This is a genomic window from Campylobacter sp. BCW_6461 (genome assembly GCF_001762735.1).
Classification (GTDB): Bacteria; Campylobacterota; Campylobacteria; order Campylobacterales; family Campylobacteraceae; genus Campylobacter_D; species Campylobacter_D jejuni.
Genome location: NZ_MJXJ01000020.1, coordinates 57,672 through 173,014 on the forward strand (window position 1 = coordinate 57,672; position 115,343 = coordinate 173,014).

The 115,343-nt window shown below is 30.3% G+C and carries 114 protein-coding genes and 1 tRNA gene (2 of these 115 cut by a window edge); 38 read left to right on the top strand and 77 right to left on the bottom strand.

The genetic code is table 11. The features are described 5' to 3' along the window. The 4 genes in view from mtaB to AJ882_RS03380 are tightly spaced (at most 45 nt apart) and all read right to left on the bottom strand, a layout consistent with a single transcriptional unit that may run on beyond the window. Positions 1 to 650, bottom strand: the 5' portion of a protein-coding gene (gene mtaB / locus AJ882_RS03365) for a tRNA (N(6)-L-threonylcarbamoyladenosine(37)-C(2))-methylthiotransferase MtaB (protein ID WP_004308487.1). It extends 601 nt beyond the left edge of the window; 650 of the gene's 1,251 nt are visible here — the first part of the coding sequence; its start codon is at positions 648 to 650; its stop codon lies off the left edge, out of view. Continuing rightward, the gene (locus AJ882_RS03370) at positions 647 to 2,218 is read right to left on the bottom strand and encodes a mechanosensitive ion channel family protein (RefSeq protein WP_002890021.1); all 1,572 of its coding nucleotides are present in this window, start codon (positions 2,216 to 2,218) and stop codon (positions 647 to 649) included. Before AJ882_RS03370 ends, mtaB begins: the two co-directional genes overlap by 4 nt. Continuing rightward, a complete protein-coding gene (aroB, locus tag AJ882_RS03375; RefSeq protein WP_002852978.1) occupies positions 2,215 to 3,270 on the bottom strand; it encodes a 3-dehydroquinate synthase in 1,056 nt (351 codons plus the stop codon). Before aroB ends, AJ882_RS03370 begins: the two co-directional genes overlap by 4 nt. 45 nt (positions 3,271 to 3,315) lie before the next feature. Further along, positions 3,316 to 4,716 carry a COG3400 family protein gene (locus AJ882_RS03380; protein ID WP_002908687.1) on the bottom strand — a complete coding sequence of 467 codons (1,401 nt, stop codon included), beginning with the start codon at positions 4,714 to 4,716 and terminating at the stop codon, positions 3,316 to 3,318. A 29-nt stretch (positions 4,717 to 4,745) separates the two neighbouring features. Here AJ882_RS03380 and tgt point away from each other — a divergent pair, with 29 nt between their 5' ends. From tgt to AJ882_RS03395, 3 genes are all read left to right on the top strand, one after another. Beyond that, positions 4,746 to 5,867, top strand: a complete 1,122-nt coding sequence (gene tgt, locus AJ882_RS03385) for a tRNA guanosine(34) transglycosylase Tgt (protein WP_002853029.1) — start codon at positions 4,746 to 4,748, stop codon at positions 5,865 to 5,867. 1 nt (position 5,868) lies between these two features. Beyond that, positions 5,869 to 6,636 (top strand): magnesium transporter CorA family protein, encoded by a 768-nt coding sequence (locus tag AJ882_RS03390; RefSeq protein ID WP_002852995.1) that lies wholly within the window; start codon positions 5,869 to 5,871, stop codon positions 6,634 to 6,636. 52 nt (positions 6,637 to 6,688) lie between these two features. Beyond that, positions 6,689 to 6,765, top strand: a tRNA-Arg gene (locus AJ882_RS03395). 2 nt (positions 6,766 to 6,767) lie between these two features. Here AJ882_RS03395 and AJ882_RS03400 read toward each other — a convergent pair. From AJ882_RS03400 to lepA, 19 genes are all read right to left on the bottom strand, one after another. After that, positions 6,768 to 7,217: a hypothetical protein gene (locus AJ882_RS03400; protein ID WP_014517258.1), complete on the bottom strand. Its 450-nt coding sequence runs from the start codon at positions 7,215 to 7,217 to the stop codon at positions 6,768 to 6,770. A 15-nt stretch (positions 7,218 to 7,232) separates the two neighbouring features. After that, on the bottom strand, positions 7,233 to 10,478 hold the full coding sequence (gene ccsA / locus AJ882_RS03405) for a cytochrome c biogenesis protein (RefSeq protein WP_002888253.1): 3,246 nt from the start codon (positions 10,476 to 10,478) through the stop codon (positions 7,233 to 7,235). 17 nt (positions 10,479 to 10,495) lie between these two features. Then, on the bottom strand, positions 10,496 to 11,191 hold the full coding sequence (locus AJ882_RS03410) for an ABC transporter ATP-binding protein (protein WP_002852965.1): 696 nt from the start codon (positions 11,189 to 11,191) through the stop codon (positions 10,496 to 10,498). Continuing rightward, positions 11,178 to 11,948 (bottom strand): ABC transporter ATP-binding protein, encoded by a 771-nt coding sequence (locus tag AJ882_RS03415; RefSeq protein ID WP_002853599.1) that lies wholly within the window; start codon positions 11,946 to 11,948, stop codon positions 11,178 to 11,180. The genes AJ882_RS03410 and AJ882_RS03415 overlap by 14 nt, the downstream gene beginning before the upstream one ends. Beyond that, the gene (locus AJ882_RS03420; protein WP_002853049.1) at positions 11,945 to 12,997 is read right to left on the bottom strand and encodes a branched-chain amino acid ABC transporter permease; all 1,053 of its coding nucleotides are present in this window, start codon (positions 12,995 to 12,997) and stop codon (positions 11,945 to 11,947) included. Before AJ882_RS03420 ends, AJ882_RS03415 begins: the two co-directional genes overlap by 4 nt. After that, the gene (locus AJ882_RS03425; RefSeq protein WP_002852952.1) at positions 12,997 to 13,893 is read right to left on the bottom strand and encodes a branched-chain amino acid ABC transporter permease; all 897 of its coding nucleotides are present in this window, start codon (positions 13,891 to 13,893) and stop codon (positions 12,997 to 12,999) included. Before AJ882_RS03425 ends, AJ882_RS03420 begins: the two co-directional genes overlap by 1 nt. 18 nt (positions 13,894 to 13,911) lie before the next feature. Further along, a complete protein-coding gene (locus tag AJ882_RS03430; protein WP_002888256.1) occupies positions 13,912 to 15,021 on the bottom strand; it encodes an ABC transporter substrate-binding protein in 1,110 nt (369 codons plus the stop codon). A 21-nt stretch (positions 15,022 to 15,042) separates the two neighbouring features. Continuing rightward, entirely contained in the window at positions 15,043 to 16,158 is a 1,116-nt protein-coding gene (locus tag AJ882_RS03435; RefSeq protein ID WP_014517259.1) for an ABC transporter substrate-binding protein, read from the bottom strand. A gap of 30 nt (positions 16,159 to 16,188) precedes the next feature. Next, positions 16,189 to 16,623: a c-type cytochrome gene (locus AJ882_RS03440; RefSeq protein ID WP_002853050.1), complete on the bottom strand. Its 435-nt coding sequence runs from the start codon at positions 16,621 to 16,623 to the stop codon at positions 16,189 to 16,191. A gap of 8 nt (positions 16,624 to 16,631) precedes the next feature. Further along, on the bottom strand, positions 16,632 to 16,823 hold the full coding sequence (locus tag AJ882_RS03445; RefSeq protein ID WP_002853004.1) for a mini-MOMP protein: 192 nt from the start codon (positions 16,821 to 16,823) through the stop codon (positions 16,632 to 16,634). A gap of 52 nt (positions 16,824 to 16,875) precedes the next feature. After that, positions 16,876 to 17,382, bottom strand: coding sequence for a YqhA family protein (locus AJ882_RS03450; RefSeq protein ID WP_002852919.1), 507 nt, complete (start codon positions 17,380 to 17,382; stop codon positions 16,876 to 16,878). An 8-nt stretch (positions 17,383 to 17,390) separates the two neighbouring features. Then, positions 17,391 to 18,422 carry an aspartate-semialdehyde dehydrogenase gene (locus tag AJ882_RS03455; protein ID WP_002859182.1) on the bottom strand — a complete coding sequence of 344 codons (1,032 nt, stop codon included), beginning with the start codon at positions 18,420 to 18,422 and terminating at the stop codon, positions 17,391 to 17,393. Beyond that, complete coding sequence (gene flgR, locus AJ882_RS03460) at positions 18,422 to 19,723, bottom strand: fla regulon two-component system response regulator (RefSeq protein WP_002867162.1); 1,302 nt, start codon at positions 19,721 to 19,723, stop codon at positions 18,422 to 18,424. Before flgR ends, AJ882_RS03455 begins: the two co-directional genes overlap by 1 nt. A 56-nt stretch (positions 19,724 to 19,779) precedes the next feature. Next, positions 19,780 to 20,229, bottom strand: a complete 450-nt coding sequence (flgQ, locus tag AJ882_RS03465) for a flagellar assembly protein FlgQ (RefSeq protein WP_002852929.1) — start codon at positions 20,227 to 20,229, stop codon at positions 19,780 to 19,782. Continuing rightward, the gene (gene flgP, locus AJ882_RS03470) at positions 20,205 to 20,720 is read right to left on the bottom strand and encodes a flagellar assembly lipoprotein FlgP (RefSeq protein WP_002859181.1); all 516 of its coding nucleotides are present in this window, start codon (positions 20,718 to 20,720) and stop codon (positions 20,205 to 20,207) included. The genes flgQ and flgP overlap by 25 nt, the downstream gene beginning before the upstream one ends. Before the next feature lie 66 nt (positions 20,721 to 20,786). Continuing rightward, positions 20,787 to 23,375, bottom strand: coding sequence for a DNA topoisomerase (ATP-hydrolyzing) subunit A (gyrA, locus tag AJ882_RS03475; RefSeq protein WP_011049870.1), 2,589 nt, complete (start codon positions 23,373 to 23,375; stop codon positions 20,787 to 20,789). Between the two features lie 40 nt (positions 23,376 to 23,415). Next, a complete protein-coding gene (locus AJ882_RS03480; RefSeq protein WP_002853564.1) occupies positions 23,416 to 23,991 on the bottom strand; it encodes a ComF family protein in 576 nt (191 codons plus the stop codon). Beyond that, positions 23,988 to 24,632: an outer membrane lipoprotein MapA gene (gene mapA / locus AJ882_RS03485; protein ID WP_002852941.1), complete on the bottom strand. Its 645-nt coding sequence runs from the start codon at positions 24,630 to 24,632 to the stop codon at positions 23,988 to 23,990. The genes AJ882_RS03480 and mapA overlap by 4 nt, the downstream gene beginning before the upstream one ends. A gap of 76 nt (positions 24,633 to 24,708) precedes the next feature. Then, positions 24,709 to 26,505: a translation elongation factor 4 gene (gene lepA / locus AJ882_RS03490; protein ID WP_002868661.1), complete on the bottom strand. Its 1,797-nt coding sequence runs from the start codon at positions 26,503 to 26,505 to the stop codon at positions 24,709 to 24,711. A 126-nt stretch (positions 26,506 to 26,631) separates the two neighbouring features. Here lepA and cmeD point away from each other — a divergent pair, with 126 nt between their 5' ends. From cmeD to cmeF, 3 genes are read left to right on the top strand one after another with little or no spacing between them, the layout of a single operon-like run. Beyond that, entirely contained in the window at positions 26,632 to 27,906 is a 1,275-nt protein-coding gene (cmeD, locus tag AJ882_RS03495) for a multidrug efflux RND transporter outer membrane subunit CmeD (RefSeq protein WP_002852947.1), read from the top strand. Next, positions 27,903 to 28,643, top strand: a complete 741-nt coding sequence (gene cmeE, locus AJ882_RS03500) for a multidrug efflux RND transporter periplasmic adaptor subunit CmeE (RefSeq protein WP_002797145.1) — start codon at positions 27,903 to 27,905, stop codon at positions 28,641 to 28,643. The genes cmeD and cmeE overlap by 4 nt, the downstream gene beginning before the upstream one ends. Before the next feature lie 2 nt (positions 28,644 to 28,645). Beyond that, complete coding sequence (gene cmeF, locus AJ882_RS03505; protein ID WP_038401396.1) at positions 28,646 to 31,663, top strand: multidrug efflux RND transporter permease subunit CmeF; 3,018 nt, start codon at positions 28,646 to 28,648, stop codon at positions 31,661 to 31,663. 23 nt (positions 31,664 to 31,686) lie between these two features. Here cmeF and AJ882_RS03510 read toward each other — a convergent pair whose 3' ends face one another. From AJ882_RS03510 to AJ882_RS03525, 4 genes are read right to left on the bottom strand one after another with little or no spacing between them, the layout of a single operon-like run. Beyond that, positions 31,687 to 32,493 (bottom strand): adenylosuccinate lyase, encoded by an 807-nt coding sequence (locus AJ882_RS03510; RefSeq protein ID WP_002867167.1) that lies wholly within the window; start codon positions 32,491 to 32,493, stop codon positions 31,687 to 31,689. Continuing rightward, on the bottom strand, positions 32,494 to 33,213 hold the full coding sequence (locus AJ882_RS03515; protein WP_002853863.1) for an arginyltransferase: 720 nt from the start codon (positions 33,211 to 33,213) through the stop codon (positions 32,494 to 32,496). After that, the gene (locus AJ882_RS03520) at positions 33,213 to 33,464 is read right to left on the bottom strand and encodes a hypothetical protein (protein WP_002853000.1); all 252 of its coding nucleotides are present in this window, start codon (positions 33,462 to 33,464) and stop codon (positions 33,213 to 33,215) included. Before AJ882_RS03520 ends, AJ882_RS03515 begins: the two co-directional genes overlap by 1 nt. 3 nt (positions 33,465 to 33,467) lie before the next feature. Next, positions 33,468 to 34,913 (bottom strand): acetyl-CoA carboxylase subunit A, encoded by a 1,446-nt coding sequence (locus tag AJ882_RS03525; RefSeq protein WP_002856595.1) that lies wholly within the window; start codon positions 34,911 to 34,913, stop codon positions 33,468 to 33,470. A gap of 139 nt (positions 34,914 to 35,052) precedes the next feature. Between AJ882_RS03525 and ftsW the strand changes: the two genes are divergently transcribed. Together ftsW and murG are read left to right on the top strand one after the other, a co-directional pair. Continuing rightward, positions 35,053 to 36,216, top strand: coding sequence for a putative lipid II flippase FtsW (gene ftsW, locus AJ882_RS03530; RefSeq protein WP_002867168.1), 1,164 nt, complete (start codon positions 35,053 to 35,055; stop codon positions 36,214 to 36,216). Further along, complete coding sequence (murG, locus tag AJ882_RS03535) at positions 36,213 to 37,241, top strand: undecaprenyldiphospho-muramoylpentapeptide beta-N-acetylglucosaminyltransferase (RefSeq protein WP_011049873.1); 1,029 nt, start codon at positions 36,213 to 36,215, stop codon at positions 37,239 to 37,241. Before ftsW ends, murG begins: the two co-directional genes overlap by 4 nt. On the opposite strand, the gene AJ882_RS03540 is transcribed toward murG, so the two are convergent. The 21 genes from AJ882_RS03540 to ileS all read right to left on the bottom strand — a co-directional run bounded on the left by AJ882_RS03540 (position 37,212) and on the right by ileS (position 60,774). Further along, entirely contained in the window at positions 37,212 to 38,375 is a 1,164-nt protein-coding gene (locus AJ882_RS03540; protein ID WP_011049874.1) for an MFS transporter, read from the bottom strand. The two genes, murG and AJ882_RS03540, sit on opposite strands and share 30 nt — an antisense overlap. A gap of 7 nt (positions 38,376 to 38,382) precedes the next feature. After that, the gene (locus AJ882_RS03545; protein ID WP_002852987.1) at positions 38,383 to 39,234 is read right to left on the bottom strand and encodes an ATP-binding protein; all 852 of its coding nucleotides are present in this window, start codon (positions 39,232 to 39,234) and stop codon (positions 38,383 to 38,385) included. Between the two features lie 62 nt (positions 39,235 to 39,296). Further along, entirely contained in the window at positions 39,297 to 40,187 is an 891-nt protein-coding gene (locus AJ882_RS03550) for a helix-turn-helix domain-containing protein (RefSeq protein ID WP_002852985.1), read from the bottom strand. Beyond that, the gene (locus AJ882_RS03555; RefSeq protein WP_002852949.1) at positions 40,184 to 40,789 is read right to left on the bottom strand and encodes a thiamine phosphate synthase; all 606 of its coding nucleotides are present in this window, start codon (positions 40,787 to 40,789) and stop codon (positions 40,184 to 40,186) included. The genes AJ882_RS03550 and AJ882_RS03555 overlap by 4 nt, the downstream gene beginning before the upstream one ends. Continuing rightward, on the bottom strand, positions 40,779 to 41,924 hold the full coding sequence (gene thiH / locus AJ882_RS03560) for a 2-iminoacetate synthase ThiH (protein WP_002867170.1): 1,146 nt from the start codon (positions 41,922 to 41,924) through the stop codon (positions 40,779 to 40,781). Before thiH ends, AJ882_RS03555 begins: the two co-directional genes overlap by 11 nt. 2 nt (positions 41,925 to 41,926) lie before the next feature. Next, complete coding sequence (locus AJ882_RS03565; protein ID WP_011049875.1) at positions 41,927 to 42,703, bottom strand: thiazole synthase; 777 nt, start codon at positions 42,701 to 42,703, stop codon at positions 41,927 to 41,929. Positions 42,704 to 42,705: 2 nt separating this feature from the next. Beyond that, complete coding sequence (gene thiF / locus AJ882_RS03570; protein ID WP_002859169.1) at positions 42,706 to 43,509, bottom strand: thiamine biosynthesis protein ThiF; 804 nt, start codon at positions 43,507 to 43,509, stop codon at positions 42,706 to 42,708. Beyond that, positions 43,506 to 43,697, bottom strand: a complete 192-nt coding sequence (gene thiS / locus AJ882_RS03575; protein ID WP_002858367.1) for a sulfur carrier protein ThiS — start codon at positions 43,695 to 43,697, stop codon at positions 43,506 to 43,508. The genes thiF and thiS overlap by 4 nt, the downstream gene beginning before the upstream one ends. Positions 43,698 to 43,706: 9 nt before the next feature. Further along, positions 43,707 to 44,804: a succinyl-diaminopimelate desuccinylase gene (gene dapE / locus AJ882_RS03580; RefSeq protein ID WP_002859168.1), complete on the bottom strand. Its 1,098-nt coding sequence runs from the start codon at positions 44,802 to 44,804 to the stop codon at positions 43,707 to 43,709. A 4-nt stretch (positions 44,805 to 44,808) separates the two neighbouring features. After that, positions 44,809 to 45,408 (bottom strand): LysE family translocator, encoded by a 600-nt coding sequence (locus AJ882_RS03585; RefSeq protein WP_002797132.1) that lies wholly within the window; start codon positions 45,406 to 45,408, stop codon positions 44,809 to 44,811. Then, positions 45,401 to 46,102: an SIR2 family NAD-dependent protein deacylase gene (locus AJ882_RS03590; RefSeq protein ID WP_002779104.1), complete on the bottom strand. Its 702-nt coding sequence runs from the start codon at positions 46,100 to 46,102 to the stop codon at positions 45,401 to 45,403. Before AJ882_RS03590 ends, AJ882_RS03585 begins: the two co-directional genes overlap by 8 nt. A gap of 42 nt (positions 46,103 to 46,144) precedes the next feature. After that, positions 46,145 to 50,176 (bottom strand): restriction endonuclease subunit S, encoded by a 4,032-nt coding sequence (locus AJ882_RS03595; protein WP_002797131.1) that lies wholly within the window; start codon positions 50,174 to 50,176, stop codon positions 46,145 to 46,147. Positions 50,177 to 50,184: 8 nt separating this feature from the next. Beyond that, on the bottom strand, positions 50,185 to 52,395 hold the full coding sequence (locus AJ882_RS03600; protein ID WP_079254351.1) for an endonuclease MutS2: 2,211 nt from the start codon (positions 52,393 to 52,395) through the stop codon (positions 50,185 to 50,187). After that, the gene (locus AJ882_RS03605) at positions 52,385 to 52,735 is read right to left on the bottom strand and encodes a hypothetical protein (protein ID WP_002783335.1); all 351 of its coding nucleotides are present in this window, start codon (positions 52,733 to 52,735) and stop codon (positions 52,385 to 52,387) included. Before AJ882_RS03605 ends, AJ882_RS03600 begins: the two co-directional genes overlap by 11 nt. Continuing rightward, the gene (gene murC, locus AJ882_RS03610) at positions 52,728 to 54,026 is read right to left on the bottom strand and encodes a UDP-N-acetylmuramate--L-alanine ligase (protein ID WP_014517261.1); all 1,299 of its coding nucleotides are present in this window, start codon (positions 54,024 to 54,026) and stop codon (positions 52,728 to 52,730) included. The genes AJ882_RS03605 and murC overlap by 8 nt, the downstream gene beginning before the upstream one ends. 120 nt (positions 54,027 to 54,146) lie before the next feature. Then, positions 54,147 to 54,929 (bottom strand): carbon-nitrogen hydrolase family protein, encoded by a 783-nt coding sequence (locus AJ882_RS03615; RefSeq protein ID WP_002888304.1) that lies wholly within the window; start codon positions 54,927 to 54,929, stop codon positions 54,147 to 54,149. Next, positions 54,922 to 55,095 (bottom strand): exodeoxyribonuclease VII small subunit, encoded by a 174-nt coding sequence (gene xseB / locus AJ882_RS03620; RefSeq protein ID WP_002853034.1) that lies wholly within the window; start codon positions 55,093 to 55,095, stop codon positions 54,922 to 54,924. The genes AJ882_RS03615 and xseB overlap by 8 nt, the downstream gene beginning before the upstream one ends. Then, positions 55,092 to 56,549 (bottom strand): IMP dehydrogenase, encoded by a 1,458-nt coding sequence (gene guaB, locus AJ882_RS03625; RefSeq protein ID WP_002868644.1) that lies wholly within the window; start codon positions 56,547 to 56,549, stop codon positions 55,092 to 55,094. The genes xseB and guaB overlap by 4 nt, the downstream gene beginning before the upstream one ends. A gap of 9 nt (positions 56,550 to 56,558) precedes the next feature. Next, positions 56,559 to 57,920, bottom strand: a complete 1,362-nt coding sequence (gatA, locus tag AJ882_RS03630) for an Asp-tRNA(Asn)/Glu-tRNA(Gln) amidotransferase subunit GatA (RefSeq protein WP_011049878.1) — start codon at positions 57,918 to 57,920, stop codon at positions 56,559 to 56,561. Beyond that, entirely contained in the window at positions 57,917 to 58,027 is a 111-nt protein-coding gene (locus AJ882_RS03635; protein WP_002860186.1) for a hypothetical protein, read from the bottom strand. The genes gatA and AJ882_RS03635 overlap by 4 nt, the downstream gene beginning before the upstream one ends. Further along, a complete protein-coding gene (ileS, locus tag AJ882_RS03640; RefSeq protein WP_011049879.1) occupies positions 58,021 to 60,774 on the bottom strand; it encodes an isoleucine--tRNA ligase in 2,754 nt (917 codons plus the stop codon). The genes AJ882_RS03635 and ileS overlap by 7 nt, the downstream gene beginning before the upstream one ends. Positions 60,775 to 60,872: 98 nt before the next feature. On the opposite strand from ileS, the gene AJ882_RS03645 reads away from it, so the two are divergent. The 10 genes from AJ882_RS03645 (at position 60,873) to rpsR (ending at position 67,603) form a co-directional block, all read left to right on the top strand. Then, the gene (locus AJ882_RS03645; RefSeq protein WP_002867182.1) at positions 60,873 to 61,961 is read left to right on the top strand and encodes a CinA family protein; all 1,089 of its coding nucleotides are present in this window, start codon (positions 60,873 to 60,875) and stop codon (positions 61,959 to 61,961) included. Between the two features lie 11 nt (positions 61,962 to 61,972). Continuing rightward, positions 61,973 to 62,398 (top strand): GNAT family N-acetyltransferase, encoded by a 426-nt coding sequence (locus AJ882_RS03650; RefSeq protein ID WP_002777060.1) that lies wholly within the window; start codon positions 61,973 to 61,975, stop codon positions 62,396 to 62,398. 63 nt (positions 62,399 to 62,461) lie between these two features. Further along, entirely contained in the window at positions 62,462 to 63,082 is a 621-nt protein-coding gene (locus AJ882_RS03655; RefSeq protein WP_002852938.1) for an NAD(P)H-dependent oxidoreductase, read from the top strand. Further along, entirely contained in the window at positions 63,082 to 63,687 is a 606-nt protein-coding gene (locus AJ882_RS03660; protein WP_002867183.1) for an NAD(P)H-dependent oxidoreductase, read from the top strand. The genes AJ882_RS03655 and AJ882_RS03660 overlap by 1 nt, the downstream gene beginning before the upstream one ends. 125 nt (positions 63,688 to 63,812) lie before the next feature. Continuing rightward, the gene (gene pgsA, locus AJ882_RS03665) at positions 63,813 to 64,349 is read left to right on the top strand and encodes a CDP-diacylglycerol--glycerol-3-phosphate 3-phosphatidyltransferase (protein WP_002853053.1); all 537 of its coding nucleotides are present in this window, start codon (positions 63,813 to 63,815) and stop codon (positions 64,347 to 64,349) included. Further along, complete coding sequence (rseP, locus tag AJ882_RS03670) at positions 64,346 to 65,452, top strand: RIP metalloprotease RseP (protein ID WP_002867184.1); 1,107 nt, start codon at positions 64,346 to 64,348, stop codon at positions 65,450 to 65,452. The genes pgsA and rseP overlap by 4 nt, the downstream gene beginning before the upstream one ends. Then, positions 65,445 to 66,311: a VirK family antimicrobial peptide resistance protein gene (locus AJ882_RS03675; RefSeq protein WP_002859152.1), complete on the top strand. Its 867-nt coding sequence runs from the start codon at positions 65,445 to 65,447 to the stop codon at positions 66,309 to 66,311. Before rseP ends, AJ882_RS03675 begins: the two co-directional genes overlap by 8 nt. A gap of 86 nt (positions 66,312 to 66,397) precedes the next feature. Beyond that, complete coding sequence (rpsF, locus tag AJ882_RS03680) at positions 66,398 to 66,775, top strand: 30S ribosomal protein S6 (RefSeq protein WP_002853062.1); 378 nt, start codon at positions 66,398 to 66,400, stop codon at positions 66,773 to 66,775. An 8-nt stretch (positions 66,776 to 66,783) separates the two neighbouring features. After that, positions 66,784 to 67,332, top strand: coding sequence for a single-stranded DNA-binding protein (locus AJ882_RS03685; RefSeq protein ID WP_002860190.1), 549 nt, complete (start codon positions 66,784 to 66,786; stop codon positions 67,330 to 67,332). A gap of 10 nt (positions 67,333 to 67,342) precedes the next feature. Then, the gene (gene rpsR / locus AJ882_RS03690) at positions 67,343 to 67,603 is read left to right on the top strand and encodes a 30S ribosomal protein S18 (protein WP_002853032.1); all 261 of its coding nucleotides are present in this window, start codon (positions 67,343 to 67,345) and stop codon (positions 67,601 to 67,603) included. 59 nt (positions 67,604 to 67,662) lie between these two features. Here rpsR and lon read toward each other — a convergent pair whose 3' ends face one another. Together lon and AJ882_RS03700 are read right to left on the bottom strand one after the other, a co-directional pair. Further along, the gene (gene lon, locus AJ882_RS03695; protein WP_002853487.1) at positions 67,663 to 70,038 is read right to left on the bottom strand and encodes an endopeptidase La; all 2,376 of its coding nucleotides are present in this window, start codon (positions 70,036 to 70,038) and stop codon (positions 67,663 to 67,665) included. A 16-nt stretch (positions 70,039 to 70,054) separates the two neighbouring features. Beyond that, positions 70,055 to 70,702: an outer membrane protein assembly factor BamD gene (locus tag AJ882_RS03700; RefSeq protein ID WP_011049880.1), complete on the bottom strand. Its 648-nt coding sequence runs from the start codon at positions 70,700 to 70,702 to the stop codon at positions 70,055 to 70,057. 160 nt (positions 70,703 to 70,862) lie between these two features. Between AJ882_RS03700 and fliW the strand changes: the two genes are divergently transcribed. Genes fliW through AJ882_RS03725 form a run of 5 tightly spaced genes read left to right on the top strand, consistent with a single transcriptional unit; the run spans position 70,863 to position 73,390 of the window. Further along, positions 70,863 to 71,252, top strand: coding sequence for a flagellar assembly protein FliW (gene fliW, locus AJ882_RS03705; RefSeq protein ID WP_002852982.1), 390 nt, complete (start codon positions 70,863 to 70,865; stop codon positions 71,250 to 71,252). Beyond that, positions 71,252 to 71,983 carry a pyrroline-5-carboxylate reductase gene (locus AJ882_RS03710; protein WP_002859150.1) on the top strand — a complete coding sequence of 244 codons (732 nt, stop codon included), beginning with the start codon at positions 71,252 to 71,254 and terminating at the stop codon, positions 71,981 to 71,983. The genes fliW and AJ882_RS03710 overlap by 1 nt, the downstream gene beginning before the upstream one ends. Continuing rightward, on the top strand, positions 71,980 to 72,282 hold the full coding sequence (locus tag AJ882_RS03715) for a type II secretion system protein (RefSeq protein ID WP_002853046.1): 303 nt from the start codon (positions 71,980 to 71,982) through the stop codon (positions 72,280 to 72,282). Before AJ882_RS03710 ends, AJ882_RS03715 begins: the two co-directional genes overlap by 4 nt. Beyond that, on the top strand, positions 72,279 to 72,941 hold the full coding sequence (locus AJ882_RS03720; RefSeq protein ID WP_002858296.1) for a hypothetical protein: 663 nt from the start codon (positions 72,279 to 72,281) through the stop codon (positions 72,939 to 72,941). The genes AJ882_RS03715 and AJ882_RS03720 overlap by 4 nt, the downstream gene beginning before the upstream one ends. After that, the gene (locus tag AJ882_RS03725; protein WP_002859148.1) at positions 72,938 to 73,390 is read left to right on the top strand and encodes a hypothetical protein; all 453 of its coding nucleotides are present in this window, start codon (positions 72,938 to 72,940) and stop codon (positions 73,388 to 73,390) included. Before AJ882_RS03720 ends, AJ882_RS03725 begins: the two co-directional genes overlap by 4 nt. Here AJ882_RS03725 and AJ882_RS03730 read toward each other — a convergent pair. From AJ882_RS03730 to yajC, 15 genes are read right to left on the bottom strand one after another with little or no spacing between them, the layout of a single operon-like run. Next, on the bottom strand, positions 73,387 to 74,016 hold the full coding sequence (locus AJ882_RS03730; protein WP_002859147.1) for a uroporphyrinogen-III synthase: 630 nt from the start codon (positions 74,014 to 74,016) through the stop codon (positions 73,387 to 73,389). The genes AJ882_RS03725 and AJ882_RS03730 overlap by 4 nt on opposite strands. Beyond that, entirely contained in the window at positions 73,994 to 74,626 is a 633-nt protein-coding gene (thiE, locus tag AJ882_RS03735) for a thiamine phosphate synthase (RefSeq protein WP_002852670.1), read from the bottom strand. Before thiE ends, AJ882_RS03730 begins: the two co-directional genes overlap by 23 nt. Further along, complete coding sequence (thiD, locus tag AJ882_RS03740; RefSeq protein ID WP_002867189.1) at positions 74,616 to 75,428, bottom strand: bifunctional hydroxymethylpyrimidine kinase/phosphomethylpyrimidine kinase; 813 nt, start codon at positions 75,426 to 75,428, stop codon at positions 74,616 to 74,618. The genes thiE and thiD overlap by 11 nt, the downstream gene beginning before the upstream one ends. After that, positions 75,425 to 76,111, bottom strand: coding sequence for an endonuclease III domain-containing protein (locus AJ882_RS03745; RefSeq protein WP_002852847.1), 687 nt, complete (start codon positions 76,109 to 76,111; stop codon positions 75,425 to 75,427). The genes thiD and AJ882_RS03745 overlap by 4 nt, the downstream gene beginning before the upstream one ends. Further along, positions 76,108 to 76,869 carry an ATP-binding protein gene (locus AJ882_RS03750; RefSeq protein WP_002852748.1) on the bottom strand — a complete coding sequence of 254 codons (762 nt, stop codon included), beginning with the start codon at positions 76,867 to 76,869 and terminating at the stop codon, positions 76,108 to 76,110. The genes AJ882_RS03745 and AJ882_RS03750 overlap by 4 nt, the downstream gene beginning before the upstream one ends. Before the next feature lies 1 nt (position 76,870). Beyond that, entirely contained in the window at positions 76,871 to 79,807 is a 2,937-nt protein-coding gene (locus AJ882_RS03755) for a DEAD/DEAH box helicase (RefSeq protein ID WP_002860197.1), read from the bottom strand. After that, the gene (locus AJ882_RS03760) at positions 79,807 to 80,202 is read right to left on the bottom strand and encodes a polymer-forming cytoskeletal protein (protein WP_002859143.1); all 396 of its coding nucleotides are present in this window, start codon (positions 80,200 to 80,202) and stop codon (positions 79,807 to 79,809) included. Before AJ882_RS03760 ends, AJ882_RS03755 begins: the two co-directional genes overlap by 1 nt. After that, positions 80,139 to 81,041, bottom strand: a complete 903-nt coding sequence (locus tag AJ882_RS03765; RefSeq protein WP_002853442.1) for a M23 family metallopeptidase — start codon at positions 81,039 to 81,041, stop codon at positions 80,139 to 80,141. Before AJ882_RS03765 ends, AJ882_RS03760 begins: the two co-directional genes overlap by 64 nt. Continuing rightward, positions 81,028 to 82,212 (bottom strand): folylpolyglutamate synthase/dihydrofolate synthase family protein, encoded by a 1,185-nt coding sequence (locus tag AJ882_RS03770; RefSeq protein WP_074468975.1) that lies wholly within the window; start codon positions 82,210 to 82,212, stop codon positions 81,028 to 81,030. Before AJ882_RS03770 ends, AJ882_RS03765 begins: the two co-directional genes overlap by 14 nt. Further along, a complete protein-coding gene (locus tag AJ882_RS03775) occupies positions 82,178 to 83,575 on the bottom strand; it encodes a hypothetical protein (RefSeq protein WP_002867192.1) in 1,398 nt (465 codons plus the stop codon). Before AJ882_RS03775 ends, AJ882_RS03770 begins: the two co-directional genes overlap by 35 nt. Beyond that, positions 83,559 to 84,071: an LPS assembly lipoprotein LptE gene (gene lptE / locus AJ882_RS03780; RefSeq protein ID WP_002867193.1), complete on the bottom strand. Its 513-nt coding sequence runs from the start codon at positions 84,069 to 84,071 to the stop codon at positions 83,559 to 83,561. Before lptE ends, AJ882_RS03775 begins: the two co-directional genes overlap by 17 nt. Then, positions 84,068 to 86,497: a leucine--tRNA ligase gene (leuS, locus tag AJ882_RS03785; protein ID WP_002867194.1), complete on the bottom strand. Its 2,430-nt coding sequence runs from the start codon at positions 86,495 to 86,497 to the stop codon at positions 84,068 to 84,070. The genes lptE and leuS overlap by 4 nt, the downstream gene beginning before the upstream one ends. A 9-nt stretch (positions 86,498 to 86,506) precedes the next feature. Further along, entirely contained in the window at positions 86,507 to 87,478 is a 972-nt protein-coding gene (gene secF / locus AJ882_RS03790; protein WP_002853635.1) for a protein translocase subunit SecF, read from the bottom strand. After that, complete coding sequence (gene secD, locus AJ882_RS03795; protein WP_011049882.1) at positions 87,478 to 89,058, bottom strand: protein translocase subunit SecD; 1,581 nt, start codon at positions 89,056 to 89,058, stop codon at positions 87,478 to 87,480. Before secD ends, secF begins: the two co-directional genes overlap by 1 nt. Continuing rightward, positions 89,051 to 89,323 (bottom strand): preprotein translocase subunit YajC, encoded by a 273-nt coding sequence (yajC, locus tag AJ882_RS03800; protein ID WP_002786346.1) that lies wholly within the window; start codon positions 89,321 to 89,323, stop codon positions 89,051 to 89,053. The genes secD and yajC overlap by 8 nt, the downstream gene beginning before the upstream one ends. On the opposite strand from yajC, the gene AJ882_RS03805 reads away from it, so the two are divergent. Next, positions 89,296 to 90,621: an apolipoprotein N-acyltransferase gene (locus AJ882_RS03805; protein WP_002853913.1), complete on the top strand. Its 1,326-nt coding sequence runs from the start codon at positions 89,296 to 89,298 to the stop codon at positions 90,619 to 90,621. The genes yajC and AJ882_RS03805 overlap by 28 nt on opposite strands. 236 nt (positions 90,622 to 90,857) lie before the next feature. Here AJ882_RS03805 and metK read toward each other — a convergent pair whose 3' ends face one another. Next, the gene (metK, locus tag AJ882_RS03810; RefSeq protein WP_002852836.1) at positions 90,858 to 92,054 is read right to left on the bottom strand and encodes a methionine adenosyltransferase; all 1,197 of its coding nucleotides are present in this window, start codon (positions 92,052 to 92,054) and stop codon (positions 90,858 to 90,860) included. Between the two features lie 139 nt (positions 92,055 to 92,193). On the opposite strand from metK, the gene sstT reads away from it, so the two are divergent. The 13 genes from sstT to aat are packed head-to-tail and all read left to right on the top strand — an operon-like array spanning position 92,194 to position 104,442. After that, complete coding sequence (sstT, locus tag AJ882_RS03815; RefSeq protein ID WP_002858067.1) at positions 92,194 to 93,417, top strand: serine/threonine transporter SstT; 1,224 nt, start codon at positions 92,194 to 92,196, stop codon at positions 93,415 to 93,417. Positions 93,418 to 93,426: 9 nt separating this feature from the next. Beyond that, positions 93,427 to 94,314 carry an aspartate carbamoyltransferase catalytic subunit gene (locus AJ882_RS03820; RefSeq protein ID WP_002867196.1) on the top strand — a complete coding sequence of 296 codons (888 nt, stop codon included), beginning with the start codon at positions 93,427 to 93,429 and terminating at the stop codon, positions 94,312 to 94,314. A 3-nt stretch (positions 94,315 to 94,317) separates the two neighbouring features. Next, positions 94,318 to 96,039: a M3 family oligoendopeptidase gene (locus AJ882_RS03825; protein WP_002867197.1), complete on the top strand. Its 1,722-nt coding sequence runs from the start codon at positions 94,318 to 94,320 to the stop codon at positions 96,037 to 96,039. Next, positions 96,033 to 96,470: a hypothetical protein gene (locus AJ882_RS03830; RefSeq protein WP_002867198.1), complete on the top strand. Its 438-nt coding sequence runs from the start codon at positions 96,033 to 96,035 to the stop codon at positions 96,468 to 96,470. The genes AJ882_RS03825 and AJ882_RS03830 overlap by 7 nt, the downstream gene beginning before the upstream one ends. Beyond that, on the top strand, positions 96,467 to 98,542 hold the full coding sequence (locus tag AJ882_RS03835; RefSeq protein ID WP_002867199.1) for an ATP-dependent helicase: 2,076 nt from the start codon (positions 96,467 to 96,469) through the stop codon (positions 98,540 to 98,542). The genes AJ882_RS03830 and AJ882_RS03835 overlap by 4 nt, the downstream gene beginning before the upstream one ends. Continuing rightward, a complete protein-coding gene (gene truB, locus AJ882_RS03840) occupies positions 98,539 to 99,357 on the top strand; it encodes a tRNA pseudouridine(55) synthase TruB (RefSeq protein ID WP_002852653.1) in 819 nt (272 codons plus the stop codon). Before AJ882_RS03835 ends, truB begins: the two co-directional genes overlap by 4 nt. After that, complete coding sequence (gene csrA, locus AJ882_RS03845; RefSeq protein WP_002852854.1) at positions 99,351 to 99,578, top strand: carbon storage regulator CsrA; 228 nt, start codon at positions 99,351 to 99,353, stop codon at positions 99,576 to 99,578. Before truB ends, csrA begins: the two co-directional genes overlap by 7 nt. Next, positions 99,575 to 100,342, top strand: a complete 768-nt coding sequence (locus AJ882_RS03850) for a 4-(cytidine 5'-diphospho)-2-C-methyl-D-erythritol kinase (RefSeq protein WP_002859130.1) — start codon at positions 99,575 to 99,577, stop codon at positions 100,340 to 100,342. The genes csrA and AJ882_RS03850 overlap by 4 nt, the downstream gene beginning before the upstream one ends. Continuing rightward, complete coding sequence (smpB, locus tag AJ882_RS03855; RefSeq protein WP_002860207.1) at positions 100,339 to 100,791, top strand: SsrA-binding protein SmpB; 453 nt, start codon at positions 100,339 to 100,341, stop codon at positions 100,789 to 100,791. The genes AJ882_RS03850 and smpB overlap by 4 nt, the downstream gene beginning before the upstream one ends. Before the next feature lie 10 nt (positions 100,792 to 100,801). After that, entirely contained in the window at positions 100,802 to 101,404 is a 603-nt protein-coding gene (locus AJ882_RS03860) for a TlpA disulfide reductase family protein (protein ID WP_002867200.1), read from the top strand. Beyond that, on the top strand, positions 101,404 to 101,694 hold the full coding sequence (locus AJ882_RS03865) for an ATP-dependent Clp protease adaptor ClpS (RefSeq protein ID WP_002852892.1): 291 nt from the start codon (positions 101,404 to 101,406) through the stop codon (positions 101,692 to 101,694). Before AJ882_RS03860 ends, AJ882_RS03865 begins: the two co-directional genes overlap by 1 nt. Further along, positions 101,691 to 103,820, top strand: coding sequence for an ATP-dependent Clp protease ATP-binding subunit ClpA (gene clpA / locus AJ882_RS03870; RefSeq protein WP_002867201.1), 2,130 nt, complete (start codon positions 101,691 to 101,693; stop codon positions 103,818 to 103,820). Before AJ882_RS03865 ends, clpA begins: the two co-directional genes overlap by 4 nt. Continuing rightward, positions 103,795 to 104,442 (top strand): leucyl/phenylalanyl-tRNA--protein transferase, encoded by a 648-nt coding sequence (gene aat, locus AJ882_RS03875; RefSeq protein ID WP_002867202.1) that lies wholly within the window; start codon positions 103,795 to 103,797, stop codon positions 104,440 to 104,442. The genes clpA and aat overlap by 26 nt, the downstream gene beginning before the upstream one ends. 21 nt (positions 104,443 to 104,463) lie before the next feature. On the opposite strand, the gene cetZ is transcribed toward aat, so the two are convergent. From cetZ to AJ882_RS03890, 3 genes are all read right to left on the bottom strand, one after another. Beyond that, on the bottom strand, positions 104,464 to 105,753 hold the full coding sequence (cetZ, locus tag AJ882_RS03880; RefSeq protein ID WP_002858314.1) for an energy taxis response protein CetZ: 1,290 nt from the start codon (positions 105,751 to 105,753) through the stop codon (positions 104,464 to 104,466). Between the two features lie 80 nt (positions 105,754 to 105,833). Then, a complete protein-coding gene (locus AJ882_RS03885; protein WP_002860212.1) occupies positions 105,834 to 106,460 on the bottom strand; it encodes a MarC family protein in 627 nt (208 codons plus the stop codon). A 14-nt stretch (positions 106,461 to 106,474) separates the two neighbouring features. Then, a complete protein-coding gene (locus AJ882_RS03890) occupies positions 106,475 to 106,834 on the bottom strand; it encodes a methionine-R-sulfoxide reductase (RefSeq protein ID WP_002826104.1) in 360 nt (119 codons plus the stop codon). A gap of 89 nt (positions 106,835 to 106,923) precedes the next feature. Here AJ882_RS03890 and AJ882_RS03895 point away from each other — a divergent pair, with 89 nt between their 5' ends. Beyond that, positions 106,924 to 107,721: a ferritin-like domain-containing protein gene (locus AJ882_RS03895; protein WP_002867203.1), complete on the top strand. Its 798-nt coding sequence runs from the start codon at positions 106,924 to 106,926 to the stop codon at positions 107,719 to 107,721. Here AJ882_RS03895 and pssA read toward each other — a convergent pair. The 8 genes from pssA to pglE form a co-directional block, all read right to left on the bottom strand. Then, positions 107,712 to 108,440, bottom strand: coding sequence for a CDP-diacylglycerol--serine O-phosphatidyltransferase (pssA, locus tag AJ882_RS03900; protein ID WP_002859122.1), 729 nt, complete (start codon positions 108,438 to 108,440; stop codon positions 107,712 to 107,714). The two genes, AJ882_RS03895 and pssA, sit on opposite strands and share 10 nt — an antisense overlap. 9 nt (positions 108,441 to 108,449) lie before the next feature. Continuing rightward, on the bottom strand, positions 108,450 to 109,067 hold the full coding sequence (locus AJ882_RS03905; RefSeq protein WP_002867204.1) for a phosphatidylserine decarboxylase: 618 nt from the start codon (positions 109,065 to 109,067) through the stop codon (positions 108,450 to 108,452). Further along, entirely contained in the window at positions 109,064 to 111,001 is a 1,938-nt protein-coding gene (ftsH, locus tag AJ882_RS03910) for an ATP-dependent zinc metalloprotease FtsH (protein WP_002867205.1), read from the bottom strand. The genes AJ882_RS03905 and ftsH overlap by 4 nt, the downstream gene beginning before the upstream one ends. A gap of 3 nt (positions 111,002 to 111,004) precedes the next feature. Continuing rightward, entirely contained in the window at positions 111,005 to 111,850 is an 846-nt protein-coding gene (locus AJ882_RS03915; RefSeq protein ID WP_002867206.1) for a 50S ribosomal protein L11 methyltransferase, read from the bottom strand. Between the two features lie 22 nt (positions 111,851 to 111,872). After that, positions 111,873 to 112,265, bottom strand: a complete 393-nt coding sequence (locus AJ882_RS03920) for a chemotaxis response regulator CheY (protein WP_002866134.1) — start codon at positions 112,263 to 112,265, stop codon at positions 111,873 to 111,875. Between the two features lie 112 nt (positions 112,266 to 112,377). Then, positions 112,378 to 113,271 carry a PDC sensor domain-containing protein gene (locus tag AJ882_RS03925; protein WP_002856519.1) on the bottom strand — a complete coding sequence of 298 codons (894 nt, stop codon included), beginning with the start codon at positions 113,269 to 113,271 and terminating at the stop codon, positions 112,378 to 112,380. Continuing rightward, positions 113,271 to 115,043 carry a UDP-N-acetylglucosamine 4,6-dehydratase (configuration-retaining) gene (gene pglF / locus AJ882_RS03930; protein ID WP_002858054.1) on the bottom strand — a complete coding sequence of 591 codons (1,773 nt, stop codon included), beginning with the start codon at positions 115,041 to 115,043 and terminating at the stop codon, positions 113,271 to 113,273. The genes AJ882_RS03925 and pglF overlap by 1 nt, the downstream gene beginning before the upstream one ends. A gap of 1 nt (position 115,044) precedes the next feature. Then, positions 115,045 to 115,343, bottom strand: the 3' end of a protein-coding gene (pglE, locus tag AJ882_RS03935; protein ID WP_002852877.1) for a UDP-N-acetylbacillosamine transaminase. The gene runs 862 nt beyond the window's last position; the window shows 299 of its 1,161 coding nt (coding positions 863–1,161); its start codon lies off the right edge, out of view; the stop codon is at positions 115,045 to 115,047.

Genomic DNA, 115,343 nt, shown 5'->3' on the forward strand with positions numbered 1-115,343 from the left:
CTTATGCGTTTTATACCTAAAATTTGTCCCATTTTTTGCAAAAGCTTGCCTAGGGTTGTGCCATTTTTAAGCCCATATGAACCTATATTAGTCCCTGTTAAAACAATTTCACTATAACCATTAGCTCCCAAAATTTCAACCTGTTTTAAAAGAGCTTTTTCATCCACACTTCTTGATTTTCCCCTCACGCTAGGAATAATACAATAAGAACAAGCAAAATCACAACCTTCTTGAATTTTCACAAAAGCTTTGGTATGATTTTCATACTCACAAACTATATCTTTATCAATAAAATTTAAATTTCCAAGTTCATAAAAACTTGTCTTTGCTCCTAAAAATTCATTGATTTTATCTTTATTTGACGCTCCAAGCACTCCAAAAACTTGCTTTTTATCTAAAAGCTCCTTACCTTTGCTTACAGCACCACAACCTGTAAGTATAACTTTAATGCCTTTTTTTTGCATGGTATTTACATAAGACTTTATCCCGCTATCAGCTCCATTTGTAACCGTGCAAGAATTTACAACGATAATTTGTGCTTTATTCTCATCATTTATAATCTCATAATCTTTTACATAACTTTTTAAAAGCTCTGTATCATAAATATTTGTACGACACCCAAAGGTTTTAAAAAAAACTTTTTCTTTCAATCCTTATTCCTTGCATGAAAATACATATTTTCATGATGTTGTTCAAAATGATTTTGATTTAAATTTCCTAAATATAAATTTTGCGATGGATAAGCAATTTTTATATCTTTATGCTTATTAAATTCTTTTATAATCTCTTTGCTAATCGTACTTCTTAATACCAAAGCCGCATAAGCATTAGTCATATACCATGCAGAAATTCTCATTCCCCAATGTTCAAAAAACATAAAAAACCTTGGCTCCACTTTAGGATTTTTAATACTATATTCATGTTGTAAACGAGCTATATTTTTTCTAGCAAGCTCAGTATAACCTTTGGCATGGCGTGTAACAATATTTTCTACAATTTCTTGCGCCTTATCAAGATTGCTATCAAAAGTAACACTTATATCAATGCCATCAAGCACGGTTTTCATACCATGATGGGTATAATTAGCAAGCAAATTTGTAAAAACATAGTTATTAGGAATAAATATAATACGCCCACTACGACGATTTTTATTATAAGTTTCAAGCGTAAGCTCTTCATAAAGAGTAATGCGTAAAAAAGAAATGTCTATAATATCTCCTATATAGGCAGTATCGTTTTGAAAAACTTTTACACGATCCCCTACTCTAAAACTTCCGCCAAAAATAATCACACACCATCCAAGCATAGACATAAACATATCTTTCATAGCAATAGCTAAGCCCGCAGAGGCAAAACCAAGTATAGTTACAAGATAAGTAATATTTTCTATATAAGCAAAGAGCAAAATAAGAAAAATAATATTTATATTAATAAAATTAATAATCTTCGTAGCAGTATAATATCTTTCACTATCCTTAATGTATTTTTTAGCAATAAATTTCAACATAAAAGCTATAGCTATAACAATAACAATAGCAACAAGTATATTTACAGCCCTTAAGCTTTGAACTTTAATCTCAGCACTTACTCGAGAAAGCTCTTCATCAATTTTTTTCTCATAAACAGAATAAGAAACACTAGCAAAATTTAAAGCTTGCTCAAATTCTTCCAGCTTTTTATCCGAAGCTTTTAAAGCTTCTATATTCTCAACACTTGGTTTAAGCTCAACTAATTCCTTAAGTTCTGAGTTTTTTTCCCTGATTTTATCTACTAAATTTTTAAAATCATTAAATTTAAATATATACTCTTCCTTTTCTCCTTTTAATTTCTTAATATGAGAAAAAGCTCCTATAATAGCCAAAGGATTAGTAAGCTTAGATAAAGTTTCTATATTATCAGGGGCACTAAGACTTTGTGCAAAATTTAAATCTTTATATTCTTTAAGCAAGTTCAATTGCTCTTCTAAATTTGCTATCTTGCGTTTAAGTTCTTCTTGTTGATGAATATCGGAAGTCTTTTTTAAATTAAGATTTAAAATGATTAATTCATCATTTATATCTTGATATTTTATAAAATTTTCATAACGTATATTCCAAATACTAGCACTGATTACAGTATTTAAAGTATTAATTTTCTCATTTATATTATTAATAATAGTCCGATTTACATCACCAAAAGCAAAAACAACAAAAAAGGTTAAAATAATAATTTTTTTCATTGGAATTCTCTTAAAGTTGCAATTATATCTTCTTTAGAAATATCACCTTTTATCAAACCCTTACCCAAAGGACTAGCAAGAACAAAATTGATTTTTTTATTAGAGCTTTTTTTATCCATGAAAAAAGCTTCATAAAATTCATCTACATTGTTGATTTTATATGATATTGGCAAACCGAATTTAAGTAAAATATCTTTTATTCTTTGACTTTGCATTTTATCCAAAAGCCCTAAATTTAAAGCCAATTGATTTGCCATAACCATACCTATAGCCACCGCTTCTCCGTGTAAATAAAGCTTATAATCTGTAAAATTTTCTATAACATGAGCAAAAGTATGACCATAATTTAAAAGCATTCTAAGCCTTGATTCTTTTTCATCTTGTTCAACAACCCTTGATTTAAGCTCTATGCTTTTTGCTATAATTTGAGTAAAAATTTCATTCTCACAAGTAGCATTTAAGAAACTTTTTTCATCAATTTTTTCTATAAAATCAAGTATACTATAATCAAACATTGCTGCCATTTTAATAAATTCAGCCATGCCTGCAGCAAGTTCTCTAGAGCTCAAAGTCTTTAAAAAAAAACTCTCACAATATACAGCTTTAGGTTGATAAAAAGTGCCAATAAGATTTTTACCAAAATTATTATTAACACCTGTTTTTCCACCTACTGCTGCATCAACACAAGCTAAAAGTGTAGTAGGAATATTTATAAAATCAATACCTCTTTGATAAATACTAGCAGCAAATCCGCCCATATCACTAATCACGCCACCACCAAAACTTATAAGTACGCTTTTTCTATCCAATTTAGAATTAAACATTTGGTTTAAAATTTCTTCCATGGTGCTTAAATTTTTATATTCTTCACCATCTTTTACAGTGGCAATAAAAATTTCTTTTGCCTTAATTTTAGAAAGTAATGTTTTCAAATGAAGACCTGAAATCTTAGGATTTGAAAGTATAAAAACCTTACTATCAAATTCTAATTCTTCAAGTTCATCAATATAAACCTTATAAGCATTTTCTTTTAACTTAACTTCTACTTGCATTGAACTACTCTTTTTGCATTTATTTTATCACATTTAATTAATTATTTATTCTACTGGTATGAAAAGTTGGTAATTTTGTCTCATTTTGTAATAATGCCTATTTAAATTTGTACTTAAATTTCTGGCAAAATCTCTATTTAGTAATTCTTTTTGAAAACTCACAAATTGTAACAAATCTTCGCGATATTGCAAATTTAAAAGAGGGTTTTCATCATTTTTATTAATAATTTGTATATTTTTATCATAAAGCTTAGATAAACTTCTAAAATACTCCTCCATATCTGTAGTATTTTGAGAATTTGGATTATAATAATATAAAATAACTCCAAAATCAAGCTGTTTACTTAAATCAGTAATGACATTTGCATTGTTTTCAAGTTCACTCTCATCAGCACTTAAAATAATCGCTTCTTTAAGCTCATCAAAAGAAGCTTCGCCCACCTTCATAATAGGAATTTTTAAATCAAAAAAAGCTTGTTTTTCTTTCTCAAAATTTTTTATATCAGTTACAACTAATCCTATATCATTATTTTGCAACCACATGGAAATTTGTTTAAAATCCGTGTTGAAATAATCAAAAAACACACCTTCTTTATCCTCAGAAAGTTTTTTTAATTTTTCATACATTACCCCTAATTTAGGATTGATAACATGTATAAAAAATCTTTTTGCATTGCTTTTTTGAGTTAATTTTAAAGTAGTATCAAGCACTCTTTCTTGCATATTTTGATTCATATTTTTCATATCAATTAAAGCAAAAACATTACTTCCAAAAGGCATAGGAAATTGCCCTGCTTTGCCTCTTATATTATGAAAAATACTTTGTAAAACAACAGGATCTCCAACGATCAAAATGCTATCATTTGGCTCTAAAACAAAAGATGGTTTTACAAAATAAATCTTAGAATTTCTATAAATAAGGACTATGCGCCACCTTTTTTGTTGTATTGAACTTATGTGCCTATAAGCAAAAATAGACCCTGCTGGAATTTTTACTTCCATAATCTCTCCAACCCCAAGTCCTATATACTGAGCTGTTAAAGCAATATCTGGTAAAAAATCCATAAATCTACGGCTTAAAGTCATTCTAGCATCAGCTAAATTTGCATGAGTATCATTAACACTTAACCCCCAAAAATCCATTATTTCTATTTCTAAATTTGGATTTAAAGAACGCAAAGCCTCATAACTTTTTTTAGTTTCAAATTCATCTTGCATATAAATAAAAGCCTGTTTAAAATCTTTACTTATAATATTTTCAAGACGCGCTGTGCTTGTAGGATCAAAATAATGCAAGTCAATATACTCACTAGAAATATTTAAGTTATTTTTTTCACTATTTTGACACACTACTGTAAAAAAGTAACCTAAGCCTTTTTCAAAACAAAGCCTTTCTAAGAAATGCTTTGCTAAAATACCATCTATTATAATTAAAATATTATTCATTTTAAACTCCAAAAAGGAAATTATAACAAATGGAATTTAAATTAAAGCATAAAGATGGAATGGCAAGGGTTTGTGAAATCACTACCGCACACAGCACTTTTTTAACCCCTGTTTTTATGCCTGTTGGCACAGTAGGAGCGGTTAAAAGTCTTGATGCTAATGATATGAAAAATGAGCTTGATGCAAAAATTATTTTAGCAAATACCTATCACATGTACTTGCGTCCAACTTCCAAAGTAGTAAAAGATTTTGGAGGTTTACATGGATTTACGAAATTTGATAGAAGTTTTTTAACCGATAGTGGTGGTTTTCAAGCTTTTTCTTTAAGTAAAAATTCCAAACATTTTAATGAAGGCATAGAATTTAAAAGTCACATTGATGGAAGTCGTCATCTTTTTACTCCAAAAAGTGTTTTAGATACTCAATATGATTTTAATTCTGATATTATGATGATTTTAGATGATTTAGTAGCCCTACCCGCAACCAAAGAAAGAGTTAAAATTTCTGTTGATCGCACTATACTTTGGGCAAAAGAGGCTATTACTTATCATAAAAATATGCAAAATAAAGGTATAGGTATAGGGCAAAATATTTTTGGTATTATCCAAGGTGGTACAGATTATGAAGAAAGAAAGCGTTGCGCTTTAAGTTTAAATGAAATGCCATTTGATGGTTTAGCTATAGGTGGGCTTAGCGTGGGCGAAGAAAACGCCTTGATGTACGAAACAGTCCAAAACTTAAACCCTTATCTAGATGAAAATCGTCCAAGATATTTAATGGGCGTAGGAACGCCTGAAGATTTAGTAGAAAATGTTGAGCGAGGAGTAGATATGTTTGACTGTGTGATGCCAACTAGAAATGCAAGAAATGGAACATTTTTCACAAGTTTTGGAAAATTTAATATCAAAAAAGCAGAATTTATCAACGATCATGAAGTTATAGATTCTACTTGCTCATGTTATACTTGTCGTAATTTTTCAAGGGGTTATTTAAACCATCTTTTTAAAGCTAAAGAACTTACTTTTTTTCGTTTGGCAAGTCTGCACAATCTACATTATTATCTTGAACTTGCAAGAAAGATGCGTGAAGCAATTTTGAACAATTCTTTTACGCAATTTAAAAGAAATTTTTATCACTTAAGAGGCAAATAAAATGCTAGAACTACACGAAAATCTAAAAAAAATCCTACAAGCAAAGAATTTAGAAACTTTTTATAGTGAAATTTATGGACAAAAAATTTTTGTTTATGTGGGATTAAATTTGGAAACTTGGCTTTTTAACGATGAAAAAATTTATAAACTTCAAGATGGAGAATTTAAGCTTTCTAGCATAGAAGAATTTTCAAATTTTATTAAATCCATTTTAGAAGATTTTAAAGTACAAAATACTCATTTTCAAAACCTTTTAGAACACAAAGAAGGTATTATCTTAAAAGGTGGTTTTGTTAAAAATTTTTACAAAAAATCCTTTGTGTTAAGACAAAAAATCAACAAAAATCTAAAGCAAATTAATCTTCTAAGCGAAGCTTTCAATCTTTTGCTTAGTGAACAAGCACAATATAAAAAACATTTAAAAATTTTAAATTTATCCATCAGCATCTTAAGTAAAAACACCAAAGAACATCTAGCAAGAATTGATACTCTTTATACATTAACAAATGCAATTAAAAATGAAAAAATGAATAAAAGTATTTATCTTTTAAGTATACTTTCTTCTATTTTCTTGCCTTTAAATTTGATCGTAGGATTTTTTGGAATGAATACTAATAATCTTTTTTTCAAAGATAGCCCTTATGGTACACTTTATATTTTTTCTTTGATTTGCTGTATTTTGATTGTAGGTTTTATATTTTATTATTCAAAAAAGACTAAAGAATTTGATTTAGATGAAGGTAAAAAAGCTAAAAAACAAACAAAATAAGCAAAATTTTGCTTATTTTAAGAATATTTATATATAATTTTAACTTATTTTTGCGCTCATAGCTCAGCTGGATAGAGCATTTGATTGCGGTTCAAAAGGCCAGAGGTTCGAATCCTCTTGAGCGCACCATATTATTTATCTTCTTTAATTTTTCTTTTAGCTAATCCCATATGCTCGTAAGCATCAATTTCTTTTTTGTAAGATCCAGAAATTTTCTTAAGTTCTTTATTTAAGTAACTTACTGTTTGTGCACTTGCATTAATATTTGCAGCCAAAGCAGAAACAAATTCTAGTTTCTTTTTTGCTGCTTCATCTAATTCTTTAGAAGTTTTTGAACCAAGTTTATGTGTCTGCACATAAAGTTTGGCAAGTTCTTTTAATTCAATATCCGTTAATTTAACATCGGAAGCAGCAATTATCATTTTATCTAAGTCTGTATCAAATTTTTTAGTCTTTTCAGCTACATGCTGCTTTTGGCTAGTTTTTTGCTTTTTAATTGTTTTTTTGCCATCACTTGTAATAAGATAAGCAATCACGCCTAAAAACAATAAAAGCGCTAAAGCAGCACAAAAAATAACCAAAAAAATATGGTTCATTTAAAGTTTGCCCACAAAATTTCGCTTCCTTCTTGCAAAAAAAGCTAAAACCACCATCAATGCAAATCCCCAATAAACATAATTAGGAATTTGAGCCGCTTCGCCTGCAGCGTAAGAATGAAGTCCTGTTAAAAAGTAATTTACTCCAAAATAAGTCATAATAATAACCCAATAAGCAAACATACTCCATAAAGCAAACACAAATTGATTACAATATTTTGGAATCATTCTAAGATGCAAAATTGCTGCATAAACCAAAATGCTAACTAAAGCCCAAGTTTCCTTAGAATCCCAACTCCAATATCTCCCCCAACTTTCATTTGCCCAAATTGCTCCTAAAAAATTTCCTACAGTAAGCAAACAAAGTCCAAAAATCATTGCCATTTCATTAATTCTTGTAGCCTCTGTAATATTTCTCAAAATATTAAGATTATATTTTCCATCTTTCTTAAGAAAACACATCAAGAACAATGTAAAGATACCAAGTAAGGCACAAAGTCCTAAAAATCCATAACTAGCAGTAATAACAGATACATGAATACTAAGCCAATAAGAATTAAGCACAGGAACAAGATTTGTAATTTGCGGATTCATTTCACTTAAATGCGCAACCATTAATACAACACCAGATAAAATAGAAGTTAATGACAAGGCTATAGGACTTTTTCTGGAGAAAAATATACCCGACAAAGACAATGCCCAAGCTATATACACCATACTTTCATAGCCATTACTCCATGGAGCATGACCTGATAAATAAGCACGAAGTCCAAGACCTACTGTATGAATTACAAAAGCTAAAACATTTAAAACATATACCACTTTAAATATAAAAGAGATTTTTAAATTCGGTACGACCATTTTAGAAAAAACAAGAATCAAGAGTAAAAAACCCGCAATTAAATATACAGGAGCGAGTTTAACGAAAATTTCAGCCTTATTAGAAAAAATTTCCATTTCAACCTTGGTTTTACTAGGCATGACTTTATATCCTATTTTTTCTTGATATTCTTTGATAAATTTCAAGCCTTCATCAGCTCTAATCCAATTACCATCTTTAAAAGCATTTTCCACGGCACTAAAATAATTCTGTATTAAAGCCAAAACAATATGCCCTTCATCCCCCTTAAGAGTAGTTACAGCAGAAAAAGGTGCAAGCCAAACATTATTTGGATTATTTTGAACAGGAATAAATTTAAATAATTCACCACTAAAAACTAAATTTACAACATTAGCTCTTTCATCTAGTTTTATAATTTCCTTATCAAAAACTCCTCTTGCATTTGGGTTTTTACGATTTGCATTTTCAACATATTTTTGAAGTTTATATCGGTTATTCTCATCAAAGAAATCTTTATAAGAAATATATTTAGCACTAGGAATTTCTAAAATATTTGCAATAGCATCACGAACTGCTTGATTTTGTGGCATTAAAATAAAAGGTTCCATTTGCCATTTATCTACATCAACGAGCATGGAAAGCATAACAGCGTTAGAATTTTGACCCTTATAGCTATCACTTTGATGAATTTTTTCTAAAATTTCTCTTGATAGCGTATCAAAAGGCACCATTCTTCCATCTGCTGATTTTTGAACTATTAAAGTGGCAAGAGCTTTAGCATGATTAGTATTTACCACAGGTAAGGTCGAATTTAAATCTTGAGCAAAAGTCTTTTCAGAACCAAAAGATAACAATAAAATAAAAATAATCACACTTGTATGTTTTAAAGTGTCTTTATTAATTAATCTTGCCAAAGTTCTAAATCTAGAATGTGGATTTAAAAAATTCATAAACATTCCAAGACAAAGCAGAAAATAACCTATATAAGTTGGTATTTTGCCCGGATCTTTATTTACAGATAAAACAGTCCCTTTTTCATCTTGATCATAAGAACTTTGATAAAATCTATAGCCATCATAATCTAAAACATTATTCATAAAAATTCTATAATCAAAATTTTCATTATTATTTTTTACGGTAATTTCACTTGCATAAGAAGCTGGAGACATAGAACCTGGATAACGATCTAATACAAAATCTCTTAAATAAATATCAAAAGGCAATTGTTCATAAGAAAGTGCCCAAGAAATAAAGAATTTTTGATCTGCAAGTTCTATCATAATAGGTTTATTATATTCAAAAATATAAAATTCTTTATTTTCATTTTTATAGCTTAATTCTAATTTCAAAGCATTAGAGCCAGTTAATTCTAAGTTTTTATTCTCATTGCTTAAGGCAAAATCTTTAAAATGCAATAATAAAGAATTTTTCCAATTTTGAGGCTCGCCAAAAGTAGAAATCAACATAGTTCTACCCACTTCTAACCAAGCAGATTTAAACCATAACCAAAAACTTTCATCTTGAGGTCTATTGGAACCTTCTAAAGCTTCTTGCGCGTGCAAAGAAGCAGCTTTAACTACAAAGCTGATATCATTAATTTCATAGAGTCTTCTTTCCTTAGCATTTGCCTTTTCTCCAATTTTAAGGTCTAAATTTTGTCCATCTAGCATACTTAGAAAATGTAAGTTTTCACTTGAACTTAAAGTTAAATTTTCATCAATTTTTACAAAAGGTGCTTTAACATTATCATTCATAAAAGCAAAGTTAACCCCTTCTATATTCTTAACTTCACCTTTTTCAAATTTAACATCAACACCTTGAGATCCTTTTTGAGAAAGCATCAAAACCAATAAAGGATCAGAATTATTATTTTCTTTATAAGTATAATGAGCATTTAAGATTAAATCTTTATATTTTAATACAGCTTGATCATCACCTAAATTAAGTTTTAGTTTAAAAGAATTAGCAAAAGGCAAATTTCCTATATAACGATCATTAACCGCACTATAGCGTTCTCCATCTTTTATAGCAGAAATACGCAAAGAAGTCTTAGAACTTTCTATAAGTGAATTTTGAGTATGCTCTCTAATAGGTAAAATACCTTCAAAACCAGCATATCTTGTCATTGCAGAACCCACTAAAATAAATAAAAAAGAAATATGAAAAATCATTAAAGGTAATTTTTTAAGCCCAAACATTTTATAACGAAACATCCCGCATAGTAAATTAATACCAAGTAAAAGTTGTATATATTCAAACCAAAAAGTATCATAAACCATTGCCCAAGCCGTAGGAGTTCCATAAGCACTTTCAATAAAAGTTGCCAAAGCACAAAAAAGCGCAAAAAGCAAAAACAATACAACCGAAACTCTTAAATCCCCTATGCTTTTTATTATATTTTTCATTCTTTTTCCTTTAAATTTTAAAGCCCTAAATATTTCTTTCTAATCTCATCATCACCTATTAAATTTTTAGCCTCGTTTTCCATTACAATGCGACCATTTTCCAAAACATAAGCATAATCACTTATTTTTAATGCAGAATAAGCATTTTGCTCTACCAAAAGAATAGTTATACCCTCTTCTTTTAAACGCACAATAATATCAAAAACTTCACCCACAATCTTTGGAGCAAGTCCCAAAGAAGGCTCATCCAACATCAAAAGTTTTGGTTCACTCATTAAAGCCCTTGAAATCGCAAGCATTTGCGCTTCCCCTCCACTCAATGTTCCAGCTAAAGCATGCTTTTTACTTGCAAGTCTTGGAAAAAGTTTATACATTTGCTCTCTTAAATGCTCATAATTTTCAGCATTATTAAAAGCACCTATTTTTAAATTTTCCTCTACGCTTAAATTAATAAAAACACGCCTTCCTTCAGGAACTAAAGCTATACCTTTTTGAACTAAAGTATGAGTTAAATGCCTTTTAGTATCATAACCTAAGAAATTAACCTCACCAGTTCTTTTAACTGAGTTTAAAAGCGCATTTAAAGTTGAAGTTTTACCTGCTCCATTTGAACCTATAAGAGAAACAATATGACCTGTTTCCACTTTAAAATCAATCCCTTTAACAGCTTCAATTAATCCATAATAAACATGCAAATCTTTAACTATTAGCATCAAAATCCCCTAAATACGCAGCAATTACTTCTTTATGATTTACAGCATCGCAAAGTTTACCTTCAAAAATTGTTTTTCCATAATCAAGTACCAATACGCGATCACACAATTTATTTACAAATTTCATATCATGTTCTATAAGCAAAACGCTAATTTTATAATCTTTTCGTAATTTAAAAATGAGCTCAGCAAGTTCATCACTCTCAGAGCTATTCATCCCAGCGGCTGGCTCATCAAGCAATAATAATCTTGGTTGAGTAGCCATTGCTCTTGCAATCTCAACTTTTCTTTGTTGTCCATAACTCAAGCTAGTAGCCTTTTCATAGGCAAATTCTGCAATACCAAGTTCTTCTAATATTGCATAAGCCTTCTCTTTAAATACTTGTTCTATTTTTCCAAAACGCCCTAAATGCAAAAAGGCTTCAAAAATATTATATTTCATTTGTTTATTAAAACCAATAAGAACATTTTCAAGCACATTCATGCTTGAAAAAAGCCTAATATTTTGAAATGTTCTAGCTATTCCTAAATGCACAATCTTATGAGGTTTTAAGTGATCAATTCTTTCTCCTAGAAATTCAACCGAACCTGAACTAGGTTTATAGTTACCTGTTATAATATTAAAAAGAGTTGTTTTGCCAGCCCCATTAGGTCCAATTAAAGCAAAAATTTCACCCTCATTGATTTTAAAAGAAGTTTCATTAATAGCCTTAACACTACCAAAACTTTTTGAAATTTGTTTTAATTCCAAAATCATTTTTTGCTCCTTTTAAAACGCTTTTTAATCCCTCTAATCACATCACTCAACTCATAATAACCCATTATGCCTTTTCTTGCAAAAAGCATTACTAAAATCAGAACAATAGAAAAAACAACCATTCTAAGCCCTGGCGTTGATTGGATATCAAGATTTAAAGAATCTATTTTTATATTTAACTCATCTAAAAATCTAAGCCACTCACTTCCACCAATAACCAATATCGCACCTATAATAGCACCTGTAGTAGAACCAAGTCCACCTAAAACAATAATAATCAAAAGCTGAAAAGTAAGTAAAAAATCAAATTGAGTTGGAGATACGGTAGTCAACAGACAAGCTAAAAGTCCGCCACCTACACCTTCTAAAAATGCTGAAGTGCTAAAAGCTAAAGTTTTTATCCAAAAAGTATTTATTCCCATAGCGCTTGCAGCATCTTCATCATCTCTTATAGCCTTCATTGCACGACCATATTTAGAATAAACTATATTTAAAATTAAAATAACCGCTACAATAGCAATACCACCTGTCCAATAGATCGTGGAAAATTGTGGAATATCTACCAGCCCTCTTGAGCCATTAGTAATAGAAGGAAAATTAATAGCAGCTATTTTAATAATTATTCCAAAGCCTAAAGTTACAATAGCCAAATAATCCCCTCTCACGCGAAATACAGCAAAAGCCAAAATCAGGGCAAGTAAAGATGAACAAATTCCAGCCACAATTAAAGCTAGAATAAAGGAATTTGAATGGATAGCTAAAATAAAAGAACTAGGACCATCTAAAAAAAACTGATCATTTTTTGCATCAGCACTTAAAAGAACTAAAGCAGCCGCATAAGCACCAATCGCAACAAATCCATTGGGTTCTAGTGAAAATTGTCCAGTTACACCATTAATAAGATTGTAACTCACAGCCAAAATAATAAAAATAGCAATTTGATTAACAATGTTTAATCCATAATCCCCAAAAATATAAGGAGAAATGAAAATAAAAATAATTGAAGCAATTAAAAAGATTAAATGTGAAACCTTAATTCTAACCATCATTAAAACCTACTCTTTTCAAAATTTATACCTAAAATTCCCGTAGGCCTAAATAACAATATAAACACCAAAAAAATAAAAGCAAATGCATCTTTAAAGCCTGATAAATCTGGAAAAAAAGCCACAACAACAACTTCAGTAAATCCTATAATAAGTCCACCCAAAACTGCACCTACTACAGAACCTATACCTCCTAAAACTGCAGCAGCAAAAGCTTTTAAACCTATTAAAGTTCCCATAGTAGGTTCAACAGAGTAATAATTTGCAGCCCAAAAAACACCCCCAACTGCTGCCAAAGCTGAACCTAGGGCAAAAACTATAGCAATAATACGATTTGCATCTATACCCATTAAATTTACTGTTTGTATATCAAATGCCAAAGCACGAATAGCTATACCATATTTGCTTTTATACAAAATCCATAACACTGCTATTAAAATAACAAATGTAAGAGCAGGAACCATTAAAGAACCATAAGTTGTTATCACTCCACCAAAATTAACACTTTCCTCAAAATAACTTGGTGGTGTAAAAGTTCTAGGTGTTGAAGTAAAAAGCATATTAAAAAGATTTTGCAAGAAAAAACTAATACCGATTGCTGTAATCAACAATGAAATTCTAGGAGCCTGTCTTAAAGGTTTATAAGCGATTCTATCTGTAGCTATTCCAACACAAGCAGCAAAAATCATTGCTAAAGACAAAGCTCCTAGAAAAGGAACATTTAGATTAGTCATGCAAAAAAGAGCCGCATAAGCACCAACCATCATAATATCGCCGTGAGCAAAATTAATAAGTCTTAACACGCCATAAACCATAGTATAGCCAACAGCAATAAGGGCATACATACTGCCCAAACTAAGTCCATTAACAAGTTGTTGTAAAAATAAAGTAGAATCCATAATCTTTCTATTTTTCCTTTAAGGATTGATAATATCTTTATAATTTTGCTTCTGATTTTTAATTTCTTTAACCACTACAGAACGAGTTGCATTTCCTGTTTGATCAATACTGATAACACCAGAAACACCTTGATAATTTTTAGTTTGGTGAATTTTTTCATTGACACACTTACTAGTAAGATTTTCAACGCAAGCATTCATAGCATTTAGCATTACAAAATACGCATCAGCACCCATAGCCGAAAAATTTGGAACTTCTTTTGTTCCTTTAGCTTTTTCATAAACACTGATAAATTCTTTGCTTAATTTTGTAGTTGGATTATTAGCATCAAAACTATCTGTGAAAATATACCCCTCGCTTGCATCTCCAGCTAAACTAATAAAAGTTTGATCAGCAACTCCATCTGCAGAACCCATAGGAATATTTAAACCTGCGAGTTTTGATTGTCTTGCAAATAAAGAAGCTTCGCTATAATAAAGCGGTAAAAAAATAAATTCTGGATTTAAACTTTTAACTTGAGCTACAATAGCTCTAAAATCTTTATCACCTGAATTAACTCTTAAAATTCTAAGAATTTGACCACCATTAGACTTGTACTGTTTTTCAAAAGCTTTTGCTAAACCTAAGGAATAGTCAGTGCTTTGATCTACTACAATAACAGCACTTTTGTAATTAAGTTTTGAAAAAACATATTTTGCTAAAGATGAACCTTGAAAACTGTCCATAAAACATACTCGAGAAGAATATATTTTTTTATCAAGTAATCTATCACCAGTTGCAGCAGGAGCGATCAATGGAATTTTATTATCTTCTGCTACGCGCATAACTTGCAATGTATTAGCAGTAACCATTTCCCCTATAAGGCCTATAACTTTATCTTGAGAAACTAAACGATTTGCTCCACTCGAAGATTCTAATTTATCACCTTTAGTATCAATAATAGTAAGAGAAACCTTATCTCCATTACTTAAAGCTGATTGCATTGAATTTGCAAGTTTAATCCCTTCTAGTGCACTTTGTCCATATGCTGCAGTAGCTCCGCTAAGCGGTAAAACAACTCCTATTTTGACTTCCGCAGCACTTAAACTTAAACTTAGAATACTTGCTAAAATTAAACTTTTTTTCATTCTCTACCTTTATTTTAGTAATTATGGATTTATAATTGTTTTATAATTTTGTTTTTGATTTTGAATTTCTTTAATCACAACAGAACGAATGGCATTACCGCTTTCATCTATGCTAATCACACCACCAACAGCTTGAAAATCTTTAGTTTGATGAATTTTACTATTAATACATTCGCTGCTAAGATTACCAACGCAAGCATTCATAGCATTTAACATTACAAAATACGCATCAGCCCCCATAGCCGAAAATGCTGGAAGTTCTTTTGTTCCTTTAACTTTCTCATAAGCTGCAACAAAATCTTTTCCTAATTGTGTAGATGGATTGTTATAATCAAAACTATCAGTGAAAATTACTCCATTAACAGCACTTCCGCCAAGATCTATAAAAGTTTGATTATTAACACCATCTCCTGCTGCTAAAAGTTTATCAAAACCAACTTGTCTTGCTTGTCTCGCAATTAAAGCAGCTTCAGGATGATAAATAGGCATATAAACAAAATCAGGATTTAAACTCTTAAGTTGAGAAACTACAGCTCTAAAATCTTTATCTCCTGAATTAATAACAAGTTTTTTTATAATTTTCCCACCATTATTCTTAAAAGAATTTTCAAAAGCTCTTGCCAAACCTAAAGAATAAACATTGCTTTGATCTATGATGATAACAGCATTTTTAAGTCCTAAATCCTTAGATACATAAGTAGCAAATTTATCTCCTTGAAAACTATCTTTAAAACAAACTCTACTTGCATATTTCTTTTTATCTAGCAATTTATCTCCAGATGCCACTGGAGCTATTAGGGGAATTTTTTTCTCTTCTGCTATAGAAATAGCTTGAATGGTATTTGGAGTTGTAGCTTCACCAATAATCCCAAGGACTTTATCTGTTGCTATTAAACGATTAACTCCATTTGAAGTTTCAAGCTTATCTCCTTTTGTATCTATTGTGATAAGTTTAATAACATCTCCATTTGAAAGTTTTGGCTGTAGCTTATTAGCCAGTTCAATTCCGTTAAAAACATCTTGCCCATAAGCTGCCACAGTTCCAGTTAAAGGTAAAACTACTCCTATATTAATATCCTTAGCATATAAGCAATTTACCATAGTTAAAACACTTAAAGTTAAAGTTAGTTTTTTCATAGTATTCCTTTTAATTATAGTTTTTACATTTTATTTTAGAAATATATTATGTTTTGTTTTTTGCGCAGGTTCTTCTTCAAGAAGATCTTTTACTTGCAAATCAAGCGCAAAATTTCCACCTTTAATATAAGCAATAATATTATCTATATCCTCGTGGCTTAAATTTCTAGCATAAAAAGCCATTTGAGAAGCTGTTGTAGAACTGCTACTATCAAGAGTATAACCTATCAAAGCTCCTTTAATATCCTCAGGAGACATATCTTTTAAAATTCTAGATCCTATAACACTCTTTTCAGCATTATCTCCATGGCAAGTATTGCATTTATTTTGAAAATACAAAGCCTTCGCTTTTTCCATATCATATTGCTTATTTGCATCAAAGGTATAAGTAAAAAATGATTTCAAGTTAATACCAAAAAGCGCAACAACAAATATTGAACTAATAAACAACCAGCGTGCAATCATGATTTTCCTTATTTTATTGTAATTTCTGTTTGTGTTTTATTTTGATATCTATGTGTTTTTTTGTTGTATTTTTTTTCTTTTTTAATATCATAGCGATAACGAACAGTCCCTGAAACTTCTATATCTTTAAAGACTTCATCTAACGGAGCTGCAAAAACAAAATGATTTAAAATCATACCAATTAAAAATATTTTTTTCATTTTTATTCTTTAAACACAAAAAAACGATTATATCAAAAAAAGATAATCCTTGTTAATGACCACCTTTGTGTAAAAAATAAAGTCCTACACAAAGAGCTAAAATCGATCCAGCAAGAAAAGCCATATCCACAGGAGTAGCAAATTTCATCTGTAAAACCCTTTGAAAGAAATTTACCACTAAGACCATAATGATAACTTTTGCAAGCTTGTCTTTTAATTGATCTAAGCTATGCACCTCTAAAACCTTGCTTTGTTTTGTTTGTTTAAATTCTTCTATTTCGCTGATAAAAAGCTCATAAACTCCAAAAGAAAAAATAAACAAAACTAAAGCCATAAGATAAAGATCAACAGCTCCTATAATTAAAGCCACCACATCCTCATGCAAATCCACATTAGAACCTGCATCAAAAAAATAATTATAAGTATAAAATATAACTTTTAAAACATCATAACTTGCAATAAAAAACAATACAAAAGCTCCAATTAAACCAAAAATTACGGGTAAAATTGTAACAATACGACTTCTAACAAGTAAAGATTCAAATATTTTCTCTAACATTTTTTTCCTTATTTATTTTTTAATTCTAACCATTTTTGCGCAATACGCACAGCATTTGTTGCAGCACCTACACGAATTTGATCCGCCACACACCAAAGATGGAGTATTTTTTTATCATACACATCAGCACGAATTCTTCCTACATAAGTTTCATTAGTATCGCTAGTCATTAAGGGCATAGGGTATTTTTTATTTTTAGGATCATCTATGACAATAACACTTGGTGCTTTTTCTAAAATTTCTTTAGCTTTTTTTACATCTATTTCTTTTTCAAAATGCATAGTAATGGCTTCGCTATGACTTCTTAAAACAGGCACTCTTACACAAGTTGCCGAAACTTCTAAATTTTTATGTAAAATTTTTTGAGTTTCATTGACCATTTTAAGTTCTTCTTTAGTGTAATCATTATCCATAAAAACATCAATTTGTGGAATAAGATTAAGTGCCAAAGTATAAGGAAAAGTTTGAGGTTCAAATTCATCAAGTTTAAAAGCAAAAAAACTTTGCATGGCTTCAACCAATTCTTGCATTCCTTCTTTTCCTGCTCCACTTGCAGCCTGATAGGTACTTACATCAACACGCTTTAAATTAAATGCATCATTTAAAGGTTTTAAAACTTGCACCATTTGTATAGTAGAACAATTTGGATTAGCAATAATCCCTGTTTTTTTCCAATCTTTAATATCCTCAGGATTGCATTCAGGAACCACCAAAGGAACATCTTTTTCCATTCTAAAATGACTTGTATTATCAATTACAATAGCACCTGATTCTACTGCAAATTTAGCATATTTTTCACTCACACTTCCACCTGCGCTAAAAAAAGCAATATCAATAGGATTTTCTTTAAATACATTTTCGGTAAGTTCTTTGACTTTATAAGCTTTGCCTTTAAATTCTACTTCACTACCTACACTTTTTGCACTTGCTAAAGGTAAAATACTTTCCACTGGGAAATCAAGTTCATCTAAAACATTTAAAAGCTCTTCCCCAACCGCACCAGTAGCACCCACAATGGCTATTTTTTGTTTTTTTGACATTACTTATCCTTTATTTGATATTTTTTAATTTTTTCATTTAAAATTTTTATATCCATACCTAAAATTTGAGAAGCTTGATCCTTGTCATAATCTACACTTAAAAGAACTTCACAAATCAATTCTTTTTCTAAATTCTTTACATCTTTTTTTATACTTCTAGCTTCTAAGAACAAATCTTCACTTGAAATTTCATCATTTTCACTTAAAATACAAGCTCTTTGTACAACGGATATTAATTCTCTAATATTACCAGGAAAATCATATTCAAGTAAAGCATTTTTAGCTTCTTGACTGAGCTGTTTTTCCTTAAAATCATATTCTTTACAAGTATCTTCTAAAACCTTTTGAGCTATACCTAAAATTTCTTCTTTACGCTCTCTTAAAGGCGGGATATTAATAGGAACAGTGTTTAAACGATAATATAAATCTGAACGAAATTCGCCATTTTTTATTTTTTCATCCAAATTTGCATTAGTTGCACTGATAATTCTTACATCTATTTTGATGCTTTTTGTACTTCCAAGTCGCGTAATTTCTTTTTCTTGCAAAGCTCTTAAAAGTTTGGCTTGAATTTCATAAGGCATTTCGCCAATTTCATCTAAAAATAAAGTGCCCTCATTAGCCATTTCAAAAAGCCCTATTTTAGTTGCATTAGCATCAGTAAAAGCACCTTTTTCAAAACCAAAAAGCTCACTTTCAATCAAATTTGCAGGAATGGCTGCCATATTAATAGCAACAAAAGGCTTATTAGAGCGTTTAGAATGAGTGTGAATATAACGAGAAAATACCTCTTTTCCTACTCCACTCTCTCCAAAAAACATTACAGAGGCATCAGTTTTAGCCGCTTTTTGACTTAAATTTAATGTTTTTTCTAAATTAGGAGAAGTTGAAAAAAAATCTTTATTTTCTTCTTTTTTTTCATTTTTTTTGCTTTTTTTATCGGCTGTTTTTTCTCTTATGATTTTAGCACGCTTAATAGCCTCGACTAAAGTATCAACATCAAAAGGCTTGGTTAAAAAATCTTTTACTCCCAAACGAACCGCTTCTATAGCACGGCTTAAAGTAGCATTTCCTGTCATAATAATAAAATCATATTTATTTTCACAGGCTTTAACAAATTCTATACCATCAATTCCTGGCATATTAATATCTGTAATAATCAAATCTGTATTCTCATCTATTTTTTTTAAAGCTTCAGTAGCAGATTTATAAGATTTAATATTAAATTCTTCATACTCTGCTAATGCAATTTCTAAGGATTTGCGCATATTAATATCATCTTCTACTATGACTAAATTCATCCTAAGCCTTTTAAAAAATTTCTACTATAGTATCCAATTTGCGCTTAATTTTGAATTTACTTTTTTTTAAGATAATAAATTATCGCATTTTGTTCGCCAAATTCCACGGTAAAACGCAAGGGTAAAATTTTAACATAAGTTTCACTTTGAGCACGTAATAAGTCAGTATTAACAATATCCTTAACACTGATTCTAGCCCCTATAAAGCAATCGCTTAACTCATCTTTATGAGAATTTAAAAAATTAAATTTAATTGTTTTTGGCATATTATCATCAATCAATCCTAAAGAAGTTCGAGGTAAAACTTTTAAATCTTGATCACTATAAGAAATTTCACATACCCATTGTTCTTCAACATTTTCGCTTTGCGTCATTGCTAAGGATAAATTTTGATTTTGATGAAAGAGAATGAAATTTTTACTAGAAAGCTCTGCCCAAAAAATAAATTCATCTTGGGCAAAAAGCTTAAAGCTAAGAAAGATTAATAAGCAAACAATTCTTTCCACTTGTCTGCATCGATTTTAAGTTCTAAGTTTACCCTATAAAGCCCTTGATTAAAATTCTGATCAATAATACTTGCATTTTTTATCAAACCATTTACTTGCGCAGTAATAGTTGAACTTCTAAGCATTGCATCTTTTACGGTGTCTTTACCATTCACTTTCACACCATAAAGCTTACTTGCAAGCTGTCTGTAAGCATCTGTAATCGCTGCTCTTTTTGCTAAAGCTAGGGCTTGAGCAGTAGAAACTGTATTCATCGGAGCAATCCCTTCACCAACTGCTGTAAAACTAAGTTCCGTTTCGCTAGCATCTGGAGCCAACATTTTTTCTTCTCTGATAATATCACGCACATCATCTTTATCGACTTTTTGCACGATAACATCTTGAGATGGGGCAGTGCTATTTGCACTTGAATTTTTAGTTGCACTGTTTGCACTTGATACACAACCAGCGAAAATTCCTGCTATTGCTAGCATAAAATAAATTTTTTTCATTTTTACACCTTCAAAATATTGTAATTAGTAAAATAAAAAGCAATAAGCGTTCCAACTTTAAACTTATTACAAATCTAAACCAAAGTTTTCATCGCTTAACTCATCCTCATCATTTTCCTCTTTAGGACACTTAGCGATGCTAACCACCTCGTCATTTTCCACATTAACTACAATGACACCACTCGTATTACGCCCTGCTTTTCTAATGCTTTGCATATCAACACGTATCATCTTGCCTGAACTTGTAAGAGCCATCAAATCCATAGTTTCATCTACTATAACTACGCTAATAAGATCTTTGGTTTTTTCTGTAAGTTTCATACAAATTACACCCTTACCACCTCTACTTTGTAATCTATATTCTCCAGCATTTGTGCGTTTTCCTATACCTTTTGCACTTATGCTTAAAATTTCTTGCTCATCATTTTCTATAACAACTGCACCTACTAATTCGTCATTTTTCTCTTTAAACTTAATAGCCGTCACCCCACGACTTACACGGCCGATTTCACGCACTTTAGCAAGTGGGAATTTGATACACATACCTTTTTTGGTTACTGCAAAGAGCATTTTACCTTGTGTGCTTACACTTTCTTCATTTTCAAGATTTTCATCATCTAAATTTTCAATTTCTTGATTTTCTAAATTTTCTTCACCACCAGTGGCAAAAATTTCATCTTCATCTCTTTGAACAATAATAGCAGTTACCAACTCATCATTTTCATCCAAGTTGATCGCTCTAACTCCTACACTTCTGATATTTTGATATTCACTCAAATTTGTACGCTTTACAATACCATTTTTAGTAAAGAAACATAAAGATTTACTCTCATCAAAATCCGTGGTTGGAATAATAGCCATGATTTTTTCTTCAGCTTGTAAATTAATAAGATTTACCACTGCTTTTCCTTTGGCCGTTCTTGAGCCTTCAGGAATTTTATAAACTTTAAGCCAATAAAGCTGTCCACGATCTGTTACAAACATAAGTGTATCATGTGTATTTGCCGTAAAGAAACTTTCTATAAAATCATCATCATAAGTCGTAACGGCTAATTTTCCTTTTCCGCCTCGTTTTTGCTTTTCATATTGTTTACTAGGCACACGCTTAATATAACCACGATGCGTAATAGTTACAACCATATTTTCATTAGGAATCAAATCTTCAATATCAATATCATCATAATCATCTTCAATTTGAGTAATACGTGGCACATCAAATTTACTTCTAATTTCTTTTAATTCATCGCGAATTAAATTTTCAAGCAAGGTTTCACTTTTTAAAATTTCTTCAAGTCTTGCAATTTCTTTCATTAATTCTGCAAGTTCATTTTCGATTTTTTCTCTTTCAAGTCCTGTTAAACGACCAAGTTTCATATCTAAAATAGCATTCGCTTGAAGCTCACTAAGACCAAATTTAGCTACCAAAGAATCTCTTGCGGTATTATTATCAGAACTATTTTTAATTAAAGCAATCACTTCATCTATATTATCAAGTGCAATTTTAAGACCTTCTAAAATATGAGCTCTTGCTCTTGCCTTTTGAAGTTCAAAAATCGTTCTTCTAATAATAACTGTTTTTCTATGGGTTAAGAAAAGATTTAAAAGTTCTAACAAAGAGAAAATTTTAGGTTCTTTATTGTGAATTGCCAACATAATCACACCAAAAGTACTTTCCATAGTAGTAGATTTAAATAGATTGTTTAAAACAATTTCACTCATAGCCTCACGTTTAAGCTCTATAACAACGCGGATTCCTTCTTTATTGCTCTCATCTCTTACTTCAGATATTCCTTCAATTTGCTTTTCTTTAACAAGCTCTGCAATCTGCTCTATAAGCCTAGCTTTATTGGTTTGATAAGGAAGCTCATCTATAACAATAACATCTTTATTTGTCTTTTTTTCAATATGAGTTTTAGCGCGCACTTTCACGCGACCACGCCCTGTGCGATAAGCTTCTATAATACCTTTTTTACCATAAATTATTCCACCTGTTGGAAAATCTGGACCTTTGATAAACTGCATAATCTCTTCTAAGCTTACATCTTTACTATCAAGCAAATATAAAAGTCCATCTATCAACTCATTTAAACTATGAGGTGGGATGTTTGTCGCCATACCTACAGCTATACCACTTGAACCATTTAATAATAAATTTGGAACCCTAGAAGGTAAGACATCAGGTTCACTTTCTGAACCATCATAATTTGGAACAAAATCGACCGTATCTTTATCTATATCTTTTAAAAGCTCATGAGAAAGTTTACTCATTTTTGCTTCAGTATAACGCATCGCAGCAGCGCTATCACCATCTATAGATCCAAAGTTGCCTTGTCCTGTAATACTTGGATATCTCATAGAAAAATCTTGAGCCATTCTAACCAAAGCATCATAAACTGCTGTATCTCCATGTGGATGATAACGACCTATAACAGCACCCACTATACGGGCTGATTTGACAAAATCTGTTCTACTTTTTGCCTCATCATTTTGCATAGCATATAAAATTCTTCTATGAACAGGCTTTAAACCATCTCTTGCGTCAGGCAAAGCACGACCTATAATAACACTCATAGAATAGTCTAAGTAACTACCTTTTATAGAATTTTCTATATCTACAAGTTCAATATCAGAATCTTTGCTAAAAATATTCTCCATAAAAATCCTTCTATTAGTTCAAAGTTTTGATTATAGCATATTAAACTTTTGCATCAGCTAAAACAAGAGCAAAAAGTACAGAAATTTTATTTTCTTCTAAAACTTTTTTAGCTTCCAAAAGGCTAGAACCAGTCGTTACAATATCATCTACTAAAATTACAGGTTCGTGAATGGTTTTTAAGAGTTTGTAATTTCTTTTATGTTTTTGACGAAATTCTAAACTTTTTCCAGAATATTTAATATGATTTTGTGCTTTTAAAACATTAAAAACAGGTTTTACAAATTTTGTTTTAAGATATCTAGCTAAAATAGCAGAATGCGAATAAAGCATATCTTCAACCTTATCATCTAAAGCTATAACATTAATTGTCATTCTAGGATCAAAAAAATCTTTAAATTTTGCAAAACTTAATTTAGCAAGCATTTTATAAACAAAATAACCATAAAAATAATGTTTAGAGTGAAGCAAGTGTTGTATTTCATGGTATTTATAAAAAGAATAGACTTTGAAATTATTATCAAGCTTTCTTACATTTAAGGAAAATTCAGAAAGCTCTAGCTCGCATAATTCACAAAAGCAAAGCAGAGCAAAAGCTCCGCAATTTATACACCTCAAAGTTCAGAGATTAAACTAGCTGCTTTATTTGCCATTTGTTTTATTAACAAATGAGTATAAAAAGTTGTTTCTTTTAAATCATCAAAACCTTGTACATCTTGCTTGGTACGGATTGTAAATTTCTTATTTTTATTTATATCACTAACTTGTAAAACTCCTACTAGTTTTGAATGTAATCCTATAGCATCTTGAGTTGCTCCATAAGATATAAATTCTAAATCAATCTTACTCACATAAGGTGAATTTTGATCGTTATTGTCAAGCACAACTATTCCTCTAGCTTCAAGTTCTTGTTTTAAATAAGTATAAAATACCGCATTAAAATTCACATCAACAAATAACTTTTTCCCTTTAGCATTTAAAACCTTTTGCCCTTCTTTTAAATCATAAAATCTATGTAAATAAACCTTTTTCAAAGCAATACCAGTGTCTAAAGTGCGTTTATTGGCACAACATTGAATTCCAACATCGCTAATGTATAAAAGCCCTTTAATCTTTGCTTCAAAACCACCAGGACTTTCACAAGAACTGCATTGAGAATTTTTAGAAATTTGATTAACTTGAGCAAAAGTATCTTGTTTAGTTGCACAAGCACTCAAAAATAAAATAGGCACTATAAAAATCAAAAATTTTTTAAACATTTTTTCTCCTTAGAAAATTATTTTAAAATTGTATTAAAAATACAAGCAAATTTCAAGCCAAGTTTTAAATTTATCATCAATCTATCTTTAAAACACTCAAAAAAGCCTCTTGAGGTAAATTTACCTTACCTATAGCTTTCATTCTTTTTTTACCTTCTTTTTGCTTTTCTAAAAGCTTTCTTTTTCTAGTAATATCCCCACCATAACATTTTGCTGTCACATTTTTACCCATGGATTTAACAGTTTCTCTTGCGATGATTTTATTTCCAATACTTGCTTGAATGGCCACTTCAAAAAGCTGTCTAGGAACTATTTCTTTCATAGCACTAACAAGTTCTCTTCCTTTACTTTGCGCTTTTTCATTAGGCACGATAATGCTTAGCGCATCAACATTTTCACCCGCTACCTTAATATCAAGTTTTACCAAATCCCCTACTCTAAATTCTATAGGCTCATAATCAAAACTCGCATAACCTTTTGTTAAGGACTTTAATTTATCATAAAAATCCATCACAATCTCATTTAAAGGCACATCATATTCTAGCAAAACACGCTCAGGTGTGATATAGTCCATTTTAACCTGTACTCCTCTTTTGCGATTTAAAAGAGTGATTAAATTCCCTAAAAATTCACTTGGAGTAATGATAGTAGCTTTAACATAAGGCTCTTTTATATGATCGATTTTATTAACAGGAGGAAGCTCGCTAGGATTTTGAATTTTAATAAACTCTCCATCGGTTTGATAAATTTCATAAGTCACAGTTGGAGCTGTAGCAATCAAATCAAGATTAAATTCTCTCTCAAGCCTTTCTTTGATAACTTCCATATGTAAAAGCCCTAAAAATCCTACCCTAAAACCAAAGCCTAAGGCCAAAGAAGTTTCAGGCTCATAAGTAATAGAACTATCATTAAGCTTTAATTTATCCAAAGCATCTCTTAAATCTTCAAATTTATCCGTTTCTATAGGATAAAGTCCCGCAAATACAAAAGCTTTAGCCTTTTCAAAACCACCTATGGCTTCTTTAGCTTTGTTTTTTACCAAAGTGATGGTATCGCCTACTTGTACATCACCTACGGTTTTAAGCCCTAAAACCACCACACCTACTTCGCCTGATTGTAAAGATTGAGTTTTAATTGGACTTAAAGGGTGGGGATAAAAAAGATCTTGAACTATATGTTTTTTATCCGTACTCATGACTAAAACTTCATCGTTTTTAGCAATACTTCCTTCATAAATCCTAACCAAAGCCAAAGCACCCAAATAATTATCAAACCAAGAATCATAAATTAAAGCCTTAGTAGGAGCTTCATCATCTGTTTTTGGTGCAGGGATTTTAGTAATAATTGTTTCTATAAGCTCTTTTATACCCACTCCTGTTTTTGCACTCACACAAATTGCATCTTTGCAATCTATACCTATAATATGCTCGATTTCATGCTTTACTTTCTCAACATCAGCATTAGGTAAATCGATTTTATTAATCACAGGAATGATTTCAAGATTATTTTCAAGCGCTATATAAACATTAGCTATAGTCTGTGCTTCAACACCTTGAGAAGCATCTACTACAAGCAAAGCTCCTTCACAACTTGCCAAAGAACGACTCACTTCATAAGAAAAATCCACATGGCCAGGAGTATCAATAAGATTTAAAACAAAATTTTCATTATTAAATTTATAATTTAAACGCACTGATTGTGCTTTTATGGTGATACCACGCTCTTTTTCTATATCCATAGTATCCATAACTTGTGAACTCATCTGCCTATCGCTAATAGCACCACACTCACTAATAATCCTATCTGCAAGAGTAGATTTTCCATGATCTATATGAGCTATAATAGAAAAATTTCTAATATTTTTTACCGACAAAATTTCATCCTAAATATAAAATTTTAAAGCTAGGATTTTAACAAAATTTATGTTTAAAACAAATAAATTTTATTTTATATAAAAAACTTCAATTGAAATTTATATAAAACATATTAAAATATCAAAATGTTTGAAAAATATTTAAAATCAGCTATATTTTTAGCTCTTTATCCCTTAGCAATGTTAGCTTCTAATTTGCACGAATTTATAGCACTAAGTCAAAATAATGAATCCTATCTCATTAAGCAAATGCAAAGCGAACAAGCAAATTTAGACAAAGAACAAGCTTTTAGAAATTACCTACCCTCTCTTAGTCTAAACTCAGCTTATGTAGCCAACAATAAAGATCGCTTCATTATCGATCCACAAGAAAGTTTATTTGCTAAAGTTTCTCTTAATTTTTTGCTTTTTGATGGGGGTGCTAGAGAGGCTAATTTAAGAGCTTTAGAAAGCAGAGAAAAATTAAGCCTTTTAGACAAAGAACAAAATAAAAATTACCTTGCCCTAAATGCAATCACACTTTATTTTAACACCTTAAGTCTTGAAAAAATTTTACTAGCCAATCAACAAAAAGTATCTTTTTTAAAATCAACTTTTGAAAGATTGCAAAAATTTTACGACGCAGGACTTAGCCCTAAAGATGAACTTGAAAGCATTAAGGCTAAATACCATTTAAGCTTATTAGAGCTCAGTCAAAATGAATTAAAACTTGCCAATATACAAAAAGAGATTAAAATTTTAAGCGATACAGATTTTAAAGTGCAAGGGAATGCTTTTTTAGAAAATCCGCAACAAGAAAAAAGTCAAAACTATGAAGTAATGATAGCTAAAGAACAAATCAATCTTGCTAAAGAAAGTGTAAATTTAGCAAAAGCTGAATATTTTCCAAAATTTTATATTCAAGATAATTTTAACTTTTATAAAAACAATTATAATCCAAAAGTTCCAGCTCCTTTTGCAAATTTAGCGGATCAATTCTTAGAAAAATATTCTCAAGGTAATCAATTTATTTTAGGTATGGAATGGAAAATTTTTGATTTCAATGCAAGGGCGAAAGAAGTTGAAAAAGAGCGTTTAAATGTTCAAATAGCCAATGCAAATGCAAGATTTAGCGAGAGAAAAAATAAAGAAGAATTAAATTATTTAGACAAAAGTTTAAAAGTTTTACAAGAACAAATTTTAGCTCTTAATCTTAGCTTAAATGCTGCAAATTTAGCTTTTGAAAGTGTAGATAAAAAATACCAAGCAGGACTTGTTTCTTATGTAGAATATCTTCAAGCTTTAGAGGTTAAATTTAAAGCACAAAGCGATTTAGAGCTTGCTAAAAATGAATTTGAAATTACTAAAGCAAATTATTATTTTAATGCGGGTATAGATCTTAATTCAAAGGTTAAAGAATGAAAAAAATTCTATTTTTACTTCTTGTTTTTAATTGCGCCTTTGGCGAAGAAATTTACGCAAGTTTCAATGTAGAAGCATCAAAACAAAGCAAACTTGCCCTTGAAAGCATAGGTTTGGTTCAAAAAATTCCTGTAGAAATTGGACAAAAAGTCAGCAAAGGAGAACTTTTACTTGCTCTTGATCAAGAAAGTGAAAAAATAGCTCTTCAAAATGCTCAAAATTCTTATCAACTTGCCCTTGTAGAATACGAAAATACCAAAAGTAGGATGCAAAAAATCAAAGCTGTAGAAAATGTTATAGACAAACAAAGCTATGAAGATATGAAAGCTAAGTTTGATGCTGCTAATTTAAATTTAAACAAAGCAAAAATCAATATAGCTTATTATAAAAATATCATGGCAAAAAAAGAATTACGCGCACCTTATGATGCTATTATCGCAAACAAATTTATACAAGTGGGCGAAGGAGTAGGAGGAGTAGCTCAACCTTTAATAGAAATTTTTTCCTATCCACAAAGCAAACTGATTTTAAGTTTTGATGAAAAATATAAAGATAAAGTTAGATTAGGCGATGATTTCTTTTATAAAATCGATCAAAATGGTACAGAATTGAAAGGAAAAATCAGCCTTATTTATCCAAGTATAGAAGTAAAAACAAGAAAAATTTATGCTGAAGTGCAAACCACAAATCTAACACCAGGGCTTTTTGGTGAAGGTAGAATCATCACTAAAGATTAAAAATGTTTAAACTGGCTATAAACCGACCTATTACCGTGCTAATGTTTTTCTTAGCTCTTATGATTTTTGGGCTAATCTCTGCTTTTAGCATGAGTGTAAATTTATTTCCTAATGTTTCCATACCTCTTATAAAAATCACAAGCAAGATAAATGGGGATTTAAATTTCGTAGAATCAAAAGTCACTAAAGAAATAGAAAATGCTTTAAGTGAAATCGATGGAGTAAAGACCATAACCTCAGCTGCATATGATAATTTTAGTGTAAGTGTAGTCGAGTTTAAACTGGGTAAAAATCTTGAAGTAGCTGCCAATGATGTGCGTGATAAAATAGGAACTTTAAGCCTACCTTCTAAGCCTGAAATTGAAAAAATCAGTTCAGATTCTGGTTCTGCTATTTCACTTTTTCTATATTCTAAAGATAAATTACAACTCATGCGTGAAATCAATGACAAAATAAAACCTTTTTTGCAAAGAGTTGAAGGAGTAGGTAAAATCGAAGCTAAGGGGTTTTTAGAACCCCAAATTCGCATAGAATTAAAACCAAACGAACTTAGAAAATACAATCTTAACGCCCTTGATGTAGCAAATATCATCAAAAGTCAAAATTTTAAACAAGCTCTAGGCGAACTTAACAACAATCAAGATAACTATATCATCAAAGGCTATTTTGAAGCCACAAATTTAGAAGAACTTAGCAATCTTCGCATAAAAACAGGAGTATTTTTAAGTGATATTGCTAATATTTCAAGCCTTTATGAAGATGAAAAACAAAGTGCTTTATACGAAGGTAAAGAAGGGGTGCTTTTAGAACTCGGAAAAATCACAAATTATAACACCCTTGAAATGATTAAAAATGTCAAAAATGCCTTGCCTATTTTAGAAAAACAAATTCCAAAAGATATAAGCATTAATATGCTTTATGATAAAAGCTTAAATATCCACAAGCACCTTTCTCAAGTGATTTTTGATATGGTTTTGGGGATTTTTCTAACCCTTGTTATCGTGTTTTTATTTTTAAGAAATTTAAGTGCAACTCTCATTGCTTGCATAGCTATACCTACTTCTATCATTTCAACTTTTTTTATTATCGATCTTTTAGGCTATGATTTAAACCGCTTAACTTTTATAGCTTTAACCTTAAGCATAGGAATTTTTATCGATGATGCTATAGTAGTGATTGAAAATATTGCTAAAAAACTAAAAACTTATCCGCCTTTACAAGCTGCTTTTTTAGGTATCAATGAAATAGGTTTTAGCGTTTTAAGCATAAGTATAGTTTTACTTTGTGTTTTTATCCCTATTTCTTATATGAACTCTATATCAGGGCTTTTTTTCAATGCCTTAGGCATAAGCGTTGCAAGTGGGATAGTTATAAGCTTTTTGGTTTCTGTATTTTTAATACCTAGTATTGGGGCAAGATTTTTAAATCCAAAAGAAAGCAAGTTTTATGAAAAAACAGAAGCTTTTTTTGAAAAAATAGAGCAAAAGTATGAAAATTTACTCTATAAAATTTTACAAAATAAAGTAAAATTTATCCTAGCCACTCTTGTTTTTATAGGGCTTTCTTTTGCTTTAGCCACTCGCATAGGGCTTGATTTTTTACCTATGGAAGATGATAGTGAAATTCAAGTTTTGCTTGAAAGCAAAAAGGATTTAAGTTTAGAAGCCATGAAAGAAAAAAGTTTAAATTTGCTTGAAAAAATCAAAAATGATAGCAATGTCAAATACGCTTTTTTACTTGTAGGCTATGATGATGCCAAAGATGCTACAAAGGCTAAAATTTATGTTAAACTTAAAAATTTAGACGAAAGAAATTTAAGACAAAGTGCCATAGTAAGTTTATATCGTCAAAAATTTCAAGATGAAAGTTTAAAAATCAAAATTTTAGAACTTCCAAAGATAGAGGGTGCAGGCATTGATGATCCCGTGCAATTTTTAATCTTAGGAGATGATTTAAACACTCTGAAAGAAGCTGCTTCTCAGGCAAAAGAAATTTTAGGCACTAATGCACGCATTGTAGATATAAGTGATAATGCTAATGCTACAAAAGATGAAGTAGCCTTACACATCAACAAAGAAAAAGCCAAACTTTTAGATGTCAATCCTCAATATATCGCTGGGGTTTTAGGGTATTCTTTCTCGCAACTTAGCGTAGGAAGCATGGATAGAGGCAATTCAAAAGATGATATTATCCTAAGTTTTGCTCCAGAATTTAAAAAAGACATAGAAGCTTTAAAGCGCATTAGCATTAAAAACAACCAAGGTATAAATTTAGAACTTTCAAGCGTGGTGGATTTTATATACAGTAAAGATTTAAAAACTATCAATCGTTACAATAAAAACCGCTCTGTGAAAATCACAGCTGGAGTGAATGATCTTTCCTTAGGAGCGGTGCAAAAACTTTTACTAGATAATATGGATAAAATTTTAAATAACAATCCAAGTCTTAGCTATGCTTTTTCAGGCTTTATCAATCTTTTAGGTGAAACCGTGCAAGGTTTTGCTATGGCAGTAGCACTTGCTTTTGTTTTAATTTATCTTGTTTTAGCCGCACTTTATGAAAGTTTTATTCTGCCTTTAATCATCATGATAACCATGCCTTTAGCCTTTGGCGGAGCTTCTATAGGGCTTTTTATCACAGGGCATAATTTTTCACTTTTTGTACTTATTGCCATCATCTTACTTTTTGGTATGGTGGGGAAAAATGCTATTTTACTCGTAGATGTAGCTAATAAAAAATGCCATGAAGGTTTAGATCCCGATAAAGCTCTTTTAATCGCTGGAAAATCGCGCTTAAGGGCTATATTGATGACAACTTTTGCTATGATTTTTGCTATGCTCCCACTTGCTCTTTCAAGGGGTGCGGGCTATGAAGCTAATTCTCCTATGGCAATAGCCATTATCTTTGGACTTATAAGTTCGACTTTGCTTACCTTACTCGTAGTACCTGCACTTTTTAAATTTTGTTTTAAACTAGATAGCAAATTAAGAAAAATTTATGAGAGAGAAAAATTAAATTAACCAAAATGATTAATTTAATTTTTTTAAGTATTATTCTTATAAAGTGCTTTTAAGTTATCATAGGCGATTTGTATTTTTTCAAACTGTTCTCTTGCGTAAGCTTTTTCTATTGCACTTTTTCCTTGATGAAAATCAGGATGATAAAGTTTTACCAAAATCAAATATTTTTGTCTGATTTCACTAAGATCATTTTGCGGAGTGCATTCTAAAGTATTAAAATAATTACTAAAAAGCTTAGCTAAAGCATTAAATTTCCATTTCATATTTTCTTTATTGTGAATATTTTGGCGAAATTTTTTATACTCTTCGCGGTCAACTTCAAAATTCACGCAATATTTTAAATGCTCGCTCTCATCTGCAAAAGCTTCAAAAAGTTCAAGGGTATTCTCGTTTTTATATTCTAAAATTAGAATATTTGTCATTTCATTATATTCTATATTATGATCTTGAAAATAATTTCTTATATAAGTAATAAATAATTTTTCATTAGAGCTTAACTTCATCAAAATTCTACCCGCAACAAAATCAATCTTGATAAACAACATAGGCTTAAGCATATTATTTTGCTCAAAAATTAATCTAAAAGTTTTAAAATAAGCATCTTGTAAATTCTCTATACCTTCATTTGTGCTTTTACGATATTTTTGATCTAAAACTTTTAAGAAATAACGGCGCTGTGGAATTTCATTTTCTTCAAAAAAAGAAAAAATTTTATTTTTTCGTCCTATGACCTTTGTGAAATTTTTGGTAATCAAGTCTTTAAAATACTGAAATACGCTAATATCATCTGTATTAACATTGATAGTTTCTAAAGTTTGCACGATTTGCATCTATTTCTCCCATAAAACCTCATTTTCAAAAAGCTCTTTAGTGCCTTTTAAAATTTCATTGGGTGTATAATCGGCTTTATAAGATAAAGATTGACACTTTTTTACAAAATACCCAAGATAAATATAATCTAAGTTCATTTTTTTAGCTATTTGTATTTCATTGAGCAAAGAAAATTTACCCAAAGAAAAATACGAAAAATCAGGATCATAAAAACAATAAATGCTTGAAATTCCATCCTCTAAAATATCAATCAAATCAACACAAACGAGCTTATCTTCTATATAAAATGCAAGCTCATATCCAAAATTCATAAAACCATCGACATAAAGATTATAATACTGTTTAAAGCTTAAATCATAACGCTTCCAGTTCTTTTTTTCTTCCATAAAACGATGGTATTTATCATATAAAAACAAATGTTCATTGCTTAAATTGGGTGTTCTAAGTATAACTTTGGTGTTAATATTTTTATTTACAACCCTTCTTTCACTTCTTGAAAAATTATATTCATTAACTAAAATTCTAAGACTTAAACATTCATCACAATCTTTACAAATAGGGCGTGAAAAATACCTACCAAAACGACGCCAACCTCGTTTTATTAGCTCATTATTGATTTCTTTAGGGCAATTTTCAATGTATTTATACTCTATTCTTGAACGTTTATCCTTTAAGTAAGGACACTGATCTTCAAGAGTACAAAAACCAATCTCAAGCATTAAATTTTCTTAATATCTGTATTTTTGATAAATTCGGAAAATTCATCCTGTAGTTTTTCTTGCTTTAAGAAAATTTCTTGCATTTCCTTATCTATGTTTGTTTCTTGATTTTTTTCGCGAATATCTTTAGCTAGTTTTTCTAAATTTTTTACACTTGCACCACTCTTGCTTGATTTCTTCGCTAATTTTGAAGTATTGGTGTTAGCTTGCATTTCTTTTTTAATACTTTTAAGACTGTCTAAAAAATCCATCTATTATTCCCTACTTTCTCGTATTTTTTTAAGCGTAGCAGCTATTGCAGCTATAACTTCTTCTTTATTTTCTTGATGACGATCTTCTGTTTTTTCTAATAATTCTTGCATATGTGTTTCTATGAAAGAGGTGTCTAAATACCCCCTTCTAAATTCTCTTGTTTTTGTAATGGCAATTAAAAATGGTATTGTTGTTCTAATATCATCAATCACAAATTCCTTCAAAGCACGCTCAAGTTTATTAACCGCTAAATCATAACTTGTTGCTTTAATAATAAGCTTTGCAAGCATGGAATCATAATAAGGCGGCACAGTATAGTCTTTATAAATATGACTATCAACCCTAACAGATGGTCCAAGAGCTGGGTAGTATTCTCCTATTTTTCCAGGACTTGGAATAAAATTTTTCCATACATTTTCAGCAGTAATTCTAGCTTCAATAGCAAAACCCCTAGGTTTAATATCGCTTTGTTCTAAGTCCAAAATTTCTCCTGCTGCAATACGAATTTGTCTTACAATAAGATCAATACCTGTAATTTCTTCAGTAATTGGATGCTCAACTTGAATTCTTGTATTCATTTCCATAAAATAAAAGCGATTATAATCATCAAGCAAAAACTCTATAGTTCCAGCATTTGTATAACCTACAGCCTTAGCAGCTGCCACAGCTGTAACACCCATGGTTTTTCTAAGATTATCTGAAATTCCAGGGCAAGGTGCTATCTCAATTACCTTTTGATGTCTTCTTTGAATAGAACAATCCCTTTCACAAAGATGGATAATATTTCCGTAGTTATCTCCTAAAATTTGAAATTCTATATGTCTGGGATTAACTACATATTTTTCCATAAATACTTCATCATTATTAAAGTATGTTAAAGCTTCTCTTTTGCAAGATTCAAAAGCATTTTCAAGATCTTGTTCTTTATGAACAACGCGAATTCCGCGTCCACCTCCACCACCTGAAGCTTTTAAAATAACAGGATAACCAATCTTCTCAGCAAAAATTTTAATTTCTTCCATGCTATAGGAATTTAATTTTTCAGTCCCTGGAACAATAGGTATGCCATTTTTAGCCATTAACTTACGAGCGATATTTTTATTTCCCATCTTATGGATTACTTCAGATTTTGGACCTATAAAAATAATTCCAGCATCTTCACAAGCCTTAGCAAATTCGTAATTCTCACTTAAAAATCCATAACCAGGATGGATCGCATCAGCACCACAAGCCTTAGCAATCTCGACAATACGAGCAACATCTAAATATCCTCTTATAGCATCCGTTCCTATGCGATAAGCCTCATCTGCGATTTTTACATGCAAACATTCACGATCAGGCTCTGTAAAAACTGCAACACTTTTAATATGTAAATCTCTACAAGCACGGATTACTCTAACAGCTATTTCAGCTCTATTTGCTATGAGAATTTTATGGATTTGATTCATAATTTGCCTTTTTTGTTATATTTTTATTGTTAATTTTAGCAAATTTTCCTTACAAAAACTTAGCAAAAAATTTAATTTATTTTAGTTATAATAAAACTTTTTAAAATTTTAATTCCAATAAAGAAAAGTTATAATTATAATGGTTGCTGATAAAAGATTATTTTATTTAAGTTGTATTTTAATCACCATAGGAATAGTATTTTCATACTCTCTTACAGCTTTTACTGTTCTTTTTCTTGACTATAGCGAGTTTCATTTTTTTATTCGTCAGCTTTTTTTTGGAATTAGTGGCATACTTATAATGTTTTTTATTTCTCGATTGGATTCTGATAAAGCACTTTCTAAAAAAATTATTTTAGCTATTTTGATTATTTCTTTTATCTTTATCATCATTTTGCCATTTTTACCTTCTGCATTAGCAACAGCTAGCGGAGGAGCTAAACGCTGGATACGCTTAGGCCCACTCTCTATCTCTCCTGTGGAATTTTTTAAAATAGGATTGATTTATTTTTTAGCATGGAGCTATACAAGGCGTATTGATGATAGTAAAAAAGCTATCAGACACGAGGCTTTAATTCTTCTGCCTTATTGTATCTTAGCTTCTATAGTTATAGGATATATTTATATCACTCAAAACGATTTAGGACAAAGTGTAATTTCTTTCTTTTTGATTCTAGCTTTAGCTTTTTTTGCAGGAGCTAGTAAAAGACTTTTTGCTTTTGGAACTTTAATCATTATGATGATAGGTATAATGGTAATTTTTAGTAACCAAAGAAGAATTCAAAGAATCGCTTCTTGGTGGGGGAATATACAAGATGCTTTTTTACCTATGCTTCCTGATTGGCTGGCAAATGCTTTAAGAGTAAGTAGCAACAGCGAGCCTTATCAAATTTCACACTCTTTAAATGCTATAGCCCATGGAGGAATGTTTGGCGAAGGCCTAGGACTTGGAACTTTTAAATTAGGCTTTTTAAGTGAAGTGCATACTGACTTTGTTCTTTCAGGAATTACTGAAGAAATAGGACTTTTAGGTCTTGGGGTTATTTGCTATATTTATCTTTGGATGATTTTAAGAATTTTTAGAATTGCAGGAAGATGTGAAGCTAAACAAGATTTTATTTTTTGTTCAGGCATAGCCTTACTTTTACTTTTTTCTTTCTTTATGAATGCTTTTGGTATTATTTCTCTTACTCCACTAAAAGGTGTAGCGGTTCCACTTTTAAGCTATGGAGGAAGTTCAATGTGGGCAATTTGCATAGGCATAGGATATGTATTAATGATTTCAAAAAAGGTTAAATTATGACAATAGCTTTAACAGGTGGTGGAACTGGAGGACATTTGGCCATAGTGCGTTGCTTATTAGAAAGTGCGATTAAAAAAAATATAGAATGTGTATACATAGGCAGTCAAAATGGTCAAGATAAAGCTTGGTTTGAAAATGAAGTACGCTTTAAGGAAAAATTTTTTTTAAGCTCTAAAGGAGTGGTTAATCAAAGCAAATTTGACAAAATCAGTTCTTTACTCCACACCTTAAAACTCTCCAAAGATTGTAGAGAAATTTTTAAAAAATACCACATCCAAGCCGTTTTTAGTGTAGGTGGATACAGTGCAGCTCCTGCATCTTTTGCGGCTTTATTCTCACATTTGCCTCTTTTTATACATGAACAAAATTCAAAAAGCGGCTCTTTAAATATGCTTTTAAAACCTTTCGCTACAAAATTTTTTAGCGCCTTTGAAAAAGAAATTAGCCCTTATCCTGTAGCAGATAAATTTTTTGATAATGCTAGGATTCGCAAAGAATTAAAAAATATTATTTTCTTAGGAGGATCACAAGGAGCTCAATTTATCAACGAACTAGCTTTAAATTTAGCACCAAAACTTCAAGAACAAAATATCAAAATCATCCATCAATGTGGAAAAAATGATTTTGAAAAGTGCAAAAAACATTATCAAAGCTTAAATATCCAAGCTGATATTTTTGATTTTAGTTTAAATTTGGAAGAAAAAATGAAAAATGCAGATCTAGCTATATCAAGAGCAGGTGCAAGTACTCTTTTTGAACTTTGTGCTAATACTTTGCCCGCTATTTTTATACCTTATCCTTATGCAGCTAAAAATCATCAATACTTTAATGCTAAATTTTTACAAGATCAAGCTTTATGTCAAATTTTTATGCAAAACTCTATTAATCTTGATGAATTTTTTAAGTCAATATTAAAACTAAATCTAGAAAATATTTCTACAAGATTGCAAAATATAACCCAAAAAAATGGCGCAGATATGCTAATCCAAAAAGCTTTATTTGATAATTTGACTTTTATAAGATAAATATCCAAAGATATTTACTAAAATTCCAACAAAAACTAACATCAAAATAGCAAATGAAAAATTTTCAAATTTGTCATGCAAAAAACCTATAATCCATTGTCCTTGTGCTGCAATTAAATATCCAAAACCCTGAGCTAAAGCAGAAAGTCTCGCTGCTATTTGAGCATTAGAGCTTTTTTGTGCAATAAAAAGCAACGCAATGCCAAAAACTCCACCCCATGGAAAACCCATGATAAAAGCACTGATAATAATAGAAATTTTACTATCAAAAATAAAGAGCATACCAAAAGCGATCACATACATACTGCACAAACCTGCTATGTAAAAAGTATGTAAATTTTGTCTTAATTTTCCTAAAAGTAAAGGGCCAAAAAGAGACACTGGAGCTGCAACAAGTTGAGCAAATAAAACCATACTTGTAGAAAATTCTTTATCAAATCCTTTTTCTACAACAATTTGAACATACCAAAAAAACAAAGAATAAGCTAAAAAACTTTGAAATCCCATAAAAAGAGTAATTTTCCAAGTTGTTAAATTTATAAAAAGATTGATTTTTTTATGAGCTTTTTTCTTAATACGAAAAAATCTACCATTTTTAGCTTGAGGATAGTAAACTACTAAAGCTACAAAAGAAAAAATAGCCCAGAAAAACATAGCTCCAGCTAAATCAAATACACTAAGCAAAGGTATAGCTAAAGCAATACCCATAATCGAAGAAATACTCAAAACAAGACTATAAATTCCCATTATACTTGCCATTTTTTTTGGAAATTTTTCTTTAATAAAACTAGGAAGTAAAACATTTGCAATTGCTATACCACAGCCCATTGCTAACATTCCTAAAAATAAGCCATATACACCAAAATAAGAACGAATAATTTCGCCTAAAAAAATTAAAAAAATTCCAAAAACAATAGCACGAATAGGAGAAAAATACCCCATAATAAAAGAAATACTTCCAAAAGCTATCAAAGGAAGACTTGTAAGTATGCCTGCTACGGTTGAGTTTAAATAATACTTATCTTTAATAATATCAATAATAGGCCCCACTGCAGTAATTGGGGCTCTAAGATTAAAAGCTACAATAATAACAATAATAACATTAATCCAAAATATCTTTTTAAAAGAAGCCATAAAAGCCTTATTTGTTAAGTTCTACTTTGAATATTTTACCTTCTGCCATCTTAGGAATCCATAAAATATTACCTTCAATAAATATATCTGCAGGACCTTTCATCAAAGGAAGTTCAAGTTTTACAGATTTAACATTATCTAAATTATAAATATATCCATTTAGATTATTTCCCCAAGAACTTACCAATAAACCATCTTTATAAGGAACTATTCCATCATAAGATTCTTTTTCATTTTTAATTATACTGAGTTCTTTTGTATTTAAATCATAAGCCATTACAACACCGCCACTTACACCATCAGGATGATAACCAGTTATAAAAAGCTTATGTTTTTTTCTATCTAGATATAACCCATTTGGACCGCCAAATTTTGCTAAATCAAGTTTTAATAATTCATCATATTGCTTAGTTTTTAAATCAACCTTTAAAATAAGCCCTGTGCCAGTATCGCTAACCAAAAGCGTATTGTCGTCTAATTTTTCTATGTCATTTAAAAAGATTGCACCTTTAATAGGTAAATTAAAAATTTCTTTTTTAGTTTTAAGATCAAAACCGCGTAAAACATCGATATCTACCACATAAAGAGTTTTTCCAATCTCCATCATGCCTTTTGGTGCATTAAGATGGGTTAAAAATTTATATTCTAGCACTTTGCCATTTTTATCAAGCTTAGAAATAAATCCATCATTATCTTTCGCCAAAGGTTCAAGTTTTTCTCCTACATTAGATACATAAACATAGTTTTTATCTACAAAAATACTTTCAGGGCTTTTAAAACCATCAAATTCTTGATATTTTAATTCACTTGCACCAAGCAAACTTCCAAGAAGCGCTAAACTTAAAACATATTTTTTCATATTTTCTCCTTTATTTAAAAATATTTTCATTGAATTATATTTATTTAGATAAAAAAAATGTGCTAGTTTTTTGATAAAAAATACAAGTTTTTTGTTTTTTGATATTGCTTAGGAGTTTGCTCATATTTCTCTTTAAATCTTTCAATAAACCAAGCTACCGAAGAAAAAGCGCACTCATTAGCTATTTCATTGATATTTTTTTTAGAAAATTTAAGTAAAATCTTTGCTTTTTGCAACCTTTTTTCATCTAACCATTTTTTAGGACTTTGTCCAAAACATTTCTTAAATTCTTTAGAAAAAGTTGCTAAATCTAATTTCGCAAAATTAGACATTTCATTTACGCTTAAAAATTCTCTACCACAATACTCAAAAAGCTGGGAAAGATCAAGGCGAAATTCTTTTAAAATTCCTGATAAAAAACTAATAAAATAAATATTCTTATTTAAAAGCAAATGTAAAAAAATCTCTTCAAATTTCAAACTCACTATAGGATCTAAAATTTGCGTATTTTCTTCAAAATGCGGTGAAAAACTTTCCAAAATTCCTTGCAAAATCTTATCATTTTTTACCCAAAAAATTTCATAGTTTTGAAACTTTTGATCTAGTTTAAAAAAATCTTTATACTTATAAATAAGCTCAATTAAAAATGCATTGTCAAAAAAAAATAAATAAGCTTCATAAACTCCTTTACTAAGTCCTACATTGCTTAAAGTATAGCTCCCAGCTTTTAAAAACAAAGTTTCATAAGAGTTAATCTTATAATCTTTTGATGCAGTGTGTAAAATTTTATATCCTTTGCGAACAAAAGTTAAAAGATGACTTCCTACATTAACAAAAGTAGAATGCGAAGTATCCGTTTGTGTATATTTAGCAAAAGTGCAAGATTTAATTTTTTTATAATTGACACCTTTTAATTGCTTTAAATCTTCTGGTAAAGAAAGAATTTTATTCATCGTAAATTTTGCCTACATTCTAAAAGATACTTTTTAAGATCTTTTTCTTTCATTAAAATTTCACGCATGCAAACACCTACTACATTTATATCTTTAAAATTTTCTATATTTTGAGCATTGATACCGCCTATAGCATAAAGTGGAATTTGACTAAATTCAAGCAAGGATTTTAAAAAATCAATCCCTTTAGGTTCTAAACCCATCTTGCAAGAACTTTCAAAAATATGCCCTACAAAAGCATAATTTACCTTATAGCTCATCGCCTCTAAAAGCTCTTCTTTGCTATGGACTGAAGTACCAAGTATATGAAAATATTTTGTTAATTTAGGTTCTTTTCTTAGCAAAGAAAGCGGTGCGTGAAAATAACGATGTCCCAATTTTAAACACTCCCTATCAAAAAAATGCAAAAAACAAGTCACTTTTTGCTTTGCGCAAATGCTTAAAACTTCTTTTGCTAAGTCATAATACTCAAATTCGCTTAAATCTTTTTCTCTTAAAACTATAGCATCTACCTTAGCCTTAGCAAGTTTTTCAATCTGCTTTAAAAAGTCTATTTCTACACATTTTCTATCGCTTATGGCGATGATTTTTTTATCCCACATAGATACTATCGCTCATCACAGCTTGTAAATTGGATCTTTTAAGCATAGCTAAAATTTCATCTACGCTTCTATCATCTGAAATTTCAAACTGCTCATCACCCTTTTTCTCACCCTTATGCTCACCTATACCCACACTCACTCCTGCACTCATTTTAGTAGCACCAAGCTTGATAACCTCATCTCTAAAACCTATTCTTTCACGACTTGAAATGGTAATGCCCGCAAAAGGCAAAAAGAGCCTATAAGCACAAAGTACTTGCAAAAGGCGTTTTTCACTTACATCTTTAGGATGGATTTTGGCATTATTGATAATAGGTCTTAAACGCGGCACTGAAATAGAAATTTCAGCATGCGAATAAGCTTGTTGTAAAAAATGTGCATGAAGCGCCGTAGCAAGAGCGTCTTTTCTAAAATCATCTATACCCAAAAGTGCCGCAAAAGCCACTCCACGCATACCCGCTTTTAAAGCTCTTTCTTGAGCATTAAAGCGATAAGGAAAAATGCGTTTTTCACCAGCTAAATGAATTTTAGAATATTTTAGAGGATTGTAAGTTTCTTGAAAAACAGTCACATAATCACAACCCTTTTCATGCAAAATTTTATATTCATCTTCATTCATAGGATAAATTTCAACACCTACAACCTTAAAATACTCTCTAGCAATCTTGCAAGCATTTGCTATATATTCTACACTTGCAAACTCCCTACCCTCACCTGTTAGCATTAAAATTTCTTCTAAACCACTTTTAGCAATGGCTTGCATTTCTTCGTGAATTTCAGCTTCATTTAGCTTAGCTCTTGCGATTTTATTGCCTTTTTGAAAACCACAATAAACACATTTAGAATTACAATAATTTGACAAATAAAGCGGAGTAAAAAGAGAGATAGAATTTCCAAAATATTTTTGCTTGACTTTGGCGGATTTAAAGGCTAATTCTTCTATGAAATCTTCTGCTGCACTTGAAAGCAAGGCTTTTAAATGCTCTATACTTAAATGCGTTTGATTTAAAGCATTTTTAACATCCTTGGCGCTAAATTGACTCTCATCATAGCTTTGAACTTGAGTTAAAACCTTGTTTAAAATTTCGCTTTTTATTTCCTGCATGTGAGGTAAATACTGCATATAATCTTGCATAATCAATCCCTTAAAAAGCCTGTTAATGGGGAACTTGCTTTAGCTTCACTCACACTTGCCAAACCTGCTAAAAAAGCCGCTCTTCCTGCATTTACCGCCAAAGAAAAAGCTCTAGCCATCAAGGCTATATCTTTTGCTTCAGCTATGGCTGTATTTACCATCACCGCACTTACTCCCATTTGCATAGCTTCACAAGCTTGTGAAGGACTTCCAATACCCGCATCTACAATAATAGGCAAATCAATTTCATTAAGCAAAATTTGTATAAATTCCTTAGCACATAAGCCTTTATTACTCCCAATAGGCGCTGCTAAAGGCATGATAGCCGCAGCTCCAGCATCACGCATAGCTCTAGCTGCGTAAAGATCAGCATGCATGTAAGGTAAGGGTGTAAAACCCTCTTTAGCTAAAAGCTCACAAGCTTTAATCGTTTCATAATTATCAGGCAATAAATACCTACTATCGCTTATCACTTCTATCTTGATAAGTTCTCCACAACCAAGCTCTCTTGAAAGCCTTGCAATGCGTAAGGCTTCTTCGGCGTTTCTTGCGCCTGAAGTGTTGGGTAAAAGTGTGATATTTTTAGGGATATAATCAAGTATATTAGCAATTTCCCCTGTATTTGCACGGCGTAAGGCTAGAGTGATGATCTGCGCTTTAGCTTCTTCTATAGCTGATTTTATAAGCTCTAGCGAATATTTTCCAGAACCTAAAATAAATCTTGAATCAAACTCGTATTTGCCTATTTTTAATTTATCATTTTTTAATTTTTCTTGCATTTTTACTCCTTATTTGCTAAAAGTTCTAAAACAAGGTTACTTTGATGTCCTGCGCAAATATTTACCCTTGGCGCCATAAGTCCATTTCCTAGCTTAGCACCATTTACCAAATCCCCACACACATAGAAATTTTTAGCAATTTTTCTTGTTTGTATGCTGTTGCTATCACCATAGCCCGCAAGCCCTGAAGCGCAGATTAAAATACTATCTTTGTAAAATCTATGAAAATTTTGTGCCATCATTGCTTTTGCGATAGCACTATCAAAGGCTTCACAAACTATATCTATATCTTTAAACAAAGATTTTAAATTATCCTCATTGATTTTCAAAGTGCAAATTTCAATGCTGATATAAGGATTAATTTCGCTAATTTGCTCTTTTAAAGCTTCGGTTTTAAATTTACCCAAATCACTTACACGATAAGCTTGACGATTCAAATTGCTAGGCTCAATCACATCAAAATCAATCAACTTTAAATACCCCACTCCACTTCTTGCCAAATTTATCGCTATATGTGATCCAAGTCCGCCTAAACCACACACCGCCACGCGCCCATTTTTAAGTTTATCGTGAAGCTTTGGTGTATGTCTTGCTCTCATCATAGCGTCTAGCGCATCTTTTGGAGGTAAAGTATTTCTTTCTATACAAAAAAGCTCATCATCTTCGTTTAAAGCGATATTCTCTTTTGTTGCAAAACCATTGATAATCCATACATCATTTTCATTTTTGCTGATATTTTCAAAAAATTCCAAACTTGTTTTAAAGTCTGTATCAAGTTCTTTGCCATTAAATTTTACTCTCATCATCCACCTCCTACAAAACTTACAATTTCAGCTTTATCGTTTTCTTTTAAAATCAAATTTTCAAATTCGCTCTTAGGTACAATCTCTCCATTTAATTCCAAGGCGATAAGTTCGATTTTAAAACCTTTTTCTTTGATAAAATCCATAAATTTAAGCTCTTTTAACTCAAGCTTTTGTCCATTGATAATCATTCTAAACCTTTAAAAATTTTCTATCAAGTCTTTAAAAACAAGGCAAAGTTTTTCAAATTCTTCTATACTTACTCTTTCATCAATAGCGTGAATTCTATCATTACAAACCCCAAATTCCACTACCTTTACACCGTATTTTGCAAAATACCTTGCATCACTTGTGCCGCCTTTAGTATTAAGCTCTGGCACTTCATGGGTGATTTTTTGAACGCTTTCATTCATTTTTTGAACGATTTTATTATCGATATTTGTCAAAAAAGCTTCGCTTGATTGTTTTAGCTCTAACTCATAGTTTAAACCATGACAAATTTTTTCTACATAACTTTTTACATCTTCTAAGCTTGTATCAGGGGAATTGCGAACATTAAACATAAGTTTTAAATCATTTGGCGTAACATTACACACCCCCATACCTCCGCGAATATCAGTTATAACGATTTTTGAAGGACTAAATTCAGCACTTCCAGGATCAAGATCAAAACCCGCTAAAAGCTTTAAAACTGGCGCAAAATCATGCACAGGATTGATACATTTTTCAGGGTAAGCCGCATGCCCTTGTTTTCCACGGATTAAAAGTTTTCCATTGATAGAACCACGACGCCCTATTTTAATACTATCGCCGATTTTTTTAACGCAGGTTGGCTCGGCAACCACAGCATAATCAGGTAGCATATCTCTTTCTTGCATCCATTCTAAAACAGCCTTAGTTCCATATATAGCTTCGCCTTCTTCATCACTTGTTAAAATAAGGCTAAGTCTAGCTCCTTTAAAATCCGCATTCTTTACCGCATCTACAAAGGCTGCTACTCCGCTTTTCATATCTTGAGCACCCCTTGCATAGATAAAGCCTTCTTTTTCCATAGGCACAAAAGCATCGCTACTCCAACCCTCACCTGCAGGCACCACATCTACATGCCCACCAAAAGCTAAATGCTCGCCTTCATCTTTAAATTTTTTAGTGAGTAAAAGGTTTTTAATGCCTTCTTTTTCTATAAAAAAAGCTTCAAAATCACTCAGTTCCATAGCGATGAAATTTAAAGCTCCATCATCATTTGGCGTAACAGATTTAAATTTTAAAAGTTCGATTAAAAATTCTTTTGCATTCATTTTTTTATCCTATAAAAGTTTTATATAATAAATTAAGAGCAAAATACTCTATAATTATAGCTGAAATTATATTGATTATAAAAACAACTTTTGCACTAAAAACATGACTATATCTTGCCACCACAAAGGCTAAAGCACTTACCCAAAAAAGTATAGCCACAACAAGCCCTAAAGTCATCAAATAAGCATGATCGCTGCTTAAAACCACACTTGTAGCACTAAGCCAAAATCCTATCACAAAAGGATTTGAACCATTTAAAAAAGCTCCTTTAATATAACTTTTCAAAAGACTTTCTTTAAATTCTTTATGCTCTAAATTTAAGCTTTCTTTCTTTTTTCTTAGCATCAAATACGCCATATAAGTTAAAAAACAAAAACCAAAAATCGCCAAAAAACGCATAAAAATGACATTGTCTAAGAAATTTAAAAGCCCAAATTGAAGCAAAAAAAGATAAAGCATATCTATACTAAATGCTCCAAGTCCTACAGCTATGGAATTTTTAAAAGCTTTTAGTGCATAAGTTAAAATCAAAATATTTACAGGTCCAAAAGGAACACTCACTCCAAAGCCCAAAAAAACTCCACTTAAAAAAGAATCAAACATTACCATCTTTCATAAAATTTTCTATATCAAGTGCGATTTTATCAATAGCGTTTATAATATCTTCTATATAGATTTTATCAAAATACCGCTCTAAATTCGCATCTTTTTCGTAGATATTTAAAATACTTTTTTCGCACATTGAAGCATAACGCCCTACAGGCAAAACCGCCCCACTTGTGCCTATGCTGATAAAAAGCGAAGTTTGATTTAGCAAAGAATAAAGCGTAGCATAAGCAGGGGCTTGCTCTTCAAACATGACTATATTGTGTCTTAAATCCTTACTTTTGCATTTTGGACATTGTTTATCTATGATTTTTTCATAGCCTATATTAAAAATTCCTTCACATTTTAGGCAACGAAGTTCGGGTAAAAAGCCATGCAAATGTACTACATCTTTACACCCTGCACGCTCTAGCAAATCATCTACATTTTGCGTGATGACAAAAAGATTTTTACCCCATTTTTCTTTTAATTGTGCGATTTTTTCATGAGCATGATTTGGCTTTACATTTTGAAGTTGTACCCTTCTTGCATCGTAAAAATCAAGTACTTTTTTAGGATTTTTTCTAAAACCTGTTGCAGAGCAAACCTCCATAACATCGTATTCTTCCCAAAGTCCATCATTATCTCTAAAAGTTTTAAGCCCACTTGGAGCAGACAAACCCGCTCCGCTTAATATCATAATGTTTTTCATCGCTAAACCTTATAAAATTTACAAAGTTTAGCGAAAAATGCTTTAAGAAAATAAATATTTTTGCAAGATTTTTTCTTTTTCTTTTTCTAAAAATTCTAATTTAAGATTAAGAAAATCAATTTGTTGTTCTACTAATTCAATGTTTTGAACAATTTTTTCTTGAATTTCTAGCGGTGGGAGTGAGATTGTAAGATTTTTTATAAAATTAGAATTAGCCATAGCAAAATCTCCTAATTTTCTAAATTGGCCATATAAGCCCATACAAGCATAATATAAATATTTTGTATTTAAGATTTTTAGATTTTTTGGATATAAGCCAGTAATATTCTGATTTGTTGCACTTTCAAAAGTTAAAAAACCGATTTTACCTATAGTGGCACCAACTAATGCAATTAATGTTGTTTCTTTCTTTAATAATTTTGCCGATGATTTTTGTAATCCTAATTCTGTAATTTTTTCTTTAACCTGATAATCATAAACATAACAATTTTGACATACTTCAGATTTTACCCAATTGATATTTCCATTCCAATATTCTTTAACTTTTCTATCAGGTGTTCCTCCGCTTTGAATGCTAACAATTTCATTTAGTTTTTCTTTATTCCAACCTTGTTTTGGTGGTGTTGAAAAGGTACCTAAAATAGCTTTTATATTCTTGACGAATTCTTTAAATTTCTTTAAGTCTTCTTGCCTTGCATTAGTAAAATCATCTATAAATGAAAACAAGAGATTAAAATCAAGCTTAGATTCTAATTTTTGCAAATTTTCTAAAATAGAATTTAGTTTATATTCTTGATCATCCTCTATGATGCCGCATTTTTGAAGTATTGCTTTGATTAGCTTTTGGTACTCTTCTATACTCAAACTTAAAGTATTATACTGCTCTTCTACCTTTTCACACTCTGCTACGATTTGTTTTTGAATTTCAAGCGGTGGAAGTGGGATTTTAGTACTTAATATTTGCGTCTTACCTAAATTAATCTGCAAGCCACCATATCCCTGTAATTTAAATTGTTTTTTTACTTCATTGCTTGATAATGCATATTTTAAATATTGAACTATTATTTTTTCACTAAAATTAAAAAGTTTACCCACTCTCTGATTTAACAAAAAATTTCTATTATTTTTATTTTTTACAATAGTAGGAACACCTAAAATATTCATAGCATTACCCATATCAGTCATAGCTATAATAACATCGCCGTCATTAAGTAGGTAGTCTTTATATTTATTATTAAAATTGTCGGGTAAATATTGAATTTTGTGTTCCGCATCAAATTCACCATTTGGTCTTATATTTCCCATTCTAATGAGCAGTGTGTTTGACTTTTCAACATAATCTGTTTTCTTAAATGCATAGCCATTAAATAAATCGCACACTTCCCCTAATCTCACCAACTCAAACTTAGAATTCTTAAAAGGATTTAACTCATCTCTTGATTTTACGTTTAAACTTATAGCTTTATTAAATTCCACTTTTTCAAAATCCATCATATCAATAAGCCTCGCTTTACTAGCATAGCCTTGCAAATCTTTTGGTATATCGCTAAGAGTTTTTAAAAATGCTTTACAAATTAAAGTATTAAGCTTAGTCTCATTTTGTGGATTATCTCTTTCAAAAAGTGGGCTCAAATAAGGCTCGTGCAATTCTTTTAAACCTTCATCACCTTTTCTATTACTCCACTCATAACCTAAAAATTTCTTTTGTTCTTTTATATCACTTGGAGATTTTATGATTAAAACTTCTTGATTAAGACTTAGACTAAAATAAAGCAATTTATCCTTTTCTATTGCCTGAGCATAAGCTAAAAAGGCTTTATCTTCTAAATCTTGCTTATCTTTACTTTCTTTATAAATTTTAGATTCTTTAAGTTTTTTATAATCACTTGTTTGCCTAAATGCATTGCGATAATCTTTAAAGGCTTCTAACTCTGCAAGATTAGAATCTAAGTTTCCATTTAAAAAATTACTATAAAGCTCTTTATCAAATTTTCTAAAATCACAATACGCACTTAGATAATTTTGATAAAAGCTTTCATTGTCTTTTAAATTTTCAGCTTCTATGCGTTCTTTAATCAAACTATAATCTTGAGAAATAAGATGATTTTCTTGTTTAAAAGTTTCTTTTTTGCGTAAAAATAAAATAATCGTATTTGTCCCTGTTGCTCCAAATGTTTGATTACCTAGCTCTACAATGGCAATAAAATCAAAATTTTGAAACAATATTTCTCTTGTATTTTTATAAATAGAATCTTTATTTAAAATAGAACTTGGTAAGATAATGGCAGCTTTAGCATTATCATTTAAAATTTGATTTGCTCGCTCACAAAAAAAGCATTCAATAGAATTATTTGTTTCTATGTTTATATCATCGTTGAAAAGTTTATAGGTATTTTTAGATTTATCACTTAAAGTTTCTAAAAATCCTTTTACAGAATAAGGCGGATTTGCTATAAGCAAATCAAAACTATTTGATTCTATTTGTGGTTTTGCTTTTTCTCCTTCTAAATTATTTGTATTTGCTAATTCAAAAGAAGCAAGTGCATCAGCGTATAAAATATTGATTTCATTTTGCCCATACATTGCACTTGATACCTTAGAAACCTTACTTAAGCGATACTCTTTTTCAATACCATAAATATTTTTATAATGCTCTTTAAGCTCATCTTCTGTTAGATAACGCTTAAGCTCATTGGCATAGGTGTTTAAAAAATGTCCAGCACCACAAGCATAATCAATCACCCTTAAAGCTTTAGAGTTTTTGCTTAACATTTCTTGAAGCGGTAAAGAATACATAATAAATTCACAAATTTGAATAGGGGTAAAAAACTGCCCTTCATCTTGCTTCATACCTTTTTGCAAAAAAAGTTCAAAAAGATTGCCTAAAAATTGATTTGTAGAGTTTTGGGTAAGCTTGTAATTTGCAAAAAGCTCTACTATTTCTTTTAATACAAGTGCATTTTTTAAGAATAATTCTTTATTATGCACTTCTAAAAATGCAAAATCATTATTTGAATAAAATTTTAATTCTTTGATGTAATTTTGCATTACTTCTTTTAAAGTTTTTATCTTTAATTGCTTAAAGTCTTTTTCTATATCTTCATTAGATACAAAGGTAATTTTCTCTCCTAAGAATTCTTTCATAGCTTCTTTATAAAGCCACATTAATCTATCTTGCATATTTGCATAAGTATCTGCCATTACACCAAAATATCCAAATTTGAGATTGTTTTTATTAAAAGTTTCATCATAGATTTTACAAAGAAAAATATTTACAAGTTTATCAAAGGCATTTTCCTTGCCTGATATATTATGCTTGCGTAAAATTTTTGCAAATTCGTGATATTTACCTTCTTCTTTAAGTTCCTTAAGATTATCAAAAGTTGGAGTAATTTCTAAAATTTTATAAGCATTGACATTTGCTTCAAAAATACCTTGTTTAAAATATTGCAGTTCATAACTTTCTTTCCAAGTTTTAAAAAGTTCTATATTGTTATTAGATTTTTTATAAGAATTTTGTAATTCCTTTTCTTTTAGATATTCTTCGTTATCGTAAGCTTGTATGATGTAATTTTTATATTCTAACTTATCGCTAAAATCACTTGTATAAAGACAAAGATATTTTACACCTTTTTCTTGCTGAAAATAAGAAAAAAGCTGTCCGCCATCTTCTTGCATTCTATTCCATTCTTTTATAAATTCACTATTTTTAGAATCTGTGGTTTTACATTCTATAATCAAATAAGGATTGTTTTCATTATCCTTTACTAAAATATCAGCCTTACCACCTTTTTTATCCCTGCCAAGATTCCATTTTGGCTCTAACTCTAAATGTTCAGCCTTATAACCTTTTTCTAAAAGTCTATGCACACATTCAAAAACTACAAAATTTTCAGGGTGTGAAAAATTAGAAGTAGTTTTATCGTGAATTTTTATTTCTTTTGGGTAATTAATACTTTGGTTTTTATAATCTATTAAAAGAGTGTAATTATTGATTGTTTTTACATAATTTTCATTTTTATTTTTAAAGCCTAAGTTTTCTAGAACTTGTTTTAAATTATCTTTTGTAATCATTTATTTCCTTATAATCTCACCACCTTAGCACCAAAGCCACCTTGATTGATCGGTGCGTCATTAAAGCCCTTGACACTTTTATGAGTTTTCAAAAACTCTCTTACAGCAAAGGCAAGCTTTCCTGTTCCTATACCATGGTAAACTAAAACTTCATCAAAGCCTGCAAGCAAAGCATCTGAAATAAATTTATCAAGCCTTGAAATAGCTTCATCACTCCTAAGTCCATGCAAATCCAAACTCACGCTTAGATTGCTAGGTTTTGTTACACTAATACTTGTTTTTGGACTTATTTTAGGTGTAGGAGTGCTTTTTTTAAGCAGTTTTAAAGGCACACGAAGTTTGATCCCATCACTTTCAACCATAGCATCGTTTTTAGAAATGCTTATGATTTTACCCTTAATTTTTTCATATTTTACAAAATCCCCCACACGCAATTCTTCGTTTTGCTCCATACTTGGCAAGATGATTTCTTTTTTAAGTTCATTGGCTTTATTAAGACTTCTTTGCTTGTCTTTCATATCTTTAAGCTGTATGGTTTTTTTAGCTTCTTCTATGGCTTTGTGAAATTTAAATTCTAAATTTCTCAAACTCGTACGAAATTCTTGTTCATTTTTTTCTTTTTGCTCTTTTAAGGAAAGTAAAATTTCATCGACTTTTTGCTCTTTTTTCTCGACATTTTCAAGCTTAGCTTTTAGTTCTAATTCAAGATTGATATTTTTACCCACAAGCTCTTCTAAATTTTCTTTATCCTCGCCATAAAGCTTTTTAGCCTCGCCAACTAAATTCGGCGGAATCTGATAACGCAAAGCGGTTTCAAAGGCATAAGATTTTCCTATGGTGCCTTTTAAAAACTCGTATTTTGGGCGTGAAAGCTCTTCATCATATAAAGCAGCAATGAGTTCAACTTGCTCATTCTTTGCTAAAAGCATAGCAAGGCGTTTGTGGTGCGTGGTGATGATGATTTTAAGATTATTAGCTATGAGTTTTGAAATTAACACACTATACAAACAAGCCGCTTCTTCAAAATCTGTTCCAAGCTCTATTTCATCGATACCTAAAAGCAAATTTTTCTTAGAAAAAAGTCTAGAAAAATGCAACATTCTTCCTGCAAAAGTTGAAATGTCGTTTTTAACATTTTGCGGATCTTCTATGATGGCATCAAATTCTTTAAAAGTACCAATTTTACTTTCACTTGCTTTGATATGCATAGGCAAAAGATGTTTAGCTAAAAATGCTGCGCTTAGCATGGATTTTAAAAGCATGGATTTTCCGCCTGCATTTACCCCTGTGATGATTAAAACTTGTTTTTTAAATTCCAAACTCACGCTTTTTGGATTTTTTAAGGCAGGATGAGCGAAATTTTTAAGCACTAAATCTGTACTTTGATCACACAAAACAAATTCAAAATCCTTTTTTTTAGCAAGCAAAACCCTAGCACTATAATGATCAAAAAGATCAAAGGCTGTATTGATAAATTTTAAAAAAGGTAGGTTTTTTGCTAAAAAAGCTGAGAAATTTTTAGCGTATTCATAATAAATTTCTTCTTTTTGATTTTTGATTTTTTCTATATCATTTTGCAAATTTTCAACACTTAAAGGCACGATATAAAAGCCACCGCCACTACTTCTACCTATGATTTTTGCTTTAATGGCGTGATTAAACCCACCTCTTACAAGCAAGGCTTCAAGATTGTTTATAAGATGGATTTGTGTATCGATAAGATAAGGCATCAAAGCTTTTGTATAACAAAATTTCTTAAACTCAGCTATTATGCTTTCGTTTTTCAATCTTAAAGCGGCATTAAGATTTACAAGTCTTTCATCTAAACTTTCTTTTAATTCTCCTTTCTCATCGAAATTCAAACAAAGCTCCAAAGCCCCGCTAACAAATTCTATCTTTTGTAGCCAAGAGTCTAAATTTGTTCCTAGTTTTATTTTTTTTAACTTTTCAAAATAACGAAAAATTTTTACAAATTCAAAAATTTCATCTAAATGTAAAATTCCTTGCTTACTTAAATGAACCAAGGCTTTATCAAGATTGCTAAGCTCTGGTATAGTAGGAAATTCCACCTCGCAAAGCTCATGTATACGTTTAAAATGAAGATTAGAATCTCCTTGCAAAAAAATCTCCTTATCTCTTGCAAAAAGGGCTTTAAACTCTTCTAAATAGCTGTTTAAATCAAGCTTTGAGATCAATTCTTCTTTTGTATCATTCATCATTTAACCTACAATCTTTAATATCTATGATTAAAGAATTAAAACTTTGATTATTATCCTTTGAAATAAAACTTCCTGTACCAAATTCATAATTAAAATACGCCTTAGAAACATTGATATCTTTACATAAAATATTTTTATTTTGATTAAAAGCTACGATAATATCTGTTCTTAAATGACTTTTTTGCGTGTTTTCAAATTCAAAAAATACCGCTAAAACAATAAAAATCACAAGTAAAATACCAAAAAAAGGTTTAGTTTTTTTGCCTAATTTTTCACGCAAAGCAAAAGTGATTAAGGCTAAAATTAAAATAATTAAAAAATATAAAAAAAACCTACTCATCTTTTTGCCTTAATTTATTACTAATATCTCCTGCACCAAAACCTATAATAAGCCCTTCTTCAAAAACTTGCCCCTTAGAAGCTACTAAAAATCTACCCTCTCTTTTGATATCTTCTACAAATAAAGCCTTAGGAAAAACCGCTTTTAAATCAAGTTCTATAGGCTCTTCTCCTGCAGCATAAACAGGTAAAATTACAAGCTCATCAATACTCTCAAAAGCCTTTGCAAATTCCTTTAAATTTGCAGCCAAACGCGTGTAGCGGTGGGGTTCAAAAATGGCTGTAATTTTTTTATATCCGCCTAATTTTGCGTATTCTTGTGCTGCGCTTAAAGTCGCTTTTATTTCGGTAGGATGATGACCATAATCATCGATTAAAACCAAATTTTCATCAGCATATAAAATATCAAAACGCTTTTTAATACCTTGATAATTTTTAAGCCTAGTTCTTATCGTTTCTATATCTAAGAAATTTAAAGCCGCCAAAATCGCCAAAGACGCATCAAGGGCTAAATGATATCCCATGCCAAAAACCTTAAATTCACCTAAATCTTTCAACTCAAAGCTTGTAAAAGGTTTGAAATTTTCTATACGCATGGTGCAGTTTTTGATATCTTTGCTCGGATAAAGCTTGGTTGACTCATTTTTATAATTTTTCAAAAACTCATCTTCAGCATTAATCACGCGAATTTTAGCCGTATCTAAAAACTCCGCATAAGCATGATGGAGTTTTGAAACTTCATTACCATAATGATCTAAATGCTCTGCTTCTGCATTAGTAACTATAGCCAAATAAGGATTTGAATTTAAAAAAGAACTATCGCTCTCATCAGCTTCAAAAACAAGGTTTTGGCTTTCTTTATAAATCATATTTGAACCAAATTCTTTTAAAATCGCTCCGATGATCACAGAAGCATCATCAAGCAAAGAAGCCAAAATACTTGAAGTTGTGCTTTTTCCATGTGCTCCTGCAACTGCAAAAACGCGCTTATCTTCTAAGATAAGAGGTAAGGCCTCCTTGCGTGAAAGGCATTTAATGCCTAATTCTTTAGCGTGTTTAAATTCAGGATTTTCTTCTTTGATAGCAGCAGAATAAATAACTAAATCTTTGTTTAAAATATTGTCTTTATGATGAGGGATACTGACCTTAACCCCTTCTTTTTCTAGTTCTTTAGTGATTTTACTCTCTTTAAGATCACTTCCGCTAATTTTAAAACCTTTTTCTTTTAAAAATCTTGCTAAAGCGGAAATTCCTATACCGCCTATGCCGATAAAATGGATATTTTGCATCATTTAAACCTTTATACCTTAAAGGCTAAATTTTAGCACTTTTTTACTAAAAAGAAAATATAAACCTTAGCTTCTATCAGCTCTAGATAACTTTTATAAACTTATAAATCTATAAGTATAAATTTAATTTTTAAATTCTTTTATTATCTTATCAAAACCCCAAAGTTTTCTTGCTTCATCACTTTTTTTAGGCTCTATAATAAGCATTTCTTCTTCAGAACCCAATTTACTTTCTATCTCACCAAAAGCATTAATAAACAAAGTATCGCCGTAAAAATTCCACTCATCTTTTGTTTTGCCTATGCGATTTACTCTTAAAATGCTTGTAGAATTTAAAAAAGCTCTTGTTTTTAAAAGTTCTTCCCATCTTTGTTTGCTTTCAAAGGTACAAGCACTAGGAACGATAACCAAATCAATTTTTTTCGCCATAATCTGTTGCCAAAAAATATCAAAATGTGTCTCAAAACCAAAAAGCAAAGCACATTTTAATTTTTCATAATTAAAAGTAAAAATTTTTAATTCTGATGGAGTTTTGTTGCTGAAAAATTTTTCTTCATTCCAATGTTCATAAGGCATTAAAATTTGCTGTTCATAACTTTTCACACCATTTGGAGTAACTTTTAAGCAAAGTTTTTTATAACTTTTAGCTTCAACGCTTACATAAGGAGCGATGATTTCTAATTCGTATTTTTTAGCAAGTTTAATCAAGCTTTCTTTTTTAGCTTCGCTTTGTTCTTTTATCATATTTTTTGGCATATGCAAAAGTTCTGTAAAAAAACTGTTGATCACATATTCTCCCAAAACTACTAAATTTACTCCATTGTCTTTTGAAGCTTTAAGATAATAATCAAGCCTTGATTCACTTAAAGCTAAAGTTGGAAACTGTAAAGCTGCTATTTTACTCATCGATTTGCTCCACTTCTAATTTTGCTTTTTCAAGCTCAAGTCTTGCTTTTTTGATACTCTCTAAACCTTCTTTATAAATTTTTACACTTTCATCTAAGGCAAGCTCTTGATTATTTAATTTTTCCAAAGATTCATTAGCGTGTTTTAAATTTTCTTCAAAACTCATTGATGATTAACCTTGTAGTTTGGTGCTTCATGAGTGATAGTAACATCATGCACGTGACTTTCTTTAAGTCCTGCAGTGGTAATTTCAACAAATTCGGCTCTTTTTTGAAAATCTTCTATATCTTTAGCCCCAACATAACCCATAGAAGAACGCAAACCTCCTAAAAGTTGGTGCACCACACTTCTTATACTTCCCACATAAGGAACACGCCCTTCTATACCTTCAGGAACGAGTTTATCTTGAGCGGTACCTTGCTGAAAATATCTATCCGAACTTCCCTTTTGCATAGCCCCAAGCGAGCCCATACCACGATAAGACTTATATTGTCTTCCTTGATAAGTAAAAAGCTCTCCTGGACTCTCATCTGTTCCAGCTAAAAGCGATCCTATCATAACAGAACTCGCACCTACGGCTAAAGCTTTTGCAATATCACCTGAATATTTAATCCCGCCATCAGCTATCACAGGAATGCCAAATTTATTTGCTTCTTCCACGCACTCATCAATGGCCGAAATTTGAGGCACACCCACACCTGAAACAATACGTGTGGTACAAATACTTCCTGGCCCAATACCTACTTTAACCGCATCTACTCCTGCTTCACAAAGTGCTTTTGCTGCAGCTGCAGTGGCGATATTTCCTGCGATAAGATCTAAATTTGGATATTTAGCTTTAATCGCTTTTACTGTATCAATAATACCCTTAGAATGTCCATGCGCAGAATCAAGCACAACAACATCAACGCCCGCTTCAACTAAAGCATCCACACGATCCATTTGTCCTACTCCTATAGCCGCACCCACACGTAATCTTCCAAAATTATCTTTATTGGCATCAGGATATTCTTTGCGTTTTTTAAGATCTTTTATAGTGATAAGTCCTTCCAAGCGTCCTTGTTCATCCACTATAGGAAGTTTTTCTACTTTGTTGGTACTGAAAATTTTTTCCGCATCATCTAAAGTACAACCCTTTGGAGCAGTGATTAAAGGCATTTTAGTCATAACATTTTCAACCAAATTTGAAAAATCACTCTCAAATCTTAAATCACGATTGGTGAGTATGCCTATTAGTTTCTTATCTTCATCTACTACAGGAACACCTGAAATTCTATACTCTGCCATAATTTCTAAAGCTTCCGCAACACTTGCCTTAGGACTTACAAAAATAGGATCGATAATCACCCCGCTTTCGCTTTTTTTCACTCTTTTTACTTCTCTAACCTGTGAGGTTATATCCATGTTTTTATGAATCACTCCAAGCCCTCCAAGTCTTGCCATCATAATAGCAGCCCTGTGTTCAGTAACTGTATCCATAGCCGCAGAGATTAAAGGCATATTTAAAGTGATATTTTTTGTCAGTTTAGTATGAATTTTTACTTCCTTAGGTAGAACTTCAGAATACCCAGGACGCAATAATACATCTTCAAAAGTTAAAGCTCTTTTTACAATTTTCATCTTTCATCCTTAATTTTTAATCATTTGTTCTAAACTTAAAGCCCCGTCTAACAAGGTTTGTTCATCATAAGCTTTGCAAATCAGTTGTGCTGATATATTAAGCCCTTCTTTATCTTTTGCAACAGGCACACTAATGCCTCCAAGCCCTGCTAAATTTACAGAGATAGTATAAACATCTTCTAAATAAGTTTGTATAGGGCTTTTTTGAGTATCAAATTTAAAAGCCGTTGTAGGCGTTACAGGCATAAAAATAAGATCACAATCTTGTAAAATTTCTTCATATTTTGCCTTAATAAAAGCTCTAGCTTTTTGTGCTTTAATATAATACGCATCATAATATCCACTGCTTAAAACAAAAGTTCCTAACAAAATTCTTCTTTTTACTTCTTCTCCAAAACCTTCGCTGCGTGTATTTACATACATTTCTTTTAAATTTTGGATATTTTCAGAACGCTTGCCATAACGCACCCCATCATAACGACTTAAATTTGTACTTGCTTCAGCTGTTGCGATGATATAATACGCCGCAATATCAAACTTAGAATCAAGCAAATTTTTATATACAATCTCATGTCCATTAGCTTTTAACATATCTATGGTTTTTAAAAGTGCATTTTTTACTTCACTATCTGCATCATTGACATAATTTTCAATCACTGCAATTTTTAATTTTTTATTTGCATTTAAATTTGGAGCGGTTTTGATAAACTCGATATTTGCACTCGTGCTATCCATTTTGTCATATCCTGCGATCGCATCATATAAAATTGCCGCATCTTCTACATTTTGCGTTAAAACCCCGATTTGATCCAAACTTGAAGAATAAGAAGCTAAGCCATAGCGACTCACTCTTCCATAACTCGGTTTAAATCCTACGCAACCACAAAAAGCTGCAGGCTGACGTACAGATCCTCCTGTATCAGAACCCAAACTTGCCAAAGCCAAGCCACCCGCTACCGCAGCAGCACTTCCGCCACTTGAACCACCTGGCACACGCTCAAAATTTAAAGGATTTAAAGTTTTGCCATAATAAGAACTCGCTGTTGAACTTCCCATAGCAAATTCATCCATATTGCAACGCCCAAAAGGAGAAAAACCATTAGCTTTTAAATTAACAATCACACTTGCATCATAAGGGGCGATATAACCTTGTAAAATCTTACTCGCACTAGTAAGCTCCCAGCCCTTTACGCTGATATTATCTTTTATAGCTACAGGCACACCTTCACCTGAAACACTTAAGTCTTTATCTAAAAATTGTTCGATATAAGCACCTATTTTTTTTTCTTTTTTTGCTTTTTCATTGAGTTCTTTTTTTAAATTTTCAAGTTCTTCTTTGGAGTATTTTAAAGCTTCTTTTAAAGTTATCATTTATTTTCCTTTGTTTTTTTGATCAAAAATACTGCTAAAGCACTAAAAGCCAAAACCACCGCTACAGTTGTGATGATAATGCTATTTGGAATAGGATTTTCTAGCATTGAATCCCTTTTAAAACTTCTTCACATCTTAAACAAGGTGTTTCTTCATCTTTACTTTGAAGTTTCCAACATCTTGGGCATTTACAAAGCGAAGCTTTGGTGATTTTAAATTTCTCATTCTCTACTTCAAATTCAGCCAAAATTTCTTCATTTTCATTGCTGATTTGACTTACCATAAACCAATCGGCTAATTCCTCATTTGGGAATTTATTAAAACTGATGTTTAAATTTAATTCCAAAGTAGATTTGATGATTTTATCTTTTTTAAGTATATCAATTTGTTCAAAAAATTTCTCTCTAGCACTCATTAAAAATGTATCATCTATACCAAAATCATAATCAAAATCTTGAGTTAAACTTAGATCAAATACATCTTTTGCATCACCTTTGATTAAAACATTAGCATGTTCTAAAGCCTCATCTACACTATAGCTTAAATTTGAAGCAAGTAAATTTAAAAGCTCTTTTGCTATCAAAGCCATAGCCACTTGAGCGGATTTTCTTCTTTGAGCATTTTCGCTATCACAATAAAGTCTATCTTTACTGATATCAAGATAAATCCCACTTAAATCCGCACTTAAGAAATTTAAAAGCAAACTAAAACCTTTAGCAAATTCATAAGCAAAAAATGCCTCTTTGCTTGCTTTAAAAACTTTAGTTGCACGGCTTAATATCCATTTATCAATAAAGCTAAATTCTTTAACTTCTAAATCTTTTAAGTCATTTGTATTGGCAAGTAAAAATCTTATAGTGTTTCTTATTTTGCGATATTGTTCACCCACTTGTTTTAAGATATTGTCTGAAATTTTTAAATCACTTAAATAATCACTTAAAAGTATCCAAAGTCTTAAAATTTCAACTCCATAGGTTTTTGCTACATATTCAGGAGCAATCACATTGCCTTTAGATTTAGACATTTTTTGCCCTTTTTCATCAGTGGTAAAACCATGAGTTAAAATGCTTTCATAAGGTGCACTTTCATTGATCGCTGTACCTACAAGCAAAGAGCTTTGAAACCAACCACGATGCTGATCGCTTCCTTCTAAATACATACTTGCTCTTTTTTCTCCTGCGTCATAAAGTCCGCTATTTAAAACCGCATTAAAAGTACTTCCACTATCAAACCAAACATCTAAAATATCATATACTTTTTCTAAATTTTCAGCGTTGTATTTTGAATTTGTAGGAATTAAATCTTTGATTTCAAACTCCCACCACGCATCAGCGCCATGTTTTTCAAAGATAGCTGCTACAAAGTCAAAAAGCTCATCATCAAAAATCACTTCTTTAGTGTTTTTATCTCTAAAAAAGGCTATAGGCGTTCCCCAGTCTCTTTGTCTTGAAATACACCAATCTGGGCGATTTTCCACCATAGAACCTATTCTTTTTACCCCACTTTGCGGATAAAAGGTTGTTTTTAAAAGTTGTTCTTTTGCACACTCTCTTAAAGTTTTTCCTTGAAGTTTTGGTTCATCCATTAAAATAAACCATTGTTTAGTAGCTCTATAAATCACAGGCTTATGCGTTCTCCAACAAAATGGATAAGAGTGTATAAATTTAGAAGAATGTAACAGTTTTTCGCCTAAAAGTTCTAAAATTTTTTCATTGGCCTTAAAAATATGAAGACCTATAAACTCTTCAAGCAAATGAGAAGGCAAAAGCCCTTTAGCTCTTAAAGTTTCATCATAACATCCACTATCATCAACAGGCATTAAAACCTCAATGCCATATTTCAAACAAGCATAATAATCATCTTCGCCATGTCCTGGTGCAGTATGTACAAGTCCACTTCCACCATCCATCAATACATGCTCGCCCATAATTAAAACAGATTTTCTTCCATTTAAAGGATTGATAGCTTCAAGTTTTTCAAATTCTTTTGCGTTTAGTTCTTTTTGAATTTCTCCACTTGTAAGTCCTTTTTCTACCATACTTTTAAGTAAAGCACTTGCAAAAATCAAACCCTCTTTGGTGATCACATAATTTTCATTAGGATTTAAAGCTATAGCTTGATTAGCCACCAAAGTCCAAGGCGTAGTTGTCCATATCACTGTGCTTGCTTTTGAAACTCCTAATTTTTCGCAAGCTTTTACATCTAAATCAAAAGCCACAAAGATAGAATAATCTTCTTTATCTTGATACTCTACTTCAGCTTCCGCTAAAGCTGACTTTGCCGCCCAACTCCAAAAAACAGGCTTAGAACGCTCGCAAAGTAAGCCTTTTTTAGCAATCTCGCATAAAGTTCTATAAATCGCTGCTTCAAACTCAAATTTCATAGTTAAATAAGGCTTATCCCAATCTGCAATAATGCCTAAATTTTTAAATTCTTCTCTTTGGATATCTACAAATTCACTCGCATGTTGTCTGCAAAACTCACGAATTTCTTTTTTACTTAAGCTTTTTTTCTTTTCTCCAAGCTTTACTTCTACTTGTTGTTCTATAGGCAAACCATGACAATCCCACCCTGGAGTAAAACGCACACTCTCACCTTTAAAATAATGCGTTTTGATAATAGTTTCTTTTAAAATTTTATTTAAAGCATGTCCTATATGGATATGTCCGTTAGCATAAGGGGGGCCATCGTGTAAGGTAAAACTTTTTTTCGCATTTTTGCGATTTTCTTTCATTTTTTCATAAGCATAATTTTGCTCAAACCATTTTTTAAATCTTTGCGGTTCAAGTTCCGCTAAATTCGCCCGCATAGCAAAACTAGTACTGGGCAAAAGTAGAGTTTCTTTGTAGTCCATTTTTTCCACCTAATTTTTAATAATCTTAAATTCTACTCAAATTAGCTTTAATTTCTACTTTGTTTTTGGCTATAATTATAAGAAAAAAAGGAAAATTTATGAAACATTTGCTTTATCTTATAGGAGATGAGCTTACTATAAACGAAAAATTCAAAAATTATATTTATAGAACTTATGAAGAAAAATTTAAAGAAATCAACGAAATTCGCATACAAAATAAAACCGATAAAGATTTACCTTTTTTACTTGAAAATCTCTTAAATCAGTATGATTTTATCACTTTATTTACAAGCTCTTTGCATTATGCGACTGTTGCTAAAATTTTAGCAACTTTAAATGATGATAATCTTATCTTAAAAGATGATACCTTGGTTCCAGATAAAGCAGAATTTAGTAAAAATAGCTTTGTGTGTAATTTTTCAAATTCAAAAATTAATGTCGTTAAAATAAATCCAAGCGAAAAATTACCCAATCTTCTTGGACATATAAAATTAAATTTTGCATATTTTTGCATTTTTGGCATGGATGATGAAAGCGCTATATTGCTACTGCAAACCCTAACAAAATCTTATGAGATAAGTATAAAATCAACCAAGCTTTTAGATAATCTTGTGCTTATTAAGGCCACTTGCGCTAATTTTGGAAAACTTGATGGTTTTTTAAATAGCGTAAAAAATCTTTTTGGACAAAAGGTATTTTTAGGTAAAGATCCCATACATTTTATAAGCTCTAAACTTTTAGAAAAAAAATTAAAAATTTCTTTTGCTGAAAGTTGCACAGGTGGACTTTGTGCAAGTACCTTAACCAAAATTTCAGGTGTAAGTGAAATTTTTGAAGGTTCTATTGTAAGTTATTCCAACCGCATCAAACACGAATGGCTTGGAATTAGCGAAAGCGTCTTAGAAAATAATGGCGAATACAGTGAACGTTGTGTTTATTTTATGCTAAAAGGTATTTTTAAAACAGCTAATCCTGATTTTGCCTTAGCTGTTAGCGGAGTAGTTGGCGAAAAAGATGAGGGAAAAATAAAATCAGGCACTATTTATATAGGTGCAATGTTTAGAGATGGAACTTTTATCCAAGAAACGCTTTATTTAGATGGAGATCGTGAATTTATGCAAGAACAAGCTGTTTTGGCAACTTTTTGCTTACTTTTAAAATTAAAACCTGAAATTTTTGAAATTTAAGGGATTTAAAAATGAAAGAAATTAAGCTAAAAGAAGACTTGGAAAAAATTTATCCCTTGATAAAACAATTAAGAAATAACCTATCTTTGAAAGATTTTTTAGACAAAATCCAACTTGCTACACAAACTCAACATTATAAACTTTTTGCCTATGAAAATGAGGGAAGCTACAAAGCAGCTTGTGGAGTCATGCCCTTTAATGTACTTTATCATAATCATTGTCTTTATATTTGTGATTTTGTCGTAGATGAAGCTTTAAGAGGAAAAGGTATAGGTCAAGCTTTTTTGAAAAAAATCCAAATTTGGGCAAAAGATCAAGGATATGAAGAATTAGAACTAAGTTCAAGTTTTTTTAGAACACAAGCTCATGAATTTTATATCCAAAAAATGGGTTTTGAAAAATCCGGTTTTGTTTTTAAGAAAAATATCAAACTATAATATTTTTTGATTAAGCTTTGCATTTTATAATTAATATTATTATTTTTGATTTTAAGGAATAAAATGAATTTTAAAGAACTAATTTCAAAACGCAGAGCTTGTAAACTTTTTAATGATAAAAAAATCAATGAAAAGGATTTGCATTTTATCTTAGAAAGTGGAGTCTTAGCCCCAAGCTCACATGGATTTGAGCCTTGGAAATTTGTAGTATTAGAACAAAAAGAACACAATCTTAAACTCTCAACCCTATGTTACAATCAACAAAATGTAGCAAGTGCAAGTCATAATATTATTTTTCTAGCAAGAAAAGATCTTCAAAGCAAAGATGAATTTGCACAAAAACAAGTGCGTCGTTTCTCAGGTTCTAGCGAAGAAAATTTTCAAAAAATTTTAGAAATTTATACTCATAAAACCAATGCAATGAATGATAATGAACTCTATCATTATGCACAACTTCAATGCTATCTTGCTATGATGCAAATGTCACTAGCTGCAATGAGCTTAGGTATTGATTCTTGCATGATAGGTGGCTTTGAAAAAGCTAAGGTTGATGATTTTCTTAATTTAACTTATCCTTTTGAAACTGCCGTAATTTTATCCTTAGGATATAAAGCCCACGAACCAAAATATTCTACTCAACGCTTAAATTTTAATGAAGTCGTCGAATTTTACAAGGAAAAATAATGAAAAAAGAACTTGAAATTTTTAGCACAAGATATTCTTGTAGAAATTTTAAAAATGAAAAACTCAAAAAAGAGGATTTAAATTCTATTTTAGAAATAACAAGATTAAGCCCCAGTTCCTTAGGACTGGAACCTTGGAAATTTATAGTAATGCAAGATGAGAAAAGAAAAGAAGAACTTTCTAAAATTTGCAACCAACAAAAACATGTAAAAGATTGCGCTGCATTAATTATCATCATTTCAAGACTTGATTTTTTAGATTATTTTGAAGAAAAACTTAGAAAAAGAGATATGAGTGAAACAGAAATTCAAAAACGCTTAGATGCTTATATGCCTTTTTTAAAATCTCTGAATCAAGAACAAAAAATATCTTATGCAAGAGAACAAGCTCATATAGCTCTAGCTAGCATACTTTACAGTGCTAATGCTTTAAATATAGCAAGTTGCACTATAGGTGGTTTTGATAAAGAAAAGCTTGATTCTTATTTATCACTTGATATTCAAAAAGAAAGATCAAGTTTGGTGGTAGCTTTAGGATATTGCAACGATGAAAAAAATCCTCAAAAAAATCGTTTTAGTTTTGATGAAGTTGTAAAATTTATTTAAATTTTGCTTTTAAGCAAAATTTAAATAAAAATAAACTGATTCTTTTTTTGTATTTTTACTAAGTCTTTGCTTAAATTTTATACAATTTTGATTATAATTTTACATTTAATTTCACAAGGCTTGTTATGAATTTACCCAATATCTTGGCGATTTTTAGAATGGTTTTAGCGCCTTTGCTATTTTTTTTATTAATTCATCATTTTGAAAATATTCATCAAAGTTGGATTAACTATTTTGCTGCTTTAACTTTTTCATTAGCAGCTTTAAGTGATTTTTTTGATGGATACATCGCAAGAACTTGGAAACAAACTACAAAACTGGGTGGAATCTTAGATCCATTAGCCGATAAAATGCTTGTTTTAGCAGCTTTTTTAGGGCTTTTACTTACAGGAAAAGCTAATGAATGGGTAATTTATATTATATTAGTAAGGGAATTTTTTATCACAGGTTTTAGAGTTGTAATGATTAGCGAAAATTTAAATGTCAATGCTTCTTTTGCAGGCAAACTTAAAACCGCTTTTCAAATGACTGCGATAGGATTTTTAATCATGGAGTGGATAGGCGGTGAAATTCTACTTTACATAGCTTTGATTTTAACTCTTTATTCTGGATTTGAATACATCTATACTTATATAAAAGCTCAAAAAAAAGGAGAAAAATGAGATCTTTATTATTTTTAATTGTTATTTTGATTTTGGGAATTAAATTTTATTCTATTGAATTTTTAGCAACTGTTTTAGTCATCTCATTTTTAATTTTCTTTCACGAATTAGGACATTTTTTGGCTGCAAGATCTTTGGGTGTAAAAGTTGAAGTTTTTAGTATAGGATTTGGAAAAAGTCTTATAGAGCGTGAATTTAAAGGCACAAACTATCGCTTAAGCACTTTACCACTTGGAGGATATGTTAAACTTAAAGGACAAGATGATATGCGTCCTGGTTTTGAAAATCTAGACAAAGATAGCTATAGCATTTTAAGTCCTTTAAAAAAGATTTATATTCTTTTTGCTGGACCATTTTTTAATCTAATTTTAGCTTTTTTTCTTTATATTATCATAGGAAATTTAGGTCTAAACAAACTTGCTCCGCAAATAGGAAACATAGCGTCAAACTCTGCTGCACAAGAAATAGGACTTCAAAAAAATGATACTATCTTAGAAATTAACGGTATAAGAATTCAAACCTTTGATGAAATTTCAAAGCATTTAAGTTTAGATCCTTTGAAAATATTAATCAATAGAGAAGGAAAAAATTTAGAATTTATTTTAACTCCAAAAATAGGACAAGGATACAATGACTTTGGACAAATCGTTGAAAAACCTCAACTTGGAGTCAGTCCAAATGGGACAAGCACTCTTGTAAAACACCAAGGTTTAGAAAGTTTTAAATATGCCGCACAAGAAAGTTTTCAAGCTTCTACACTCATCATCAAGGGTATTGTAAAACTCATAAGTGGTGAAGTTGAAGCAAAAAATTTAGGCGGTATTATCACCATGACTGAAATTACCTCAAAGGCTGCACAAAATAGCTTTACTTTGCTTTTATTTATCACTGCTTTAATTTCTATAAATTTAGGCATTTTAAATCTTTTACCTATTCCTATGCTTGATGGAGGACATATACTTTTTAATCTTTATGAAATGATTTTTAGACGCAAAGTTCCACAGCGTACTTTTGAATATTTAAGCTATACAGGCATGGCAATACTTTTAAGTTTAATGCTCTTTGCAACTTATAATGATATATCAAGGATTATAGGTGAATAAAAAATTTTCCTACCCTATTCCAAATTTTACTGATAGAAGAAAAAGTATAATCTTTTGGCGCTATTTGCGTTTTCAAGCAAGAAAAATTTTATATTTTCCTCAAGTAAGACTTCTAGAAAAAACGCTTAATAAAGAAAAAAATAAACATTTAAAAGACTTTTTCTCTCAAAGACCCTATGCTTGTTACAATGCTACAAGAAGATTTTGCGATAAAAGTTTTAAAGCAAATGAACGTGTTAAAACACTTATTTATGATGTTGATAAGGGACTCGCTTGTTTTAAATTTCTTCCCGAGGAGCAAATAATTTTTTCTTTTGATGAAGATTTTGAGCTTTTTTTAGGATATAACTATAATGTTTGCGAAGAAGGTTTTTGGGCTTTTTCTTTAAAATTTAAAAAATACACAATCTTACAATGTAATTTTTGCTTTACTTTAGAAAACAATCTTCTACTTTCTTGTATACAAGGACATAAATACAAAGATTTTAATATTTTAGAAATTAATAAAATTTTAACTAAAAAATGTCATGGTTTGCGCCCTGTTGCTTTACTTATAGAATGCTCTAAGATGCTTTGTGAAATTTTAAAACTTCAAACTACTTTAGGTGTACATGAAAAAAATCAAATCCGTTCTCAAAAAGGAAAAGAAAAAGGCTATTTTGTAGATTATCAAAAAATTTGGCTAGAAAATGGTGGAGAATTAATAAAAATCAATAAACACAAATACTATAAACTCCACCACTCTCAAAAAAACCTAGAAGAAATCCCTTCGCAAAAACGCTCCATGTATAAAAAACGTTTTGCTATGCTTGAAGAAATCAAAACAAATTTAGATAAAACCTTAAGTATTCAAGACTAATTAAGTATATTTTGATATAATCTAGTCTTGCTTTATGCAAAATCCTTGCTCATAAAAATGGGCTTTAATATCCATAAGGAGAAAAGATGAAACATTATGAGGTTTTATTTATCTTAAAACCAACACTTACTGAAGAGGAAGTGAATGCGAAGTTGGAATTCGTTAAAGAAGTCCTAACCAAAAATAGTGCAGAAATTGAAACTGTTGTTCCAATGGGTACTAGAAAATTAGCGTATAAAATCAAAAAATACGAAAGAGGAACTTATTTTGTGATTTATTTCAAAGCTCCTACAAACTTGATCGCTGAGCTTGAAAGGGTGTTAAGAATCACTGAAGAAGTAATAAGATTTTTAATCGTAAAATATGAAAATAAAAAAGAAATTGCAGCTTGGGAAAAACTAAGCCACGGGATTAAGCAATCTAAAAAAGAAATCAAACCTTTAGATGCTCCTGAAATTCAATAAGGAAAAAGATGTTTAACAAAGTTGTTTTGGTTGGAAATCTTACACGTGATATAGAAATGCGTTATGCACAAAGCGGTAGTGCTATTGGAGCTTCCGCTATAGCAGTAACAAGAAGATTTACCGCAAATGGAGAAAAAAGAGAAGAAACTTGCTTTATTGATATAAGCTTTTATGGTCGCACCGCAGAAGTTGCAAACCAATACCTTACAAAAGGTTCAAAAGTACTCATAGAAGGACGTTTGAGATTTGAACAATGGAGTGATCAAAATGGACAAAATCGCTCTAAACATAGCATTCAAGTTGAAAATATGGAAATGCTTGGCAATTCCAATGCTCCACAACAAGGCGGTTTTGGCAATAATAGCTTTTCAAACAACAATTATAGTGGAAACTATGAAAATCAAAGCTATGATCCTTATATGAGTGAAAATCAAAATTTTAATAAAGCAAAAGCAAACCCTGCTCCACAAAGAAACCAAAACCCACAACACGAAGAAAAATTAAAAGAAATTGATATCGATGCTTATGATAGCGATGATACTAATTTACCATTTTAAAGGATAAACTATGGCAGAAAAAAGAAAATACTCTCGCAAATATTGCAAATACACTGAAGCAAAAGTTGAATTTATTGATTATAAAGATACAGCAATGTTAAAACATGCTTTATCTGAAAGATTTAAAATCATGCCACGCCGTTTAACAGGCACAAGCAAAAAATACCAAGAAATGGTAGAAGTTGCAATCAAACGTGCAAGACATGTAGCTCTTATCCCTTATATAGTGGATAGAAAAGAAGTAATCAATAATCCTTTTGAAGGACTATAATCTTTTAAAGCAAACTTGTAAAAAGTTTGCTTTCTTATACATTTATTCTCAAAATAAAGTTAAACCAAAGTATATTCTAAAACATCACTGAAAGTATCAACAGCAATGATTTCCATATTGTCTCTAACCTCACTAGGAATATCTTTTAAATCTCTTTCGTAATTTTTTCTTGGAATTAAAGCTGTTTTTATATCTGCTTTATAAGCTGCAATTAATTTTTCTTTTAATCCGCCTATTGGTAAAACTTTTCCTTTTAAATCTATTTCACCCGTCATTGCAACATCTGCTTTAACCTTTTTATCACTAAAAATAGAAGCAATAGCTGTGCTTATCGTAATACCTGCACTTGGGCCATCTTTTGGAGTAGCTCCATCTGGCACATGTATATGAATATTATAACTATCATAAACATTAACTTTAGGATCAATAATTATTTTTTTAGGTATTTTTATTTTTCCTTCATCGATTAAAACTTTTATCATGCTAAAAGCAATTCTAGCTGATTCTTTCATTACATCACCCAAACTTCCTGTGAGCGTTAATTCTCCTTTACCTTTAATTTTTACAGCCTCTACTTTTAAAACATCTCCACCTACGCTTGTCCAAGCCAAACCATTGACCTGACCTACTTGATTTTCTCCATTATTTTTTTCTATTTCAAAAACTTTTTTATCTAAAAATTCATTCAAATTTTTTGTATTAATAATGACTTTTTTAATATTTTCTAAAAGTAGTTTTTTAGCACTCTTACGACACAACTCTGCCACTTTGCGACGCAAATTTCTAACTCCTGATTCACGAGTATAATCGCTAATGATTAGCTCTATAGTTTCATCATCAATAAATAATTCATTGGATTTTAAGCCATGTTTTTTAAGCTCATCTGGAATTAAATATTTTTTCATTATATGAAATTTTTCACTTGGAGTATAAGAGCTAAGTTCTATAAATTCCATTCTATCTCTTAAAGGTGCAGGAATATTGCTAATATCATTTGCCGTTGCTATAAAAATGACTTTACTTAAATCAATATTAAAATTTAAATAATAATCCCTAAATTTAGAATTTTGCTCTGGATCTAAAATTTCTAAAAGCACCGCACTTGGATCGCCTCTAAAACTGCGATTTAATTTATCAATTTCATCCAATACAATTACAGGATTAATTTGTTTTGCCTCTATGAGTCCTTGAGTAATACGTCCAGGCATAGCGCCTATATAAGTTCTACGATGACCACGCAGCTCATTAACATCTTCAAGTCCACCTAAGGCTATACGAATAAGCTCTCTTTTTAAAGCTTTTGAAACAGAATTTGCCAGTGAAGTTTTACCAACGCCAGGAGGCCCATAAAGACAAAGTATAACTTTAGCACCATCTTTTTCTGCTATTTTTCTTTTTTCTAAAAGTTCCCTAACTGCAAAATATTCTTCTATGCGTTCTTTTGGTTTATTTAATGCATAATGATCATGGTTGAGCTGTTTTGAAACTTCCTTAATATCAAGTTTTTTCTTAGAAATTTTTTCAAAAGGAACATCTAATGCTGTTTCTATGTAAGTTTGAATCATCGATGCTTCGGAATTATCTTGATGAATGCGTTCGAATTTTTCAATTTGTTTTTTGATTTCTTTATAAGCGTCTTCGTGCATAAATTTCTTCTTTAACTCCAGACGCTTTTGATACTCTCTAACCTCATCTTCTTTTTGCGTATCAGAACCAAGCTCTTTTTGAATTTGTCTTAATTGTTCTTTTAAAAAATATTCTTTATTTACCTTATCAATACGAGAATGTACTTTATTTTTAATTTCTTTTTGAATTTTATTAGCTTCTATTTCTTGAGCAATTAAATCTATTAATTTTACTAATTTTTGCTCAAGATCTGTTAAAACAAAAAACTCATAAGCAACTTGTTTTTTAATACGCACAGTGTTTAAAATCAAATCGCAAATCCTAGATGCATCAAAACCTTCTTCAATTGTTCTTAAAAGATCTGGAGAAAAATAATGACTAATATTTGCCAAATTTTTTACTTTCTCTTTTAAAACTTCAAGAAGTGCTTCTTTTTTAGTTCCTTCTAAAAAGTCTTCTTTTATAAGTTCTATCTTGGCTTCTAAAGGTTTATTAGAAATTTGCTCTATAATTTTACCCTTGGCATATCCTTGAAAAAGTATTTTCACTCTTCCATCAGGCAAAGGAACTTTTCGCATGATAGTCCCAATCACTCCGCAATTATAAATTTCATCAAAATTTCTTCCATTTTCCAACTTTGAAGGTGCAACAAAAAGCATGCTATCATTTTTAATCGCAAGATCTAAAGCTTTCATATTGGATGAATCGTTAATAAAAATAGGAGTTATCATAAAAGGATATAAAAATAATTCATCTTCAACCAATACTGGTAAATTTGCTGGATAATTTTGTATCTCTTCAATCTGCATTTATTTTCCTTGTTTATTAAAATCTTTCAAATATACTTCTATACCAAGGAAGCTCAGGTTTGATAATACTTTGCTGATAAAATTCACTTTCTTGAAGTCTTTGTTTATAAATTTGTGCACTTTCATCATGCCCTATGCGCTGGTATAGATTTTCTATAGTACTATTAAGATAAAAAACCGCTAAATTAAATTTTGTAAGCATTGTTTGAACCAAAGGTTCATATTTTGTATAAGGATAATCTTTCAAAAAAGTATCTATTTCTTTTTGGCTTTCAAGCATTAACGCCTGATTACGATTTGGCACTGCAAATGCATCAAATTTTGCCTTAATTTTAAGATAACGAATATAATCAGCATTGCGTGAATTTCCAAATTTTTTATTATATTCATCTAAATAAAATTCAGCTAACTTATATTCCTCTTCATCCATATGAGCTTGTGCTAAAATAATTAAAGTAGTTTCCAATAAAGGATCGGCAACATGCTCACTTGCCATACCATTATAATGATCATCAGCTTTTTCCAAATCCTTGTCCTGCAAATCTTTAATAATTTGCTTATACCACTCACTAGCACTAAGATTGTATAAACCTTCATCATTTTTCGTACTACACGCACTAAAAAAAACACTTAAAAAAACCAATAAAAAAATACCTTTTTTCATACTTCACCTTGATTTATATTCTCAAAAATATATATTTTAACGATTTTATAATTATGTTCTTCTAAAATTATAATAAAATTAATTAAATAATTTAAAATTTTGGAATGATTATTGCTTATTTTATGTTAAAATATTAAACATTATAACTTGAGGAGAAAACATGACCCTAGCTGTTAAATGCCCTATCTTAGGTTTTGAAGAAACCAAAAATATGGAATTTTCAACTATCGATGAAGTATTTGTAAGACTTAAAAGTCTTGATGGTAAAGACTTTTCTTTTGTTTTAATTAATCCTTATTTGATTAGACCTGATTATGAATTTGATATACCAACTTATTATCAAGAGCTTCTTTCTTTAACACCTGAATCTAATATGAAAATTTTTAATATAGTAGCCATAGCAAAAAGCATTGAAGAATCGACAGTGAATTTTCTAGCTCCAGTAGTCATTAATCTTGATAATAATACTATGGTACAAGTGATACTAGATACAGTTAATTATCCCGACTTTTTTCAAGCTGATCAAATTGCTAATTATATTAAAAAATAATGCTCTATATACTTGCAAATGGATCTATGGCAACAGCCTTAGCCTATGGGTTAAAAGATGATTATGAAATTTGTATAGTAGGAAGAAGTATAGAAAAACTTCAAGCCCTCGCCAAAGAAGGCTTTAAAACCTTACTTTACAAAGATTTTAACATAGAAGGTAAAGATGTTATTTTAGCATTTAAACCTTATGCTTTAGAAAATATTGCTCAAATGCTAAAAGGACAAGCACGTATCTTAATCTCTGTTTTAGCCAATGTTGATTTTGAAAAACTACAAACCATCAAAGCTCAAAATTATGTTAGAATAATACCCAATACAGCAGCTAAATACAAGGCTTCAACCACACCATATATACTTAAAAACTCTCATTTTGAAAATGAAATTTTAGACATTTTAAAAACTTTTGGCTCGGCTTATAAATTAGATAATGAAATACAAATGAATGCAGCTATGGCGATTAGCGGCTGCGCTCCTGCTTTTTTAGCACTTATAGCAGAAAGCATTGCTAATGCTGGAGTTTATGAAGGTTTGTCAAAAGAACTTAGTCTCAATCTTACGCGCTCTTTATTTAAAAGCTCTAGTGCTTTACTAGAACATGAACATCCAGCTATTATCAAAGAAAATATTTGCTCCCCTGGCGGAGTTACAATAAAAGGCATAAAAATACTCGAACAAAAAGGAATTCGCGGAAGTTTTTTTGAAGCCATAAATGCTAGCAGCGCTAAATGAAAAAGGCTTTCATACTTATAGAAAGCATTAGTGCTATAACGATCATATCTTTAATTTTCATTGGCATTTTTTATTACTATATTCAACTTTACAAAAACTATGAAAATTTAAATATTTTTGAAAGACTCTATAAACTTCAAGAAGAATTATATGAAAAGCCTATTTTTAAAACCATCATACTTCAAACTTCAGCCTTAAAACCTATAGTTTTACAAGAACAGTTTGTTAATGATGGTATATTTCAATTTCAAAAATTATACTTTCAAGATCAAAATTATAGCGTTTATTTTAAAGAATGAGCAAAGCTTTTACACTTTTTGAACTTATAATATCACTAATACTTTTTACTTTTATAACTAGCTTACTTTCAAAACCTTTAATGGATTTTTATCATTTAAATTTTACTGCTTTACATACAAACAATCTTATCACTCAAGCACATTTAAACTTGCTTAAAATAGAAAAATTAATACAAAATTGTATTAATATTACATTTTCACAGAATACATTAAAATGTCTTTTAAAAGATGAGTTAATTAGCCTAAAAGATAATAAACTTTATCTTATTAATTCTGCTCTTATTTTAGAAAATAATCATACACTTTATTCACCTCATTCTGATTTTAAAACACAACTCCAAAATAGAAAAGATTTATATAACGACAATGAACATATTAGCTATGCTTATAAAATTAACAAGATTGAAAAAATATCTATCTTGGAAAATGGTATATCTGCAAATTTTACAGGTAGTTTTATTCCTTTGCAAGCTCAATTAGTTATCAAATTGCAAAATGAAGAACTTATATATGAAATAAAGCCAAAATTTAATGAACAATTAAACCAACAAGGATTAATTTCTAAAAACATAAGCTCATTTAACCTGCAAAACAATAAATTAAAAATTTGCCTAAAAAGACAAACAAAACATTGCCTTGAAAAAAGAATTTTACTGTGAAAAAAGCTTATGTTTTAATTTGGACAATTTTTTTAATACTACTAATAAGTCTATGGATGAGCTTGACCTTAAACATATCCAGCTATACTCCAAAAATAATCCAAGATAGTTATTACTACCTTCAAGCTCAAATTTTAAGTCACAATGCAACGCAATTTTCTAAATATTTTTTATATCAAGCAAAGCAAGAAAATAAAGAATGTTTAGACAATATATATTTTAATTACACAAAAGCTTTGATTAAAATAAAATATTTTTATCCTATTGCACAATGTGTTAATTTTAAATTTTCCAACTTCAATCCCGATGCAAATTTAAGCAAAGATGGTGTTATTATAGCCCACATTAGTATTGCTTTAAATCGTGATAAAAACGTCAATGATGAAATTTTACTCACAAAAAGCATTATTATTTATCCCAAAGAAAATTTTTGGAATTTAAAAAATTAAACCAAAGTCTTAGCGAGCTTAACACAGTCTAAAAGACTTTGATTTTCGCATATATAAAGATTTTTAAAATTTAAAAGCTTCTTTGCTGTGCTTTGCCCTATAACTACAACCTTATCTTCTTCTTTTAAGCTATAAAATTTTAAAAAATTTTCTACACTTAAAGGAGAGGTGAATATAAAAATAGCAGGATAGATAAGCTTTTTGTCGCCTTTTTTAAAAACATTTTCATAAACAATCATTTCATCTAAATCCACACCTACATTTTTAAGATCCAAATTTAAAGTTGAAACAATATTTTTAGCCCTTAAATACAAACATTTTTGCATTTTTAACTCCTCTTTAAATTCAAGAAAAAGATCTTTTCCATAAGCCTTTGATGGAATTTTAATCTTTTTAAAACCTAAATTTTTAGCGTATTGAGCTGTACTTTGTCCCACAGCGTATAAATTGAGTTTGAAATTTAAAGTGATTTTTGCATGTTGTAAAGCTTTTAAAGCATTTTTTGAAGTGCAGATTAAAGCATCATACAAACTCAAATCCACACTAAAATCATAAAAAACAATCTCATTTAAAATAAGATTTTCCACCCCTTCAAAAGGAGTTTCATTTAAGAGATAAATTTTCATAGATTTTACGCTTTAGCTCTTTAGCTGCCAAAAAAGCATCTTTAGCATCCATGATCGCCCTAACCACAGCCACACCGCTTAAATTTATACCCTTTAACTCAACAAGTGCTTCTTTGTCAATCCCACCTATGGCTACAACCCCTATAGGGCTTTTATCACAAATTTGACTTAAAAGCTCAAGGCTTAAAAGCGAACTTTCTTTAGTAGGCGTTGCCTTAATAGCTCCACAACCTAGATAATTTACTCCTTGTATAAACTCAAGTTGTTCTAACTTTTTAAGACTTAAGCCTATGATTTTTTCATCTCCTAAAAGCTTTCTAGCTAATTTTGCTTCTAAATCTTCCTGTCCTAAATGCACCCCATCAGCATCTAAGGCTAAAGCTATATCCACCCTATCGTTAATCAAAAAAGGTATTTTATAAGACTTGCAAAGTTTTTGCACCTTTAAGCCTAGTTTATAAAATTCTCTTGCATTAAGCTCTTTTTCACGAAGTTGTATGATACTTACTCCGCCTTTTATAGCATTTTCTAAAGTATTTAAAAAACACTCCTCGCTTTTATTTCCCTTAGTAGCAACCAAATAAAGGCTAAGATCTAATTTATTTTTCATCTAGAAACTTGAAAAAATGATTTGTAGGACCACAACCTTTTCCAAGATTAAGTGAATAATAAATCGCATTTCTTACATACTCTTTAGCTTCACTAACAGCGTGAAATAAATCCTTGCCTTTAGCTAAATTACTAGCAATAGCCGAAGAAAGCGTACAACCTGTACCGTGAGTATTTTTAGTTTCTATGCGTTCGCCTTTTAAAATATAAATTTCTTTTCCATTATAAAGCACATCATTGGCATTTGCTTCACTATGTCCGCCTTTAAGTAAAACTGCCTTAACCCCCAAGCTGCATAAATGCTTAGCTGCTTTTATCATCTGCTCTTCATTAGCGATCTTAAAACCACATAAAAACTCTGCTTCAGGAATATTAGGAGTAAGAATGTCTGCAAATTTTATTATAGTTTGTTTGAAAAAATCACAATTTTCTTGCGGCATTAAAGCATAGCCATTTTTGGCAAACATTACAGGATCAATAACTACATTTTGAGGTTTAAACTCGCTTAAATTTTTAGCTACACAGCTCATTAATTCACAAGAACCTATCATTCCGATTTTAGTTGCCTTTGGCACTATATCTTCAAACACGGCAAGCATTTGTTCATCCACGCTTTGAGTAGGTATATCGTGTACAGAAATCACCCTTGCGGTATTTTCAGCTACCACACTTAAAACCACACTCATACCAAAAAGATTGTGTGCACTAAAGGTTTTAAGATCGGCTTGTATCCCTGCTCCACCACTACAATCACTCCCTGCTATAGTTAAAACAGGTATAAGTTCACTTCCTTTTGCTTTCATAAATCTTCCTTTAAAATTTTGATCCATTCTTCACCCTTAGGGCTTAATTTTTGTCCTTTAAAACTCTGTTTTGCAAAAGCTACAATCAAAGCATGAAAAATTTGATAAAGTTCGTAAAGTTCGCATTTTTTTCCTAAAATTTTATACAAATTTTCTTGCTCACTCTCTATGTCACTTTGAAAAAATTCTCTTAATTCTTCATAATTTTCAAACTCATAACCTAAGTAAAAAGCCAAACGCAAACTATAATTATCTACAACCAAAATCTCTCTTTTGCAAAGATAGTTTAAAATACTATCAACGCTTTCAAAACCTAAACCTTTGATATTTAAAAGCCATTCTCTGCTTGCATTTGTTTTAAAATTTTCTAAATTTTCATAAGTGTTTATGATACTTTCTACCAAACCTTTTAAACGCTTAGTTTTGGTATTATAAAATCCGCTAGGCTTAATTAAAGTTGCAAGTTCTAAATTGGATAAAGTATTGATTTGTTCTAAGCTTGCAATATTTTCTTTTTTTAAATTTTCTAAAGCTTTTAAGACATTTTTCCAATTTGTATTTTGAGTTAAAACGACAGAAATTAAAAGCTCAAATTCACTCAATCCTTGATTTTCAAGCCAATCAAAATCATGATAATTTAAATCCAAATTTAAAAGCTTGGTAAAAATTTGTGCTCCAGTCATTTAAAATTCTCCTTAAAAGCTAAATAAAATTGCTTTGCGGTACGACCACTTCTACTTGCTCTTAGAGTAGCAAATTCTTTAGCTTTAGCGTGCAAAAGCTCTTTATCACAAGAATAATCTTTAAAATAAAAATCTATCATCTTTAAATACTCTTCTAAATTTCCCTGATAAAAACTTAACCACAAACCAAATCTATCACTCAAGCTTAATCTTTCTTCAGCAGCATCGCTTAAATGAAGTTCTGTATGTGTGATTTGCGTATCAAGATTATCAGTAATGCTTTCACTTAATAAATGCCTACGATTTGAACTCGCATAAATAATTACATTATTTGGGGCTTTTTCTATGCTTCCCTCAAGTAAAGGTTTTAAAAATTTATAACTATCATCTCCCTTTTCAAAAGAAAAATCATCACAAAAAAGTATGAATTTAAAATTTTCTAATCTGATTTCATCGATGATATCTGCTAAAGCAAATAAATCTTCTTTATTTAATTCGACAAGTCTTAAGCCCTGTTCTTTAAATTCATTAAATATAGCTTTAATTAAACTTGATTTTCCAGTGCCCTTAGATCCCCATAAAAGTGCGTGATTTGCTCCCTTATCTTGAATGAAATTTAAAGTATTTTCATAAAGTGCTTTTTTTTGACTTTCCATACCTACTAAATCTTTTAAAGCAATAGGATCGATTTCAAAAATAGGCTTTAAATAATCTTTTCTTGCTCTATAAATTGCTGCATAAGTTTTATTCCAATCCATTTTAAGCCTTTCTTAAATGCGTTAAAATTGCCTCTAAAATATCATCATCATCTTTGCTTTTTGCCTTGATGAGTTCTTTTTCATCATTTAAAGCAGTAAATTGAATATTTTGCTCATAGTTACTAATGCTTTTAAATTTATTTAAAGCTAAAATTTTAATAGTAATCAAAGATAAAAATTGCTTAGTATAAATGTCAAGTTTTCCAAAGCGATCTTCAATTTCACCTTCGATCTCATAAACCTCATGAACTTGCTCACACTTGCTAAGTCTTCTATAAAGTTCTAATCTTAAGCGATCTTCGCTGATAAGTTCGCTGTTTAAAAAGGCATTAACATTGAGTTTTAAATCAAGTTTATTTTCTTTTTGATCCACTTCATTTTTACTTAAAGCATTAAGTTCATCTTCTAACATTTTAAGATATAAACTATATCCAATTTGCTCAATATGTCCACTTTGATCTACGCCTAATAAATTTCCACCGCCACGAATTTCAAGATCATGATAAGCCAAAATAGAACCTGCGCCTAAAAAAGAATTACTTTCTAAGGAAACTAGACGCTTTAAAGCATCTTTTGTGATAGCATTTTTATCTTCAATTAAAAAATAACAATAACCTTGCTTATCACTTCTTCCTACACGCCCACGCAATTGATGCAAATCAGCCATGCCAAAACGATCGCTTTTTTCTACTATGATAGTATTTGCATTTGGTAAATCAATCCCACTTTCTACGATAGAGGTACTTAAAAGCAAATCATATTCTTTGTTTTCAAATTTCAACATTTCTTCTTCTTGCATCTTGGCATCGATTTTAGAATGTAAAATCAAAATACGCAAAGTAGAAAAAAGTTCTAATAAATGCTTTTTACATTGCTCTATACTTGCAATATGATTATGAATATAAAAAATTTGCCCACCACGTCTTAACTCTCTTGCTATAGCTTCTTTTAAAAGTGCGTCATCATTTTCTTTGACAAAAGTTCTTACATCCATTCTATCTTCTGGTGGAGTTTGCAAAACACTATAAGATTTTATAGAACTTAAAGCTTGATTTAAGCTTCTTGGTATAGGGGTTGCTGACATGGATAAAATATGTGAATTTTGAGTGATTTCTTTAAGCTTTTCTTTTTGCTTCACTCCAAATTTATGCTCTTCATCAATAATAACAAGGGCTAAATTTTCACATTCTACACTTAAAAGTGCATGAGTTCCTACAACTACACAAGCTTTATTTTCTTTTAAATTTTGTAAAACTTGTTTTTTTTCTGCACTACTTGTAAAGCGATCCAGTTTAAAAACCTTTATATCAAAAGGATCAAAACGCTTTTTTAAGGTTTTATAATGCTGATGAGAAAGCAAAGTCGTAGGCGCAAATAAAAATGCGCAAAATCCACTTTTAACTACTGGATAAATAGCATTCATAGCGACTTCTGTTTTTCCAAAACCCACATCACCGCTTAAAAGCCTATCCATGACTTTTCCACTTTGAAAATCTTGCAAAATTTCATGACAGGCTTTATCTTGATCGCTTGTATAAATAAAACCCGCACTAGCTATAAAATCAGTCTGTCTATTTAAATCCACTGTAATTTTTTTTGCTTGCACCAAAGATCTTTTAGCCGCCATAATAACAATTTCAGAAGCTATGGCTAAAAGTTTAGTCTTTAATTTTTCTTTAAGTTTAATAAAGCTTGTTTTACCTAGTTTATCTAAGCTTGGAATAGATCCACTCACGCCCAAATATTTATCAATCAAATAAAGATTTTCCACTGGTAATAAAAGCTTATCAGAATTTTGATACTCTATAGCAACAAACTCTTTTTTTGCTCCGCTTATCACTATCATCTCAAGACCTAAAAATTTACCTACCCCATAATCTTCGTGTACTATATAATCCCCATTTTTAAGCTCATCTATAATCAAACTAGCTTTTTTTCTTGTTTTTTGTTTTTCTTTTTGATTTAAAGAAATAATTAGCTCTTCAGGACTAATAAGATTAAGCCTTAAATCACTTTTTACAAAATGGATATTTTGAGTATCTTCAAGCTCTAAAGCTTTAAATAAAGCTTCGTTTTTAGCTAAAAGTGTGATTTTTTTATTTTTATGAAATTCAAAAAAATCTTTATTGTAAGAACTTTGCAATTCTTTAAATTTTTTAGCTTGAGGTAAAATTTTTGCATTCACAAAACTTATATCTTTTTCATATTCATTAATATCAAACTTTTCACAAGCTAAAAAATCAAGTTCTAAATAATCAAAAAAATCATCAATACACCAAAACCCTAAAGAATTGATATCATGTATTAAAGTATCGCTTTGAAAATCTTCTAATTTGTCCTTAAAAATTTCATAATTTTCTTTGTCAAAATATTTTAAAAAAGGACAAATTTCAAAATGTTCTAGTTCGTTAGGAATAGACTTTTGACTTTGCAAATCAAAATATCTTATACTTTCAATCTCTTCGCCAAAAAGTAAAATTCTAATAGGATTTTCTTCATTGATACAAAAAATATCAATAATATCCGCACGAATTGAAATTTCACCTTTATCCTGAACTATATCTACAAATTCGTATCCCAATCTTGAAATTTCATCTTCAAAACATTTCAAATCAAAATTTTGTTTTTTATCGATATGATAATTTTGTAAATGTTTTTTTGAAGGAAGTTTTTTTAAAACAGTATTTAAAGGAGAAATAAGGATTTTTTTTTCTTCTTCTTTATGATAAGCATTTAAAATCTTACAAAGATCAAAAAGTTCTTTAGAAAAAGCCCTTAAATCATCTCCAAACTGCGCTCTAAAATCAGGTAAAACAAAGGTTTTTAAACCCTTAAATCGTGAAACTTGAGCGAGTAAATCTGCTTGTTTTTCATCTTTACAAAGAAAAAGTTCACAAATTTTTGGATTTTGTAAGTATTCATAAAATGAAGCTTGCATTATTCTTCGTTGTTATTTTCAATAAGTTTGATAGTATCTTCTTTAATTTTACTAGTTCCATTAAAGCGACCGCCATTTTCTATAGAAATTTTTTGCGTTGAAATATCACCATTAACAACTCCGCCCGCTAAAATTTCTAAACTATTAGCCTCAAGTTGCCCTTCAAAACACCCATTTACTACAATTTTATCTGCTTGTAATTCACCTTTTAAATTTCCATTTTTTCCGATAACCACAATACTTTCAGAATGAATAATGCCACTTAACTCTCCATCAACATGGAGCATAGAAGCAAAATAAAATTTACCCTCAATTCTCGCACCTGAAGAAATTACTGTTGTTTCTGAGCTAGAGCTGGATGTTGGGCTGATACCGCCTTTATTAAAGATTGCCATGGAACTCTCCTTTCTTGATTAAAAAAATCATTCATATTTTTTCTTTGCAAATTTAAAAAATACAAAGGTTCTAAAGTTTTATTAATAAACCTTACCTCATAGTGCAAATGCGGCCCCGTAGAAAGACCTGTATTACCACTATAACCTATCAACTGCCCTTTATTAACAAATTGACCTGCTTTGACCACTTCTTTGCGCATCATATGAGCAAATACTGTTTTAAAACCAAAATTATGCAATAAAATTACATTATAGCCATAGCCATTATCACTATAACCTGAAAATTCGACTACTCCACTTGCTGGTGCATAAATAGGGGTACCAATTTCTGCTCTTAAATCAATACCAGGATGAAATTCCCTTCTTTTTAAAAGCGGATGCTCTCTCCAGCCAAAATTTCCTGTAATGCCTTTATTTTCAATAGGCCATCCATTAGGAATTTGTCCCAAAATTCCAAGTTGCTGCTCATTGGTAAGCTGAAGATTATCAAGTCTTGCACTAATTGTAAGATTATTTTCTACTTCTAAGCCCAAAGCCTCTTCAAAAGAAGCTATTTTATCTTCTATAGCTGCATACTGCTGAGTTTTTTCTTCTATGCTTTTTTGCATTTGCGAATTAGATAATTCCAATTCTTTGCTTTTTTTCAAAAGCTCCTCACGCTTTTCACTGATATCGCTAAGTTTGCTATCGAGATATTTGATATAAAAACCACTAAAAACTAAAAATAAAACAATAAAAGCAATAGTATAAAAAACTATTTTTTTGATTATTTGATTTAAATAAAAATGTCTTGAACCGTTAATATCTGTAATGGTAATAGTGAATTTATTTTTTACCACACCACTCCTTTAAAAAATTTTCTACCAGCATAAAAGAACCAAAAACTAGATTTTTTTTATTCTCTTCTAATTTTACAAATTCTTTGCATTGTATACCTAGCTTTGATGCAATACTATAAATTTCATCATCGGCCAGCTTTCGTTCTGCACTTTTATATTTATATATTTGTATTGTATCAATAATAGGCTTTAATGTATTTAAAATTTGAAAAATATCCTTATCCAAATAAGCATTATAAATAAGATTTATTTTTTCTCCTTGAAATTTATCAAGCATAGCCTTAGCAGCCATGGGATTATGACCCACATCAACAAAAAAATTTGGAGAAATTTCTTGGCATCTTCCTTGTAAATTTAACTCTTGTAACTTTTTTAAAGCTTCTAAGGTTTTTTCTTGTGAAGTTAAAATTTCACAAGCCTTTAATGCAAGCTTTAAATTATGCTTTAAAAAACAAGGTAAAACAAACTTTTCACAATAAATCTCAAATTTTTCTTTCAAAAAAGGATTTAAGGAAGAAACTTGCAAATTAGCTTTTTTTAAAAAAGCAATTTTTTTTGCTAAATTTAAAACATTTTGCTCTTGCTCATCACTTATAAGTGCTATAGGCGCCATAACTTTAAGCTTGGTTCTTGCAATATCTTCTAAAGAATTGCCCAAAATTTGAATATGGTCAAATCCAATTCTTGTAAAAATATTCATTCTTCTTTCAAAAACAGAAGTAGCATCATATTCTCCACCCACTCCTGCTTCTAAAACAATAAAATCACATTTTTGAAATAAAATCATAGCTAAAAAAGTAGCATATTCGAAATAACTTAATTTTTGCAAGTCTTGTTTAAAAATTTCTTCAAGTCTTATATGAGCTTGTTCTAATTCTTCATCATTTGCAATCTTACCATCAAGATAAAATCTTTCATTAAAACTGAAAATGTGCGGACTAGTATAATGCCCTATTTTATAATTTAAATTTTCTAAAAGTTGGGTTAAATATCTACCCGTGCTACCTTTACCATTTGTGCCTATAAGTTGAATTATGGGAATATTTTTAAAATATTTCTTATATTTCTCATACATTCTAAACATCAAAAAACGATCAATTTTATCGTAATTTATACTTTTTTGAGCTAAAAAATTCTCAACTTTCATTATATTGTTCATTAACCGCTGCAATTTGCTTTATTAACTCATCTAAAATATTAATACTTGGCTTACTTTGCTTATCAAGATAAGCCACGTGAATTTTAGGAGTTATAATATCTTGCTTATAAATAAATCTAAAATTTTCTATAGTTTTAAGATTTGTATTTACAAGCTGTGTAATTTCATCTTTGCTTTTTCCTGGCGAAACAATCAAATAACTCTTTTCATCTATCATCCACAGTTCATCAAATTCGCTACAAGAATCTTTTAAAATTTTTTTAAATCGAACAAAAATTTCATTCAAACTTCCCATACCGTATTTTTCCATAATGAAACGGTAATTTACTATAGAAAATAAAGCTAAAGAATAATTAACCTTATACTTATTAAAATTTTCATCCATTTTATCAAGCTCTTTAAGAACACTCCAAGCCTCTCTCTCCTCTAAGCTTTGCGTGAATTCAATTTGATTATTTAAAGATGTAATTTTTTCTCCAAGTTGTTTAAATTTTAGCTTTAAATCCTCAAAACTAAGTTTTACTTCGCCATTTTCATCTGGTTTTAAGGTATTGATAAAATCCATATTTTTTTCATTCGATTTATTAAGCAAGACAAGCAATTCATAGATTTTTTTTAGATTATCATTAAAAAAATTTAAATTTTTTTGGACATACATATTATCAACCATTATACGATGATTTACAAATTCCATTAGTTCGTTTTTGAAATTTTCTTCGCCTATTACAAAAGGCTTTTGTGTTAAATTTTGTATAAAACCTTGAATTTTTAAATCTTCCACCAATGAAGGATTTAAACCCAAACATAATAATTCACTAAAGTGCTCATAACTACGCTCTTCAAGTTTGACTAAAAGTTTTTTAATCACACTATCATAATCATCATATTTGCTAACGCCATATTTACGAGCTTGTTCCTCTAAGTCATTTTCATCGTAATTTCTTTCAAGCTCTTTCCATTTTTTAGTAAGCAAGTAAATACTTTCACTATCCATAGTTTTAGAAATTCTAATCGAAGTCACTTTAGCCAAATCTCTTATCTTTTTGTCTTTACTTATTTGCAAAGTTTTAGATATGGTAGATAAAAAATCAAAAAATTCACTAAATTGTTTTCCACTTTGTCTATTTAAAACAGAAATTAAAAAACTAATTAACTCTTCTAAACTTCGTATGGTTTTAGAGTTTAATTCTTGTTGATAAATTGGTAAAAGTAAAGTTTTGTATTTATCAAGTTTAGCCTTATTTGAACTTGTAATACCATATTTTAAAGACAATTCTTCAAAAATTTCCGTATAATTTTCAGGGGTTGGCTTTAGTTTTCTTTCTTTTAATGTAATTAAAGTTTGCTTTGCTATTTCATTAGTATTTGGAACCACGTTTTTGCCCTTTAATAGCAATTACGGAAATAAACTCATCAAATGCCTCACTTGAAGCCGCTCTAATAGCCTCATACCTTGCAGAATCACTAATAATACTATTTGGAGAAATTTCAAAATTATAACTTCCACTTGTACTAAAAGCCTGACTTGAACCATCTTTAAAGACAACATTAAAATCTAAATTTAATTTAGCTTTATAACTAATAACATAGCCATTTTTATCATAGGCCAAAGGAATAAATTCTAAATTATTCATTTTAACATTGATTACATCATCAGCTTCATGTTTTAAAGCAAGCTTACGCCCTAGTTTTGAAATCACCATTTCTTTTAAAGTATCAGCAACATAGATACTATTTTTTGGGTCTTGTTGACTTAATTCAACATTAACATAAACTTTCTCATCAAAAATATTATTAGCGATTTTTGATGTAGGAACATATCCACAAGCACCTAAAAATAAACCTATACAAAAAATCAAAATCTTTTTCATTTGATTACTAGATTAACTAGCTTTCCTTCCACATAAATTTCTTTAACTATACTTTTACCTTCGAGCCATTTAGCGGTATTTTCTTTTGCAAAAGCTAAAATTTCTTCTTTACTCGCACTACTTGAAATTTCAAATTCAGCCCTTTTCTTACCATTGATACTTACAGCTAAATTTAAAGTATCTTTTACAAAAACCTCTTCCTTAAGTTCTAATTTTTTGAAATTTTTACATTTAAAAAGCTCCTCGCTAAGCTCAAAACAAACATGAGGAATAATAGGCTCTAAAATATTTAAAATAATATAAAAAGCCTCTTGCTCCAAAGCTTCATTTTTACAAAGCGCTAAAGCATTTAAAGCTTCCATGCAAGCTGCAATTAAAGTATTAAAAGCAAAACTTTGATGATAAACTTCAAAAGATTTTTTCAAAGCTTCATATACCTTTAATCTTGCATATTTTTCTTCTTTATTTAAATTTTCTTGTTTTAATTCTACAAGCTCACCTTTTTTAACATTTTGCGCCCTATCATAGAGTTTACAAATAAATCTATAAGCCCCTTCAACCGCATCATCATTCCATTCAAGCTCTTTAGCCGGAGGCGCAGCAAAAAGTATAAAAAGTCTTGCGGTATCAGCACCGTATTTTTCTATAATCTCATCAGGATCTACAACATTGCCTTTTGATTTTGACATTTTAGCTCCATCTTTTAACACCATACCCTGAGTTAAAAGTCTATCAAAAGGTTCATTTTGTGTTAAATAACCCAAGTCTCTTAAAGCTTTTTGGAAAAATCTCGCATAAAGCAAATGCAAGATTGCATGTTCAATACCACCTATATATTGATCCACACTCATCCAATACTTTACACTTTTTTCATCTAAAGCTTTTTCCTGCCAAGTTTTCTCATCACTTGCAAAACGTGCAAAATACCAAGAACTTTCAAAAAAAGTATCTAAAGTATCACTTTCTTTTTGAGCCTCTTTGCCACATTTGGGACAAATACAATTTTTCCAAGTTGGATGTTTATCAAGTGGATTACCCTCACCTGTAATTTGCACATCTTCAGGTAGGGTAATAGGTAAATTTTCTAGTTTTTGAGGCACTATACCACAAATTTGACATTTAATCATAGGAATAGGCGCACCCCAATATCTTTGGCGTGAAACACCCCAATCACGAATTTTAAAATTTACAACCCTTTTTCCTATATTTTTAGCTTCAAACTGAGAAATAATTTTTAATCTTGCCTCATTACAATCAAGATTATCAAATTCTTGACTATGGATTAACTTTCCTGATTTTTGCGTATAAGGTAAATTTTCTTGAGTTTGAATAACTTGTTTGATAGCAAGATTATATTTTGTTGCAAATTCAAAATCTCTTTCATCATGAGCTGGAACAGCCATAACCGCTCCGCTACCATAATCAGCCAAGACAAAATTAGCCACCCATAAAGGAATTTTTTCTCCGCTTAAAGGATGAATGGCATAAATTCCTAAAAAATAACCTTCTTTTTCAGAACTTTGTCTTTCTCTTGGGCTTTGATTTTGAATAACTTTGATTTTATTTAATACATCTTGATTTAATAAATTTTGTGAAAGCAAATTTTGAACAATCTTATGTTCTGGAGCTAAAGCGATATACGAAACTCCATAAATTGTATCTGCTCTTGTAGTAAAAACTTCTAAAGAACTTTCTTTGGTTTTTTGCTTGCTTTCTTCGTCTAAATTTAAAGAAAATTCCAAACCTTCGCTTTTACCAATCCAATTTTCTTGCATAGTTAAAACTTGATTAGGCCATTTATCTTTTAATTCTTCTAAATCTTTTAAAAGTTCCTCAGCATAAGCAGTGATTTTTACATAATAACCTGGCATTTTTTTCTGCACTACTTCATGACCACAACGCCAACATTTTCCGTCTTCAACTTGCTCATTAGCCAAAACCGTTTGATCTTGTTCACACCAATTTACATTTGCTTCTTTAGTGTAAATCAAACCTTTTTCAAACATCTTAATAAAAAATTCTTGCTCAAATTTTGTATAAAGTGGATCTGAAGTAGCAAGCATTCTTTTTTTAGAAAAAGAAAAACCTAAAGAAAAAAGTTCTTTTTTCATATAAGCTATATTTTCATAAGTCCATGACTTAGGATGAATTTTATGTTTAATAGCTGCATTTTCAGCAGGCATACCAAAACTATCAAAACCTATAGGATGTAAAACATTAAAACCTATCTTGCGATAATATCTTGCTAAAACATCACCTATAGTATAATTTCTTACATGCCCCATGTGAATGCGTCCGCTAGGATAAGGAAACATCGATAAAATATATTTTTTAGGCAAATTTAAATCATCTTTTGGCTCAAAATATTCATTTTCATCCCAAATTTTTTGCCATTTTTTTTCTATTAAACTTGCTTCATAAGCCATAAATTCTCCTTACACTGTTCCTTTTTCATACATTGCACGATTGCGTTCTTTATCTTGTTTTCTTTTTGCTTTTTCAATTTCTTTATTTCTAAACTCAAGCACACTAAATTTAAACCATAATAATGTCGGACTTGCAACAAAGATAGAGCTTAAAGTTCCCGCTATAATACCTACAATTAAAGCCAAAGAAAATCCTTGTATCATTTCCCCGCCAAAGAAATAAAGTATCACAACGGTTGCTAAAGTCAACCCTGAAGTTAAAACCGTTCTTGATAAAGTTGCTGAAACACTTTCATTGATAATAGGTGCAAGTTCGGTTTTTTTACTTGTTTTAATGCCTTCTCTGATTCTATCAAAAATAATAATTGTATCATTCAAAGAGTACCCAAGCACAGTTAAAACAGCAGCCAAAGTATCTAGATTGACATCAATTTTAAATAAAGAAATTGCCCCTAAAGTAATCACAACATCATGAATTTCACTGATTATAGCCGCAAGAGCAAAACGCCACTCAAAACGCAACGCTATATAAATTAAAATTGCTATCAAAGATACAGCTATAGCCATAAGTCCTTTATTTCTAAGTTCATCACCTACTTTTGGACCTACCACATCAGCACGACGCACTTCAAATTTTCCCGTATCCTTTAAAAGAGTGCTTATATGCTCGCCTATATCATTGCTTACATTATCATTACTTCCTAAAAAGCGTATGGTTACTTCTTCATTACTTCCAAATTCAGTTACAGATAAATTTTGAAAAGTTCCTTGTTTTTCTAAAATTTCTCGAATTTGTGTTATAGGAGCTGCATTTTCATATTTAAGCTGAACTAAAGTTCCTCCGCTAAAATCAATGCCATATTGCAAACCCCTATCCCAAAGCAAATAAATAGAACCAAAAAACAAAATAAAAGAAAGAGAAATAGCAGCAAAACGCATTCTCATAAAATCATAAATTTTCTTTTCGCTAAAAAACTGCATTATCTTCTCCTATAGCCAAACCAAAATCTTGTATTATTACTTTTTTCTATGCGTTGCATAAAATAATCAAACATTCCATGAGTTCCCAAAATAGCTGTAATCATAGAAACAACGATACCAATTCCCAAAGTCACAGCAAAACCTTTAACTGCTCCTGTTCCATAAGCATAAAGTGCTACCGAAGTAACCAAAGAAGTGATATTTGAATCTATAATCGCACTCATAGCATTTTTATAACCTTGTTCTATGCTAGCTCTTATATTTACTCCATCTCGCAAGAGTTCTCGTATGCGCTCATTGATAATCACATTTGCATCTACTGCCATACCCACAGTTAAAACAAGTCCTGCCATCCCTGGTAAAGTTAAAGTTGCTCCAAACATAGCCATAACGGCAACTACTACCAAAACATTAACTAGCATTGCAATATTTGCAAAAATTCCTGCCACACCGTAATACATCATCATAAATACTACAATAAAAACCGATGCACCGATTAAGGCTATCATACTCATTTTAATACTATCAGCACCTAAAGATGGTCCTATGCTTCTTTGTTCAAGTAATTTTACAGGCGCAAGCAAAGCTCCACTTCTTAAAGCTACCGCCACATCGCGTGCTTCTTCTTGAGTAAAAGCTCCACTGATTTGCCCACTACCTCCACCTATGCGTTCATTGATAGATGGAGCAGAATATACTTTATTATCAAGTACAATAGCAAGACGCTTTCCAACATTTGCTCCTGTATAATCAGCAAATTTTTTAGAACCCTCGGCATTTAAAGTAAAATTAATCACAGGATAATTACTCTTATCACTAATCCCTACTCTAGCATCAGTAAGCATAGATCCATCTAAAATAGGTATACTTTTTAAGGTATATTTTAAATTTGGATTTCTAGAATCAGGCACTAAAATCAGTCCATAACTCGCAGCCTCAGCATCGCTCATTGTAGAAGCTTGACCCATTTTAGAATCATCAACTTCCATAAGTTGCAAATGTGCTGCTTTTGTGATGCGTTCTTTTGCTCTTAGTTCATCTTCTTTGGTTTTAATCCCTGCAAGTTCAACCAAAATCTTATCATCACCTTGTTTAGCAACTGTTGGCTCTGCTAAACCAAATTGATCAAGCCTATTTCTTATGGTTTCAACTGCTTGCAAAAGTGCAAAATTTTCTATATTTTTTACTTCTTCTGAGGTAAAAGAAATTTTATAGTGCATATTTTCACTTTGTATATTAATTCCTTTTATTTCTTTAAGCAAATTTTCGACTTTTGCAATATCTGCATTATCAAGCAAAGTAAATTCTAAAATATCATCATGGATATTTAAGCCATCATTTAAAATATTTTCTTTATTAAAAGAATAACTCAATGAAGATGCAATTGATTTTATTTTAGATTTTACAGCTTCTTCATTATCTACACCTAAGAGCATATAAAGCCCACCTTGCAAATCAAGCCCTAAATTAATCTTCGCACCACGTTCTGACTGCAAAAAAGAAGGGAGTGAAAAAGCCACTCCAAAAATAAATACCGCCATAAAAATAATCAAGCGATAATTGATTTTAGAATTACGCATCAATTTTCTTTGCTATAAATTCTCTTGAAATTTTTGCAGTAACATTGTCTTCATTAAGCTTAACTTTGATAAAATCCTCCTCTGGTTTTACGACTTCACAAATAAGTCCGCCATTAGTGATGATTTTATCTCCTTTTTGCAAAGACTCAAGCATTTGTTTATGTGCTTTTGCTTGTTTTTGTTGTGGTCTAATTACCAAGAAATAAAAAATTGCAAATAACACTACAAGAGGTAACAATGAAGTTAAAATTGAATTTTCTGCCATATTTTTCCTTTATTCCAAAAAAATTAAACACTAATTCTATCATTTTTAAAATAATAAAAGTCTTTTTTATTGCAATTTTACTTTCAAATTCTATTTATCTATCATTTTTTGAAAATATTTTTACACAAACCATTAGCCCATTTTTAGCTATTTGGGGGTTAGTTTTACTTCTAAAAAGTAAAAATTCTAAACAATATTTTTGGATAGGTTTTTTTGTAGGGATTCTTTGGTTTTGGTGGATTGGTTTATCTTCAATTTATTTTAATCTAAACTATTTAGTACCAATTATACCAATTATCATTGGTTTTATTTATGGACTACTTTTTAGATTATGTTATTTATTAAAATTTGATTTTTTAAGGCTTTGTGGAATTTTTTGCATAAGTTTTATCCATCCTTTAGGATTTGATTGGCTTAATTGGGGAATTTTTACAGTTTATGGTTTTTTTGACCCAAGTTATCGTGGTATTATTTGCATATTTTTAATAGCATATTTCATCTATGAGGGTTATATATCAAGATATTATAAAATAGCGATTGTTCTTATTTTATTCTTTAGTGGATTTCAATATAATGAAAAACAAGCTCAAACTCTTAATTTAAACTACAAACTCATCAATACTAATATCTCTCAAAATCAAAAATTTTTACAAGAAAATTTAAAATCAAATTCTGATATCTTAATTCAAGATATACTTCAAGCTATAAATGAAAAAAAAGAACTTGTAATCTTGCCTGAAACCGCTTTTGCTTTTGATTTAAAAAATACCAAATATGAGCTCATGCTTAAAGAATTATCTTATAAAATCACCATTATTACAGGAGCATTTCATGTTGAAAAAGAACATACTTACAATAGCACTTATATCTTTAAAAAAGGCAATGTCTATATTTTAAATAAGCATTTTTTAGTTCCCTTTGGTGAAGAAATTCCATTTTTTAAAGACTTAACAAAAAAATATTTTCTCAAAAATATTGAAGAATTTTCCAAAGGTCCTATACAAAGCAAATATAAATTAGATAATCAAATTATCACAAATGCAATTTGTTATGAAGCTACCAAAGAACAAAACTATCAAAATTCACAAATTATTATAGCCCTAAGCAACAATGCTTGGTTTAATAATAGTAGCGAATACAAACTCCAGCAACTCTTAATGAAATTTTATGCAAGTAAATATGGGGTTAGTGTTTATCATGCTACAAATGGCAAAGAGAATATAGTTATACTCCCTAAAAAGCTTTTAAGCAAAGATTGGAAAAATTTATCCAAAGAAATATTTAATGATAAAAAATAATATTAAAATTTTAATTTTAAAGTAATTTAAGTTATTTTATATTATAATTCTGTCAAACAATATTTTGACTTAGAGGGGTTTTTACCCCAAAGCTAAATTAATTTAGCTTCCTTCCTAACTTTTATATTTATGAGGGATATTGAAAAATATCCCTCTAAGTCAAAAATTAATATAACTTTATTAATTCTTTATAATTATACAAGCCTTGTTTAAGCTTGTATAATATTGTTAATTTTTTAAAGTAGCTTTTTAAACTGTTCTAGAGCATCAAGTTTTTCCCAAGGATAGTCCTTTTGTCCTACTTGCCCACGAGCTGCTACATCCGCATAAAGAAAAGTTTCTTTACTTGGTTTATCCAGATGAAATTTATCACGGATCCAATTTGGCGTTAAAGAGAAATTTTGCATTACAAAATCACTTAAAACATCGTCATTTACACTGGTATTTGTGCCCATACAATCCACGCTTACCGAAGTAGGTTTTGCAACACCTATAGCATAACTAAGTTGAACTATACATTTTTTAGCAAGCCCTGCTGCAACTATGTTTTTAGCTAACCATCTACCTGCATAAAGTCCACTTCTATCAACTTTAGTATAATCTTTGCTCGATTGCGCACCACCACCTATTGGAGAATAACCTCCAAAACTATCTACTATAAGTTTTCTTCCTGTTAAACCACTATCATGTAAAGAAGAATGATTAACATATTTACCAGTTGGATTGATTAAAATTCTAGTCTTATTAGGATCAAAAAGTTCTTTTGGTAAATTACTATCTAAGATAAGTTTCATCACTAAAGATCTTAAATCTTCTATTTTCATACTTTCAACACAAGGTGCAGAAACTACTATAGTATGAATACTTTGCGGTTTGCAATTTTCAAAATTCGCCTTAGTGCCATAATCTATAGTCACTTGAGTTTTAATATCCACTCCAAGTTCATGTGGATTTGCTTTTGCATAAGCATAAACTCTATCACATAGCATTCTTGCATAACTAATAGCTGCTGGCATATATTCCTCAGCTTCGCAACTTGCAAAACCAAACATAATGCCTTGATCACCTGCTCCTGTTTCGCCATCTTCTTGATCGACACCTTGGTTGATATCAGGACTTTGTTCATTTAAAAACACCATAACATCAACCTCATCAGGATGTAAACACTGCTCTTTGCTAAAATGGCCTGCTCCGTCATAACCAATGTTTTTTAAAACATCTTTAACTAAATTATCGTAATCAGCTTTACTAAGTTTGTGATTTGACTTAACTTCGCCTCCTATCACAACCTTATTTCCTGCGACAAAAACCTCACTCGCCACCCTTGAATTTTTGTCATTTTTCAAGAGTATATCCACTATCGTATCAGCGATTATATCAGCGCACTTGTCTGGATGACCTGCACTTACGACTTCTGAAGTGAATAGATACATAAAAAGTCCTTTCATTTAAAATGAACCACAATTGTATCCAAATAAACTTATCAAAGCTTGATAAATTAAAAATTCTCTAAAATTAAGCAAAAGTTAGTTAAAATCAACTTTTGATATAAAAAATATTTAAAAGGTTTTTATGTTTTCTAAAATCATTCAAAGCTACGCTAAAGGCAACCTCATAGTTCAAATTTGCATAGGTATAGCACTAGGAATACTTATAGGCATTAGCTCTAAAGAAATATCTGAAATTGCAAATTTACTTGGAATACTTTTTACAAGTGCCTTAAAAGCTATCGCTCCTATGCTTGTTTTTATTTTAATTTTAACCTCAATTTGCACTAAAGATTTTTCTCAAAGTGGTGCTAAGATCAAAAATATTATCATTTTATATATAGTAGGCACCTTTTTTGCTTCAGCTTGTGCAGTTCTTGCTAATTTTTTCTTCCCTGTAAAGCTTGTTTTAGATGGAGTTCAAACTGCTACAAACTCATCTCCAACCCACATGAGTGATATTTTCAAAGATCTTTTATTTAAAATTGTCGATAATCCCATAAATGCTCTTTCAAGCGGAAATTATTTAGGAATTTTAACTTGGGCAATAGCTGGAGGTATAGCATTAAAACACTGTTCTAACGAAGCAAAACAAGTTTTTATAGATATCAATGAAGGGGTTTTAAAAATCGTTAAATTTGTAGTAAAACTTGCCCCTTTTGGAATTTTTGGACTTGTGGCTAATTCTGTAGCACAAACAGGAGCACAAGGTTTGCTAAGTTATGTAAAACTTTTAATTTTACTTGTAGCTACTATGCTTTTTGTTACTTTTGTTATCAATGCCTTAATAGTCTTTTTTTATACAAGAAAAAATCCTTTTCCTTTAATTTTTATCTGCTTAAGGCACAGTGCATTTTTTGCCTTTTTTACAAGAAGTTCAGCGGCAAATATTCCTGTAAATATGGCACTTTGCGCTAAACTTGGCATAGATAAAGAATTTTATGGCATTTCTATACCTTTAGGAGCTACTATCAACATGGCAGGAGCAGCAGTTACTATAGCTATTTTAAGTCTTACTGCAGCCAATACCGTTGGTATAGAAATCAGTCTTTTACAAGCCTTTTTATTAAGCATTATTGCCACCTTTGCAGCTTGTGGGGCTAGCGGAGTTGCGGGCGGATCTTTACTGCTTATACCTTTGGCTTGTTCTTTATTTAATATAGACTATGATATTGCTATGAAGGTAGTTGCCATAGGTTTTATTATAGGGGTTATTCAAGATAGTGTTGAAACTGCTTTAAATAGTTCTACAGATGTTCTTTTTACAGCAATTTGTTCTAAAAATGAATTAAATTACAATATCAAATAAGGTAAAAACATGCGTCATCTCATCACTACAAAGGATTTTAATAAAGTCGAAATTATGGAGCTTTTTAAAGAAGCAAGTGATTTCTTAGATGAAAAACCTAGGACTTTTCTTGAAGGAAAAAGCATCACGACAATTTTTTTTGAAAACTCTACACGCACCCTTTCATCTTTTGAAAGCGCTGCAAGAAGATTAGGTGCTAGGGTTTTACGCCTTGATGTTTCAAGATCAAGCTCTAGCAAAGGAGAAACTCTTTATGATACTGCTGCTAATTTAGATGCCATGAGTCCTAATGCTATTGTTGTAAGACACGCAAACTCAGGAGTTCCTTTGATATTAGCAAAGCATATGCATTGTCCAGTTGTTAATGGAGGAGATGGAAAACACGCCCATCCTACCCAAGCTTTACTCGATTTGTTTACGATTTATAATCATTTTCAAGGTAATGTTGAAGGTAAGAAAATTTGCATCGTAGGTGATATTAAAAACTCTCGTGTAGCAGCGTCCAATATAGAGCTTTTAAGTAGATTTAATCTTGATATTACCCTAGTAGCTCCACCACATTTTATGCCTAATACCCATCTTAAAAAACATTATAAGCTTGATGAGAATATCATAGCAAATTCAGATATTATCATGAGTCTTAGAACACAAACAGAAAGACATAATAAAACCGTTTATGCTTCACTTAAAGACTATGCAAATGATTTTTGCATTCAAAAAAGCTTAGCAAAAGATAAAAAGCTTATTTTACTACATCCAGGCCCTGTAAATCGCAATATTGACATAAGCGATGAAATGATGAGCGATGAAAGGACTTTAGTTTTAAAACAAGTTAAAAATGGAGTGGCCATTAGAATGGCTGTTCTTAAAAAACTCATATTAGAAAATGAAGGATAAAAAATGTTAGAATGGGATTTAAGTGCTTTATTTCACGATAAAGAAGCGTTGCAAAATTTTACACAAGATCAAATCCAACAAAGTTTAAATTTCAAAAAAAACTATGAAAATAAACTTTATACATTAAATGCTAATGAGTTTTTACAAGCTTTAAAAGATTATGAAATTTTAAATCAAGCTCTTGGCAAAATCATGACTTATACTTATTTGCTTTTTGCTAAAAACACTCAAAATGGTTCTTTTTACGCACAATACGAAGAAGAATGCAAAAAAATAGAAGAAAATTTACTCTTTTTCGAGCTTGAATTTTGCGAGTTAGCTCCTGAGAAAAGTCAAAAATTTACAACTTTTTGCAAAGATTATGATTTTTATCTTTCTAATTTATTGCAAAACAAACGCTATAATCTTAGCAAAAACGAAGAACGCATTATGCTCTATCTTTCCAATACAGGTGCAAATGCTTTTAGTAGACTTTTTGATGAAAGTATGAGCGCTTTAAAAATCCCTTTTGAAGGTAAAAAACTTAGCGAAGAAGAAGTTCTAAGCAAAATGTATGATGAAGATAGAAAAATACGCAAAAAAGCTGCTAAAAAATTCAGTAAAGTTTTGCAAAAAAATAGCAGACTTTTAAGTTTTATTATCAATATGATAAAAACAGAAAGAAAAAACATAAGCTTATTAAGAGGTTATGAAAATACTGAAATTTCAAGACATATCAGCAATCAAATTTCACAAAAAAGCGTTGATTCTTTGATAGCAAGTGCGCAAAAACATTTTAACTTAGTATCGCAATTTTACAAAAGAAAAAAACAAATTTTAGGCTATGATGAGCTTAAAGACTATGACAGATATGCACCCATAGGAAAAGAAGCAAGTTTTGATTTTAAAACAAGTAAAAATATTGTTTTAGAGGCATTTCAAGCTTTTTCTCCTCAATTTTATGATATAGCAAAAAATGCTTTTGATCAAGGTTGGATTGATGTTTATCCGCAAGAAAATAAACAAGGGGGTGCTTTTTCGCATTCTGCAACTTCTGATGCACATCCTTTTGTTTTATTAAACTACACCAATAAAAGACGCGATCTTTTTACACTTGCACATGAATTAGGACACACTATCCATCAAAAACTTTCTTATAATGTAAGCTATTTAAATCAAAACACGCCTTTAACCACCGCAGAAACAGCTTCAGTTTTTGCCGAAATGCTCGTATTTGATTTTATTAAAGATAAGTTAAAAAAAGAAGAACTCTTATCTTTATATGCAAATAAAATCGAAGATATTTTTGCAACTTTTTATAGACAGATTAATTTTACTTGTTTTGAAAGACGCTTACATGCTCAAGAAAATGAACTTAGCACCGAAGAAATCAATAAAATTTGGATGGAAGAATCTCAAAAGATGTTTCAAGACAGCGTAAAACTTACAAAAAATTATGCTTCTTGGTGGAGTTATATTCCTCATTTTATCCATTCTCCTTTCTACTGCTATGCTTATGCTTATGCACAACTTTTAGTTTTAGCTCTTTATGGACTTTACAAAAGTAAAAAATGTGAAAATTTTAAAGAACTTTATATCAAAATGCTTTCTTTAGGCGGAAGTGTGAGTCCAAAAGAACTAGTAGGAATGTTTGGCTTTGATATAGAAGATGAAAATTTTTGGGAAATAGGCATAAAAGAAATTCAAAAACTCATCAATGAATTTATGGAGTTACAATCATGCTAGAAAAAATTTTAAAAAATGAAAATTTTATCCATACCATGCAAAAGCATTGCCATGAGATTATTTCACATCTTATAGAAGAAAATATAGAATTTTCAATAGTTGCAAATACAAATTTCATAGATTTTAATCCTGAACTTCCCAAAGAGCTTGATGTTAAACAAAATCCTTATGCTCTTTTTGCTCTTGGAGGATACACCTTTGAATCCATACAACTAAATAAAGATTTCATTCAATTTCACGCAGGTTTTGGCAATGATGATTTTGATAGTTTTGTAAAGGTTGATTTAGGAGCTATCACGCAAATTCAAATAGAAAATAGCATTTTATTTGTTAATTTTAGCCTTTATAAACGCGAAGATAGCAAAAATTTACAAAAATCGAAAAATATATTTTTAAATAATCCAAAAAATAAAGATATTTTCAAAAAATGAATCTATTTGAAGATTTAAATGATAGTCAAAAACAAGCGGTAAGCCACATTGATGGAGCCATGCTTATCCTAGCAGGCGCAGGTAGTGGAAAAACCAAAACTATCACCACTCGTCTTGCTTATCTTATCGGTGAAGTAGGCATCCCCTCACATAACACTCTTACTCTTACTTTTACAAATAAAGCAGCTAGTGTTATGCGTCATAGAGCATTAAATTTTCTACAAGGCAATCACAATCCTTTGCTTTGCACCTTTCATAAATTTGGACTTTTATTTTTAAAACTCCATTTTGAAAGATTGGAGCGTAAAAATAGTTTTATTGTTATCGATACAGATGATACAAAAAAAATAATTAAAGACTTAATCCATGATAAAAACAAAGATAATGTCTATGATATTATCCAATACATATCTTATTGCAAAAATGAAGGCAAAAGAGTAAGCAATGTCTTTGAAGATTTAAATTTACTAAAAGAACATAATTTTGAAAAATATCAAAATGAATACAAATTTGCCAACTATTACCGTGCTTATGAAGAATACTTATTAAAACAAAATTTTGTAGATTTTGATGATCTTTTATTGCTAAGCAATCTCATTTTAGAAAATGATATAAATTTTGCCAAAGAACAAAGCTTACTTTATAATTACATTACAGTTGATGAGTATCAAGATACTAATACCTTGCAATATAAAATTCTAAAAAATCTATGTTGTATGCATGAAAATATCACAGTTGTTGGTGATGATGATCAAAGTATTTATAGTTGGCGTGGAGCAAAAATTGAAAATATTTTAAATTTTCAAAATGATTTTAAAAATGTTAAACTTGCAAAACTTGAACAAAACTATCGTTCAGTAGGGACTATTTTACAAGCAGCAAATAATCTCATATCTCACAATGAGCAACGACTTGGAAAAACTTTAATCTGCACTAAAGATACTGGGGAAAATATTAAAATATTAAAAAACGAAAACGAAAAAGATGAAGGTTTATATATCGCTCAAGAAGTGAAAAAATTGCTAAATTCTGGAGTAGAAGCTAAAGAGATCGCCATTTTATTTCGAGTTAATGCACTATCAAGAGCAATAGAAGAAGCATTTATGAAGAAACAAATTTCTTATAAACTACTTAGTGGTATGCGTTTTTATGAGAGATTAGAAATAAAAGATTTAATCTCGTATCTTAGACTTATCTTAAATCCAAGCGATGATTTGTCGTTTAAACGTATTATTAATCGCCCCAAAAGATCCATAGGAGAAAAAGCCCTAAAAAATTTAGAAGAATATGCAAAAAAACGTCAAATTTCACTTTTTGATGCCCTATGCGAAAGCGATGGTGGTGTAGGAATTTTAACAACAAAAAAAGCACAAAATGAAGCAAATATTTTTATACAAAATATTCACACTCTAAAAAGCTACGATAATGCAAAAAAGGTTTTTGACAATATAGAAGAATTATTTAAAATCAAAGATTATTTTTCAGAGCAAGATGATGGAGATGAAAGAATCAGAAATCTTGATGAGTTTTATGCTAATCTAAGAGAAAAACTCAAAGAAGATCCCGAAGCTTCTTTAGAAGATCTACTTAGTGAAATTTCTTTATTAAGTGATCAAGATAATTTAGATGAAGAATGTGTTTGCTTGATGAGTATTCATGCTAGCAAAGGTTTGGAATTTGATTATGTTTTTATAATAGGCTTTGATGAAGGATTTTTTCCTTTAAATAGCGAAGAAAATCTCGAAGAAGAACGCCGTCTTGCTTATGTTGCCATCACTCGCGCCAAGAAATTTCTCACAATAAGTGTTGCAAATTCTCGTTTTTATCATGGTTCAAGAGCAAATATCAATCCTAGTCGCTTCTTAGAAGAAAGTAAATTAATCAATGAAAAATCAAAAAATCAAAATATACAAAAAACTAGTTTTTGCAAAGGAGATCTAGTTAAACATAAAATTTTTGGCATTGGCAGGGTTGTTGAAGTTAATAAAAGCGGAAAAGAGGAAAAGCTTAATATTAATTTTGGTGGTATAATGCGTGTAATCATGGCAAGCTTTGTGGAAAAAGCAGTATGAACAAGATCTTTGCAGCCTTTAAACCAAAGGGTTTGAGTTCTAATGCCTTTTTAAGTACTTTAAAGAAAAAATATAAAAATAAAAAAGCAGGATATTCTGGCACTCTTGATCCTTTCGCCAAAGGGGTTTTAATCGTTGCATTTGGACAATACACAAAACTTTTCCGTTTTTTAAAAAAAACCCCAAAAACCTATAAAGCTACTTTATGGCTTGGAGTTTACTCCTTAAGTCTTGATGATCAAAATATAAAAGAAATTCAAAATATAAAAGAATTTGATCTTGCAAATTTAAAACAAATCATTGATCAAATGCAAGGAATTATCTCCTATACACCACCTCAATTTAGCGCCAAAAGAATCAATGGAACTCGCGCCTATGAACTTGCAAAAAAAGGTATAGAAGCAAATTTAAAACCTTGTCAAATGGAAGTATTTGATTGTAAGATCTTAAGCTATAATCATCCTTTTTTAAATATTGAAATCACAGTCAGTGAAGGTGCTTACATAAGATCTTATTGTGAACTTTTTGCTAGAAAACTAGGTATTAATGCGACTTTAAGCTCTTTAGAGCGCATTAAAGAAGGCAAATTTGTTTATAATAATGAGAAAAGCTTAAATGTGTTAAAATACATTAACCTAAAGCCAAATTTTATCAAGGATTTAAATAAACTCGAAAATGGTGCTAAAATTTTTGTCGAAGAATTAGAATTTCATGATGAAGGAGATTATTATATTGAAACAGAAAAATATTTTAGCATAATTAATATTAAAGAAAATACAGTAAAATATCTTCTAAATAAGGTTGAAAAATGTTAATATTATCAAGAAAAGAAAATGAAAGTATAATTATCGGAGAAGGTATAGAAATCAAAGTCGTTCAAACAGGGAAAGGATATGCCAAAATAGGTATAGAAGCTCCAAAATCCCTTATGATACTTAGAAAAGAACTTGTTCAACAAGTAAAGGATGAAAATTTGCATTCTGTTGTTCAGAATGATATTAAACTTGATGACTTAAGCAAAAAACTAATCAAATGAAAGCTTACGCTAAAGCAAATATTTTTTTAAAACTTACCGGTTTTGACTCAAGAAAATATCATCTTTTAGAATCACGATTTATACTTTTAAAAGATGTTTTTGATGAGCTTGAGCTTGTTGACAAAGAATCAGATTCTAAAAAAGAATTTGAAATCATTAGTAATTTTAAATGCGAAAATAATATTATTCAAAAGGCTTATTTGCTACTTTCTAGAAGATATAATAACGAATTAAAAGAATTATTTAGCAAAAAAAGTCTAAAACTCACAAAAAATATCCCAGTATGTGCTGGGCTTGGTGGTGGAAGTAGCGATTGTGCGAGTTTTTTACTACTAATAAATGAAACCCTAAATTTAAAATTAAACCTACAAGAACTTATAAATTTAAGCATACAACTAGGAAGTGATATTGCCTTTTTTTTAAGTGGCTTTCACTCTGCTAATGTAAGTAGCTGTGGCGAAATTATAGAAGAATTTGAAGATGACATACCTAATTTAAAATGGACTTTTCCACAAATATCTTGCCAAACTAAAGCTGTTTATGATGAATTTGATAGAGGAATATTTGACTTTCAAAAAAACAATAATCAAGCGCAAATATACAAAAAACTCAGCACAAAAGAGTTGTTACAAAATTTTAAAAACAAAGAATTAAATGATTTATTTACTCCTTGTGCAACTTTATATCCTAAAATGAAGTCTTACTTACAAGAAGATTTTTTTCTAAGCGGTAGCGGTAGTAGTGTTTTTAAGGTTGATCGATGAAAATTATTGCGAGAAATAAAAAAGCTTTATTTGATTATAGCATCATAGAACGCTTTGAAGCCGGAATTGTCCTTAAAGGAAGTGAAGTTGTAGCCTTAAGGGCAGGAAGAGCAAATCTTAAAGACTCTTTTGTTCGCATTATAAAAAATGAGATTTTTTTACTTAATTCTCATATTTCATTACTTCATACTACACACTCTTTCTATAAACACGAAGAAAGAGGCGCTAGAAAGCTTTTAATGCATAGAAAGCAAATTGATAAATTATTAGGTAAAGTAAGTATAGAAGGATATACTATCGTTGCATTAGATCTTTATTTTAACACAAAAAATAAAGTAAAAGCTACCCTTGCTTTAGCTAAAGGGAAAAATTTGCACGACAAGCGTGAAACTTTAAAGAAAAAGCAAGCCGATTTAGAAGCTAAAGCTGCTATGAAAAATTACAAATAAAGGAAAATAAATGAAAAAAATTTCAGCCCTATTTTTAATAAGTTTAGCATTTTTTCTTAATGCTTGCTCCAAGGAAGAAGAAATTCAAAATGATTTTATGTTTGAAGAGTATCACAAAGGAGATAAAATAGTCTTAAATAGTGTAAATGGTGGAAGCAAAACTTTAATAAGAACAGATAAAGGTTTTGTGGTGGAAGGAGAGGAAGGAAAAGTTCTAATGTTTGATTTTTTTGGCACTTTTTGCACCCCATGTAAAGAAGAAGCTTTAGATCTTAGCAAACTTTGGAAAAATAATTCTAGCAAATTTATCATTATAGGACTTACACATTTTGAAGATGTTAGCGATGAAACAGTTAAAAAATTCGCGGATGATTATGGTGCTTACTATTTTCTAAGCAATGACAGCTCTAATGATCGTATTATTGCTCAAATTTTAAAAGATATAGACTATCAAAATATGGAGCAACTTCCTTTTAAAGTTGTTTTAAAAAATGGAATTTATCAAAAAATAAGCGATTACTGGAATAATAATACTCCAACAAATTTTTATCTTGGTAAAATTCCAACAGAACTCATGCAAGAAGATTTAAATAAAATCTACAAAGGAAAATAATGCCAAAAACCCAAACTCTAGAGCAAACAAAACTTAGTGAACCAAAAATGTATAAAGTTATACTCTTAAATGATGATGTAACAACCATGGATTTTGTTATAGAAATTTTGATGAATATTTTTCATCAAAACCTTGAGAAAGCAAGTCAAACAATGTTAGAAATTCATCACAATGGTTCTGGAATTTGTGGCATTTACACCCAGGAAATAGCTCTTTCAAAACAAAAAAAAGTTATGGATGCGGCTAAACTTGCTAATTTTCCACTACAAGCAAAGGTGGAAGAAGAATGAAATACCAAGAAAATTTACAAAAATATCTTGATAATGCCAAAAATCTAAGCTTAATAAATCACCATGAATTTGTTACCTGTGAGCATGTACTGTTTGCATTACTAAAACTAAGCACTGATTTTAAGGATATATTTGAAGAATTTTCAGATGGAGATCTTGAACTTCTAGAAACTGAATTAAAAAATTACATTTCTCAAAACAATCAAGTTATTAAACAAGAAATAGAACCTACAATATCTGTTGTTTTAGATGAAATCTTACTTTCATCTAAAAATAAAAATAATGAAATTAAAATTATAGATTTTTTAGAAAAGCTCATACAGGATTCAAGAAGTTATTCTAGCTATCTCTTAAAAAAACACAACATAAATCTTAACAAAATTCAAGAACTTCAAAATCATGAAAATATACAAAATTTAAACAACCACACAAGTGATTTAACACTTTTGGCTCAAAATGGCAAGATTGATCCTTTAATAGGAAGAAAATTTGAACTTGAAAGAATGATGCAAATTCTTTCACGTCGCAAGAAAAATAATCCTATTTTAGTAGGAGAGGCAGGAGTTGGCAAAACGGCCATTGTAGAAGGATTAGCATTAGCTATTGCGGAAAAAAAGGTGCCTAAAAACTTACAAAATGCAAAAATTTTTAGTCTTGATATGGCTAGTATACTTGCGGGAACAAAATACCGTGGAGATTTTGAGAAAAGAATTAAAGAAATTTTAAATGAACTTGAGAAAATACCCAATGCTATTTTATTTATTGATGAAATTCACACTATAGTAGGAGCTGGAAGCACAGGAGAATCTCATACTGATTTTTCCAATCTTTTAAAACCAGCTCTAAGTAATGGAACTTTAAAATGCATAGGTGCAACAACTTTTATGGAATATAAAAATACTTTTGATAAAAATAAACCCCTAAGTCGCCGTTTTGCTAAAATAAATGTAGATGAACCAAGCCAAGAAGAAAGCTTGCAAATTCTTAAAGGATTAAAAAACAAATATGAAGAATTTCATCATATAAAATTAAACGATGAAATTCTTCAATATGCTGTAATTTGGGGTAAAAAATTTTTTAATGATAAATTTTTACCTGATTGTGCTATAGATCTGATCGATGAACTTGGCGCTTCTTTTGCTTTAAATCCAAAAGCTAAAAAAAATGCCAATTTAAAAGATTTAGAAAATGTTTTAGCAAAAATGACTCACCATCACAAAATATTTGAATTCGATCAAAATAAAGCTTTAATGAATTTAAAAACAAATTTAAAAGCAAAAATTTTTGGCCAAGATGAAGTTATAGATAGCCTTGTTTCATCACTTAAGCAAAGTTTCGCGGGGTTTAAAAATTCCAATACACCACGCGGAGTGTTTTTGTTTACTGGATCAAGTGGAGTTGGAAAAACAGAACTTTGCAAAGCTTTAGCTGAATTTTTAGGTTTAAATTTAGAACGCTTTGATATGAGTGAATATGCAGAAAAACATACTATAAGTAAACTAATAGGATCTCCAGCTGGATATATAGGTTTTGAAGAGGGTGGACTTTTAAGTAATGCTATTCGCAAAAATCCTTTCAGTCTTGTTCTTTTTGATGAAATAGAAAAGGCTCATCCTGATTTAAGCAATACCTTTTTACAGATTTTTGACAATGCTGAACTCACCGACAATAGCGGTCTTAAAGTAGATTTTAAAAATACAATCATTATTATGACATCTAATCTAGGACTTAAAGAAAGCAATGAGCTTGGTTTTTTAAGTAAAAATGAAGAAAAAAGTAATCGTGCTATCAAAGATTTTTTTGCTCCAGAATTTATTAATCGCATTGATAAAATTTTACATTTTAATGATTTAAACGATGCTATACTTGTTAAAATTATCGAAAAAGAACTTGATGAAATTTCTAAAAATTTAAATAATATAAAATTATCAGTGGATGATAAAGCCAAAATTTATTTAGCTAAAAAAGCCTATAATAAAGAATTTGGAGTAAGGCTTTTAAAACGCATAATTTCTGAGGAAATAGGAGAAAAAATCAGTGATGAAATTTTATTCGGAAAGCTTAAAAAAGGCGGTATAGCTAAAATCAAACTTGGTAAAAATGGAAAGCTCGAATTTATATTCTAAATTACTCAATGCACCTAAAAATGCTCCTGTATTTTTAAGTCAAAATTTAGAAGCTGATTTTATTGTAAAAGCTTATACTTTTGGTCTATTCCCATGGACAAGTAAACCTGTAACTTGGTGGTGTCCAGATCCTAGATGCATTTTAATTCCAAATCAAATTCACATCCAAAAAAATATGAAAAAATTTATTAATCTCTATCAAATTAAACTTGATTATGATTTTTTAAAATTAATTACATTATGTCGCGATACACGCTCTCAAAGCTGGATAAATGATGAATTTATTACCACTTATTATAAGTTATTTACCCAAGGCTATGCGCATAGCCTTGAACTTTATGAAAATAATGAACTTATAGGTGGAATTTATGGTTTAATTTTAGGCAAGGTTTTCTTTGGTGAAAGTATGGTAAGCATTAAAAAAAATGCATCTAAAGTTGCCATGATTAAACTTTGTGATTTATTAAAACCTTATGATTTTATCATAGATTGTCAAGTTTATAACCAACATTTAGAATTTATGGGTGCTCATAATATTTCTAGGAAAGAATTTTTAAATATTTTAAAAGAAAAATGCAATCAAGAAAGTGGTTTTAAAAATTTTAAAGATTTAATTACTTAAAAATAAGCGTGAAAATCACGCTTATGACATCGCTTTAGCAACTTCAGCAGAGCTTTCACGAATTTTCTCCATACACTCTCTTGCTTCTTTTGCAAGTTCAACACTCTGATTAACATCCTCTAAACCGCTTTTAATACTCTCAACCACTTGTGATGTAACATTACGAATAGAATTAATCGTAGTGGTAATTTCATTAACCGAATGCCCTGTTCTTTCAGCTAAATTTCTTACTTCATCAGCAACAACAGCAAAGCCTCTACCATGTTCACCAGCACGTGCTGCCTCAATAGCAGCATTTAAAGCAAGCAGATTAGTTTGATCAGCGATATCACTAATAGTCTGAATAATAGATTTAATTTCATCTGATTGTTGATTTAATGAGGAAACAAGATTTGAACTTTGAGACATCATATCAGCAATATTCTGAACATTTGAAACAGTGTTTTCAATTACACGATCTCCATCTTGAGTAAGATTATCATTTTTTTCTGCAAGTTCGCTTATGAGGCAAAGTTTTTCTTGATCTTTTTTAACTTGTTCGCTTATATCTGTAGCAAATTTAATAACCTTGTAAATTTTTCCATCATCATTTTTAACCGGATTATAACTTGCTTCAAGGTATACTTTTTTATTATTTCTTCCGTATCTTATATATTTACCTGATTGAAATTTGCCCTCTCTTAAATCTTCCCAAAATTGAACATAGTCCTTAGAGTGTCTATAATTAGAATCACAGAACATGCTATGATGCTTTCCTTTAATCTCATCAATATTAAAATCCATAGTTCTTAAAAAATTTTCATTAGCCGTAATAATAGTCCCATCAGGTTTAAATTCAATAATAGCCATAGAACGATTAGCAGCAGCAATAGTATTTCTAAGATCAAGCATTTCATAATGTCTTTGAGTTATATCATTGGCAAATTTAATAATTTTATAAACATGACCATTATTATCACTAATTGGAAGATAATTTGCTTCTAAATAAACATCTATCCCTCCCTTAGCTATACGTCTAAAAAGACCACTTCTAGCTTTTCCATCTCTTAAATCTTTCCAAAAATCACTATATGCTGAAGAATTAACAACTTCAGGCAAACAAAACATACTATGATGCTTACCCTTGATCTCTGAAAGGGAGTATTTCATAGTTGTTAAAAAATTTTGATTTGCCTCTAAAATAACGCCATCGGTAGTAAATTCAATTACCGCCATGGTATTCCCAATAGATCTTAAAATATCTCCTAAACCATTACATTTTTTTTCAAGTTGTTCAATTATTTTAGTATTATTTTTCTTAGCACCAAACATAAAACTCACCTTTTTAATAATAAATTATTTTAAAATTATATCATATTTATATAGTATTATTTACTTAAAATTATATTAATTTATAAGTTAAATATATCCTTTAAACCTACAATAATCATCTTAAACCCCATAGCAACAATAAATACTTGTGCTATACGAGAAAAAACATGTAAAATCAATTTTCCAACTATTTTTTCTATAGTAGCTGCAAAATGAAAAAGTATAAACATAAAAATAAAAGCTATCATTACTCCGCCAAGAGCAACATCAAGCCCACCATCTTCGGCTATAACAATAACGCTAGCTAAAGTTCCAGGCCCAACAAGCATAGGAAATGCCATAGGTATTAAACTCTGTCTTAAAATTTCCTTATCATCCATATCTTGATAAGAACTAAAATCCTTAGTTGCAATTTTTGTTGAAAAAAGTAAATTTTTAATAGCCATTATAATAAGAACCAAACCACCAGAAACCCTTAAATCATCCAATGAAACTCTAAAAATATAGTTCATAAATAAAGGTCCTGATAATAAAAACACCAAAACTATAGTAAAAGCTGTATAGAGAATAGTTCTAAAAAGTTTTTTTCGAAGCATTAAAGGCAATCCATCACTCATAGCCAAAAATTGAGTTAAATTACCAAAAGGATTTAATATAGCAAGTAAAGTAATTGCAGCAAAAAACATCAAATAAAGCTCAGAACCCATACTAGAAAACACTATCAATCCTTAGTTTTTACAAATTCCAAAGAAATAGAATTTACACAATGTCTTACATTTTTAGCAGAAAATCCTTCTCCTTCAAAAACATGACCTAAATGTCCATTGCAATTTGCACATACAATCTCGGTTCTAATCCCATCTTTATCAGGAATTCTTTTAACAGCCCCTTTTATTTCATCATCAAAGCTAGGCCATCCACAACCTGATTTAAATTTATCTTCGGATTTATAAAGCGAAGCTCCACATTGCTTGCATTGATAGATTCCTTTTTCATAAAAATCATTATATTTCCCACTAAAAGGAGCTTCTGTTCCTTTATTTAAAATTACTTTTTTTTCTTCTTCATTTAATTCTTTCATGATCTACCCTTGTAAAATAATTTTTATATTATATAATTAAAATTTCAATTTTAAATGATAAATTTTTACAATTTTCAAGAAAGTTTTAAATGCAAAAAGAATTTTTTCAAGAACTTCAAGATATTTTATATGAAAAAAATATAACTATAAAATTTCACTCTTTTCAAAATTTTTATGAAGACTTTAAAAGCCACAAATTTATTTTTAATCACGAGCATCAAAGCATTTTCAAAAAAAATACATCGCAACAAATTACCCTACTTCATCCTACGCGCATAAGAAGGCCTAAATTTGTCAATTCAACTCATGCGCTTGCTAAAATAATTCATTCAGTCGCTCATATAGAATTTAATGCAATTAACCTAGCTTTAGATGCGAGTTATCGCTTTAAAAATCTACCTTTGCAATTTTATTACGATTGGCTGGAGGTAGCAGATGAGGAAATTAAACATTTCAAACTTTTAAATTCAGCACTTAAAGAACTTGGTTACAAATATGGAAATTTTCCAGTGCATGATAATTTAGAATCTGCTCTAGAAGCTACAAAAGACTCTTTAAGCTTTAGAATGGGAGTAGTTCATAGAGGTTTAGAAGCTAAAGGGCTTGATGCCAACCCCTTTGTTGTTCAAAAACTTCAAAGTTCCAATCATTCCATTAAAAATCTTCTAATGGAATATCTTGAAATTATACTTAATGATGAAATAAAACACGTTAAAAAAGGAGATACTTGGTGGGAATTTGCAAATCAAAACAGGTATGATTTTATTGAGCTTTGCAAAACGTTTAAACAATTCTCTCTTGCGGGAAAAAAACTTAACATTCAAGCAAGAATCAAAGCTGGCTTCACTCAAGAAGAATGCGAAGTCATTGAAAAATTTTACTCTTGATTTCTTATCTTAAATTTTGAAACGATAATGGTATATAAAACCCGAATAATGCCATAAAGCACATACAAGCTTGCTAAAATTACTAAACTTTCAAGAGGGTAAAGATATAAAAATGAAAATATTATAATTAAAATAATCAAAACTTTTAAAACACTAGAACGATTAAAATCAAGCTTTTTAAAACTAGGATAACGTATATTACTTACCATTAAAAGCCCTAAAATTGCTTGAAGCACCAAAAAAACTACGCCATAAGGCTTTAAAAAATCATAACTGATAAACGCATAAGTCCATATAGCACTCACAACTGCTGCCGTAGGTATAGGAAGACCTATAAAAACGGAGGGTTCATAAGTGCCTGTGGTAACATTAAATCTCGCCAAACGAATAGCTCCAAAAACCACAAAAAAAGCTGTAATCAAAGATCCAAGTTTTCCAAAATCATAACCTATAGCCATATAAAAAAGAACCGCTGGAGCAACTCCAAAAGCTACTAGATCAGCCAAAGAATCAAATTCTACCCCAAATTTTGAAGTAGAATTTGTAAGTCTTGCAACACGGCCATCAAGCCCATCGCAAATCAAAGATAAAATAATATAAATCAAAGCTGTATAATAATTTCCATGTATTGAAGCTATAATAGAAATAACCCCTAAAAAAGCTGAAGCAGCTGTAAAAAGATTGGGTAAAATATAAATTAGTTGCGGTCTGTTATTCATTATTTTTCCTTACGCAAAATAGCCTAGCAATGAACCTGCTTTAATTTCATCATTTAAGCCTATATGAATTCTAGTATCTTTTGGTAAAAGTAAACTTATAGAGCCATTAATTAAAAAACCCATTCTATCTCCTGCTTTTAAATCATGAGAAATATTATCAAGCTTTAATTTTCTATCAAAAGAACCTGCATAGATTCGCAAGGCTATCGTTTTATTCTCTTTAACTTTTGCCAAAATAAAAGCTCTTTCATTCATCATTTTTACAGATTTTAATTCACTGCACAAAAAAAGCCCATGTCGTAAACGAATATCTATTATAGACATTGCAAAAGGTGTATTAAAATTCCCAGCATCATAAAGAGCATTTTTAATAGTAATTTCAACACATTCACCCAAATCTTTATGATGAATATTTTCTATTTTAGTAACCCTACCATCCATAGGTGCAAAAATAGCTTTTTCATCACTACAAACAAGTTCTCTTTTGGGCGCTCTAAAAAGAAAAATACAAATTACAATTAATACTAATAGCAAGATGGAAAAAGAATAAAAAATCCACACAAAAATAAAAATTAAGCTTAAAATAATAAGACTTAAATATCCATCTTTTGCAATAAAATCTTTCATTCTTCTATTTTAACTTCAGTTTTAACTTCTTCGAGTTCTTGTAAACGAGTTGGTAGACTATTTTGATCCTCAAACTCTTTAATAATCTCGCGCACTTTATTACCTTCAATAGTTTCTTCTTCATAAAGGGCTGCAACCATAGTCTCAATCGCTCCCTTATAAGTATTTAAAGTATCTTTAACATCTTTATAGCGTTCATCCAAGGTTTTCTTTACATAATCATCTAAAGATTCTGCCATCTTTTCAGAATAATCTTTGATAGTTTGTCCACCACTTAAGAAAGTATTTCTTTGTTTTTCAAGTACCATAAGTCCTGCAATTTCACTCATACCATACATAGAAATCATAGCTTTTATGATATCGGTTGCTCTTTCTAAATCATTACTTGCACCCGTTGAAATTTCACCTATAAACACTTCTTCAGCTGCACGACCACCCAAAAGTACATCTACTTCAGCGATAAGTTCATGTTTTTGCATTAAAAATTTATTTTCCTCAGGAGTATTTAAAGTATAACCTAAAGCCGCAAGACCACGCGGAATCACAGAAACCTTACTTACACGTTTTGCGCCTTTGGTAGTTTCAGCAATCAAAGCATGACCGCATTCATGATAAGTAACAATTTTCTTTTCTTTTTCATTAATACGACGTGATTTCTTCTCAAGCCCTGCTATAGCTCTTTCAACAGCTTCAACTAAATCATTTTGTTCTACATATTTTTTAGAATCCCTACCCGCTAAAAGCGCTGCTTCATTAATAATATTTGCAAGATCAGCTCCTGCAAGCCCTGCGGTTAAGCGTGCTATATCTTCTACTTTAACTTTTGGGGAGATTTTGACATCTTTCATGTGCACTTTTAAAATATCACACCTACCTTTAAAATCAGGTTTATCAACTAAAACTTGTCTATCAAACCTTCCTGGTCTTAAAAGCGCTGCATCTAAAACTTCTGGGCGATTTGTTGCTGCTAAAACAATGACTGGGGAACTTTCTGTCCCAAAGCCATCCATTTCAGCCAAAAGCTGATTTAAAGTTTGCTCTCTTTCATCGTTTCCACCCATCATGCCACTTGCTGCACGACTTTTACCAATAGCATCTATTTCATCTATAAAAACAATAGCAGGAGCTTCTTTTTTTGCATTTTCAAATAAATCTCTCACACGAGAAGCACCTACACCCACAAACATTTCTATAAAAGACGAACCTGAAACACTAAAAAACGGCACATCAGCTTCACCTGCAACTGCTTTTGCAAGCAAAGTTTTTCCTGTACCTGGAGGCCCAACAAGTAAAAGCCCTTTTGGAATTTTAGCTCCCAATTTAATATATCTTTCAGGATACTTTAAAAAATCTACAATTTCTTTTACTTCTTCTTTAGCTTCTTCAACACCAGCTACATCGCTAAATTTTACTTTAGGTTTTTCTGAATTTACAAGCTTCTTAGAACTTCCTATACCCAATATAGAACTTCCCATATTTTTTTGCATACGACTTGCCAAAAACATCCAAATACCAAAGAAAATAAATACTGGCAAAACCCATGAAAAAAGTATATCCGTAAACCAATTTGTTTCAGAATACGCACCATAAGCGATATTTTTACTATCTAGTAAACTCACAAGCTCAGGATCATTAACTTTTTTTGCTGTATAAACAGTATTGTGAGAGCTTGAAATCGCTTTGATTGTTGTTTGTCCTATACTAACTTGATTGATTTGTCCACTTTCAATAAGCTTTTTTAACTCAGAATAAGGGACATTTTTATTTACTTCATTGCCATTCAATGCCCCGCCAAAAGAACCATTGCCATCAAAAAATCCCTTAAAAATAATTATCATTACAATTGCAAAAATCGCAAAAATAAAAATGGGATTTTTGTTAAAAAAATTATTACCCTGCGGATTACCCTTATTATTTTGGGTATTATTATTCATTACTTATCCTTTTTTATTATTTTTATATACAAAACTACACCACTCATTGATTTGTATTTCATCAATGAGTTCCAAATCTTGAAATTTTTCTTTAATTCTTGTTGAATATTTATCTAAAATTCCTGACAAAATAAGTATAGCATTATCTTCTAAATGGTTTTTAATATCTTTTTCTAAAATTAAAATCACATCTGCAATGATATTTGCAACAATTAGATTATATAAACCATTTGCTTTATCTATAGATCCACACCAAGCCTTGTGAAAATCGACACCATTTAATCTTGCATTTTCTAAAGAACTATCAATAGCCAACTCATCAGTATCACAAATTTCAACATTACAACCAAACTTTGCCATAATAATACCCAAAATTCCACTACCACAACCAAGATCTAAAGCTCTTAATTTACTTTTAGAAAATTTTTGTAAAAATTTTACACAAGAATATGTGCTTTCGTGATGTCCTGAGCCAAAGGCTAAGGCTGGATTAATCTTTATATTTATACAATTCTTCTTTTCTTCTTGCCAAGTTGTATGGATGTAAACATTATCCACTAAGATAGGTTTTATGCCTTTTTTATATTCTTGTATCCAGTCCTTGTTTTCTTTCTCTACAAGACTTAAATTAGAAATAATTTTATGGTTTAAATTGAAAGTAGTTGTAAGTTTTTGAGCAAATATTTCAAGTGCCCATGAAAACTCTTCTAAACTCTCATGGGATCTAATGTAAACACCATTATCTTTCTCTTCTATGGCTTCTATACCTAAATCAAAAGCAAAATCAAGAAATAAATTTTTATACCGCTCTTCTACAATAAAGAACAATTCATAATATTTTTTTTGCATTTAGAATTTTAAAAATCAGCCTTTACTCAGCTGCACCTTCTCCACTTCCTGTTCCTAAAACATCTTCAAGTTTTTCCTTTAAAACTTGTGGAGTAAAAGGTTTTACAATATAGTTATTTACGCCAGCTTTTAAAGCAGTAATCACTTCAGCTTTTCCGCCCTCAGTTGTAACCATGATGATAGGCATATCTTCATATTTTTTCTCTGCTCTTACTTTTTTTACCAACTCCAAGCCATTCATTTCTGGCATATTCCAATCTGTAATTAAAACTTTTACATCTTCATTTTTAGTTAATAAATCCCAAGCTTCAACGCCATGCTCAGCTTCTAAAACATCATCGTGTCCAAGTCTTGTTAGGGTATTTTTAATAATCCTTCTCATAGTAGAACTGTCATCAACAACTAACAATTTCACAATTTCGTCCTTTCAAAGTTTTTATAGTTTTATTTTACCCTTTTTAGCCTTATTAATCAAGCTAAAAAATTTTAAAAAACAGCATTATATCATCTTTTACTTAAATTTTTACTCAAATATTATTATTTTTATACTTAACCGTAAATAAATATACACTTAAACCTAAAAGAAGCAAGCTCACTCCACCGATAAGATAAATCGCATAAATCATCTGAGAAAGATCACCAATAGCAAGTTTAAATACCAACATCAAAGCTTCTATAGCTAAAGCAATGATAATAGAACCCAAAAATCTCACCATAGTTTTTTGAATTCCACCTTCTTCTTTTTTTGTCCTTCCTAATACTTCTTGTTCGATCAAAGTTTTTGCCAAATCAAAAATAGCTAAAGCCAAAGTTATAGCGATGGTACTTTCAAACATATGTTCTATACCTATAGCTTGATTATCAAAAAGACTAAAAAAACCTTTTTGAAATAAAAAACAAGTAATCACAAATAAAACCAGTGCGAAGCAAAAATATACCGAACGACTAAATTGAGTAAAAACAAACTCAAATTTTCCTGCTTGAATAATCTTTAAAATATCTTCAAGCTTGATATCAATACAAACAACAAAAAGCAAGTTATTTTTATCATCGTAAATTGGCATAGAAGCTGTCACGCAAAGCTCATTATTTAAAACCGAAGGATAAGGATCGCTTAAAACACATCGTCTTAATTTTACAGCTCTATAAAAATAAGAACGAGTACTTCTATCCTCACCCTGCCCTATTTCATGAGCTTTATTTAAGGAAATCGCATTTTCTATTTGCATGCCTGAAATATCTAAAATATACAAAGCATCAAAAACAACAACTTCATGAGCTATTTTATCCAAAGCTGTTTTAATCGTTTCAAGGTGAATATCAGGAAGTTTATTGGGCAGATTTCTTGTTAAAATATAACTCATATAAGCTCTAGCACGATAGCGATTATCTTCAAATCTTTGTATATCTTTTATATACATTATACACCTTCTTTATTGTGTTTAAATTCAGGTACAATCTTTAATAAAGCCTCTGAAATATCTTCACATATTTGTAAATTTTCTATCTCTTTATTAAGCCAATCAAGATCAACCTTCTCATTCTTTGCTACAAAAATACTCTCATATTGCGTTTTAGCATCATTTTCATCAATCAAAAGCTCTTCATAAAGCTTCTCACCTTTTCTTAAGCCTGTGATTTTAATTTCTAAATCATTGCGATTAGAAAGTAAAAGCATTTTTTTAGCTAAATCTATGATTTTCACAGGCTTACCCATATCCAAAACAAAAAGTTCTCCCCCTTTTGCGATAGCTCCAGCTTGTAAAACAAGTTGCACTGCCTCAGCCACAAGCATAAAATAACGCACTATATCAGGGTGCGTTAAAGTTAAAGGCTCATTATTGGCAATTTGTGCTTTAAATTTCGGTATCACACTACCACTAGAACCTAAAACATTACCAAAACGCACACAAGCAACTTCAAAATTTTCATCACTCATACTTAAAGTATAAAGCTCACAAACTCTTTTAGTGCAACCCATAATATTTGTTGGTCGCACTGCTTTATCTGTACTTATCATCACAAATTTAGCTACTTTATTTTCTTTAGCACTGTCGCATAAAATTTTAGTTCCTAAAATATTATTGATTACTGCTGAATGTGGATTTTGTTCACAAAGAGGCACATGTTTATAAGCGGCTGCATGTAAAATAAGCTCAGGTTTATAAGTTTTTAATACCTCATCTAAACTTTGCTTATCTAAAATACTCAGTAAAATAGGAGTAATTTTTTCTTTATATAAATTTAAATCATCATTGATCTTATAAAGATTATACTCACTATGATCAACCATAATAAGATGCTTAGCACCAAATTTAATACATTGCTTACAAAGTTCACTGCCTATAGTTCCACCTGCTCCACTTACCAAAACTACCTTGTCTTTTAAAAAAGCCGCCACAGCACTATCATCTAAATCTTTTGGTTTTCTAGCAAGCAAGTCTTCTATACTGATATCTCTTGCTTCGTTTCTTGTAAAAGAAAATATTTTTACATCGCAAATACCATAAGCTACAAGTTCTTCAAAAAGTTTTTTAAGCTCTTCTTGCTCAAGTCTTAAAGCAATAATGGCAGTTTTTACCCCTTGTTCTACATAAGATTTTATTTTTTCTTTTTCTTCTACAATAAATTTATCACAATAAGTCCCTATAAGCTCTTTTCTCGCATCAACTACGCCTACAGGAAAAAGCCCTAAAGAACCTTCTTTTGCACCTTTTAACAAATGCAAAGCCTTAGAAGTTGCCCCTACTACAATACAAGGAGTTTCTTCTTCTTTCATTCTAGAAGGTTTAAAATCCACAAGCATTCTTTTGCTAATTCTTAAAGTACCTATAAACATATAAGAAAGAACAAAATCTATCACAATAGCACTTCTTGGAAAAGGATTAAAAAAATCACTAAAAAAATAAAAAATAAGAAAAAAACAAAACTCAGCTAAAAGCAAAGCGATAAAAATCTTTCTTGCTTCATTGAGAGAAAAAAATCTCCAAGCTACTTTATAAATTCTAAAAACAAACAAAAATGAAAGTTTTAAAACAAGCAAAATAATAGCAGAAACCATCATACCATGATAAAAAATACTCGGAATATCTCCACTAAATCTCAAAGAAAAAGCCAGATAAACGCTAAGTAAAATTAAAACAATATCTGAAGTTAAAAAAAATGCTAATCTTTTGCTTTTATAAAAAATCATTTTAAGCCTTTATGCTCTTTAAGATCAGTTTTGAAATTTCATAAACATCATCTTTACTCATCGCCGTGCCACTTGGCAAACAAATTCCTTTTTGGAAAAATAACTCACTATTGCCATTAAGATAAGCCTTAGCTCCTTTAAATACTTCTTGAGCGTGCATAGCTTTCCATAATGGTCTTGTTTCTATTTGTTCATTTTTCAAATCTTCTATGAGTTTTGAAATTTTTGGATGCAAAGTAATATTTTTTTGACTGATATTTATATCTTTTTGACAAGAATTAAGTTCATTTTTATCAAAAT

Coding starts and splice junctions, on each gene's coding strand:
- murC (WP_014517261.1), bottom strand. CDS start 54,026: ATGATGCAAAATATCCATTTTATCGGCATAGGCGGTATAGGAATTTCC.
- AJ882_RS03585 (WP_002797132.1), bottom strand. CDS start 45,408: ATGTTTGATTCTTTTTTAAGTGGAGTTTTTTTGGGCTTTGGAGTGAGT.
- tgt (WP_002853029.1), top strand. CDS start 4,746: ATGGAATTTAAATTAAAGCATAAAGATGGAATGGCAAGGGTTTGTGAA.
- AJ882_RS03830 (WP_002867198.1), top strand. CDS start 96,033: ATGCTAGAAAAAATTTTAAAAAATGAAAATTTTATCCATACCATGCAA.
- AJ882_RS03545 (WP_002852987.1), bottom strand. CDS start 39,234: ATGAAAAAATATGTTTTAAGTTTAGCGCTTCTTGGAAGTTTGCTTGGT.
- AJ882_RS03865 (WP_002852892.1), top strand. CDS start 101,404: ATGCCAAAAACCCAAACTCTAGAGCAAACAAAACTTAGTGAACCAAAA.
- mapA (WP_002852941.1), bottom strand. CDS start 24,632: ATGTTTAAAAAATTTTTGATTTTTATAGTGCCTATTTTATTTTTGAGT.
- AJ882_RS03520 (WP_002853000.1), bottom strand. CDS start 33,464: ATGGATTTTTTAGACAGTCTTAAAAGTATTAAAAAAGAAATGCAAGCT.
- AJ882_RS03860 (WP_002867200.1), top strand. CDS start 100,802: ATGAAAAAAATTTCAGCCCTATTTTTAATAAGTTTAGCATTTTTTCTT.
- sstT (WP_002858067.1), top strand. CDS start 92,194: ATGTTTTCTAAAATCATTCAAAGCTACGCTAAAGGCAACCTCATAGTT.
- AJ882_RS03915 (WP_002867206.1), bottom strand. CDS start 111,850: ATGCAAAAAAAATATTATGAATTGTTCTTTATTGTAGAAGAGCGGTAT.
- AJ882_RS03820 (WP_002867196.1), top strand. CDS start 93,427: ATGCGTCATCTCATCACTACAAAGGATTTTAATAAAGTCGAAATTATG.
- thiH (WP_002867170.1), bottom strand. CDS start 41,924: ATGCAAGATTATATGCAGTATTTACCTCACATGCAGGAAATAAAAAGC.
- leuS (WP_002867194.1), bottom strand. CDS start 86,497: ATGGCTTATGAAGCAAGTTTAATAGAAAAAAAATGGCAAAAAATTTGG.
- AJ882_RS03895 (WP_002867203.1), top strand. CDS start 106,924: ATGCAAAAAGAATTTTTTCAAGAACTTCAAGATATTTTATATGAAAAA.
- AJ882_RS03370 (WP_002890021.1), bottom strand. CDS start 2,218: ATGAAAAAAATTATTATTTTAACCTTTTTTGTTGTTTTTGCTTTTGGT.
- AJ882_RS03410 (WP_002852965.1), bottom strand. CDS start 11,191: ATGCTAATAGTTAAAGATTTGCATGTTTATTATGGATTAATTGAAGCT.
- AJ882_RS03525 (WP_002856595.1), bottom strand. CDS start 34,913: ATGAATCAAATCCATAAAATTCTCATAGCAAATAGAGCTGAAATAGCT.
- AJ882_RS03390 (WP_002852995.1), top strand. CDS start 5,869: ATGCTAGAACTACACGAAAATCTAAAAAAAATCCTACAAGCAAAGAAT.
- xseB (WP_002853034.1), bottom strand. CDS start 55,095: ATGAGTTTTGAAGAAAATTTAAAACACGCTAATGAATCTTTGGAAAAA.
- gyrA (WP_011049870.1), bottom strand. CDS start 23,375: ATGGAGAATATTTTTAGCAAAGATTCTGATATTGAACTTGTAGATATA.
- AJ882_RS03685 (WP_002860190.1), top strand. CDS start 66,784: ATGTTTAACAAAGTTGTTTTGGTTGGAAATCTTACACGTGATATAGAA.
- murG (WP_011049873.1), top strand. CDS start 36,213: ATGACAATAGCTTTAACAGGTGGTGGAACTGGAGGACATTTGGCCATA.
- ileS (WP_011049879.1), bottom strand. CDS start 60,774: ATGGACTACAAAGAAACTCTACTTTTGCCCAGTACTAGTTTTGCTATG.
- AJ882_RS03445 (WP_002853004.1), bottom strand. CDS start 16,823: ATGAAAAAAATATTTTTAATTGGTATGATTTTAAATCATTTTGTTTTT.
- fliW (WP_002852982.1), top strand. CDS start 70,863: ATGACCCTAGCTGTTAAATGCCCTATCTTAGGTTTTGAAGAAACCAAA.
- AJ882_RS03660 (WP_002867183.1), top strand. CDS start 63,082: ATGAAAAAAGAACTTGAAATTTTTAGCACAAGATATTCTTGTAGAAAT.
- smpB (WP_002860207.1), top strand. CDS start 100,339: ATGAAAATTATTGCGAGAAATAAAAAAGCTTTATTTGATTATAGCATC.
- AJ882_RS03540 (WP_011049874.1), bottom strand. CDS start 38,375: ATGGCTTCTTTTAAAAAGATATTTTGGATTAATGTTATTATTGTTATT.
- AJ882_RS03600 (WP_079254351.1), bottom strand. CDS start 52,395: ATGATGAATGATACAAAAGAAGAATTGATCTCAAAGCTTGATTTAAAC.
- AJ882_RS03755 (WP_002860197.1), bottom strand. CDS start 79,807: ATGCAAGCTTCATTTTATGAATACTTACAAAATCCAAAAATTTGTGAA.
- guaB (WP_002868644.1), bottom strand. CDS start 56,549: ATGAAAATTGTAAAAAGAGCTTTAACTTTTGAAGATGTATTATTGCGT.
- rseP (WP_002867184.1), top strand. CDS start 64,346: ATGAGATCTTTATTATTTTTAATTGTTATTTTGATTTTGGGAATTAAA.
- AJ882_RS03380 (WP_002908687.1), bottom strand. CDS start 4,716: ATGAATAATATTTTAATTATAATAGATGGTATTTTAGCAAAGCATTTC.
- cmeF (WP_038401396.1), top strand. CDS start 28,646: ATGTTTAAACTGGCTATAAACCGACCTATTACCGTGCTAATGTTTTTC.
- AJ882_RS03420 (WP_002853049.1), bottom strand. CDS start 12,997: ATGATGGTTAGAATTAAGGTTTCACATTTAATCTTTTTAATTGCTTCA.
- rpsR (WP_002853032.1), top strand. CDS start 67,343: ATGGCAGAAAAAAGAAAATACTCTCGCAAATATTGCAAATACACTGAA.
- AJ882_RS03550 (WP_002852985.1), bottom strand. CDS start 40,187: ATGAATAAAATTCTTTCTTTACCAGAAGATTTAAAGCAATTAAAAGGT.
- AJ882_RS03905 (WP_002867204.1), bottom strand. CDS start 109,067: ATGAAAGATTTTATTGCAAAAGATGGATATTTAAGTCTTATTATTTTA.
- AJ882_RS03455 (WP_002859182.1), bottom strand. CDS start 18,422: ATGTCAAAAAAACAAAAAATAGCCATTGTGGGTGCTACTGGTGCGGTT.
- thiD (WP_002867189.1), bottom strand. CDS start 75,428: ATGAAAGCAAAAGGAAGTGAACTTATACCTGTTTTAACTATAGCAGGG.
- aat (WP_002867202.1), top strand. CDS start 103,795: ATGGAAAGCTCGAATTTATATTCTAAATTACTCAATGCACCTAAAAAT.
- aroB (WP_002852978.1), bottom strand. CDS start 3,270: ATGCAAGTAGAAGTTAAGTTAAAAGAAAATGCTTATAAGGTTTATATT.
- pssA (WP_002859122.1), bottom strand. CDS start 108,440: ATGAATAACAGACCGCAACTAATTTATATTTTACCCAATCTTTTTACA.
- thiE (WP_002852670.1), bottom strand. CDS start 74,626: ATGAAAAATAAATTAGATCTTAGCCTTTATTTGGTTGCTACTAAGGGA.
- AJ882_RS03425 (WP_002852952.1), bottom strand. CDS start 13,893: ATGGATTCTACTTTATTTTTACAACAACTTGTTAATGGACTTAGTTTG.
- csrA (WP_002852854.1), top strand. CDS start 99,351: ATGTTAATATTATCAAGAAAAGAAAATGAAAGTATAATTATCGGAGAA.
- ftsH (WP_002867205.1), bottom strand. CDS start 111,001: ATGAATAATAATACCCAAAATAATAAGGGTAATCCGCAGGGTAATAAT.
- AJ882_RS03415 (WP_002853599.1), bottom strand. CDS start 11,948: ATGATTTTGGAATTAAAACAAATTTCAAAAAGTTTTGGTAGTGTTAAG.
- truB (WP_002852653.1), top strand. CDS start 98,539: ATGAACAAGATCTTTGCAGCCTTTAAACCAAAGGGTTTGAGTTCTAAT.
- AJ882_RS03510 (WP_002867167.1), bottom strand. CDS start 32,493: ATGCAAATCGTGCAAACTTTAGAAACTATCAATGTTAATACAGATGAT.
- lon (WP_002853487.1), bottom strand. CDS start 70,038: ATGCAGATTGAAGAGATACAAAATTATCCAGCAAATTTACCAGTATTG.
- AJ882_RS03700 (WP_011049880.1), bottom strand. CDS start 70,702: ATGAAAAAAGGTATTTTTTTATTGGTTTTTTTAAGTGTTTTTTTTAGT.
- AJ882_RS03555 (WP_002852949.1), bottom strand. CDS start 40,789: ATGTGGGATAAAAAAATCATCGCCATAAGCGATAGAAAATGTGTAGAA.
- thiF (WP_002859169.1), bottom strand. CDS start 43,509: ATGATGAGAGTAAAATTTAATGGCAAAGAACTTGATACAGACTTTAAA.
- flgR (WP_002867162.1), bottom strand. CDS start 19,723: ATGAATTTAGTCATAGTAGAAGATGATATTAATATGCGCAAATCCTTA.
- AJ882_RS03745 (WP_002852847.1), bottom strand. CDS start 76,111: ATGACTGGAGCACAAATTTTTACCAAGCTTTTAAATTTGGATTTAAAT.
- thiS (WP_002858367.1), bottom strand. CDS start 43,697: ATGATTATCAATGGACAAAAGCTTGAGTTAAAAGAGCTTAAATTTATG.
- AJ882_RS03635 (WP_002860186.1), bottom strand. CDS start 58,027: ATGCTAGAAAATCCTATTCCAAATAGCATTATCATCACAACTGTAGCG.
- pglF (WP_002858054.1), bottom strand. CDS start 115,043: ATGATTTTTTATAAAAGCAAAAGATTAGCATTTTTTTTAACTTCAGAT.
- AJ882_RS03605 (WP_002783335.1), bottom strand. CDS start 52,735: ATGAGTAGGTTTTTTTTATATTTTTTAATTATTTTAATTTTAGCCTTA.
- AJ882_RS03760 (WP_002859143.1), bottom strand. CDS start 80,202: ATGGCAATCTTTAATAAAGGCGGTATCAGCCCAACATCCAGCTCTAGC.
- flgP (WP_002859181.1), bottom strand. CDS start 20,720: ATGAAAAAAATTTATTTTATGCTAGCAATAGCAGGAATTTTCGCTGGT.
- AJ882_RS03885 (WP_002860212.1), bottom strand. CDS start 106,460: ATGGGTTCTGAGCTTTATTTGATGTTTTTTGCTGCAATTACTTTACTT.
- cmeE (WP_002797145.1), top strand. CDS start 27,903: ATGAAAAAAATTCTATTTTTACTTCTTGTTTTTAATTGCGCCTTTGGC.
- AJ882_RS03925 (WP_002856519.1), bottom strand. CDS start 113,271: ATGTATATAAAAGATATACAAAGATTTGAAGATAATCGCTATCGTGCT.
- AJ882_RS03730 (WP_002859147.1), bottom strand. CDS start 74,016: ATGAAAATTTATCTCTTAAATGAAACTCCTTTTGAAGGGGTGGAAAAT.
- AJ882_RS03750 (WP_002852748.1), bottom strand. CDS start 76,869: ATGGATTGGAATAAAACTTATGCAGCAATTTATAGAGCAAGAAAAGAT.
- AJ882_RS03430 (WP_002888256.1), bottom strand. CDS start 15,021: ATGAAAAAAAGTTTAATTTTAGCAAGTATTCTAAGTTTAAGTTTAAGT.
- AJ882_RS03595 (WP_002797131.1), bottom strand. CDS start 50,176: ATGATTACAAAAGATAATTTAAAACAAGTTCTAGAAAACTTAGGCTTT.
- gatA (WP_011049878.1), bottom strand. CDS start 57,920: ATGATAACTTTAAAAGAAGCTTTAAAATACTCCAAAGAAGAACTTGAA.
- dapE (WP_002859168.1), bottom strand. CDS start 44,804: ATGAATGCAAAAGAATTTTTAATCGAACTTTTAAAATTTAAATCTGTT.
- pgsA (WP_002853053.1), top strand. CDS start 63,813: ATGAATTTACCCAATATCTTGGCGATTTTTAGAATGGTTTTAGCGCCT.
- AJ882_RS03615 (WP_002888304.1), bottom strand. CDS start 54,929: ATGAGTAAAATAGCAGCTTTACAGTTTCCAACTTTAGCTTTAAGTGAA.
- AJ882_RS03890 (WP_002826104.1), bottom strand. CDS start 106,834: ATGAAAGAATTAAATGAAGAAGAAAAAAAAGTAATTTTAAATAAAGGA.
- AJ882_RS03850 (WP_002859130.1), top strand. CDS start 99,575: ATGAAAGCTTACGCTAAAGCAAATATTTTTTTAAAACTTACCGGTTTT.
- rpsF (WP_002853062.1), top strand. CDS start 66,398: ATGAAACATTATGAGGTTTTATTTATCTTAAAACCAACACTTACTGAA.
- AJ882_RS03835 (WP_002867199.1), top strand. CDS start 96,467: ATGAATCTATTTGAAGATTTAAATGATAGTCAAAAACAAGCGGTAAGC.
- secF (WP_002853635.1), bottom strand. CDS start 87,478: ATGCAGTTTTTTAGCGAAAAGAAAATTTATGATTTTATGAGAATGCGT.
- AJ882_RS03440 (WP_002853050.1), bottom strand. CDS start 16,623: ATGATTGCACGCTGGTTGTTTATTAGTTCAATATTTGTTGTTGCGCTT.
- AJ882_RS03650 (WP_002777060.1), top strand. CDS start 61,973: ATGAAAGAAATTAAGCTAAAAGAAGACTTGGAAAAAATTTATCCCTTG.
- metK (WP_002852836.1), bottom strand. CDS start 92,054: ATGTATCTATTCACTTCAGAAGTCGTAAGTGCAGGTCATCCAGACAAG.
- AJ882_RS03805 (WP_002853913.1), top strand. CDS start 89,296: ATGAAGTTAAAATTGAATTTTCTGCCATATTTTTCCTTTATTCCAAAA.
- ccsA (WP_002888253.1), bottom strand. CDS start 10,478: ATGAAAAATATAATAAAAAGCATAGGGGATTTAAGAGTTTCGGTTGTA.
- cmeD (WP_002852947.1), top strand. CDS start 26,632: ATGTTTGAAAAATATTTAAAATCAGCTATATTTTTAGCTCTTTATCCC.
- AJ882_RS03715 (WP_002853046.1), top strand. CDS start 71,980: ATGAAAAAGGCTTTCATACTTATAGAAAGCATTAGTGCTATAACGATC.
- AJ882_RS03710 (WP_002859150.1), top strand. CDS start 71,252: ATGCTCTATATACTTGCAAATGGATCTATGGCAACAGCCTTAGCCTAT.
- lptE (WP_002867193.1), bottom strand. CDS start 84,071: ATGAAAAAGATTTTGATTTTTTGTATAGGTTTATTTTTAGGTGCTTGT.
- ftsW (WP_002867168.1), top strand. CDS start 35,053: ATGGTTGCTGATAAAAGATTATTTTATTTAAGTTGTATTTTAATCACC.
- AJ882_RS03720 (WP_002858296.1), top strand. CDS start 72,279: ATGAGCAAAGCTTTTACACTTTTTGAACTTATAATATCACTAATACTT.
- AJ882_RS03515 (WP_002853863.1), bottom strand. CDS start 33,213: ATGCTTGAGATTGGTTTTTGTACTCTTGAAGATCAGTGTCCTTACTTA.
- yajC (WP_002786346.1), bottom strand. CDS start 89,323: ATGGCAGAAAATTCAATTTTAACTTCATTGTTACCTCTTGTAGTGTTA.
- AJ882_RS03565 (WP_011049875.1), bottom strand. CDS start 42,703: ATGCAAGAAAAATTAAAAAATGATAAATTAAAAATAGGCAAATACGAG.
- AJ882_RS03450 (WP_002852919.1), bottom strand. CDS start 17,382: ATGTTAGAGAAAATATTTGAATCTTTACTTGTTAGAAGTCGTATTGTT.
- AJ882_RS03435 (WP_014517259.1), bottom strand. CDS start 16,158: ATGAAAAAACTAACTTTAACTTTAAGTGTTTTAACTATGGTAAATTGC.
- AJ882_RS03825 (WP_002867197.1), top strand. CDS start 94,318: ATGTTAGAATGGGATTTAAGTGCTTTATTTCACGATAAAGAAGCGTTG.
- AJ882_RS03655 (WP_002852938.1), top strand. CDS start 62,462: ATGAATTTTAAAGAACTAATTTCAAAACGCAGAGCTTGTAAACTTTTT.
- AJ882_RS03590 (WP_002779104.1), bottom strand. CDS start 46,102: ATGAAAAACATTATGATATTAAGCGGAGCGGGTTTGTCTGCTCCAAGT.
- clpA (WP_002867201.1), top strand. CDS start 101,691: ATGAAATACCAAGAAAATTTACAAAAATATCTTGATAATGCCAAAAAT.
- AJ882_RS03645 (WP_002867182.1), top strand. CDS start 60,873: ATGAAACATTTGCTTTATCTTATAGGAGATGAGCTTACTATAAACGAA.
- secD (WP_011049882.1), bottom strand. CDS start 89,058: ATGCGTAATTCTAAAATCAATTATCGCTTGATTATTTTTATGGCGGTA.
- cetZ (WP_002858314.1), bottom strand. CDS start 105,753: ATGTTTGGTGCTAAGAAAAATAATACTAAAATAATTGAACAACTTGAA.